Genomic DNA, 115,343 nt, shown 5'->3' on the forward strand with positions numbered 1-115,343 from the left:
TGCTCCTGCCAGCGGTTGCCCGTTCTCGCAATCCAGCACCTGGCCTCCGGCCATTTTGGCTTTACGCCTGACGGCAAAGATCTCCAGGCAGCATACAGATTCCCGGTCGGAGCTGATATATCCTTTCTGCAAAGCGTTATTGGCCTGAAGCGCGGCATAATACAAATCGTCCTTTGCGGAGTTGAGCGGATATCCCATGTTTTCGGGAGCGGACCATCCGGTGAAGCTGCCTTTGCTGGAAAAGAAATCCAGTCCGCCAAAACCGGTGCGGCCATCTGTACTGAACACCAGCACCTGTTTTGCCGGATCATAGAAAGGAGCGCTTTCTTCATCTTTGGTATTGACGGATGTCCCCAGATTGGTAGCATTGCTTAACCCCCCACTGCTGTTGACGGTGCAATACCAGAGGTCGAATTTCCCCATGCCGCCGGGGCGGTCAGAAGAGAAGAGAAAGTATTTCCCGTCCGAAGAAACGTATGGTTCTTTGGAGCTGTAGCCAGCCACGTTGATGTTGGCATCCAGTGCCTCCGGGGCGGTCCATTCATTCCCCTGCCGCACACTGCGGTAGATCGCGGATTTTTTCACCCCGTTATTTACCGACCAGCGCGTGAGGTACAATACATTACCATCTGGGGCTACAGCAGCCACGCCTTGTTCCATACCTTCTTCCATGGGAATCGGCAGCTTTTCCTCGCTGTCAAAGCTGGCGTTGCTTCCCTTTGCCACGTATAAGGTATTGATGAAAGGATTGTCATTCTTTTCGATCAACACGGAATCAGGACGGGATGAGGTGAAATAGAAAGTGTTACTGCTCACTGGCACCGGCGCATAATTGGCGCCGCCCTGGTTGATATTACCAGCTACCTTGATCACTTCATAGCGCGGCGGCAACTGCATCTCCTTCATGGCAAACTCACAATTGGCGATCTCGACTGCAGTACGGTTGCTATATTCATCATATCCTTTATAGGATTGGCGGAACAGCTGGAACTGCGTAAGCGCATCTTCATATTTTGCCGCGGAACGCAGGCATACGGCATACCAGTAGCGCACAAGCGGAAACTGAACGGGATCGAAGTTCACCGCTTCGGCATACCATTTCTCCGCATTGGCAAAATCATTGTACATGCGGTAGGATTCGGCCAGACGATACACCACGAGTTCATAGTCCTTGAGCTTTTTCTGTTTGGTCTTGCCGCTTTTTTCCACGAGGTAAGGCCTGTATTCCCCGGGTTTCACGGCAAATGTGCCGAGCGCCTTGTTATAGTATTGTGCGGCGGAGTAGTAATCTTTCTTCTCGAAATAATTATCCGCCGTGCGTTTGTAATCATATATGTACTGTTGCGCGTGCAGGGTGCCGGCCATGCCAATGGCGATCAACAGCAGGAAGAGTGTAAGTCTTTTCATAAAGTTCATCATTTGATGTTATAGCCTGGGGCAGATGAAATATTCCGGTTCCATGATCCTGCGCTTGCGGCCGATGAATGACAGGGAAAGCTCAAAGGCGTTGCTGCCGCTGGTAAGACGGCTAAGGTTGGATGTATTGGCATCATAGCTCAGCCCGAGCGTGAAATTCCTGTAATGGAAACCGGCGAATGGTGAAACAGCATCATTTACCCGGTAGTTCGCCCCCAGCAGCAGGTCAAATTCCATATTCACCCGGATCTGTGAATACACGCCCGCGACGATCTCCTCTGCATTACCCTGGCGCATGTAAAGGCCGTGGGGGGTTATGCCGACCATATCCGTCAGCTTTATCCTGGAACCGCCGTGCACGAGGTAACGGACAGGCAGTTTCCGTTTATCCTGGTCTTCTGCTACAAAGGGGTCTTCCGGCTGAGTAAGATGCGCGCCCGCCACACCGATAAAGGGGTTGAACCGGTGATTGGGATTGCCGTCGAATAACATCAGGCCGGCGTTTGCATCAAACACGGTTGACGATGTTGCTCTCAGCTGTTCTCCCGAAGGAATATTGGGATCGAAGCCGGACACGGGATTGTACTGGCTGCCGAGCTGGAACTTCGACTGGTCCACCCGTCTGTTGATCACTCCGGCCTGGATGCCCGCCACCAGGCGCGTGGTGCCATTCGCGCCCATTTTTACACCGCTGTAGGAAACGGTGGCCATGGCATTGAAATAATTAAATCCCGCATCACCGGCGGACATGTTCAATGCAGTAATACCCAGCCCCACGTTCTTTTCCGTAGCAGCATCGAACGATACACCTGCGGTTGAATAAGGGCTTCCGAAATTGGCCCATTGGTTCCGGTAGTTGCCGGTGAGCCTGTAATCTCCGTCGATCACCCCTGCCAATGCGGGGTTAAGCCAGAGCGGGTAAGCGTAATACTGGGAAAAGTGAGGGTCAACCTGTGCAGTCGCCGATCCGGTGAACATAGCGCACAGTGCGATCAAGCCTATCATAAATCTGTTCTTCATGGGAACATTTTTTTTCGGTTTGGAATAGGCCGGAATGAAGCTGCCTTCATTCCGGCTGTTTAAAATGCATTTTTTGCCTGCCTGTTATCCGGGTTATCTTACAATTGTAATTGTTCCGCGTTTCTGCACCTGTGTACCGTCCTGCAATACTGCTTTCAGCACATAAGTGTACACGCCAACCGGCTGTTTCACACCGCTCATTGTACCGTCCCAGCCGCGGCCCTTGTCTTTCGATTCAAATACCATCTGGCCCCATTGGTTGAATATTCTCATTTCCATGGTGGAGATAGTGGTGCCGTACACAAAGAGCACGTCGTTCAGGCCATCTCCATTCGGCGTAAAGGCATTCGGAACAAACACGGCATTACCTGCCGGATTGTCCGTACCGCCACCACCGAGGAACCAGGCGCTGTTCGCGCATGGTGTTGCGCCGATGGCCATAACCTGCAGCGTGATGGTCTGGTTGGGTTCGAGCCCTGTTACGGTATGCGTAGTGCCTGTAAGGCCGGAACTTGGCTGCGTAAATGTTGCGCCGCCGTCTGTCGATACCCTGTAACCGATCGCTCCCTGAATGACATCCCACTGGAAGGTGATGGATGTTGCCGTTCTGCTGGCCACCGTTACGCGTGGTGCATCCAGCGGCTCAAGGATACTGATGGTGATGGGGGTACGGGTAGCGCTCATACAACCGCCGTTGTAACCTGCGGCTACATAGTATATGGTTGTGGCGGTAATACCGGGTGTTACGAACACCGGTCCGGTAAAGATCGCGGCGCCGCCGGTCGCTGCTGTGTACCAGCTGAATATCACGCCGGCCTGTGTGGAGGACGCGGTTAGCGTAGCACTGCTGTCCTTACAAACCTGGAGTGCGTCTGCCGTTACGGACGGCGGCAACGGAACATCGCCCACCGTGGCTGTTGCCATCGCTCTGGTATCGCTGATGCAACCGCTGCCGATCACTGCTTCCACATATACGCTGATGTCTGCGGTCAATGTGCCGGTGGTATAGCTGGCCGATGTGCTGCTCTGCAGCAGCGTGCCATTCGCCGGTGCGTCATACCAGCGATAGGTAACCCCTGGTACGGGATTCTGCACGGTGAAGGTGGCTGTGTTGCCTGAGCAAACGGTCAATGTTCCGCCGTTCACAAGCACAGGGGTTCCCGGAGCGTCAGCCGGGATCAGGATCACCTGTGTACGGCCTGTACTGGTACAATTACCGCCCTGAACGGCACTTTCCACGTACAGGGTATCCCTTGTATTGACTGGCTCGCTGATATAGGTATTGCCGGTGAAGAGGAGATTACCTCCTGCCGGGGCATCATACCAGCGGTAATCGATACCGGTAGTTGGGCCCTGCACATTCACAGTAGCACGGTTGCCACTGCAAACGGTCACCTCCGCATCGAGGTCCGGAGCATCCGGGCCTGCCGTTACCACCACGCTTACTCTCGTGCGGGTTGCGCTGGTGCAGTTATTGCCGTTAACGGCTTCTACATAGTAGTCCTTATTTGCTGTCAGGGCCGGTGTTACAAAGTCTGACTGAGATGAAAGCACCGTACCACCCGTGGCCACATCATACCAGCGATAGGTCAGGCCTGGTTGCGGGCTTTGTACGCTGAGCGTAGCGGTATTGCCTGAGCAGATCGTTTTTGTTGCGGCATCCACCGTTACAGCTCCCGGAACCGGATTAACGGTAACGGTTACACTGGTACGGCTGATGCTGGTACAGGTACCGCTGGCTGCTTCCACATAATAGGTAGTGGTTGCTGTCACCCCGGCCGGAGCAAAGGTTGTGCCTTGTGCCAGCTGGGTTCCTCCCGTCTGTGCGCTGAACCAGGTGTAGGTAACGCCCGGCAGCGGATTCTGTACCGACAGGCTGACAGCGCTGCCTGCGCAGATAGTGGTGCTGCCTGTTATAACCGGCAGGGCAGGAGGAGTTGTCACGGTTACGCTTACCTGCGTCATCGTTGCGCTGACGCAACCGCCTGCGGATACTGCTGCCACATAATAGTTTACTGCTGCTGTAACCGGACCGGTCACGAATGACGGGCCGGTGAACAGTTTATTGCCGCCTGGCGCATCGTACCAGTCGTAAGTGATACCCGCCTGCGGGTTCAGTACATTCAATGTAGCCTGCGCACCGCTGCAGACAGCCACGTCTGCTGACTCAACTGCCGGCGCCGCGGGGCCTGCCGTGATCACGACACTAACTTTCGTTCTGGCCGGGCTGGAACAGTTGCTGCTGTTGATCGCTTCTACATAATAATCGGTATTGGCGGTCAGCGCAGGTGTGGTGAAGTCTGCCTGGGTAGACAGTACCGTGCCGCCCGTTTCCATGTCATACCATCGGTAGGTCAGTCCGGCCTGCGGATTCACTACGCTCAGGATCGCCGTGTTGCCGGTACAGATCGTTTTTGTAGCAGCGTCTACCGTTACTACCGGCGGAGCAGGATTAACGGTAACGGTTACACTGGTTCTGCCGGCGCTGGTGCATGTGCCGTTGGATGCTTCCACATAATAAGTGGTGGTTGCGGTAACCCCTGCTGGTTTAAAGCTGGTGCCTTGCGCCAGTGGTGTGCCCCCGGTCTGCGTGCTGAACCATGCATAGGTGAGGCCGGTTTGCGGGTTTTGTATGGACAGGCTGATGGAATCGCCGGCGCAAACAGTTGTGCTGCCGATGATCACGGGCTGCAATGGCGCCGTTGTAACCTGAACGTTGACCTGCGTCTGCGTTGCGCTGGAGCATCCGCCTGCAGATACTGCTGATACGTAGTAATCCGCTGCTGCTACAACCGCGCCGGTCACAAACACAGGGCCTGTGAACAGTTTATTGCCGCCCGGAGCATCGTACCACTCATAGGTGATACCGCCCAGCGGGTTCAATACGCGCAATGTGGCCTGTTCGCCGCTACATACCGTAACGTTTGCAGATTCCACAGTGGGCGCATCCAGCTCATTCTGTACGCTTACCCCGGCAGTTGCGCGGGTTGTACTTGGACAATTGCCTGTTCCTACAGCTTCTACGAAGTAGGTAGCGCTGTCCGTCAATGCGGGGGTTATGAAGGTAGCGCCGGTGGCGAGCATATTGCCGCCGGTCGCTGCATCGTACCAGTTATAGGTAACTCCTGTGACAGGGTTCTGTACGGAAAGTGTTGCGGGCTGATTATTGCAGACAACCGTAGTGCCATTTACCAGCACCGGAACAGCCGGGGTGGTATTTACCGTTACGGTAGCCTGTATCCTTCCGCCGCCGTTTATACAACCGCCTGCGGCATTCACCGCTTCTACATAATAAATGGTGGTGGCCGTCAATACGGGGGTAGTGAATTCAGCGCCTTCAAATACCGGCGTACCGCCTGATTGTACGGTGTACCAGCGAATAATGAGGCCTGTCGTGGACGAGGTCACGCGTAATGTTGCCGTTGTGCCGCCGCAAATGGACACGTTACCGGATTCCAGTACAGGGTCCGGCGGGGCGGTTACCACAGTAACAGCAACGGGTACACGGGTTGCGCTGCCGCAGGTGCCGTTGTATGCTTCTGCATAGAACGTTGTGTTAGCGGTGAGCGCTCCGGTAGTGAATATGCTGTCCGCCGATAGCGGCGTGCCGCCGGTTGCGGTACTGAACCAGCGGATGCTGTGCGCTGCATTCACCGGTCGTGCGATGAGCGTAGCGCTGCCACCGGTGCAGATCGTCGTATCGCCTTTCAGGATCGCGGGCAATTCGGGTACAGCCTGCACCTGCACGGTTACCGGCGTACGCACCGGGTTGGCACAATCCGTGGAAGCACGATAGCTTTCCGCATAATAGGTAGTGCTGGCAGTCAGCTGGGGGGTGGTGAACACTTTCCCGGTGAATACCGGTGTTCCGCCGCTCGGGCTCGTGTACCATCTTACCGTTGCACTGTCTGACGCTACAGCAGTAAGTGTTGCTGTGCTGCCTGCGCAGATGGTGATAATATCCGGAGTGATGACCGGTGAGGACAATACGCGGTTGGCGTAGTGAACATTCAGGTTCACCAGTGCGGAAGCCACACCGCCCCGTACTTTTATTTCTATTCTGTCATAATCATCTCCCGGAGAGAATAACACTGCGCGCTGATTGGTGCCGCCCAGCACAACGAGGCTGATGCCGGTGGAATTCAGCGTACGGGTATCATTATTGGAAACCGCACCATTGTAGGAAGTGACCTCGATGGCGCTGAGTACGCTGAGATCCAGGAGCCCTGTGGGGAACGAGAGCCTCAGCTTCACTGTATCCCCGGCAGCGGCAAGGCTTCCGAAGTTCAGTGTTTGCGAGATATCCGCTCCAAGCAGGCTCAGTACCTGGGTTATTGTTGCGAAATTGGTGGTATCGGTGTCCACCGCATTATCTCCGGCATTCACGGCACATCCCACACAAAGGCCATTGACGTTGGAGGTCTGGCTGTTGGCAAAATCACAGCCCGGATTGAAGTCCCGGTTCACGTTCACGGTAGCGGCCGTTCTGCCGCTGGCACAGCCGGAGGCTGCTACAGCTTCCACAAAATACCTGGTGGTATTGGCCAGCGCCGGAGTGGTAAAGGGATTACCTGTAAATACAGGTGTCCCGCCTGTTGAATCCAGGTACCAGCGGTAGGTTGCTCCCGGAGAAGCTGAAGTGGCGGTCAGTGTAGCAGTCTGACCGTATTCCACGATGCCGCTCACGGGATCGATCACTACTGTTGGCTGAATGGGAACTTCGTTTACCTGGACGGCTACAGTTGCAGGGGTTGCGCTGATGCACTGCCCGTTTGCAGCCACTACATAGTAGGTGGTGCTGGTGGTCAGTGCAGGCGTAGTGAATGAAGGGCCGGTAAATATTAAGTTATCGAGCGCGGCGCTGGTGTACCAGTTGAAGGTAACACCAGGCGTTGCGGAGGTGGCGGAAAGCGTGGCAGTGCCGCCCGCGCATATTTCAGCGCTTTGCGGGGTGACATCCGGCGTGCCGGGTTGTGCAGAAACATCTACCTGTACCGCAGTACGGGTATCGCTGGCACATCCGCCGGCAGAAACGGTTTCCGCATAGTACACTACGGAGCTGTCCAGCAGCGGGGTAACGAATTCAGCGCCGGTGAACAGCACTGTGCCGCCTGTGGGCTGGCTGTACCAACGGAAGGTAGCCCCTGCGGGCGCCGTTGCACGAAGGGTGGCGCTGGACCCGCCGCAGGTAGTTACACTGGTGCTTTCCAGCGTGGGAGCTGCAGGCGATCCGGCAATGGTTACCACTCCTTTGGTCCTGATGGGGTTTGCACAAGCCGTACTGGCCTTCATCGCCTCGACATAGAAAGCAGTGTCTGTTGTAACGGGACCAGACTGGAAGTCCGTACCGGTAAACAGTACCGTACCGCCTGTGGGCTGGCTATACCAGCGGTAGACGGTATTGGCGAGCGGCGTTACAGAGAATGCTGCCGTGCCGCCAACGCAGGTGCTTACGGTATCTGCCTGAAGCACCGGTACCGGAACAAAACGTTGTGCATAATGCACGTTTACGGCGTTCAGCGCCTGTGCAAGCCCTGAATTCAGGCGAACTTCCACCCTGTCGAACATCGCTGAGGGTGAGAAGGTCACCAGTGCCTGCTGATTGCCCGGCAGCAGCTGCAGGTTCAGCAGAGAGGTATTCAGTGCCGTGCGGTCATTATTATAGGTATTACCATTGTAGGTAGCGATCTGTACACTGCCAAGCAGGGAGATATCTGCCAGGGAAGCAGGGAATGACAGCAATAACCTTACGCTGTCCCCTGCGTCGCTGGCTGCAGGGAAGATCAGGGTTTGCTGTACATAGCCGCCCAGCAGGCCGAGGATGGCGTGAAGTGAAGAGAAGGTCTCTGTACTGGCGTCTACGGCGGAACCCTGATTGTCCACATAACAACCTACACAAAGGCCGTTTGCGTTGCTGATCTGTGTTGTGGCGATATCACAGGGGACATCAGGATTTGATATCACAACATTGGCCACAACAGCGATCCGCTGTGGAGTGGCACATCCTGTGCTGGTAGTGGCTTCCACATAATAAGTAGTGGTAGCGCTCAGTGCCGGCGTGGTAAAACTCGGGCCTGTGAAGACCGGTGTACCGCCTGTGGGCACAGTGTACCAGTTGTATGTCAGCGCCGTATCGGGCGTGTTCACGTTAAAGGTTGCGGTGCCGCCTTGCGGGATGGTCACGGAATTGGCGGTTACGCTGATGGTGGCGAGGCCGACCCTGACAAATACGGGCTTGCGGACTTCGCTGGCGCAGGTTGTGGTGCCTGAAGCGGCTTCCACATAATATACTGCATTGGCGGTTACGGAATCCACCGTATAAGTATCGCCGGTAAACAGCAGATTGCCGCCGGAGGGTGCATCATACCAGCGGAACGTTGCGCCTGCAGGTGCTGTTGCATTCAACACAGCATCCTGGCCACTGCAAACATTTACGGTATCCGCTGCTACTGTTGCCATGGGAGTGATCTGCTGAACGTAGTACACGTTGATCTCGGTCAGTGCTGTGGCGATGCCATTCACCCTGATCTCCACTTCATCGAATACACCGGAGGGTACGTAGGAAAGCACCTGGCGGGTGCCGCCGTCCAGGAGTTGCGCATGCAGGAGACCATTGTTCAATGCCACTACATCGGCTGCGTTTTCAACGCCGTTATTGCGTGGGCGGATGGTAACGTTTCCCAGCAGCGTAAGGTTCAGCAACCCGGTGGTGGAGCCTACGACTATGCGCAGACTGTCGCCGGCGGAGCTTTCCTGTCCGAATGCCATGCGCTGGTAAACCCCGGCTCCGAGGAGACCAACGGGAACATTAAGCCGTGAGGCCGTCTGCGGGTTGTCATCCACGGCCAGTCCGGCATCAGAGATGGCGCATAGCAGGCAAAGGCCGAAGGTATTGTTGGTTTGTGTTATCCCCCTGCCGCAAGAGAGGTCCGGACTGCCTGGCCCTACCATTACATTGACGTCAACGGCGGTGCGGATATAGCTGGTAAGCCCGTCCGGCGTGGCGGCCTCCACATAATAGGTCTGGTCCTGCACCAGTACAGGCGTAGTGAATTCGGGGCCGGTATGCAGCAGGTTGCCGCCAGTTGGCGCATCATACCAGTTAAAGGTAGCGCCCGGCAGGCGAATGGATGCGGTAAGCGTTGTATCGTTGCCAAATGGAACGCTTACATCGTCCGGCGTTACCGTTACGGGGATGAAAGCGGCGGCTTCGTATATATTCAGGCTGGAAAGTCCGGAAACGAGACCGGTCAGATCCACCTGGGCGCCGTCGAATGTGCTGTTCACGGGGATGGTTACCCTGAATTTGCCGACGTTACCGGTTACATCGAGACCGAGGGCCTGGAGGTTGGCAAGACTGTTGTCCAGCATCATGGCATCTCCGTTGGGGGTATCGCCATTGTAGGTCTGCACCCGGATGCCTGACAGCAATTGTGCGCTGAGCAGCTGACTGGGTACACCGAGAGTAAAGGAGATGCTGTCTCCGGCCTGATAGGTGCCGGGGAATTTAATAAGTTGTCCAACGGAGCCCAGTGCTCCTACGGTGAGGATGGCCTGAGAAGCCGTAGTGGTGTCTTCATCCACGGCGAGGCCTGGGTTCTGCACGAGGCATCCGAGGCAAATGCCGCTGATAACGGGACTTTGTTGCTGATCTCCGTAGGTCCACAACGGGCCAGGGCCGCCGCTGACGGTTACATTCGCTGCCGTGCGGTGGAAGCTGGTCAAACCGTCCGGTGTGGATGCTTCGGCATAATATGTTTTGCTCCTGGTGAGGGCCGGAGTGGTGAATTCGGCTGTTGTAGCCAGCGGTGTGCCGCCGGTCGGCGTATCATACCAGGTGTAGGTAGCGCCGGGAGCCCTTACACTGGCCTCCATAGTGGCGGTACCTCCGGAGGGTACGATGGATGAGGGGGGTGTTACAGTTACCGGCATAAATGCTGCGGCTTCATATATCCGCAGGCCTGAAAGGCCGGCCAATACAGCGGATGTTCCGATCCTTACCCCATCAAAACCGGTGTTAACGGGAATGGTTACACGGAACTTTCCGGTACTGCCGATGCCGGCGCCCAGGGCTTCCAGGCGAACGAGCGAATTGTCCAGCAGAATGGCATCGCCATTGGGCGTACCTCCCATATAGGATTCCAGTGTGATCCCGCCCAGCAGTTGGGCACTGATAAGCTGGTTGGGTAGTTCGAAATCTACTGCTATGCTGTCTCCGGCCTGGTAAGTGCCGGGAAAATGAATGAGTTGGGAAACGCCTCCCAGGGCGCCTACAGCGGTGCTGAGGAGGGAGGAGGTGTTGGGGTTGGCATCAACGGCATTCAGCGGGTCCGTGACGGTACATCCAACACAGACGCCGTTGATCAGCGGGCTTTCCTGCTGATCGCCGTAGGTCCACAGGGGGCCGGGGCCACCGCCGATGTCTACGTTCACGGCTGTACGGATAAAACTGGTCAGCCCATCTCCGGTTGTGGCTTCCACCCAGTATTGATGTACACCGCGGGTCAGCACCGGTGTGGTAAAACTGCTGCCGGTCCCCAGCAGATTGCCACCGGCAGGGGCATCGTACCAGTTATAGGTAGTAGCGCCGAGACGGTGAGAAGCCGTGAAGGTAGCCGCGCTTCCTGCCGGGGAAATGACAGGGTTGGCGGAAGGCGTTACGGTTACGGGGACGGTGGCGGTAACTTCATATATATATAATCCGCCGAGGGCGCTCAACAATGCGCCGGTGGTCACTTCAACCCGGTCAAACGTGGCGCCGACAGGGATGATGGCCCTCATTTTCCCGGAAGCGCCGACACCGGCGCCCAGTAGCTGGAGATTAACAAGTTCGTTCAGATCCGTCACGGATACGGAGGTGTTGCCGTTGAAAGCCTCCACGCGGATACTTGCGAGTATGTCCGCACTGAGCACGGCGGTGGGCACTTCAAAGTCCAGCACAATACTGTCCCCGCTCTCATATGTACCGGGGAAGATGATGCGCTGACCTACCCTTCCGGCGATGCCGAGCGCGATCTGCACCCTCGCGGCCGTGTTGATATCCCCGTCATACGAGAGGGTGGGCGATTGTACACTGCAGCCAACGCAGAGCAGGGGAATAATATTGGTGTGGCTTGTACCCGGACTAAAGATCGGGCCCGGAGCGAACATATTACGTGTACTCGTGTACGTTATTGTCCGGTTTTTCTTTAGCAATGGCGATTCTCCATACACGGTTATCGTGGCTGGGGCTGCTTTTTCTATGGCGGGATACCACCAGTACTGCGTGTTATTTGCTGCGGAGGCATCCGTGGCCAGCCCTGTGGGCAACAGTGAGGCCATCAGTATGACAAAAGCGCGCAAAACACTCTTAGGAGTAACATTCAGACTCATATACAATGCTTTGGGTTATGTATGAAAGTTATTATTGCGAAATAGATACTCGAACACATGGTCCTGATCGATCAGGATATGAATTGGCGGTTGAACTGCATTCACAACATCAGGGTATAATTTTGAAGAAAGGTAATCTGTCAAAAAATCAGATCTGCTGATTCGGTTCCATTCGTTTTTGATAGGATACTTTCTTAGTTACAGGAATGGTTATTGCATTAACGACTACACGAAAGTAGGGAGCGTCAGCGTGGAATCGATGTGCCATTTCTGTTCATTAATCAATATTCATTCACTCTGTTCATTTTCATGAAATCCTGTTCATTTTGTTCATTTTAGCACAGGGAGAACAAAATATTTGCATCTTTGTATTCATCTGTAAAAGGGCCAATCACCTGCTCATTGTCAATTGTAAGTCAAAACTTTATGATGAATCCACCCGTATCCACCTCTTTTGTATTAGTTAGGTATCCTAATATGGTGCATTATACCGTACAGCAACTAACGCAAATATTATTTCCGGGCTTCGCTGTTCATTTAATATCTTGATAAAGAATTAATAAGGCATGCCTGTTCACCCGAATGACACCTGTTCATTTTATTCATTTTTATCCGCCTGAATCCGAATGTTCATTTTACTACGTATGTATGTCATTTATACCTGATCCCCAGGCTCCCCTAACCCAGTCAATAATGTTACCTATATGATCGACCTGTCCTACGATTATATCATTACGCTTCAACAGGAAGTGTTAAGAAAGTTTGGTGTGGACCATATTCAACCAAACCAGTGCAAGCATCTTGCCCAATCCATTTTAAAACAAACTGGCAAACTTGTTAGTGAGACAACCTTAAAGCGTGTATTCGGTCTGGCGGCCACTCAGCACAGCTTTTCCCGCTACACCTTGAACACACTTTCACAGTATTGCAGATTCAAGGACTGGGAAGACTTTCAGCAGCAACTCCAGCGTAAAAGCCCAAAGCAGCTGGCAGGCCATTCCAGATGGGGCGATATCAAAAAGAAAGCGGTAGCCGTGTCCAATTACACCATGCTGACGCTCAAGAACCGCAGCGGTATCCCCTTCCCACACACCGTACCCCGCCAGTACTGCCTGTCGCACATCGAACGCTTCCTCGAAAGCAGTTATGCCGCTACTGTACTGATAGCCCCGGCCGGCTGGGGGAAATCGATTGCGCTGGTACACGCAGCCGAACACAACTGGTTTGGCAGGAACGCCGTGCACCCGGAAGATATTTGCTGGTTCGTTAATGCCCATGCTGCCGGAAGCCTCCTCCTCAAAGGGTTCTCCCTGTCGTCGTGGCTCGACAACCAGCTCAGCCTGGGCAATGGCGAGAACTTCCGCGAATATTTCAGCGCCCATCAAAACGAAAAAGGCGGAAGGCTGATACTGATCATCGACGGCTTCGACGAGATCACCATGGGTGCAGACAAGCTGAAGATGCTCTATAACAAACTGGAGGATTTTGTATATTCCAATGACCAGCATCCCTGGGTAAAGGTCATCCTCTCCATCCGCTCCAGCACCTGGGCGGAAGTATTCCAGCAATCCCTGCAATACCCCGCCTTCCGAAAATGCTGGTATCTCGGCCCGGAGATGGATGAAGATACCAATACCAACATCCCCATGCTTACCGCAGAGGAAGTGAAGAGCGTACTCTATAATTGCAACTTCCCGGGAACCACCGTCCAGGCACTGTCCGACGGCTTCCTGCAAAAACTGCATCATCCGTATTATCTGCAACTGTTCTGCCAGTTCAATCACTCACCCGGACAATCGTTCGTAGATGAAAATCTCAGTCTCACCGAGATCATTTCCCGTTTCATCCAGCAACGCGTCTTCAACTCCCCTGCAAATACCTTCAAGATCCGCATCATTCAAAAAATGCTGCAACTGCTGGATATGGGGAAAGGCGGGTTGCGGACGGACAAGAGTGCATTGCTGAAGCAGCATCCGGAACTCTTTCCGGCCTATAAAGAACTGATCGCAGACAATATCCTGGTAGAAGAAAATTTCAGCCAGGAGATCATGTTTAACGTGAAAGTCCGCTTTGCGCACAACTTCCTGCTGGAATATTTTACGGCCATGCACTTTCTGGAAGCCCACGGAGAATCGGTTTCCGTGGCTATGTTGCGGCAGGTGCTTGACTATTTCCCTCAATCGCCCTTCCGGATATCCGTTCTGAAATGGATACTGCGCTTTGCCATCATGCACGAGCAGGCAGACAGCATACGGCTCATCTTCCAGCTGCCGCTGGCTACGATCGAAAAAGCCCATCTGCTGGAATACCTTGTGCTCCATTATCAACAGGGAGACAAGCAGGAACAGCTCCAGCAGATCTTCCCCCATGGCTATTTCCGGAAGAACCCCATCAGCACCTTCATCAATGATGATTTCATTCATTTCAAAAAACAAAAGCTCCTGAATACCCTGCTTAGCATCGCAGAGTCCACCGAAGACAAACTGAAGATCCGTTCGAATCTCTTTATTATGGCCATGATGCGGCTGGATGCGGAACAAAGCGAAATAGAGCTGGCCGGCATCAAGAAGCTCTGCGCAGGCAATGAAACGCTCAAAGAGATGTGGATAACACCATATGAAGCGTTCCTGTTTATTTATGAATACCTCAAATTCGGCGCCCTGAATGTGGAAATGCGGGACAAGATCTATCACTATGCCCGCCACTGGAGCATCCCCAGCCGGAAAACTTTTTCCGTCGGAGACGAGTCCGTTTACCGCGCCATCTGCTTTGCCTTCCTGTTAATGGGCGATCATCAGCAGATGATCGGGTTTTCACAGCGGCTGTTCAGCGAACATCCGTCCATCCTCTTCAACCGTACAGACCCGTTCCGGCTTATGCTGCTTTGCTGGAAAGCACAGGCCCACCTCGGCGTGAATGATGTAGCCGCAGCCAAACGTATCAGTACACATATAGAACTGGTACTGCGGCACTATTCCACCGATTTCTTCAGCGGCCGCCACCTGGAAGCCCTGCAAAAAATCATCGCAGCGGAGATATGGTACAGGGAGAAAGAACTCAACAAAGCCATCCGCGCGGCAGAATCCGCTATGGACATTGTACAGCGGCTGGACTTCAAACTGTTCGCACTTCTGAACTATGGCGTACTGAACCGTATCTACCATCATCTGCAAATGGACAAACAGCAAAAGGATGCCAAACGGAATATCATCATTATCTGCGAAGGCACTACTTTCAAACAGGTGATCCCGAGATTGGTGGAACTGTAGCAATCGCCGGTAAAGGTGCTGCACAATGATAGCATTTTGCCGATATACCCGGACTTGTGCCGCATATTTGGCATAATTTTGTGGTATTATAATCCACAATGGCCATTGATCAAAGTAAATACACCACCCTACAGCATTTTCTGCTGAACCTGTTGAGCCTGTTGACCATTCTGCCGCTGGCGCCGTATATTAACAGGTTCCTGCCAACCATACAGGTATGGGACTGGCATATTGACCTGGTACTGTCCGTTCTCATCGCTTTTCTGTTCACCCGTCTGCTGCTGTGGTTATTCAAACCGCTGATCATCCCCGCCTTTGCGCTCGTTGCCGGCTTTATGCTGTTCAATACCTGGACGGGCCGCTACTCATTCTCCAATGTTATCAATGATTATCAGGGGATGGTACAGGGCAACTGGGGCACCAGGGACAAAAAACAGCTGGATATCCTCAGCTTCTATCCGCGCAGGGTGGAGAGTTACGTCGATAAAACCGTACGGGGCATCAGGGAAAAGATCAATTTCCAGGACTCTACGGTACGCAATTTCTCCGTACAACATTCGCTCGATCACTATGACGAATACTGGCCCAAATACGGCAAGATCATCAGGTATCTTTCGCTTTACCGGCATATAAGGGAGAATTTCAAATATGTGAATGACAGTCAGCGGGACGAGTATTTCGCGACACCCATGGAGACTATCCGCAACGGGCTGGGGGGAGATTGCGACGACCATTCCATCCTGGTCACCTCCTGCCTCCAGTCCATCGGCGCACGTACCCGGATCGTACTGATCCGCGGCCACGCCTACCCGGAGCTTTATTGCGGCAACGAGCAGGAATTCGAGGTCATCAAACAGGCCATCGTGCTGCTCTTCAACAATCCTCCCGTAAAAGAGTTATATTATCATGAAATGAAAGGGGAGTACTGGATCAATCTTGATTATACGGCACGCCATCCCGGCGGCCCTTACCTGAACGACAAAGTATATGCCCTGATAGAATTATAGGCTTAATCAATAAAAACATCATCATATGAAAGCGAACATCGGCATTCCCGAAAATCATTTACAGGCCGTTGCTGAAAAAATGCAGGTATTACTGGCGGACGAACAGGTCCTCTATACCAAAACACGCAACTATCACTGGAATGTGGAAGGGGATAATTTTTCAGAAATGCACCTGTTTTACGAAAAACAATACGATGAACTGGCGGAGATCGTAGATGAAGTAGCGGAACGCATCCGGATGCTGGGCCATTACAGCGCCGGGCGCCTGTCGGATTTCCTGAAACTTACGCAGCTGACGGAGCCGGAATATACGAACGACCAGACCGCACAGATCAAAAATCTGCTGGAAGACCATGAGACGGTGATCCGCTCTCTCCGCAACCTGATCACGGAATTTTCGGACAAGCATAAAGATCTGGGCACGAGTGACTTTGTGACGGGATTGCTCCGCCAGCATGAAAAAATGGCCTGGATGCTGCGCGCCTATCTGAAAAAATGATCTTACCTCCCCTTAGGGGAAGGCCGGTCCGGCTAAAACGCCGGCCGGCCTTCCTGTTTTGCTTGCCAGCTATGCTATGGTTATGAACTTTCCGCTACTATAACAGAAAAATTTATAATTTATTATCCATCATCATTTTATCTGCGCAATCCCGTACAATATAACACAAACGTGTAGTGGCGACCTTCCCGTCGTTGGAACGCAAACCGCTTTCATTCATCCTCCCGGCCCCTGATTTCATCAATTATAATTGTTACATAACGGATACCCGCTTAGCTTGGCATCATGAATACCCGTTACAAGCACTGGTTTTTCCGGTATAAACTGCATCACATCCTGTTCTGGCTGGCTTATTTTATTTTCTGGACCAGCATGTCCATGCAGCAATACCCATCTTCGGTTTCGGTGTCTCTCCTCTACACCACCGTCTGGTTTGCCGGTCAGGCCGCCTGCATATATACAGGGATGTACTGGCTCATTCCGCGTTATTTCAATACCAGGCGTTATGGCGCGTTTGCCGCGGGCGTATTGCTGGATATGCTGATCTGTACATTGTTCATCACTTTAACATTGACGCTGCTTACACAAAGGATTGCGCCGGATTCGGAGGTAAGGCCGGGACAGTTTTTCATGTTCGTGCTGATGGCCAATACCTATGGGGTCAGCTGCATGCTGGCAGCCAAGATCATCAAGGAAAGGATCATTGCGGACCGCCGGAACAAGCTGCTCGAAAAAGAACAGATGCAACAGGAGCTGAGTTTCCTGCGGGCGCAGATGAACCCCCATTTTCTGTTCAACGCCATCAACAGCATCTATGTGCTGATCCGGAAAGACCCGGAAGTGGCAGCGCAGACGCTGGCCAAATTCTCTGATATGCTGCGGTACCAGCTGTATGAATGCACAACGGAGCATATTCCGGTGGAAAAGGAACTGGGATACCTGGACCATTACATTGCGCTGGAAAAAATCCGCAAGGGCGATACGGTGCAGATTGACTTCTCCGTGAGCGACGCCATGCAGCACTTCCAGATCGCGCCCCTGCTGATCATTCCATTTGTGGAGAATGCATTCAAACATCTTTCCAGCAATGGCGGCGGAGAAAATTTCATTCATATTTCGCTGGACTACCGGGCGCCGTATTTTTCCCTGCGGGTGGAGAACAGCAAAGATCAGGTACCTTTGCCATATCCGGCGGGCGGCATCGGGCTGGCGAACGTAAAACGCAGGCTGGAGCTGCTCTATCCCGGCAAACACTATCTCCGGATCGAAGATACCGGCAACAAATACCTTGTTTTACTTAACATCGAACTCTCATGAACATCCGTTGCATTATCGTAGACGACGAGCCGCTGGCGCGGGACGGTATGGAGTTGCTGGTGAAAGGCACGGGATTCCTGCAACTGGTGGCGTCATGCAGCAATGCCATGGAGGCCAATGCCGTACTGGCTGCGGAAAAAGTGCAGCTGATGTTCCTGGACATCCAGATGCCGAGGATGCGCGGCATCGATCTGCTGCGGAGCCTGCCTATAAAACCGCTGGTGATCATTACGACGGCGTATCCGGACTTTGCACTGGAGGGATTCGAGCTCAATGTGCTGGACTATCTCGTAAAACCCATCACTCCGGAGCGATTCCTGCAGTCGGTCAACCGTGCGCTGACCCTGCTGCAGCAGCAGCGCAGCGAGAGCGATCATCTCTTTATCAAAACCGGCAGCGGCTTCGAAAAGATCGCATACGCCGATATACTGTTCATAGAAGGCGCACAGAATTACCTCACCATCCATACCGCACAAGGCAAACATATGACCCTGGCCACTTTCAGGGCAGCCGAGGAGCAGTTGCCACCTGGGAAATTCCTGCGGGTACACAAATCCTATATTGTGGCTGTAGACAAAATTCAATCGCTTTCCGGGAATGAACTGAGCTGCGGCGGGCACAAGGTCCCCGTCAGCAAAAATTATCGCGAGGCGCTGATGCTGCTGATCGATCAGCGCCTCATCAGGAAGTAGATGCCATACATACCAATATATGCCCGTTCCTCCCAAATGATCAAACCCCGGCTCATTTTCGACGTCTAACTTAACAGCATTTGCCCCCTACCATTTATCCCGTTTATCCTGCACAGGTGTAAATATTCCGGTTAACTGAGGGAGGGGCTGTATTTTTCGGACGTTCAACCTAAAGACATTAGATGAGAATTAAGCCTGTCAGCAGCCTTTTGACACTGCTGGGATGTATGTTAACTGTTTTCGCCAAGGCACAGCAGACCCCTTCCAATAAGGACACAGAAACGGGTACTTTGAGCGGGAAGGTATTACAGGCATCCAATAAAGAGGCGGTGCCTTTCGCCACGATCGCACTGTTGAATGAAGACGATTCCACCATTATCAACGGCGTTGCTGCCGATGAGAAGGGCGCTTTTTTGCTCAAACCTATCCCTTACGGAAGTTATATTGTACGGATCGCCACCATGGGGTTCTCTCCTTATTACACGAAAATAAAACCTGCCGCCGAGCGTCCGCTGTGGGATCTCGGAACTATCATGCTGCAAACGGGCGCACGCACGCTCAAGGAAGTAACCGTAACGGGGCAGAAGCAGATGTTCACCATGAACAAGGATAGTATTGTGTTCTCACCGGATGAAAACTTCCTGCCGGGCGGTACCGGCATGGAACTGCTGGAATATGTGCCGGGCATTACCATAGATGCGGAGAATAATGTAACGATGGAGGGAAAGGACCAGGTGAAATTTTATGTGGATGACCGGCCGGTAGCCCTTACCGGCATGGACTACAACAGCTATCTGCAGAACCTGCCTTCCTTCATGATCGAACGGATAGAAGTGCTGAAAGCCCCGCCGGACCCGGTGGAAGCGGAACAGGCACTGGTGGAGGGCCGCACCAACATCCGGTATATCAACATCATTACCCGCAAGATCCAGTTCCGCGGTTACTCCGCAGCATTCACCGCGGGTGTGGACAGCCGGCAGAACCTGAGAGGCAAAATGCGCTACAATCTCAACCTGGCCCCCTTCCAGGTCACCTATTTCAATAACGGGGAATACAATTCAGACAGCAGTTATCTCTCCCGCACCTATTTTCCGCAAAATGCCGGAGCAGATACTTCTTACCTCGAACAAAAGAACTTCCGCACCAGCTACAAATACAATCATAACCTCAACGGCCGGTATGAACTGAAAATGTCTGAAAAGGAAAAACTGCGCGGATCGGTAACCCTGGGCTGGACGGGCGATGGCAGCGATGGCGAGAACAACAGCCTCTTCAGCGATCAGGCGCATAAACCTACCCGCACCATCAACCAGGAAAACCGGAACCGCAGGAACGGATACCGTGCAGTAACGGACTGGAACTATCTGAAGGAATATGACGAACCCGGCAAAAGGCTCGAAGCAGGATTCAACTTTGCGAAGAATAACGGGAACGGTTACGGGAATAACGACTATTTCTACCTGATGACGGAAGATACTTCCCTGCAGCGGACCAGCCGCCGCAATGGCAACTGGAACCTGCGCAGCAACTTCAATTTCCGCAATGTACTGAAGGACAGCAAGTATTACAACCTCAGCAGTTCCGTAGCACTCAACGGCGGTAAAAACACCGCCCTGGCCACCAGGAAAAATGTCAACGATACAGAACTGCTGTTTGCGCCACGGCTTTCCACCAATTACACCAACTTCAATCAGCAATATGCCGTGAATGCAGCATTCGGCAAAAGAAGCCGTGAGTTCGGGTACAACTTCACGGGACGGCTGGCCTATGACGGTGCTCAGTCCGAGGAAGACTACGCGGGCAACCGTTTCAACAACGAAACCTATGAGATACGCAGTTCTCTGGGCATGAACTTCAGCCCGAAAAAGGACCATATGGCCAATATCCGGTTCAATCCGGGTATCCAGTTCTTCAACCAGATGGCCCTGCTGGATTCCCTGAGAAGCCGCGTTCCTTTCAAATACACGAACTTCTCTCCGGGCATCAACCTGCAATACGATATCAAACAGCAGCAGCTCTCATTCAGTTTCAACCGCAATATCGACCGGCCCAATCCCGATCAGCTGAACCCTTTCATCAACACTGCGGACACGCTGAACATCCGCATGGGCAATCCCAATCTTCGCCCGTCATTCACGAAGGACTACCGGCTGGAGTACCTGTACCAGTACAAAAGCCATCAGGTGAAAGCCGGCGTGGAGATACAGGATGCGGGAGACATCATTTCCCGGTTCACGCAGGTGGAGCAGGTGGGCAATACGATCTATACAACATCTACCTGGGTGAACCTGGCCAGCCGGAAAGACCGCAATGCCTATATCACCCTGAACTCCCATCTGTTCAAGGCTCTCCAGCATAATAAAGGCTCCATAAACGCCAATATCAGCGGGGGCCTGCGTTACTATAACACCATCACAGACGGCGGGGAAGATGGAAAAGATGCCGTGAGCGAACAATTCGCGCATGTAGAGGGGGTGACCTCGCATCTTACCATATGGACGGCATACCGCATCCGGGTGTTCTCCATTTCCGTCAACGGCCGGTATAACGGGCCCCGTTACTATGCGCAGGGAAGAAGAGAGGGGCGTTTCAACAGCGGTTTAAAAGGGCAGGTGAATCTTTTACAGCGGAAACTGAATGTAGCCTTCAGCGTGGAAAATCTCTTCGGTTCTTCCGTGCGGAATTCCTACGAACTGACGAACGCATATGAACAATACTCCAATGCGCGCAGGAATGTACGGTACCTGAGCCTGAACATCACTTACAATATCCGCAAGTTCACGAAACTCGGACAGAAGGGGCCGAAGGGCTTTGACGAGGAAGAGTTCGAGGGAGATGACCACCGCGGAGGCCGTGGGCGGAGATAACTCAGGCCAGCAAACGGGATTTCAGCTCCAGGTATTTGTTCACCACATCCACCGTCAACTGCTCGGGCGTAGTGAGCAATGACATGATGCCGTGATGGGCAAGCTCCCGCACGATCTGTTTTTTCTCATGCGCGAATTTCTGCGCGATCACCTGTATGTAAATATCTTCCACTTCAGCAGCTTTCCGTTCATTCAGCTTCTTCAGTTCCGTATTCTCGAAAAATACGACCAGCAGCAAATGATACTTCGCCAGTTGACGCAGGTAGGGAAGCTGCCGCTGCATGGCGGAAGCGGATTCGAAATTCGTGTAGAGGATAAGCAGGGACCGCTGGGAAAGCGAGGTGCGGAGATGCACACCCAGGCTTTCATAGTCACTTTCCGTCCATTGGGTATCCTGGTGGTATAGTTGTTCAAGGAGCTTGCTGAGCTGCGCCCTTTTGCTGCTGGCCGGCAATATGGCGGTTTCCTTTCCGGTGAATGTTGCCAGTCCGGCCTTATCCCCCTTCTGCAGTGCCACATTGCAGAACACCAACGCGGAATTGATAGCATAATCCAGTAAGGTCATCCCGTCAAAAGGCATTTTCATATTACGCCCTTTGTCGATCACGCAATAGACCTGCTGCGATCTTTCCTCCATGAAATTATTCACCATCAGGTTCCCGCGCCGCGCGGTGGCTTTCCAGTTAAGGGTACGCACATCGTCTCCCCTTACATATTCCCGGATGTGATCGAACTCCATGCTATGGCCTATCACCCGCTTGCGGTGCACACCTATCCCGTCAAGATGATGTTTGAAAGACATCAGTTCATATTGGCGCAGCTGCACGAAGGAGGGATAGACCTTTACAGTAACCGGATGATGGAAAGTGAAACGCCGTTTCACCAGTCCGAATATCCCGCTCACGAATACATGAGTATCCCCGAACCCGTACTCTCCCCTTTCCACAGGCCGGAGCTGGTACGTGAATGTTTTTTCCTCACCGCTGTGCAATATCCCTTTCAGCAAGAAATCCCGCTGCTGGAATTGGAAGGGCAGCTCATCAGTGATCGTTATCTGCGCCGTAAACCGGTAGTTGTTCCGTATAGTGAGGCTTACCTCGTTCTGATCCCCATTACTGAAGCGGTCCGCCATGTGCCGCACAGCGCTGATGGCGCGGGCAGGAAGGTATAGCTGTAAAAAATCAAGCAACAGCAGCATGAGGAAAGCCAGCACTGCCAGCACCGCCACCTGCAGCAGCACCGGTATGAAATAGGCTGCAATAAAGAGCAGAACGGCCCCGCCCAATGCCAGGTACATTCCTGTATTGAAGAAAAGGGAACGGTAAAAGCGGGCGAGCTGTTTCATCAACGCGGCACCTCCACTGCTTTAAGGATTGACGAAATGATATCATCCGGCGAGATGCCTTCCATTTCGCGTTCCGGGGTGAGCATGATACGATGACGGAGAATATGCGGCAGTACGTACACCACATCGTCCGGTGTTACAAAATCGCGGTTATTCATCACCGCAATGGCTTTGGAGCAGTTCATCACGGCAATGGATGCACGCGGTGAGGCTCCCAGGTAGATGCCGGAGTTCATGCGGGTCTCGTTCACCAGGGCGGCAATATACTGCAGCAGCTTCTCTTCCAGCAATACACTTCGCACCTGCGCCTGCAACTGTTGTATAACGGCTCCTGACACCACCTTGTTCACCCGGGCGGTGAGCGCTTCTTCGCCGGTATGGAGATTGGCGGCCTGGAGGATCGCCACTTCTTCCGTTAACGCCGGATACCTCACTTCGATCTTGAACAGGAACCGGTCCAGCTGGGCTTCCGGCAACCGGTAGGTACCTTCCTGCTCGATGGGGTTCTGCGTTGCGATCACCATGAAAGGCGCTTCAAGCGGATAGGTGATGCCGTCGTTCGTGATCTGCCGTTCTTCCATCACTTCAAACAGCGCAGCCTGTGTTTTGGCCGGCGCGCGGTTGATCTCATCTATCAGGATGATGTTGCCGAAGATGGGGCCCCTCTTGTATTCAAAAGCCTTGCTTTGCGGATTGAAGATGGAAGTGCCCAGCACATCCGCGGGCATCAGGTCCGGCGTGAACTGTATGCGTGAGAATTTTGCATCGATCGTTTGTGCCAGCAGCTTTGCGGCCAGTGTTTTGGCTACGCCCGGCACCCCCTCTATCAGGATGTGGCCGTTTGCCAGGATGCCCGCGGTCAGCAGCTCCACCATCTGGTGCTGCCCTATGATCACTTTCCCGATCTCCGCCCTGATGGCGGCAATAGCTTCATGCAGCGGGGCCAGGTCCGTACGGGGCTCAAAGGTATTTACTTCCATTAGCTCGCTTTTAAATAGAATTGATAGATACTGTTATAATAATTTCTCAGCTGATTGTCGTCCACATCGGCAGCTTCCCTGAAATACGCTGTCTGTGCGATCAGCGCGGATACCTGCTCATGCGGGTAGCCGGACTTACGGGAGAGCGCTGTCACAAATTCATCATCCATCCGGCTGGTATTCAGGTAATAACGGCTACGTATATACTCCGTCAGATGCTGCGCCATTTTTTGGGCCAGGTTGCTGTTATTATGATGAAGGTAATACAACCTGCCGAGTGTTTCCACAAAGTCCAGCGAGGAATTCGCCAGCACAGGTTTCGGAGGAATGAGGCGTTGCCTTCTCTTTCCTTCGAACAGCACATACAGCAGCAGGAGCAATACGGCCAGCCACAGCGCCCAGCGCAGGGAGGGATGTTTCATCAGCACCTGCCAGTTGGAAAATTCGCCGCGTTGCGGGGCGTTCAGCGCTTTGTAGTACTCGTCCCAATACACGCGGTCCGGATACTGCGGCAGGTACGCCAGCTGGGTTTCCAGCGCTTTGATATTCTCTCCTTTCATGAGGAAGTAATTCGTCCACACCATAGGATTGAGCAAAACGAATACATGGCCTTTCCCTACTTTGATGCGGAAAAAATTCGGCTGGTGGCTGGCATTGTTCCCAAGAATGGTGGTACTGCCAGGCTGGGTTCTGTCCAGGAAGTTTACCATATGCAATCCTTTTGACGAAAAAAAGGTATCGGGAGCGAACACGCTGTTCACAAACGATTGAACGGCTTCCTTTTTCGATTCATCATAAAAAAACCGGCCCGGCCGTTTGATGGAAAAGCGGAAAGCCGCTTCAAACAGGGAATCGGTTTCTTCCACGGCTACAAAAAGGCGGTTGCCGGCGGAAACGAACTCGCGCATTGCTGCCACATCCTGTTCTGTTGTGAAAAGGCGGCCGGCCACGATGAAATAAAGATTGCCCGAACCCTTGAGGCGCGCATCCCGGCGATAGTTGTAGCTGAACGGCCTTGTAATGGTACGGGGTTTTATGTCATTGAAAAAATGTTCCATTACCCTGAAAGGGACATAACTGCCCAGCGGTTTTTTATCCTGGCTGCTGTAAGTGGCAAGCTTGCGGGAGAAGGATACATCATTTCCCTTACCCGCCGGTGGATGCATGGCGCTTCCGCCGATGATCAGCAGCGCGATCAATACGAACAACAGGACGGATATAGTGATGATGATAGCTGTTCTCAATTTCTCAACGATTTTTTAAACTCCGCAAATTGTTCATCCAGTTGCGTGAACTGTATGCCGTTCACCGGCGCTTTGCCGTACCAGATGTATTCGTAGTGCCTGGTCAACACCGCGAAAGGGCGGTGGAAAGCGGTAGCCGAAAGCTCCCGCAGGAAATCCAGGTTCGTTTTATCTTTCCCCGGCAGGATCAGTTCTTTTTCCTGCAGTATATATAATGCCTGCAAATACCGTATTCTCACGGCGCTGCGATAATCACCGGCTTCGGCGGCCGCCTGCGCCAATGCGTCATAGTGCTGCGGTCCTGCATCTGTTGCCATTTCAGTTGCGGTTTCTTCCATCCGCCGGGAGCGGGAGAAAATATCCAGGCTGCTTTTACGGATGAACAACAGGACGGTGAGTAGCAGGATAATGCCGAGCACAATGTAAAAGATGTTGCGGATCACGCCGAAATTGGCGAGCGCCCACAAGCCCAGCTTTGTGATCATCTCCGGGCGGCGGGGCGTACTGGTTTTCTGCTCATACTGCAGGGCCTTCATTTTACGGAGGTCTTCCATCGTTGCATCGGGTATGCGGCGGAGCGTAAGGCGGTTACCGGCCATTTCATCCCATTCCCCTATTTTCTGCTGGTCCCACATGGCCACCTGCCAGCGGTACTGCCGGGTTTTGCCATCGAAGTCCCGGACCTCGACCGTAGTGGTGTCTTCTGCCATGTCAATACCCAGCGAATCCTCCGCTTCCTGTGCAAATACGGGGATGGTGAAATATATTCCGGTAATGAGCAGGATGACGGCTCTGATACTGGTCATGGGGCGGCGGGTTTTATCAGTTGACCATCGGGCGTCAGCTGGTATCCTTTACGCTGTATGCGAATGGGATAGATCACAAAATACCAGATGATGAACGACAGCGAAAGCAGGAGAATGCTGATGCTGAGCGCCAGCGGCATATCTGTATGACGGGTAACGAAGCTTTCGAGGAAGGCGGCCACAATGAAGAGCGGCACCAGCCCCACGATCACCCGCAGCCCGTCCATGGCGCCGCGGCGGAGGGATTCCCTCCGGGAATGCGTTCCGGGGAACAGCAGGCTGTTGCCCATGATCATTCCGGCTGTACCGGCAATGATAATGGACGATATCTCCAGTGTGCCATGTATCCAGATCACCAGTACGGACGGCCATCCGAGGCCTTTCGAGAAAAAGAAATACTGGAAGGAGCCAAGCATGATACCATTGCGGAACAATATCCATAAAGTACCGGCAGAAAAAGCAATTCCCATCACAAAACAGAGGAGGCTGACCTGGATGTTGTTATAAGCGATGCTCAGCCACATGGACCATTCATTCTGTTTTTTATATACGCCGAACGGATCGCCCTTCTCGATGTTCTGTTCCGTCATGTTAACATAGGCATCCCCAAGTACCCCGCGCACGAAGGTCTCGTCATTGGCGGCAGAAAATGCGCCGATAATGCAGAAAAGCAGGAAATAACAACTGGTGAAGAGGAACAGGCGGTGATGCCGGCGGATCAGCAACGGCAGTTTATATTTTACAAAATTGCCGATGCGGTTCTTCCCGCCCTGGTGATTGCGGTAGATCCGCTGGAAGATACCGGCAGCGAGACCATTAATATAATGTGTAACCTTGCTGTGACTGTAAAAGGTTTTGGCATAAGCCAGATCGTCCAGCAAACCGGTAAACCGTTCCGCCATCTCATCAGGGTCCTCCGTGGGCTCCTGCTGGATCTTTTTCCAGCGCTGCAGGTTCCTTTTAATGAATGAAGATTCTCTCATGCGGCAACGGCGAATAAAAACCGAAGTGGAAATATAATAAATTTTAAATTTGTTTATGTCTATTATCAAAATCCCGACTGCATTTAATATAGACCTGGAGTTCCAGGTGGCTGATTTCGGCCGCCGCCTGGGAGCGTACCTGATAGACCTGATGATCCGCCTGGCCTATATCACGCTGATGTCCTGGCTCATTTTCCGGGTATCCAATTCGGAGACGGTAACGGACATGGCTTTTCTGGTCTTTGTGATATTACCGGTATCATTTTACTACCTCATTTCCGAGATGCTGATGGACGGGCAGAGCCCCGGTAAAAAAGCGGTTGGCCTGAAAGTAGTGAGCATCCTGGGCAATACGCCGGGTATCAGCCAGATATTGCTCCGCTGGATGTTCCGGCTGGTGGAGTCCCCCATTATTTCCATGATACTGGTGGGCGCAGCGATAGAAGACGAATCCATGGGCGGGGTGCTGCTGTCGCTGGGCATGGCCGTCCTGCCGCTGATCATTGTGCTTCGTTCCCCCTACAATCAGCGCCTGGGCGATATTACGGCCGGGACCATTGTTGTGCGCAGGCAGCAGAAAGCTTCTATTAATGATACCATCTTCCGGGAAATAGACATGGAGCATTATGTTCCGCAATTTCAGCAGGTGCTGCGTCTTTCAGATCGTGATCTGGGGAAGATCAAAGGGGTGCTGGACAATGCCCGCCGCGTCAAAAATTCGGCGATGGCCAAACGTATCGCCGAGCGGGTGCAGGAAGTGCTGCAAATTGAAACGGACCTGGAACCGGTGCCCTTCCTGGAGACCCTGCTGAATGATTATAACTACCTGGTGACCAGGGGTTAAAAAAAATTCCGGTGTAACCCAACCTTTTTGTTCCGGCAGGCTGTCTTATGCAACTGCACCGTTGAACCCGAAATATATACATACATCCGGCCATGCTGCGCATCCTGACCAGCATCATGCCCTGGCAGACCTGATCGAAGGTTGCCGGCGGCAAGACCGCCTGTGCCAGGAAAAGCTGTATATGCTATATTTCGACCGAATGCTGGGCATCATCCGCCGGTACACCAGCGACCAGGATGCCGCGATATCTATTTTGAACAACGGTTTTTTACGGGCATTCCGGAAAATAGCGCAATTCGGCCATAAAGGAAGCTTCGAGGGCTGGTTACGCCAGATCATTATTCATGCTGCGGCCGATTACTTCAGAGAGCACAAGGCCGGGTTCAGCAGCGATCTGCCGGAGCAGGCTCCGGCGCCACAGGCATCACCGATGGAATACAAGGAACTGCTGCAGGTACTGGAGCGCCTGCCTTCTGCTACCAGGGTTGTCATCAATCTTTTTATTATTGAGGGGTACACTCACCGGGAAATTGCCGCCATGCTCGGCATCAGCACCGGTACGTCCAAATGGCATGTTGCTGAAGGCAGGCGATTGCTGAAGGATATGCTGCATATTCAATCATCCTCTTTAAAATAATATTTACATGGAGGAACGCAGATCAGATATCGAACAATGGCTACAGCAGGCGGCAAACCGCCAGGCTGATGCGCACACACCGGATGCTGTAAAGCAACTGGCGTGGCAGCAGTTGCATTCGATGCTGGATGCGGAAGGGCCGCTTCCCGGACGGCGAGGATGGGCCTGGCTGATGGAGTGGCTGCTATTGGGGCTGCTTGCCGTGCTATTGGCATTGCCAGGATCGTATGAGGGAGGGGAAGATAAAGTGATCGGGGATAACGGGAAGAATGTGAAGATCGGTGCTATAAAGAATACTGATAGCCGGCTGCTGTTGGAAAAGACGGGTAATAATGCAGCACAGAAAGATGAAGGGAATGACAATACACGCAATTGGTTGCTGTTGGAAAAAGCGGGCAATCAAAATAACACAGAGAAGAAAACTGAACGGAAAGACAATACACGCAATTGGCTGCTGTTGGAAAAAGCAGATAATCAACATAACGCAGAAAAGAAAACTGAACCGAAAGACAATACCAATAGCTGGTTGCTCCTGGGAAAGGCCGGCAATGAAGATCTAAATGATACAGCTAAGAAAACTGAACGGGATGACAATGCCGGAGACCGGCAGCTGTTGGAGAAAACAGGGAATGAAAATCAAAATAACACGAGAAAGAATAACGAACGGAATGACAATGCCGGTGATCGGCTGCTGTTGGAAAAGACCGGTAACGAACTTCAAAATAATGCTGCAGATATACCCGGAAATGATCGTAAAAAGAACGGAGCAACACAGAAAGAAACTTATGGTACGAATACTTCCCGAACCCCTTTCTCCATTTCAGCATTGCCCGTCAAACGCCTTTCCCCCGGTTCGGCCGGAACATCCCTGTCCGCCGTGCAGCAACATACCCATGCATACCGCGCCATCCGGCCTGAAAATAAAGCACTGCCGTCCCGCGGCTTCAGCCTTAAAGCCGGCATTATCCCTCCGCTGAACGGGCAATACGGTGTGAATATGGCTCTTGAATATCGCTACAACATCCGGCCATCGCTTTTTATCCGGCCATGGGCGGGCGTTGCTTACCTCAATACAGGGTCCAGGGCCTACACTCACGCTACTTACATGCCGAGGGCTGACACCATCCCCAACCCCATCGATCCCTATTGGGTAGACAGTGTGGTGACCAACTACTCCCTGAAAAACATACTGTACGCTTCGGCAAGCATTCAGGCGGCTTATCGCTACAGGAAACTGGAATTATACGCCGGCATCGCCTATCACCATCAATTAATGCTGACCGGGAAAGACAGCACTTATACCTTAAGCCGGCAAATCACCGGAACTCCGCCTGTTTATCAACGGGAGAATTTCGACAAAAAACGCCTGCCCGGCAGAACGAACCTGCAGCTGCAAACCGGACTGAGCTACAGGTTAAGCCCGCGCCTGCAGGCCGGGGCACAATACAATTTCCTGATACAAAAAAGCGGGAAACAGGCAGGATTGAATGGGAATGCCCCGGCAATACCCGGTTCTTCCTCCCTTGAATTGCATATACAGTGGTTTTTCAGAAAAAAGTAACTGCCGGCCCAACCTTTATGATGAATAGTGCGGTCTTTACCAGTATAAAAACATTTTTTATGCACAAGAAACTATCCATTTTATTAAAGGTACTGGTGGGGATGCTGTTTGTACTCGCCTGCAAGAAAGAGACTTCTCTTCTCTCCAATGACCAGCGTTTGACGAGTTTGCACGACTCCATTCCGGTGGATTCGATACCAATTGATTCGATACCGTGCGATACGATACCGAATGACACTGTTCCCGTCCCTCCCAATCCTTATTATGAAGATTCCATAACCGGGCTGATCATTACTCCGGAGATCGGGGACGATGACAGCACGATCATTTTTACTGTCAAAACGAAAAACACTTATCCGGATGAAAATCCGTACCTGGTCATTTATCCTCAGACGGGAGACTCCTCCCTGTACATTCCTGTGCAGATGGCGGTCAAAGTAACGCCATCCGCCACGGTCAGCCATCCGGCAACAGCCGTTTTTGCTTACCTGCCTCCCATCAATGGCGATCGTCCGCTGAAGATCAGTTTCCCCGGATCACCGATGTTGCAGGGCAGCATTACTGTTACGAATACTCAATATATATTTAACTGGGACCATGATTCAATCGTACTCATCAGCCCCAAAATATTGAGTAGATAGCAAGTGAGAAGAAATGAGAGCGCTGTTCCCGGCGCTTTTTTTTATTGGTTGTAGCCCACCCCGTTTACATAGGTGGCAACCGGGGAAAAATCCTGATCGAAGATCGTGAGGTTGGCTTTGTGCCCGATGGTGATCTCCCCGCGCCCGGGCATATTCATCAATTTTGCGGGATACAGGGAAGCCATTCTCAGGGCTTCGGGCAGGGGTATCCCTGCTTTCTCCACACAATTGCGGATACCCTGCAGCATGGTGATGGCGGAACCGGACAAGGTGCCGTCCGGTAATGTAAAGCGGTCCTGCTGCCTTATATGCGTATATGCACTGGGGTTAGCACTTTCCTCTACAGCGTCGGTAATGAGGAAGAGGCGTTTACCCATCATTTTTTTGCTGATGTTCAATGCCTGGAAGTCCACATGAATACCATCCGGAATGATGCTGGCGCAGGCGGAAGGCGATTGGTAAACGGCGCCAGGCAAGCCTGTATCGCGGTGATGCAGGGGACTCATGGCATTGAAGAGATGGGTGGAGGTTTGTATGCCAAGCTCAAATCCGCGGGCGGCCTCATCAAAAGTGGCATTGCTATGGCCGGCGGATACGATCACGCCATTATCCAGCAACAACCGGATGATCTCCGGGTCGCACATTTCCGGAGCCAATGTCATCATTTTTATGACGCCGGCGGCGCGTTGAAGGAGGGCCTCCACTTCTTTTCGCTCCGGTTTTTTGATGTGTTCGATGATGTGCGCGCCTCTTTTTTCCGGATTGATATAGGGTCCTTCGAGGTGCAGGCCGAGTACTGCGGGATGCGGGTTTTCCCTGACCACGTCTATTGCTTTTTCGAACAGCTGTATGCTGTTGGTGGCCAATGTAATGAGAAAGCCGGTGGTGCCGGTACGGACCAGTCCATCGGCCATCGTTTGTAAAGCAACGGCGGAGGGGTCGTCTGAGAACAGAAGACCGCCTCCGCCGTATATTTGCAGATCAAGCAGGCCTGCAGAAATGTTGTAGCCTTTCAGGTCTGTGGTTTGAGCTTCCCTGGGTATGCTGACGGCTTCTGTCCATCCTTTTAAGATCCCGTCTTCTATCAATAGCGCCTTTCCTGTTATTTCCTCTTTGCCGGTGAAAAAAGTTCCGTTGACCAGTGCTGTCAGCATACTTTCGATGATTTTAGGTTATTGCGTCCACCCCGGATTTTGCACCAGTTCAACGCCCTTATCCTGATAAAGCTTGATCTGATCCAGTGGTAACGGGTTCAAATATACTTTATCTTCGGTAAAGACCCGTAATGTGGCGGTGCTTGGGGCGGGGATGATGTATCCTTCATCAGCGCCGGTCAGCGTCACGCCGGAGAGCCAGGTGCCGCCGGGGGGATCGGTCTTCAGCCATTCGGCACGGTTGATCCAGGCTCCCCTGTTGATATCCGGATTGGCCACCATATCCACATAATTGAGTTTTTTCCATCTGCGCAGGTCATCGAGCCGGTATCCTTCCATGGTCAGCTCCACGCGACGCTCACGGCGGATCTCCCAGATAAGCGGAGAAACGGTGGGGTCGCGTTCCGGATCGTCGTAGGTAACGCCGCCAACAGCAGGCAGGCCGCCTACCACCTCTAACGGCGGCAGTTTGGGATCGGTACCGCTCGGGCGGTTGCGCAATACATTGATGGATTTATCCAGATCGGCCTGTGTGAGCGTGCCCAGTTCCGCGCAGGCTTCCGCGTAGGTAACCAACACCTCTCCATAACGGATCACAGGGCCGTGGATGGGGTTGACATTGGACTGGCCTTCAGGTTTGTCCCGCAGATCGTCGTTCAGGAATTTCCAGGTGGCATAACCTGTGGTGCTTACCCCAAGCCTGTTATATCGACCAATAGAACCCTGGGGGCGCAGCTCGGGATTGAATGTGCCGAGCATTCTCGGGTCGCGGTTGGTACGTACTTCTTCATTTGTTTTGTCCCCGGCATATACAGTAGATATGCCAATAGGTCTGCCATCCGTGCAAAGATAGGACTCCATAAGGTCCTTATTCGGCCCGGTCTGTCCTTCTCCGTTCACATAGCTCATGAGCGCGTGCGTCAGCAAACCGGTAGCATACCGGCGGTACATGATCATCTCCTTATTGACAGCGAGGTCAAGCGAGTTGAATGATTCCCGGTAAGTATGCGAGAAGGAATATCCTCCATTAGTGATCACTTCATTAGCGGCCCATTTGGCGGCCTCCAGGTATTCATTGGCCTTGGCCTGGTTCTGTTCATGATATTTCTGCCAGGTGCCTTCGAACAGGAAGATCCTGCTCATATATGCGAGCACCACCCATTTGGTAACATTCAGCCCTTTGTCCCCGTCTGAGGCCCGGACGTTTGCCGCGGCATACTGAAAATCCGCCAGCACACTGTCCATCACCAATTCGCGCGGATCACGGGGTTTATACAGCTCTGTTTCTTCAGTGGTCAGCAGCTCCCGGTTGTAGTACGGTACGTCTCCGAATGATTTCACGAGGCGGTGGTAAGCCATTCCGCGGAAGAAGCGGCCGATGCCGCTCCAGTGATTGCGGGTAGCGTCATCCAGCCCGGGGACACGCTGCACCCGGTCTATCATCACGTTGGCCTTGCGCACCAGTGTGAATGACCAACCGCCACCGCTGGGAGGGATCACCCTGGTAAACTGCGGGGGACTGGTAGGCCCGAAATCATCATTCAACGACTGTCCCTGGTAAAAATAGTCTCCCCAGGTCCACGCCGCGCCGTAGGCATTAAAATATGTTGGATAAAAGCCGTACGCAAAGGTGCGGACATTCTTTTCGTTCGTCCAGTAGTTGCCGTCTTCCATCTGGTCCAGCGGCCCGCGCTCCAGGAACTCCTTCTTACATGCCGTGAACAAGACCACAAGCGCCGCTACGATATATATTTTCGATTTCATAACATCCATTTTTATGCATTAGAAAGTGAGTTGAACCCCGAATGAAATTTCCTTCCTGTAAGGATAAGTACGCCCGAATGCAGAAGCATCTGTTTGTTCAGGGGTATAGTCAATTTCCGGATCGATGGGTATCGTCAGGTTATCAAATGTGAACAGGTTTTCCGCAGAAACATATACCCTGGCAGATTTCATACGTGCGCGGCCGGCAAGTTTGCCCGGCAGGGTATATCCCAGCGAGATGTTCTTGATACGGGTGTAAGACATATCCAGCAGGTAGCGGCTCTGGCGGTAGTAGTTCATGGTGTTGTTCGAAGCACCGGTGAAGGTCGGTTGCGGATAGAAAGCGTCCGTATTCTGGGGCGTCCAGTAATCGAGATGATGGGTGTACCAGGTATCCTGTCCGAAACCCGGAACGAACAGCGGGCCTGAAGGCCAGAACTCCCGTTTGCCTACACCCTGGATAAAGATGCTGAAATCGAATCCTTTCCAGTCTGCACCGAGACGGATACCGTACTGATAACGCGGCGTGGTGTTGCCGATCACCATCTGGTCCCCGGGATCATCCACAGTATTGGCGCCGGGGGACAGGGTGCTGTCTCCATTCCGGTCTACATACTTCACATCACCCGGGATGTAATCAAACCAGGCAGAATTTCCTGCAAGGATGGTTTGTGTGGGAATGCCCGGCTTCAACTCCCATTCATTGCCATTTTTGTTGAAATCGCTTTCCTGGAAGAGACGGTCTGTCTGGTATCCCCATATCTCGCCGATAGTTTTGCCCTGATAGTTGCTGGTGATGATGCGCGTGGGGTTGGCGAGTTTGGTGATCTTTTCGTTAAAGTCAGACAGGGTGGCCAGAGCGTTGATGCGTACGCCGTTATCGAACGTGTGGGTATAGTCAAGCGCCAATTCCCATCCCTGGGTACGCATCTCACCGAAATTCATCACCGGGGTTGCGCCGCCGAATGAGCTGGGCAGCGCCAGCCCTGCACCGATCATATCGCTGGTGGTACGTTTATACCAATCGAATGTGATACCGAATGCGTTGTTGAAGAACCGCGCATCCACGCCAAAATCTATGGTAGATACCGTTTCCCAGGTCAGTGACTGGGATACCTGTTCAGGGGTAGAGAAGGTCAGCTGGTTTGCATTCCCGATGATCCAGCCGGAGTTGCTGGAATTCATCACGGAGATGAAACGATTGCTGCCTACATTCTGGTTACCCAGGGAGCCGTAGGAACCTCTCAGTTTGAGGAACGACAATACCGGCTTGGCGAAGTCCATATATGTTTCTTCCGTCAGCACATAACCGGCTGAAACGGAGGGGAAGAAATCATACAGCAGATTCCTCGGGAACCTGGAAGAACCATCGTAACGGCCATTAACTTCAAAAAGGAATTTATTCTTGTAGTCGTAGTTCAACCTGGCGAAATATCCATTGGTAGCCCAATGCCCGCGGTCGCCGGTTACATACTGGTCGCCTGTGGCGAGCGCGATCTCGGCCAGTTCCTGGTCTATCAGCGATCTTCTTTCGGAGGAATGCGCCCAGTTGCGGTAGAGGTCCACATCCATACCGGCAATCGCTTTGAAATGATGGTCCCCGAAATCGAAATTATAGGTAGCGAATGCGCGGCCGGTATTCCATTCATTCCAGGAAGACAGGTAGGTGATCCTGTTCCATGAGGGATCCTGGTAGTTATCGAAGTAGTTCAGCTGCGTGGGCGATGCCCAGAAATTGATACCGGAGGTGCCGCCGCCGGCAGAACGCAGGTGCGTATTGGTACCGGAGTAGGTATAGTCCACATCCACGGTGAAATTTTTGAACGGCTTGAGCGTAGCGCCCACCTGTACCCTGCTGAAAGTGGATTTGGTCTGGTTCATGTTGGCCTGCTGCACCTCGGTGATGGCGCTGCGGAAAGGTTTACCCTGGTAAGTGCCGTAGGGGTAGATCTTGGGCCAGCGGTACAGGTAATACCAGGGGCCGATCTGGGCGCCGGAAAATATAAAGGGGGTTTCATAAACAGATTGGCTCAGCATCATTTTGCCGCGCACATCAATCCAGTCGTTCACGCTGGAATTAACAGAAAGAGTAGCATTATATCTGTCGAACTTGTCGGTCTTGAACCGGAGCACGCCGCTCTGGTTAAGATAGCCGAGGCTCAGGTGGTAATTTGTTTTTTCGCCGCCGCCGGATACGGCCATATCATGTTTCTGCATGAAGGTCCAATCTTTCATATATCGCTTGCCGGCATCCCAGGGGCGGTAGAAATACAGGCGTCCTTCGCGGATCTCGAAGTCACGCCCCATGACCATGGAATCTCCCAGGTTCTGGTTACCATATTGTGCTTCCCAGTCGCGCATTTTTTGAATGCCTTCCCTGTCGAAGCTCATCCCCAGGGTAGTGAAATAGGAGGTGTTGGGGTCTACACGCATTTTCCCGAGGAACATGGCTTCAGCGCCTTCGGCGGCGCCGGCGATAGTAGGCATGGTGGTAGGCTGGCTCCAGGAGAAGTTATTGGAATAGTTGATGCTGGCGGGAGCGCCTTTGCGGCCGGATTTGGTGGTGATGAGGATCACACCCCAGGCCGCGCGGGTACCGTAGATGGAGGTAGATGCGGCATCTTTGAGCACGGAAATGGATTCGATGTCCTGCGGGTTCACCATCTGCAGGGAGGGAATTTCTACGTTATCCACCAGAATGAGCGGCTGGGCGCCTGCTGCGCCGGTATTGAGAGAACCGGCCATACCTCTTAAACGGATGTTGGGATTCCTGCCCAGGTCGCCACTTGCCGTAGTAATGGTAAGGCCCGGCACGGTGCCCTGCAAACCGCGGGCTACGTCGGAAATGGGACGGGATTCCAATGTTTTCTTTATATCCACTGTAGACACCGCCCCGGTGAGGTTCGCCTTGCGTTGCGTGCCGAAACCTACTACCACCACATCTTCCAGCCGGTGGTTATCCGCCTTCAGGATGATATTCATGGTAGCATCCTTGCTTAGCACATGCTCCTGCTGAATAGAACCGATGGAGCTGAAAACCACGATTTGCCCGCGGCCGGCAGTAATGGAAAAGCGGCCGTCGGCATCTGTAAAGCTGCCCCTGGTAGTATTCTGCACACGAACTGAAACACCAGGCATGGCCACACCGGTTTCATCCACCACCCGACCGCGTAAGGTAACGATGGTATCGGCCTGCTGTGCCTGGACGGGATTGTCAGGCGCAACTTCGTGCCGGGGAATGATCATAATGGTATTGTCTGTCAGCTTGTAACCCAGGCCTGCAGGCTTCAACAGGGCATCCAGTGTGGCACTGATGCTGCGGGTAGCCAGGTGCAGCGATACACGGCCGTAGCGCTCTACCTGTTCCGAGGCATAGGCAATACGGAAGCCGGAAAGCTTCTCTACCTGCGACAATGCCCTTTCCAGTGTGGCATTACCCAGTTCCAGGGTGATCTTTCGCTCATCCAGCACCTGTCCTTTTCCGGGCACTGCCCATAAAAGGTTGAAACTTACCAGCATGCAAATGATCGTGGAGAGGCTCAATCTCATAAAAAAGCGCATTTGCTTGGAATAAACTGCTGTGGATAGAGCGCTAAATAGCCGCCCTATAGCAAAAACCGCGGATTTTTGCATATTTTGCAATAGTTTAAAAAGATGAAGAATAGCCTTTCCGGCTGTTTACGTTTTAAGCTAAGCCCCTCCCGACCTACCACAGTGCGGAGGGGTTTTTATTTGTCCATTACATCTAGGAAGGCGGTTGCAATTTCCAGGTCATGGTATAAGATTTTGGTTACTGAACATTACTTCATTACTAATACTAAATGTCTAGTTTTCATCGGCGCATCCATCTCCGCTGATGATCACTTCGTCACCGTCAATAGTATAAGTAGCATCTCTTACGGTACAAAGGATCAACAATACTTTCTCGAGCGATTCTGTTCCTTCAAACGTGGCGCGGATCCGGCAATTCTTCAGCTCGGGATTCGCGAATGATATTTTCACCTGGTAGCGGTCTCCCAGCTGCCGGGCGATCTCTTCAAAAGGCACTGAAATGAAATCCAACCCCTGCTTTACCCAGGCGACCTCTTCCATGGCTTTCACCGGGCGGGTTTCGGCCAGTTCATCGTTGTTATAAATGATCTGCTGGTCCGGCGTTAATATGCCCAGCAGTTTCCTGCTTTTTTCCTCCTCTATTTTCACCTTGCCGCGCGTAACGGTAACGGTCACAGACTCCTGTTCAGGATATGCCCGGATGTTAAATGCCGTACCAAGTACGGTAGTGACCACCTTGCCGGAATGGATCACAAACGGCTGGTCTTTCTGCTGGTGAATGTCAAAATAGGCTTCGCCGGTCAGGGTCACCTCTCTTTTTCCGCCTTTGAATTTCTCCGGATATATGAGGCTGCTGCCCTTCTGCAATACCACTGTACTGCTGTCAGGCAGCAGGATGAAACGCCTTCCTTCCGGGTTATCCGGACTTACCGCCAGCAAGGGTTTCGCCTGATCTGTATTTCCCGGTCTGCTCAGCCAGAGCAATGCGCCAATGCCCAGGATCGGCAGTATAACAGCCGCAGCGCGCCACCAGGTTTGCCTGGATGAACCGGTGCGGAACAATGCTTCCTTCCGGCGGCGGTAATCGGAAAAATCCGCCAGCAGCTCCTGCGCCAGCTCTTCTTCTTCTTTCCACTCCACATCTTCCGCTTCGGGATGCCGCCATGTTTCATACCAGCTTTCCAACGCCTTCAATTCCTCCGGGGTACAGGTGCCGGACTTATATTTCTCCAATAATTCTTTTACATCGTACAAGCTCATAAGTGGTAATTGAAACGTCGGTATTATACTAGAGACAAACGATAAAAACTAAACCGTTACTCCCGCTAAAAAAATATATTTCTTTGTGAAATCCGCACTGGAAGCGCATTAAATTTCTTACATTTATCTTGCTCAAAATAACCAAGGTCTATTCCACACTACACACACCATACGGATGTTGAACTGCTCTTATTCTGGAAAAAGGGCGATCAGGCGGCATTTGACGTCCTGTACAAGCGTTATGCCGTAATGCTGTTGAAAAAGGCGTATGAAAAAACAGGCGAGAAGGAAACGGCGCGCGAATTTGTGCAGGAAGTTTTCCTTGAATTGCTGGAAAGAAAAGACCGGCTGGATATCCATACTTCCTTTAAAGCTTACATATTCACTGCGCTGCGCAATCGCGTGCTGAACTACCTGCATCGCCAGGCCATTCATCATCGTTATGAAGTTTTCCAGGAAACACGGCCGCCCGCAAACGGGAATGATGTGGAATCTTATCTGCAGCATAAGGAGCTTGAACACCGCATGGCGGATGCCATTCAGCAACTGCCGGAAAAATGCCGCCAGGTGTTTTTGCTGAGCCGCTCCGAAGAGCTGAGCAATAAAGAAATTGCAGAACGTTCAGGCATCTCCGTTAATACAGTTGAGCAGCATATGCGCAAAGCGTTGCGGCTGCTGCGGAACGGATTGCAGCGGACTACGGTTTTCCTGCCGCTGGTATTCGCCTCCATCTGCGCCTGAGCGCGCATCTATTTTCTTCCTTCATTTTCCTTCAGGGCCAGCAGGTATACCAGCGAAGCGGTGCCATCCATCGTAGGCTCATTGGTGCTGTAATCCCCGTAATCATCGTGATATACCACAAGGTTGCTCTGGAATGCGGCATATTCATCCGGGTCCGCAAGCCGGATACCGATCAGGCTGTTGTAGATCGTGCCATAAACCGGACCGTCTACCAGTCCTCCGTCTATCGGGTAATTTTTCAGGTGGGTGAATGCGGAATGTGGGTCCACCGGCGTATCGCCGTATGCAGGCAGACCATAGACCATGCCGGTGCCCCAGGGGTTGCAGCCAAACAGCCAGTCCACATTCGCCTGAGCCAGCGCGGCGTAGCTATCATCCCCGCTCAGCTGCTGATACCAGTAACATTGAATGGCAAAGGCAGTAGTGAGGTTGTTGCTGCACCAGATGAAAGGCACCCCGCGGTAAAAAGCATTCTGCCGGGCTTTCTGCCATACTTTGTCTATTCCCGTCCTGTAATATCCGGTCAGCTCCCGCTGCTGTTTTCCCTTTACCTGTTTCGCCAGTTCATAATGACCGATGTTGATGAAAGGATACCATTGGTAATGGTTAGCCGTGTCGGCCCCCAGCCATGGGGTGATCTCCTCCTTTGCGGCGTACTTTCGCCCGTCTTCCAGGAAACTGCGTTTTCCCGTAGCGCTATGCAATTGGGCCGCGGCCAGTTCCATATCATCCGTCCAGTTATCTTCCGCATAAATATATGGCGATAGCACCGATGCGGTCTGTTGTACCCCGGGTTGCTTAACACCCATGCGGTATGCTGAACCCGCCCGTTCCAGCAATGTTGCGGCATAGTCCGCGTCCCGCTCCCGCAGCAGGGAATATCCAAGTGCAAATGTGCTGGCAAACTTACCGGCGGTAGACGCCACCCCGTCGGAGCGGTTCATTTTATTATACTTTACGCCCTGTACCTGCGGTTCCCCGGAGCAGAAATATACCGGCCGCTCAAATCCGCGACCGTAGAAGGAATCCAATGCCGGGATGCGCATTCCGCGGTGGTCCCGGTCATCTGCGATCTGGTTGAAAAGCCAGTCTTCCCGCGGATGCATTTTCAGCAGCCAGTCCAGCCCCCAGCGGGCTTCGTCGAGTACATCCGCCACATTATTCCTGCCCTGCAGTCCATTTTCGTCATGACGATCACTGAACACCGCCGGAAAATCCCGGTATGCGGCAAGCAGGTGATAGGCGGTGTTGGCCGAAGTGGTGGAATACTGGAGGTAATCGCTGGCATCATGCCAGCCACCCACAACATCTATATAGGTGCTGTCCGGCATAGGCCCGTAAAGGGTGTAACCATCGCGGGTATGGCAGGAATCTTCAAGAAAAGGGTTGAAACCGCAACGTTGCTGGCGGAGGTAGCGCAGGCAAAAATCCGCCGTGCCATTATATACGTCCTGTCCGATCCGGAAAACGGGGGACTGCGCATTCCCCGATCGCAGGTAGTAGGTGCCGGGAGTGCTGTAAGCGGAAAAATCGAGCCGGTATGATTGCTGAAAAGGGCCGTAGCTGCCGAAAGGCTGTCCGGCAGAGGCCGTGTACACCGTTTTGCCGGTGGCGGAATCTATTAGCTGAAAAGAGGAGATGGAATTGTTCTCCAAACTTCCCCATACCGCCACTTTAACACCGGCCGGGAGATAGCCGAGCTGGTTGATGCGGATAAAAGCGTTCTGATCGCGTTGCGCAGATAATAATAACACGGGCAGTAGCAGCAGTAGTAATCGTTTCATTCAGCCAATTTACTAAATTAGACAACCTGGCCGCTTAAAGCCGTTACGTGGTATGATGCCGGAATTTGCGGCTGCCGGCGTCGAGACCAGTCCCGATGCCGCACCAGCGCCTCCTTACGCCGTTTGCTGCAGGAACTTCGATCTGGAAAGGTAGTTCGTATCGGGACTGTACATAAACAGGCAGCTGCCATTCTGAATAGTGCGGATGATCTTTCTGGAGAGGTTTACCGGAAGGGCGGGGCAGCCCAGGCTCCGGCCGATGTATCCCTGCTTGCGGCCAAGCATATCGTTTACATAGGCTGCAGCATGCATGACAATGGCTCTTTCCATAGCTTTATCATTGATGCCGCGTTCCAGGCCTTCCAGGCGGAGGGAATAACCGTGCTTTCCTTTGTAAGTGGTCCCGGTAGCGTAGAAGCCAAGGCTGCTTTTATAACTTTCCGGAGCGTTGGAAAAGCTGGTCGCCATTTGTTTGCCGGAGTTACGCCCATGCGAAACAAGCGTATTGAATATTAACTGACCGGTAGAGATATCGATCACAAACAGCCGTTTCTTCGTGGAAGGCAGACTGAAATCCACGATGGAAATAATATCATCATTGCGCAGCTTGCCTTCCTTCAGCAACTGTTCATGCCCTTTCAAAGCCAGGAAATAAGCATCCCTGGATAACCCCAGCGAGTCCAGCGACAATTGTTCGTACAGCATTTCAGCGGCCGAAACAACAGCCACGGGAGGAGCGGTGACCACGCCGGTAGTTTTTTTACCGATGGAAGAAACTTTCAGGCTGAACAGAGAGGTAAGTGCTATAAACGGCAGTATGTATGCTTTTTTTGTAAGACGTACTTTCATCCTCAACATTTTCAATGTCCTATAAAACGGTTTTTCTGATATGATATTGTGAGGCTTAAAGGTACGAAATATTATCTTTTTAATTTATAAAGAATCTGTTAAAGGATAGTGTTTTATGTCATGAGATTATCAGTTTTAACAGCAATTCGAAACAACTGTACTGCCGTTTCGGGGCTTCGCGCATCGGGCAGTATGTTTTCACCGCAGTCTCGCCGGCAGAAAAGCCACCGGATGGCCAACATCAAGATTGTTCAGAAAAAAATTGCTCGCACTGTCCAAATTCTCCGTTCCCGATCATTATTGCGGTATAATCACTATTCACTGACAATTTAAAAGAACAACAATGAAACAGAGAATTAACGTTCATGAGATTGGACAAGCGGCAATGAGATCTCTTTATCCAATTGGTACACACCTTAAAAAATCTCCGGTGGGGCAGCCGCTTCTTGACTTGATCTACATGCGGGTATCACAAATAAACGGGTGCGCCTTTTGCCTCGATATGCACTCAAAAGATTTACGGGCAACAGGAGAATCCGAGCAGCGTATTTACGCGTTGAACGCATGGAGAGACACGCCCTTCTTTTCCGGAAAAGAAAGAGCAGCGTTAGCCTGGGCGGAAGCCGTTACCAATTGTCATGTTCCCGATGAGGTATATAAAGAAGCGCTAAACCATTTTTCCGGGGAAGAATTGGTAGATTTGACCCTGGGAGTTACGGCTATCAATACCTACAACCGCATCAACCATGCCTTTCAACCCTTAGTCGGCACCTATCAGGTGGGCGCATGGTAATCAAAAAAAGTAATATAAATTCAATCCCAAATTAAAAATCAGGATACGATGAAAGAATTCGCATTATTGTTCCGTCAACCGGATTACGATTATAGCAAGACGCCCAAAGAAGAGATGCAGGCGCTGCAAAAAAAATGGCAGGACTGGGTTGGAGGCATCGCTGCCCAGGGTAAATTCTCAAGCAATGGCGTACGACTTGCAACGGAAGGAAAAGTGCTCAAAGCAGGCGGTGTTATTACTGACGGACCCTTTGTTGAAATCCGCGAAATGCTGGGCAGTTTCATCATTGTGAAAGCCGGGAGCCTGGAAGAGGCTACAACGCTGGCACACGGCTGCCCTGCATTAGATGCCGGCGGCAGCGTTGAAATAAGGCCTGTTTTTTCATAACGATATATTTTTGACACCCATTATTACAAGACCCGCATGCAAGAACGCGGGTCTTGACCTCTATCATGCAAGAAAGCGAACTCATACAAACGTTATTCCGCCAGGAATTCTCAAAAATGGTTGCTGTTATCAGCAGGCAGTACGGTTTGACATATATTGAAATTGCCGAAGATATTGTGAGCGACACTTTCCTACAGGCAACTGAATCGTGGGGAATAAAAGGAATTCCACCAAACCCGGCAGCCTGGCTTTATACGGTTGCAAAACAAAAAACGCTCTATTATTTCAGACGAAATAAAATCCTGCATACGAAAATAATGCCCGAACTGCGATCCAATAAGGAAACGAGCGAAGAAATCAATGATGTCAGTTTTTCCTCCGAAAACATCAAGGACAGCCAGCTGCAAATGATGTTCGCGGTCTGCGATCCTGTAGTTGCAAGCGAAGCCCAAATAGGCCTGGCATTAAGGATCCTTTGCGGATTCAGTATTGACGAAATTGCCGAAGCGTTTTTGTCCAATAAGGAAACCATCAACAAAAGATTGTTCCGGGCGAAAGAAAAGATCAGGGAAGAAAAAATAAAAATGGAAATGCCCGATGAAAAAAAGGTCCGCAACCGGCTGGATAATGTGCTCCATATTATCTACCTGCTTTTCAACGAAGGATATTATTCCAAAACTCAAAATCAGATACTGCGGAAAGACTTGTGTTTAGAAGCCATGCGCCTGGCAATCATGCTTTCGGAACACGAAGCTACCAATCAGCCGAAAACAAATGCCCTGATCGCCCTGATGTGTTTTCATTCGTCACGGTTCGCATCCAGACAGATAAATGAAAATGATCTTGTGCTTTACGAAAACCAAAACGAAGAGCTTTGGGACAAGGACCTGATCAAACAGGGCTTGCACTTTCTCAACCTGGCTGCACAGGGGAATGAAATTACTTCCTACCATCTGGAAGCAAGAATTGCTCACCGGCATTGCGTAAAAGAAGATACACAGGAAAAATGGGAAGACATTTTGCAGCTATACAACCAGTTGCTAATGATAAATTACTCTCCAAATGTTGCATTGAACAGGACCTTTGCCCTGTATAAGGCCTACGGAAAAGAAACGGCACTATCTGAAGCGTTAAAGTTAAAACTGGAAAGCAATCACTTCTACTTTTTGCTGTTAGGGGAACTTTACGAAGGGGGAGATAATAAGAAAGCAATACAAAATTTCGAAACGGCATTATCATTAGCAAAAACGCAAAATGAAAAGCAAGGCATCCAGGAGAGGATCAACCGCCTCACCTGAATTTCCAACGGCCATCAAACTTTTATAACGCGCCCGGATTGCCTGATATCTAAATGTACCACGGTGAATAAATGACAACTGGAATTGATCATGAAAATCACTACAGCAGTGCAACACAGCGCTCATCTCCACTTTCATCCCACGCAGCAAGCTGAAAACACTTTTATAATACAGAATTTAGTTTCATCTTTGCATGGCAAAATAAAAACAACAAACATGCAACGCACAATGCGACATATTAAACCGGCAGCATACTTCAATCCTTCAGCGGATTGCAGGCATCGCGGTGCATGTTATATAAGGTAAAAGAAAGAACCTTTCAATATAACTGAAGCCCCGCAAGCCATTGCGGGGCTTTTAATTTTAGATGTGTTTAACTGTCTGACGATAAAAAACAACTTGACCGATATTGATCTGCATATGGATCGAACGGAACGACCTTTCCTTGTCTGTACATAATTGGAATGATGTAACAGCTCAGGAGCCCGGTCGTTATGCGGCCGGGTTTTTTATTGGCTCATGGCGCAATGGCAGCGCAGCTATCTGATACGTAGCAGGTTGCAGGTTCGATCCCTGCTGAGCCTACAAGCTGGTGCTTTTAGTTTAATGGCAGAACGTCCGGTCCGCAAAGATGATGGAAGATAATCCCATGCTCTTCAGACTGAAAGAGATGGAATACGTAGAGAAGATCGCGGAAAAGATCGGCAGCATCAGTGTAGGTGGAAACGGTGTGCTGACGGATCAGCTGAAACAGCTATTTGTTCCCCGGAAATAAAAAGGAGTTGGCTGATCGCTCAGTCAACTCCTTCTGCTTTATGGCAAATCTCTTAGATCACGGGATTCTTTGCATACTCGGCCCACAGTTCATCCACTGTTTTACCGGTCTCCGTCTTCCAGAATTCATCTGTATAGGTTTTGCTGCGCATGGCACTGTCCAGCTTCACGATAATACCGCTCTTCGCATTTTTCTCCAGCCAGATAAAAAACCTTGCCGTGATGCGATAGGCGTTTTTGTAGCTGTGCTCCGGCTTGAAGGCTGGCATACTCCAGCCGGCGCCTTCGTTGTCAACTCCCATGGTCGCGCGCACATAATCCGCGATACCCTCCGTGATCCAGCCTTCACCACCGCGGTAAGATTGAATGATGTGCATCACTTCATGCGTCACCACATCAATGTCACCCGGGTTCTTGTCGAACCATCCCGGGTTGTAATGAACATAGGTACCGGCTGTTGCAGCTACGCCATCGTATTTCGGGTTGATGATGAAAGTCACTTTTTTGGCCGTCTTTGGATTGTAGATCTTCGCCTGTTCCGGGTAAACGGTAAAGAATGTTTCGATCATACGCTCTTTCAGCGCAGGGCTGAAACCTTCCGATTTGTTCACGAAGATCAGCGTGTATTCTCCACGGGTGACAGAATCTTTTGATACCACACCGGTCTCTATATCCCTCCATCCGTTATTTCGCTGGGCATGCACACTCAGTCCTGCCAGCAGCAGGCATGAAACCGCCAGGGTCTTGTAGATTTTCTTGATCATGACTGTATTTACATTTTAAGTATTTTGGATATGCTCTTCCCCTATCCTTTGCCGGTTTTATCCCTCCGGACAGATCGGGCAGCTGGCGGGAATGCTACCCCTAAAACTAATACCGCAGCTTTGCATATCCTGTTAACACACCTCAAATACATTGTTAACGGATTTTAAATGTGCTTGCATAATTGAAATTATTTGCTGATAATGAGGAGCTTTTTGGCACTCTTGCACTATGCGGTCACCGATTCTAATACATAAACTGATAGCGGTCACCAGCTTCCTGATCTTATCCAGTGTGCTATTCTTTTTGCTGTATAATACATACAAGCTGAAGAACCAGCACTATGCCCTGGAGGAAAGGGCGGTACTGGATCATGAATACCAGCGGTATATCAGCAATGACAAGCTGTTCCCGGGAGGGGCGAAGATACTGGACAAGTATGTGTACCGCAACATAGGGGAGTTCGAGCGGCTGCATAAAACGGACAAGGTTAAATTCGACTCCCTGCGGCGGCGGTTCTGCGATACCGCTTTTGCGGCGCTCCGCGAGGCCAATAGTGTAGACAGCCTTTTGCAAGTCATCAAAAAGAAACACAACATCGAACGGGAGTTGCACTATGCTCTCCAGGCACGGTTGCTGGAAGTGAAGTTCGACAACAATCAGTACGTGACCATTTTCGATTACCGGGAGCCGGAGAGCCCATCCCCCCTGATCGGCGGCACGCTGAAAGACATCAATTCACAAAACCTGATCACCGCACTTACCGTCAGCGCGGCATCCAATTACAGCTACCGTTTTTCGTTCAGCCTGAATGCCGATACGCCCAACCGGTTCATCACCATCCTGCGGCAGATGATGCCGGCCTTTGCCCTGGCGCTATTCTCCATCCTTTCGGTGGTGATCATCTATTACATCACTTTCCGGAACTGGCTCAGGCAGAAAAAGCTGTCGGAAATGAAATCCGATTTCATCAACAGCATTACCCATGAATTCCATACCCCGCTGGCTGCCATCATTGTAGCCAACAAGACCTTAAGCCGCATTTCCGCGTCGGACAACATTTCTCCGCTCACCGAGGTGATCAACCGGCAGGCGGAACGTCTCAAAAAACTGATTGCACAAACACTGGACATCACAACGCTGAACAAGGTAACTTTGCAGAAAGAGACGCATTCCCTGCATGCACTGCTGGACGAGATACTGCTGGACTACCGCCTGAAACTTACCGGTACCAATGTACAGCTCAGCCTTGTAAAGGCCGCCGTGAAGGACGAGACGCAGGTAGACCAGTTCTGGTTCACCACCGTAGTGCTCAACATCCTGGACAACGCCATTAAATACAATGACCAGTCGTACAAGGAAATACAGGTATCCACCCTGAATGATAAAAAGAACATTATCCTGCGTATTGCGGATAACGGGGTGGGGATGAACGCAGAGACGCAAAGGATGATCTTCGAAAAGTTCTACCGCCGGGAACCGCAGGTGTCCGTGGGGCTGGGACTGGGGCTGTTCTACGTCAAGCAGGCCATTGATGCGCATAACTGGAAGATCAGCGTGGAAAGCACGCCCGGCGCCGGAAGTGTGTTCATTATTACTATTCCGATTTTATGAAACCGCTATGGGAAAGCTTTTGTGTAACTAAATGAATCCGGATTTTATGAAACCGAACATCCTGTTGGTTGAAGATGAAGGAGACCTGGGCAATGTGGTCAAACAATACCTGGAGATCTCCGATTTTGCTGTTACCTGGTTCCGCAACAGCATGCAGGCGCTGGAGTATGTGCAAAACCACCTGGACAAATTCCATATTGTGCTGCTGGATGTTTCCATGCCGGAAATGGACGGGTTTACGCTTGCCCAGCATATCGTAAAGATCCGGCCGGACATGCCCTTCCTCTTTCTTACCGCCCGCAATGAGCGGTCGGACAAACTCTTCGGGCTCAAGATCGGGGCGGACGATTATATCACCAAACCCTTTGATATCGATGAGCTGGTGCTTCGCATCCGCAACATCATCAAACGTAAGTTCGTAGCGCTGGAACAGCAGGGGCCCAGAAATCACATCGAGCGGGGCGACGTAAGGTTTTATAAGGACTCCTTACGGCTGAGTATCGGCGACAAACATGAAAGCATGCTGACGCCACGGGAGGCGGAATTGCTGGAATTCCTGTTCCGTCATGAAAACAAGGTGCTGCGGCGCGAGGAAATACTGGTGCAGCTGTGGGGAGATAATGACTATTTCCTGGGGCGCAGTCTGGACGTGTTCGTATCCAGACTGCGGAAACATCTCGGGAAATCCGCCTTTGTAAGCATTGAGAATGTATATGGGGTAGGGTTCATATTCAAGGTACAACCATCATGACGGATATGCCCTTCGTTGGTGATCCGGTGAACTTTCGTTATTTTCCGGACAGCAAATCCGGCCTTTGCAAAACATAAAACCATACAAAGTTCCGCCCCGGAACACGCTCATCCTGCTTACAGCTTTGGCTATCGCCATCCTGTTCTCCTTACCCCGCCTCGCTCTCCTGAGGCAGGCAAGCGCTGATATACTGAAGACGGGGGACTTCCTGCTGCGCACCGCCTATTCACTGCTGATCGCCATCGCTTTTCTTACGCTGAATACATCAGACCGGAAGATACGGCTGGGAAGGATCACCATCGACCTGTCTGCATTCTGGCAACGCATCGTGCTGAGCATATTGCTGTACGTCCTGCTCCGGGGGCTGCTGATCCGGTTCCATTTGTCCGTTGCGGACCCGTTCGCGCCGGAAAAGGTTTTCCGTTTTGTGTTTTCGCTTTATATGCTGATGGAGGTCATCCTATCTTTTCTCATTGCACAGATCTACCGGATGGTATTTTACAACTACCGGGTGAATATGGCAAATGCCGCCCTGCTCAAAACCAATGCGGAAACGCGGTATGAGGTGTTGAAGAACCAGGTGAACCCTCATTTCCTGTTCAATTCCTTCAGCACCATCAATGCCCTGATCCAAAGCGACCAGGCTGCCGCAGTGGCGTTTGTGAACAATATGTCTGATGTTTTCCGGTATGTGCTCAAAAGCAGCAACCTGGAAAAGGTGCGGCTGGGAGAAGAGGTCGCTTTCATTGAAGCTTATACCGCCATGCTCCGGGGCCGTTACGGCAGCAAGGTCAGTTTCCGGATAAACATTCCGTCGGCGTTGATGCAGAAAATGATACCGCCCATGGCCCTGCAGATACTTGTTGAAAATGCCGTAAAACATAACGTGGCGGCAGAACAACGGCCGCTGACAGTGGATATTTCCGTTACAGGGGACAGCCGGCTCACCGTTTCCAACAACCTGCAGAAAAAGAAAGTGCCGGAGCCTTCCACCGGTCTGGGGCTGCATAATTTAAACCAACGCTTCCAATACCTGTCCAACCAGGAGATAGATATCCGGCAAACGGATACGCATTTTTCCGTAACCATACCTTTATTACATGAAACTGCTGATCATTGAAGATGAAGCCGGCGCCGCCGCGCAACTGACGGCCATGCTGCAGGCCCAGGTGAAAGGCGCCGAGATCATGGCCGTCATAGACAGTGTGGAAGAGGCTGTCCGCTACCTGTCCAGCCGGCCGGACATAGACCTGATCTTTCTGGACATCTACCTGTCAGACGGCATCAGTTTCGATATTTTCCGGGACCTGCGTATCGATACCCCGGTCATCTTCACCACTGCTTACGACCAGTACGCCATTCGCGCTTTTGAGCTCAACAGCATCGACTACCTGCTCAAACCCCTGCGGGCAGAACAACTCCAAAGCGCACTGGACAAGTACCGGCAAAGGAAACAGCAGGTAGATGCCGCCATGATAGCCACCATCCGGCAGATGATGGGTGGAAACAACTCCTGGAAAAAGAACTTCCTGATCCCCTTCAAAGACCGCCTGATACCTGTTCCGGCGGATGCATTCGCCTATTTCGAGACCAGCAACGGCATTGTACGGGGCATACAGTTCGATAAAAAAATGCATCATATGGAAGAAACCCTGGAAGAACTGGCGGAGAAGCTCGACCCCGCGTTATTCTACCGCGCCAACCGCCAGTATCTCGTCAGCCGCCGTGCCATCGTAGATGTGCAGTATTATTTCAACGGCCGGTTATACCTCAATCTGGCGGTGCCGCCGGCAGAAAAAGTACTGGTCAGCAAGGCCAAAGCGGGTGATTTCAAAGCCTGGATGGGCAGCATATAGGCAACCGCTCACTGTCCGCATAAGGCAGTTCACCCGTTCTTTCGTCAGCCTCAGGTGCTTTGTGCCGGTTTTACGATACAGGAATCGGTTTATTTGTGAAAAAAATACAGCCATGAAAAAGATCATGACAATTATCGCCCTGATGACAATGGCCGCCTGTTCCTACGGGCAGTCCGAGCCAAAAGAAGACCTGCAGGAAAAAATGCTGGAATACCGGGAAAAGCTCAACCTGACCGAAGAACAGTCTGAAAAAGTGGATTCGATCAATGCCGGTTACCTGGATGAGCTGTCCAAACTCAAAGCGTCCGAAGAATCCAAACTGGCCAAATTCAGGCGCTTTAAAGACATCCAGGCAAAGAAAGACAAGCAGATGAAGGAAGTGCTGGATAAAGAACAGTACAAGCAATACCAGGCCATGCAGGCAGAAATGAAATCCGAACTGAAGAAAAAACGCAAATCACAATGACAAATTTCCTGTTCAACTCACTGGTGGTCTCCCTCTTTATGCTGACGGGTTGCGACAAGAGCGACGGCCCTGAAGAAAAGACTTATCGTATTGAAGGCACGATGCAGGTAGACGGCAGAACGAGGCATTATCTGCTGTACCTGCCCACCGGTTACTACGATGATACTTCCCGCTATGCACTGGTATTGGGCCTGCATGGCGGCGGCGGCAGCGCCGTGCAGTTCGACCGGCACTACGGGCTTACGCAGAAAGCCAATGCATCCAAGTTCATTGTGGTTTACCCGGAAGGTGTGCGCAGCGACGGGCCGCTTGGTGTGCGTACCTGGAATGCCGGCACCTGCTGTGATTATGCCGCCGAGAACAATATCGATGACGTAAAATATATCCGCCTGCTGATCGACCAGCTGGTGGGCCGCTACCGGATCGATGCTAAAAAGGTTTATGCCGCGGGGATGTCCAACGGTGGTATGCTGGCTTACCGCCTGGCCTGCGAGATACCCGACAAAATTGCCGCCATTGCGCCGGTCAGCTGTTCGATGGTAGCCTCGGGCTACAGTCCAACCCGGGCCATGCCCATTCTTCATATACATTCCGCGCAGGACACGAAGGTGCCTGTGCAGGGAGGCGTAGGGATATTCGGGTATTATTTCCCGCCGGTGGATTCCGGGCTGACGGTATTCGCGATGGGCAAGCCGCCCGTGGTAGTGGAAGACAATGCCAATTACAAGCTCACGAAGTGGGGAGAAGATATGGAGTATTACCTGACAACCGATGGCGGTCATGCCTGGCCGGGAGCGGTGCGGAACACGTCCTGGGGGGACCCGTCTTCTACCGCCGTTAACGCCAATGACCTGCTGTGGGCGTTCTTCCAGCGATACTCACTGAAGTGAGAACAGGCGGGGTGGCTATTTTAGTCAGCCCCGCCTCTTTTTATTCCAGCCTATTTTATTTATTTTGGGGAAATGCTACAATTACCCCGTATGATAACCAAAATCACCCGATGCATAGCCGCATGCCTGCTATGGCCCATTCTTTCCTTTTCCCAGACCGGCAAAGCCGACCGTAAGCTTGAAAAAGCGCTGCGGGAGATCGTCAATGAATTCAACGGCACCGCCGGCGTATATGTCCGGCATCTGAAAACCGGCAGATATGCGGCCGTGAATGCCGATACCATCTTTCCCACCGCCAGCATCGTGAAGGTACCTATCCTGGTGGGGCTGTTCGATAAAATAGAAAAAGGTGAACTGAAATATCACCAGCCGCTGGTGTACCGCGATTCCATCAAATACGGCGGCTCCGGCCTCATGCAATTCTTTAAAGATAGTTCGGAGACGGATATCAGCGTACTGGCAGCGCTGATGATGGCTTACAGCGATAATACCACCTCACTCTGGAACCAGTCGCTGGCGGGAGGCGGAGCGCAGATCAACAAACTGATGGAGCAATACGGCCTTGAACATACCCGTGTAAACTCGCGTACACCCGGCCGCGAGGCGATCTGGAAGATCTACGGCTGGGGGCAGACAACCCCGCGGGAAATGTCCGAACTGGTGGTGAAGATATTCCGGGGAGAAGTGATCAGCCCGGGCGCCAGCGAAAGAATGTACCGGCTGATGACGAAAGGCTATTATGATGAGCAGGCCATCTCGCAATTGCCCCCATATGTACAGGTGGCTGCCAAAAGCGGCTCCGTCAATGAATCCCGTTCAGAAGTGCTGCTGGTGAATGCCCCTCATGGGGATTATGTGTTCTATGTGGGAACGAAGAATATAAAGGATCAGCGCTGGGAGCCGGATAATGAAGCTGTGGCAATGATCCGGAAGATATCGGCTTTGCTGTGGGAGCATTTTGAACCGAAGAGCCGGTGGAAGCCGATGTTCAAGGCAGCGAAGTAGGACCGGGAGCGCTGCTGTGCAACGCCGTGGGAAGACCATCCATGCTAAACTGGTTCTTTTCCGCTTTATAGGCTTCCAGTCCTTCCGCGCCTTTCTTCTCCACCCATTTTTCCACATGGTCCCTTTCGCCCAGGTATTCATACAGCGGAACACCAAAGCCGCAGGAGGTCTGTACTTTATGAATATCCGCCACGATGATCTGGCGGGTGGAGGGGAGGATATTGAAATGTACGCTTAATTCTTCCCACTCAGCAGTTCCCGGCAGTACGGTGCGGCCTTTTCCGTAGAGGCGCAGGATATTCGGCGGGCCATCGAATGCGCAGAACATCAGCGTAATACGACCGTTCTCCCGGATGTGCGCGGAAGTTTCGTTACCGCTGCCGATGATGTCCATATACGCCACACGGGACTCCGAGAGTACCCGGAAGCTGTCCAGCCCCTTGGGAGAGAGATTGATGTGGGTGTCGGGGGCCAGGGGAGCGGTGGCCACGAAGAACATTTTCTGATGATGAATGAAGGCAGTATGCTGCGGGGTGATGGCATCAAAGAATTTTCCCATATTGCTGTTATTTGGTCCTGCAAAGATAAGGGACGGCGCCTATTGTATTTCCAATGCAATTTTCTTATCTTGTTAAGATAACCCGTACAATTAAGCGCTACCTCAAGTTAACTAAACTACTGTTATGAAAACACCATCCCAAAATGCAAAGAGGGGCATACTGTCCTCCACCCGCAAATCCGTTAAACATCAATTCCTGTTGAAAACGCTGATGGCACTGCTCGTTTTCTGTTCGCTGGCGGTATGGCCCATGCAACATACCCAGGCAGAAAAGCACAGTGCAAATGCTTTCAGCATCGGCCTGAATGTGTATAATGGCACCACTTATAACGGCGCCATTTACCTGTACGGTCCTACCAGTATCAGCGCTACCCTTAGCCCGGGGGCTTCTTCCTACGGTCCCCTGACCGCAGGTTCTTACACCGTGAATATGTACACGTCCGCGCCCGGCACGCGCACTTTTACATTCAACAATGAATCCGTTACCACTTCGGCGGGATATGCTACATTTAATGTAAACATCTCCTACACGTCGTTCGCTACTATTAATTGATTATTGATCTTCCTGCGGAGGCATACCGGGAATGTAAACCGGGGTGGCTAATAATTGTAAGTGCTTTCGCAGGGAGTTTTTTTGGGGGGCGTCATGCGCTGAATTAATTAAGGGGTATTCCCATTCTTCTGACTTTATCCTTACATGCATCACCTCTGTTGCAAACCAGCAGAGCGATGCTCATGATATTCCCTTTAATGATCATTTTTTAATGTATTCGTATGTAGTGATGCTCCCTGTGTTGGTTGTTCTTTTCGTGGGATACCCATCGCTATTATATTCATAAGTATAGGTGCCGGTGCTGGCGCTCGCTCCGGCGGACGTTACGGTAACAGTTCCATAGTTATTCACATTCCGGGCAAACCCTGTTTTGGGTACAGAAAGTGAAGGGGCATGTTTATCGTCAAAATCTGAATTTACGGTTGTAACCAATAATGATCCTGCCGGGTTGTAAGTAAGCTGCCTTTCAATATTCCCTTTCGCATCCAGAAAATACTCAACGTACAAATAAGGAGCCGCGCCGCCTGGGGTTTCATAAACACCTATTTTACCGGGGGTGGTATAAATAGCCTCTGACTTAGCATCGAAGGTTTCAACTCCTCCGGAAATCAGATACGTTTCAATTTTAGTGATCTGGCCGCTGCCGTTATAGAAATATAAATTTTTGATGTCATCACCAGATGTCTCATAAAGCACTTCCGTTAATTGTCCTGAATTGTTATAGGTATAGAATCCGGAATAGTTGCTTACCGGATTTGTAAAAACAACATCGAATCTTATTGCCCTGTTATTGGCATCATACGTATAGGTGGTAGTTTGAGAATTTGTTGAGATTTTTTCAAGCAATGTTTGCCTGGCAGGATCAGGGTTATCTCTTTTACTGCAGGAAAGAAAAATTGCGCTTAGCAATACCACAACAAGTGGTTTAAAAATCATGCCTGAATGTTTCATAATGCTATTTTTAAGGTTATTTTTCAACTAAGGCAGCGTATGGATCGTATGAAAGCGCCGATCTTTTGAGAAACGATAAAGATAGTCTGACCCTCGCGGTGGATAACCCTGTGCATACAAAATCCCATTGTGCCCACTGCTCACTGTAAACGAATATAAATTCCAGTTATCGGTACCAATAATACCTGTACCGGTAGTAAAGCCGAGCAAAAAATACCGGATGTCCTGCTTTCGCACTGCGCGGTTTAATGTAAGATGCACCGTTTGCGTACTATTATCCACCCATCTGGCGCCACTATTTACATTCAGGAATAGCTGCTCTGTTCCATCCGTATATCCTATGGTGATATTTAAATTATCATTTCCCCCTCTCAGGTCATCGCCGCCGGTTTGAAATGTGGCATACAGGTGCCGCACGCTGCCCTCTGGCTGTCCTTCAGGATAATTCGGGACGTCACGTGGTGGAATATGACTGCCATCATAACGATCATTGACAAAATAGGTACGCCATGCTTTGCCGGTTTCCACTTCAAAATAACAACCCGTTCTCAGGTCGGGAGCCAATGTACGCACCGCATTTCCTTCATTGGGGTTATAGATGAATATCTTATAATCTTCTTTATGTGCACCCAAGTCTCCCAGATAACGGCCCATGGCATAACCCACACCCAATACAACATGCCTGCCACCATCACTGTTATCTTTTCCCAACACACCTCCTGCAAACAAACCAATCGGTATAGGGATATTTGCATCAATTGAATTTCTCAGTTCTTCCAACCGGCCGCCATCTGTACCCTGCAATCCCCATCTGAATATCTCGCCGGCCCTTATATTGTATGAAACTTCCAGTTCGCTCCATTTAACATTTACGTCCCATATGGAATGGTTTTGCCGGCTATAAATATAAGACTGAAGCGGCGTGGCATTGGCTGGTGTATAATATTGTGATGGAACGGCAATCCGATGATTAAAATAGTCCAATGCAGTATATACCATACCGCCGCATAAACCTCCCCACCGGATAATATCTTCACCATTAAATGTATTAATGAAGCGGAACCCATGTGTTTCTGGTAAAAAGGAGGTAACACGCCGTCCATCATTTGTCCATCGGATCAAATGCCACTTTTCCTCCACAGTTGCATTTTTATTTCTAAAGCTAACTCCCCCCTTTTCTATATTTCTATGGTTGGGCAAATACATGCAAAGATTTCTTTTTGAAATGATGTTGTAAAAACCATCGCCAGTATCTTCCAACCGCCACAACTGGTTATCTGCGTTAATAAAAGGCTTCATTATGGGAATAAGGCTTTGTGTAAGGCAAAGACCGTTTTCTGATTGGATGCTGAAGTAGCCATCGTTCTGTAAAACCAGTTTCCATTCTTGCCTGTCGGGATTGTTTACAAAAGAGTTCATAAACACTTGCGAATTGGCCGCCGGCACATTATCTATGACGGTAAGATATCTGTAATCTCTTGCTGTACGAATGAGGAAAGAGCCTGATTGAAGAAAGCGTTCATCTGCCGTTGGAAGCCGTTCAATACTCAGCGTTGCTGTGTTTGGCCGGGCAACATCATATACAGGAACATCGTTCTCTGCTTCCTTTGTTTTTGTCAACAAAACAGCAGGGTTCGGTTTAACCCTTTTTTTGCTGTTTCCATCCACATCAAAACCAATTGTCCATTTATCGCTGCTGAAGAGAGCGCCGTAAATCATTTTGATTTGCGCTGTGTCATTTGCCTTCTTCACTTTAATGATGAGATGATTTCCTTCCTGGCGGATCATTCCGCTTTGTTTCAGCGCCTGCAGCATCCGTTCCGCATCCGCTTGTTTTTGCCGGGCGAACGGTTCCAGGGGAATGAGGAACAGAAGGATCAGTAACCAGTTTCGCAAGATTTGTACGGTTTTATAGTATTACATCGAAGTTTCTTATTCGTCTCCGGGCTGGTTCACGAACGGGTACGGTTTCATCGCACGGACCTGCTTTTTACCGGATGCAATGTGCTGTTTATCCAAATATTGCCCAATACCCATTTATGGTAACCGCACCTTGCCGCCGCTTCTTGTCATAACAGAGGTGGTAGCTATTCAGCTCGTGATTACTTTCGATCGGGAAGTTTACGTGTTCTTCTGGTGAGGAATCAGGGTTTGTTTGCGGTTAACATGATAATATTCAATTATTTGTCATCCAGCGCCATAGCAGCAAATCCACCGTTGTGCGTTCGTGACTTACTTATAGGAGTCCTCTTTTGCAATCTCCTGGATCCGCACGATAAGTTTTCCAAGGTTAACTCTATTATTCACGAGAATGACACAACCGCTATTGCGTTCGGGAAATGCCGAAATATGTGCAGTTGAACCTTGCTCACTACCATTGTGCTCCAAATGTCTGGTCACCCTACCTTTTCGTACACCCCAGCCAAGTCCCATATTATTTATTGTAGGTGCATGAGTTAATTTAATGGCAGCATTTATTTCTTTCAATTGTGCATCCAGATAGTTAAGCATATCATTAACTGTTGAACAGAGACCGCCTGCCGGCGAAAAATATCCCTGGTTTGATACTGTAAGGCGTCTTCCATTTTCGCTATGCGGATGAGCTATATCATACCCGTCTTCATTGGTAATATACATTGTATTGTTCATCTCAAGAGGCCCGGTAATGAAGCGTCTTACAAGGTCGGCCTGTGAATGCCCGTACACCTTTTCAAGAATATGACCCAGTAACGAAGTTCCCCAATTTGAATACAAAAATTTATACCCTGGAATGGTATCCAGCGTAACTTTTTTCAAAGCATTATAAAACAATGTGGAATCATAATGTGCCTCGGGGCTTACAGGATTATAGTCCGGCTGCTCACCAATATCTTCAGGCATTGCAGGCAGCCTGGAAGTATGGTTTGCCAAATCCCGCAACGTTATTGGCATGCTATTATAACTTAGATTATCATAGTTCCCATGCAGGTATTTTCTTATGTCGTCAGTCAGTGATACTTTTTTATCCAACACTGCTTGGGCGAGTAGTGTTGCAGTAAAGGTTTTAGTTATTGAACCTATTTCATATAGCGTACCTGACGTGGGAAGCTTGTTGTTTCCTTTTTCCGTTTCCCCATAAAAGTAAATATGCTTTTTCCCAGCTTTAATAATTCCGATAACCAGACTGTTCGCCTTTGAATACTTAAAATATTCCGCTGCCGCCGAATCTACCGCTTTGTCGAGAGCAGACCTTAGGCTGTTATCAGATTTTACAACGGGAGGTTCGGAAAGGAAAACAAGGGGAGCACTTTTCAATCCAAAACTGCTGATTTTATTGTCATAGGTTAACTGAAGGTCCATAATCATGTCCCTTAATTCAAACTCCAATAGATAGGATACCTTGCCCTTATCTTCTGCAAGAAATGATGATGCAACAATTTTGCCGGAGTTCTGATTTCCTTTTAAAAAATTTACAAGTTTTGGTTGTGAAATCTTATTGCTAAAGGATGTATCAAAGAGCCGGTAGATTGCTTTATAATCTCCATGGTTAAATTTTGATACGATAGTATCCTTCATTGCTTCATATGCGCTGTGATTTATCTGACCTTGCGCAAAAACGGGGAGCAAGAGCATAGGATAAAAGACAGTTTTTCGTAGCAAGACAATGATGTGTGGAGTTATTGTAACTATCATAATCTATTAATGTAAGATGAGATATTAAACGAAGCCATGACGCACAACACATAAATATACGAAACCCTATTATCAGATTACGTCAATCTATCGGATCAAGTCAAGTTCCTGGGGCTCAGCAGTTTATTATTGAACCCTATTGCGGAAGCAGCTGTTCATACTACGATCAACATCGGATCGCTGCCTTGTGGTGAACGAAGGGTGACGGGGGATCACCCCGGGGCATGGGGATTTGATGCGGTTATAGTCTGAAGTTAGTGCGGGTTTGAAAAGGAGCTAAAAGAAAATATAAAAGTGGTTGCCATCCACGATACTTGTCTATAGCGGTTTCCGGGAAACAAAAAAGGCAACCATCACTGATTGCCTTTGATAGCTTCGCTTCCCCTGCTGGACAATTATCTAACCAATTAGTAAATGATTTACAGTCTTTAGCGCGTTGACATGCCCAAAGGTGCAGTTGGACGTTCGTCCAAATCAGAACTTATAGCTTCTTTCAAAATCACTCTACGCAAACGGCCTTCGTTTTCATTACCCCATTGCCCTAATGCGGCAATCACGGGGATTACAGTCTTACTAAATTCGGTGAGACTGTATTCTACCTTTGGCGGTACAACCGGATAAACTTTTCTCGTGATCAATTCGTGCTCTTCCAACTCTTTCAACTGAATATTCAAAACCCTGCGTGAAGCATCGGGGATTTTGCGTTGCAATTCGCTTGGGCGTTTATGACCGACATTGATAAACCACAGCAAACGGATTTTCCATTTTCCGTAAAGGACTTCACCAATCAAATCAAGTCCGCAATTCAGGTTGGGTGGTGTCTTTCTTTCATACATTTCGCAAAGTTATACATATGTCTCATTTGCCGCAATAGGGGATAAATTTATCCCTATGTGAATCGTAACTCCGTACTTGTTCTGTCATCCTTTACGTCTCAATTTTGCCCTATTATCAATTTTTAAAACAGGACAAAAATGGAACAGTTCAATTTCAACAATGAGTTATCAGGTAAGATTGCCTTGGTAACCGGCGGTACAAAAGGCGCCGGAAGAGCTATTGCAGAAAGGCTGGTACAGGCTGGCGCAACGGTGATTATTACGGCCAGAAACGCCCCGGAAAAAGAAAGCAGCCAACTGCATTTTATTGCTGCCGATTTAAGCAAGGTAGAAGGAGCAGCAAAAGTAGTCAGTGAGGTATTATCGACTTATGGAAGGCTGGATATTCTTGTGAACAACCTTGGTTCTTCAACAACACCCGCCGGTGGTTTCGCGTCGTTAACCGACGAAGATTGGATATCAACGTTGCAAGCGAACCTGCTTGCTCCGGTTCGATTGGACAGAGGATTTTTACCGCAAATGATTGAACAAAAAAGCGGTGTCATTATTCACATTGCGTCCATTCAGGGCAAATTGCCTTTGTATGATTCCACTTTACCTTATGCCGCTGCGAAAGCCGGCTTAAGAAATTACAGCAAAAGCTTATCCAACGAAGTCTCCCCAAAAGGTGTTCGGGTGCTGACTGTTTCGCCAGGATGGATAAATACAACAGCATCGATAGCCTGGTTGGGCGAGATTGCAAGAAATGCTAATAGTACTGTAGAAGAAGCTCAGCAAAGCGTCATGGATGCTTTGGGTGGAATACCTTACGGCAGGCCTGCCGAACCGGAAGAAGTAGCCGAATTGGTTGGCTTTTTGGCTTCGCCAAGAGCCGCTTATTTGACAGGAACGGAGTACGTTATTGATGGCGGCACCGTACCAACTATCTAATCACTATTTAAAGCTTACAAAATGAACTTACCTAAAGTAGTATCCAATTTAGTAAAGGCACAAAACGATTTTGATAGTGCCGCCTATGCAGATTGTTTTTCCGAAACAGCCGTGGTGTTTGATGAGGGAAAAACCCACACCGGAAGAAAAGAAATAGGACATTGGATCGATGACGCAAATAAGCGATACAAGGCCGTAATGAACCCAGTGGGCTTTGAAGAAAAGGAAGGTGAAAGCCTTTTGAAGGCAGAAGTTTCAGGAGACTTTCCCGGGAGTCCAATTGTGATGACATATCATTTACAAATAGCCAATGAATTAATAAAGTCATTGAAAATTACAGGTTAGAAAGGAATGGCTAGTTTAGCCATTCCTTTCGGTAGTATTACATAAAGTGTGTCAGTCGGTTAAAGATTCAATTTGAGTCTGTCCCCAAAGATAATAGATAATTGAGCTAGTGTCTGATTCCAGTTGTGTACAGGTTTGTTCTATTTGGCACAAATGTTCTCCTGGACAAGGAATAAGAGTTTCATCAGGGCGTCTTCCGACTGGAAGGCGCCTTTTGATTTGGTGACAGCCCGGAGCTGTCGGTGGAAGCCTTCGATAATATTGGTGGTATACATAATCCTGCGAACGTCTTTATTATACTGGAAGTAGCTGCTTAAACGAGGCCAGTTCTTTCGCCATGATTCAATGACCTTGGGATAACGCTGGCCCCAGTTTGTCTCCAGCTGACCAAGATTGCGTTCCGCCTGCTCTGCAGTCGTTGCCCGGTAAACGCCCTGAAGGTCCTTCATAAAGGGTTTGACGTCCTTGCAGGATAGATATTTCTGGGAGTTGCGGATTTGGTGGACGATGCATAGCTGGACTTCTGTCTGTGGAAAAATGCTCTCTATCGCATCGGAGAAGCCCTGCAAGTTATCTATACAGGCTATGAAGATATCTTCCAGTCCCCGGTTCTGCAGATCAGTCAGCACCTGCAGCCAGAATTTAGCACCTTCGTTTTCTCCGATATACATACCCAACAGCTCCTTATAGCCTTCCTGATTAAGACCGATAATGCAATAAACGGCACGGGTGATGACACGTCCCTCATGACGAACTTTATAGTGAATGGCATCCAGCCATACAAAAGGGTAAACACGTTCCAGCGGACGGCTGCGCCACTCCTGGATCAGGGGCAGGATTTTATCGGTTACGCGGCTGATGGTGGCCGTTGAGGCTTCCACTCCGTACATATCCATCAAATGATCACGAATATCGCTGTAACTGGCTCCCCGGGCATACAGTGCGATGATTTGCCGGTCCAGATCAACACCAAGGGTCTTGTGTCGCTTAGGGATCAGTTCCGGCTCGAATGTGCCGTTACGGTCTCTGGGAGGGTTAATATCCACAGTGCCGATAGGTGTTTTTACCTGTTTACGGCCTTTGCCATTCTTTCTGTTGGCCTCGGCATCATCTTCAATATGAGCCTCCAATTCGCCTTCCAGCGCTCCCTCAAGGAACTCTTTTAACAATGGCGTAAGCACTCCATCCTTGCCAAGCAGCGTGTCACCCTTCTTCAAACGGTTGGCCGCCTGCTTCTTGAATGCTTCAAAATCAAAATTCTGTTTGTCCATATGTGCAGTTTAAAGTTAATCAACTTTTAACTGACACACTTTTTGTAATACTACCGAAAAATAGACCGCCAGCTCATCGAAGGAGTTCGTTTTCATTTTGTTACTAATCCTCTATCTGGACGGACAACTTCAAATAATAGAACTGATGAATATATTCAACTTCAAACAAAACACCCTTTATATGAATCGGGGGAAGAACTTTTGGAGGATCTGATAAAGCATTCTAAATTCAAACACTACAGACATCTACGATACCTGGCCGATAATCATGCAGGGCATTTGTTAAAAGTGAGGTTTATATTACAACCATTTTCTTTTGTGTTTCTTCTGGAAGGATCGGAAAAGTTTCACATCATTTTAGAAACGCTTGATACAGAGGAGGCCAGTTATCTTTGGCATTTTCCAAAAAGAGTCTCCGAATTACCCTTCAGGTTAAAAGAGATTGACAGATACCTGGATATTATCCGGAAGCAGGGTCGGCAAGGATTTCTAACGGCTCCGCCGGAAAATTTCAGTCGTGTTCTGCACGATTATTCTGATGATCAGAAGGGTTTTATCATCTGGAAAGATATGTTGGGGGAGAGACTGATTTAGGAAAAGTAACTGCAATGACATTGCAGCTTGGTATACAACGTGTAATGATAGGCACGTTATTTACACGTCAGTTCTACAGACGGCTAAACCCATCTGATTTTGGTATCCAATGCTGCTGGATTGCCTGAGGAATTGAACTCCGAAACTTTGGAAGCCTGGCTTCGTTTAAAATTGGGAAAGCGCATCCTTGTAAAATATAATAAACACCTGGTTGAACGAATGCAAGTTCCAATTCTGCGAGATTTCCTGTTTTTAAGAACTGGTGGTTTATAATGGCTCCAGCCCCGAAAACAATTTCTCTCTTACATTTGCAACAGGAACTCCAAGCATTTTCAGAAAAATAAACTGCCTGACAGGAATATGAGTGTAGGCAACCTTCCGTTTTCCAAAAATCGAAGTTGACTGAGGAGCTTTCTGAACTGCAGAAACCAATCCCTTCCGAGAAAAACGCATAAAGAGCAACTGGGTCTTTTGTATGAATTCAGGGATAGTTAGTAAATCAACCGCATGCAAATCGGGATTATCTTCTGGTTTTCGCAGAATGACATGAATAACAGGAATTCCTTTCTTTGTCAAAAAGTCGAATAGTGCAAGCTGTCCATCATTTATTCCAAATGTATTACGCTTTGTTGGGTATTTCTGTTTTACCTCAATTGCAGTAATCCGTCCTTCGTCAGTTACGGTAAAAACGTCAATATCCCACGCAAACTCACGAAGCCAGTTATTTGCAAATAATCGTTTAATAGCTGCGTCTCTCAGTAACCCTCTTTTCTCAAGGTACGCACATGCCTTGGCAATTCTTGTCTCATCCCGCCCAGTTATATTGGAGAGTGCAGAATTGGCAACGGGATCAAGCTTGCATCCATAATCTTCCAGTTTGAGGTAGCGTTTCTTTTCTTTATGCTCAAACTGGTAAAATGCTCTGGATGTTTTATTAAAATATACAATACTCGTCGCCAGACAGCTATCCATACTGGCAAATATGTCAAGAATTGTGTAATCGAGATTGCTTAAAGAAATGGCCTCGTCCGTTAATATTTTTCGGACATGATACCCTCTTCCTGCACCCGAAAACCAGAAATCGCTGGTAAAGGGAGACAAGTTTGCATAGACAACATCTTCCATAAACGCAACCTCGGAACACAGCCCTTCAATCCGTGTATGTTTGTCTTGAAACAGAATCGCCTTCAGATCTTCCGGATTATTCAGGTCAATTTTATCGATATTGCTACAGATTCTATTAAGTTTCATTTCTTGCAGGATGAAGCGGTATATTGGAAATAAGCCTATAGTAGTGCCGGGCAAAACGCCTCGAAAGCAGATAAGGAGTTTCGAAGAAGAATTATCTAATGGGTATCCGCGCCAAATTCCTTGTATCGCCTATTTCACAAAAATAAGACATAATTTAACGCTTTAATATAAAAAATTCAATCGATAACACCAAGAGTCTGGTTATAATATTTCCACACAGGAGCAGAGCCAAGACCACAGAAAACTTGACGATAATACCTCATCCTTTCCGGTTCTGTAAACGACCGTAAAAACCTTTTGAATAACCGGCTTTTTTTGCGTTACTTGCGCAAAATGTCCAAAATACGACCGGTTGCCGGCACAAGTTCAGTACACTTCCTGCAAGATGCCGCAAAGACAGTATGGAAATTCTCGCATTACAGAAAGCCGTAAGGCTTTAATTCCTTGCTTCCCGCGAATGCTCCAGATTAGTGGGGGTTAAATGCCGTGGAATCAAATCTGCGACCTTCGATTTCTGACATGTGAGCCTGCAAGCATTTTGGCAATACCGTGGCGGTTTCTTTGGCCAAGTTTATAAAGCAAAACAACTCTTCGACGTTAAAAAAACTAAGTAATGACCGATATTGTCTCCGTTAAAAAGAGGAGCGAAATGATGTCTGGTATTAGAGCTGCTAATACGAAGCCGGAACTCGCCGTAAGGTCTATACTACACAAAATGGGGCTTCGATTCAGATTGCATGACAAGAAGCTTCCGGGTAAACCAGACCTCGTTTTTCCGAAATATCAGGCTGTAATTATGATCCATGGGTGCTTCTGGCATGGACATGATTGTCATTTGTTTAAAATGCCATCTTCAAACACCTTTTTCTGGCAAACAAAAATATCAACGAACAAGCAAAGGGATAAAAGTAATGTTGCTTCATTAAATGCTATGGGTTGGAGAGTACTGATCGTATGGGAATGTGCATTGAAAGGTAAAAAAAGAATTCCAGTGACCGAATTTGCGCAGTATAGCTACCAATGGGTAGTATCAGGCGGCGCAGACATTGAAATAAGATGTCTTTAAACCAGCTTATTTGCACATCCTGCTTGAAAATGAACACGGCTAATTGTTCAAGGGGCGCTTTTGAAGTACATCCCGACCTTTGAAAACTGCAAGATTAAGTTCCGGGAGAATCATAAATTTGGCAATTGTTGCATACATTTAATAGAAAAAATACAAATGACATCATATAGTGACGTAAAACAGGTACTTAAAATTAATGTGGAGAAACATTTAAACGACGGTTTTGCCCACTTGACCCATTATTGGCAAAACCACAAGAATGGAGTTTCTCAATATTTTAAAGCCTATGCCAAAGAATATTTACAGGAAGAATTACTTTCAGTTGTTGAAGACCCGGAGCAGCTTTATATCCCGTTAAAGTTTGACGTCCCGTTTCCTCCCGTTTCCAAGCCGAAATTCAGATTCATTGATCTTTTTGCAGGAATTGGTGGCATTCGGCTTGCGTATCAGAACTTGGGGGGTAAATGCGTTTTCACCAGCGAGTGGAACAATTTCGCCAAAAGGACTTATGAAGCCAATTTTGGAGAGGTCCCATTTGGGGATATCACAAAAATTAACGAAAATTCCATTCCCGACCACGACATTCTATTAGCCGGTTTCCCATGCCAACCATTCTCTATTGCCGGTGTGAGCAAAAAGAACGCATTGGGAAGGAAACATGGTTTTCTGGACGAAACCCAGGGAACGCTGTTTTTTGATATTGCAAGAATCCTGAAACATAAGCAGCCCTCGGCGTTTATGCTGGAAAATGTGAAAAACCTTGTTTCTCATGATAAAGGAAACACCTTTAACGTCATTAAAAATACTTTGACAGAACTGGGCTATTCAATTTATTATCAAGTTCTGGATGGCAAATATTTCGTGCCTCAGCATAGAGAAAGAATAATTATTGCCGGCTTCCGGAACTCAGTGTTCAAAGGAAAGGAAAACTTCAAATTCCCGAAAATGCCCGAATCAACTATCAAAATTAAAGACATTCTGGAAAACGAAATAGCAGACAAATATACGTTATCGGACAAACTTTGGGGATACCTTCAAAATTACGCAGATAAACACAAAGCAAAAGGTAATGGCTTTGGCTTCGGAATGACTGATTTGAATGGCATTTCACGGACCATCTCTGCTCGTTACTATAAAGATGGCTCGGAAATCCTTATACCTCAAGAAGGTATTAATCCCAGGCGTCTAACTCCTAGAGAATGCGCCAGACTGCAAGGATTCCCGGATAAGTTTATCATACCTGTATCAGATAATCAGGCCTACAGACAGTTTGGCAACTCTGTAACAGTCCCGCTTATTCAGGCCGTAGGAAAACAATTGGTAAAAACATTGTCTGCCCAATGAACTTGCAAACCCTGAAAAAACTATTTGTTGACAACGGCTGCAAGAAAGTTTATGTAAAGAATCTCGCAGCAAATGATAACTCCAAAAACCAGGTTTATCTTGGTGGAAGTTTCGAAATAGTAAATATCCTGCCGCTATCCGTAATAAAAAATGAACCTGCTGGAGACTGGAATAAAGAACGTTTTAAAGCCTCGATAAATTTTGCATGGATTGGCAGCGACGGGCATCTGCATCCGGCGCCAAACACCCAATTGATATTGTATCCAAAGTATCCCGAAGTCCGGCTTTCCGGTTTTTTAACCCGATGTACAAATCCTCCTTCAGAATTAATGACAAGCAGGATTTCTGGCAGATTATTTTTTTTCAGTGTGACAAAATCAGGGCTGGTATTAGGGTATGTTGTTGCTCCTGATTCGGATATTGCCCGGGAAGTCAATCAATTGAGGATTGTAGAAGAGCATGGTATTTTTAAAGTCATTGAACTTCCCCAATCCGTTGACAATAAGAAAAAACTGCTTGAAGAATTATACCGGATTCATTTATTTGGCTGGATAAATTCAAAAAGATTGGACAAAAATGGAGATATTCTACCTTGCACTTCTCCAAATTGCGGAGGCTACACATTAGAAGCTGAATTGGGAATCAAACCAAACGGATACTCAGAGCCGGATTATCTGGGATGGGAAGTAAAACAATTTGGTGTATCTAATTTCAGCAGAATATATGCTTCAGTAATTACTCTTATGACACCCGAGCCAACACATGGGTATTACGTTGATCAAGGTACAGAAGCGTTTATTAGAAAATACGGTTATGAAGATCTCACGGGAAGGGTCGACCGGATGAATTTTGGCGGTATTCACAAATCAGGAAAAATACACCCCCGTACGAATTTAAGGCTTGAATTAACAGGCTTTGATCAAAAAACCGGCAAAATAAGAAACACTGATGGAAAAATTATGTTGCTGGACAAAAATAACACTGAGGCCGCATCATGGAGCTTTTCTTCAATGCTGCTACACTGGAACAGAAAACACAACCAGGCATGTTACGTTCCTTCATTGTCTGACACTGCCGATGGAAGAAAATATAAATACGGCCCAAATGTCATTTTAGGAACAGGAACGGATTTTCAGTTATTTCTTCTTCAGATGGCATTGGGAAACATCTACTACGATCCCGGTATAAAAATGGAAAATGCTTCAACACGGCCTTTAATAAAAAAAAGAAGCCAATTCAGAATTAAGTCCTCACATCTAAATCATCTTTACAAAACAAGCGACATAATCACACTCGGAAGTTTCGAAAGTCACATTTAGAATCCGGAGCCTATGTTTTGATCCTCATATTCGATCTTTGAAATCAAAATACTCCTAAATCCTTGCTGGAGGAACTCTGCAATTAAATCCTGATGCTGTTCGTTCGAGTTTTAGAAGTCAGACCCATTCCTGACCCAATTTGAGCATTTTCAGGGATCAACATGGGAACAGATAAAAATGCACTAAAAACAAAAAAACCCTACCAGCTTACACTAGTAGGGCGTTTCTCTGCTCCCCCTGTTGGACTTGAACCAACGACCCTCTGATTAACAGTCAGATGCTCTAACCAACTGAGCTAAGGAGGAATTTCCCGCTTTCCAATTGAATCTCAATCGCAAATTGGGATTGCAAAAATAGACAAATTTTCATTTCCGCAAAATCTAATTCAACTTTTTTTCTAAACCCATATCTTTATAGCTGCCAGATACTAAATTCCATGCGGATTCTGTTAAGCCTGTTCATCCTCCTCGCCGCTGCCGGTATGCCCGCCGCAGCCCAAACCCATACTGCCGGCGCCGATTCCCTGCTCCGGCAACTCAATATCACCCTCAGCCAGAGCAAACGCTTCGATGAACAAAAGATCAGGCAGATCAATGCCCTCAAACAAAACCTCGCCAACGCCCATCTGCTCCCGGAGCAATACAATGCCTGCCTTCAACTATACGAGGCTTACAAGGCCTTTCACTACGATTCGGCATTCTCATACGCCCTCCTCCTCAGCCAGATCGCCGGGCAAATGGACGACCCGCCCCGCATCCAGTACGCCAGCATTAAAATGGGTTTCATCCTCCTGTCCTCCGGCATGTTCCGCGAAACCGCGGGCATCACGGACACCCTCAACGTACAAATGCTGCCGGATACCATGCGTGCCGAGTTCTATGTCCTGCTCCGCCGCTACTATTACGATCTGGCGGATTATGTGAACGACCGCTACTATTCTCCCGTCTACCTCAAAGAAGCGGCCCGCTTCACGGATTCAGCCGTAGCCATGTACCCCCCGGACCACTTCCAGCACCTCAGCCTCAAAGGCTACAAATTCTACAAACAGGGCAATCTGGACAGTGCGCTCTATTATCTCAACAAAACCATCGCCCTGCCTGGCCTTTCCTTCCACGAACAGGCCATGATCAATGCCAACCTGGGTTCTATCTATGTCATTAAAAAGGAATACGACAAGGCCATCCCGCTGCTGGCCCTCTCCGCCATGGCGGATGCCAAAGGCTCCGTAAAAGAGACCACCGCCGCTTTCAACCTGGCTTCCATCCTCTTCCAGACGGGGGACGTGAAGAATGCTTCCCGCTACATCGAAAGGGCCATCGAAGATGCTACCTTCTACGGCGCCAGGCAACGCAAAGTGCAGGTCAGCGCCATTCTCCCCATCATCGAAGGGGAAAAGCTCAACTCCGTTGAAAACCAGAAAGACCGGCTGTTCATTTACTCAGCGGTTGCTACCTTCCTGCTGCTGGCTTCCATCGTCCTGTCATTCATCATCTACAAACAGGTGCAAAAACTCAAAGCGGCCCAGGCTACCATCACCAAAGCCAACGCCGTTCAGCAGGAAATAAATTATAAACTACTGGAATCCAATAAGATAAAAGAGGAATATATCGGCTATTGCTTCCACATCGCTTCGGCTTATATCGACAAAATAGAAAAACTCAAAAACCAGGTGGATGGCAAGCTGAACGATCACAAATTCTCCGAGATCCGGTTCGTTGTCAACAACATCAACATCAAACATGAAAGGGAAGAGCTGTTCCGCAATTTCGACCGTATCTTCCTCAAAATATTCCCCAACTTCGTTCCGGCCTTCAACTCCTTCTTTAAAGAAGAAGACCAGATCAGGCTGAAAGACAATGAACTCCTCAATACGGACCTCCGCATCTACGCCCTGATCCGCATCGGCATCAGCGAAAATGAAAAGATCGCCCAGATCCTCGAATACTCCGTCAACACCATCTACGCTTATAAAACCCGGATCCGGAACAAATCCATCGTCCCCAACGACGAATTTGAAGAGAAAATCATGCAGATCAGGATATAAAAATATCTATATTAAGAAAATATAAATACAACTGCAATTTCATTATAAATCAATTTGTTACCCGCCAAAAACGCTCGAAAACGGCCTGTAATATCTATACTTGACCGATAATAATTGGCAAGGCCTGCTATACCCGTTTACTTTGACCTTGCAACAAACAGCAACCAAAATTTAAATTCCACGTACAGCCTCTTCCGCCCCTGTACACATCCTCGTAACCTTTAAATGCGACACGTTATGATCAACATGCGACTACTTAAAGCGCTGCTTTTCTGTCCGTTCCTGTTCCTGGCAACCGGACTTTTAGCCCAGACAAAAAATGTTTCCGGTAAAATTATGGACGATACGGGTGCGCCCATTCCCGGCGCTACCGTTCAGGCCAAAGGCTCCACCTCGGGAACGGTTTCCGGCCCTGACGGCGTTTTCAAACTATCCGTACCGGCTTCGGCCACTACCTTGGTGGTGACCTTCATCGGTTATGCCACACAAAACGTGGACATTACCGGCAAAACTGAAATAACCATAACCCTCCAGCCGGAAAACACCACGCTGACAGATGTTGTGGTAGTGGGCTATGGCGTTGCCCGCAGGAAAGACCTCACCGGCGCAGTGGCGTCCCTCAAATCCAAAGACTTCAACAAAGGCATCACCAACGCCCCTGACCAGCTGATACAGGGCAAGGTAGCGGGACTGATGGTGGTGAACAATAACGGCGCTCCGGGTGCGGCAACCACGGTGCGTATCCGCGGTGTGGCCTCCGTCCGCTCGGGCAATCAACCCCTTTATGTGATCGACGGCGTACCGCTGGACGGCCGCGTGGCCCGGCCCAATATCAATGCCAACGGCCTCGGACAAACCCCGGACGCCAACCCGCTCAATTTTGTGAACGCGGCGGACATCGCTTCCATGGAGGTGCTGAAAGATGCTTCGGCCACGGCCATTTACGGCTCCCGCGGCTCCAATGGCGTGATCATCATCACCACCAAAAAAGGACAGACCGGTCCCGCTAAACTGGATTTCGCCTACAGCGTGGGCATGAGCAGCATCATGAAACAGCTGAAAGTGCTGAACGCGGAGGAATACCGCGGCGCACTGCAGAAATACGGCCTCTCAGGCGGTGATAACGGCGGCAGCAGCGATGCGATGAAAGAGATCCTCCGCACGGGCGTTACCCAGAACTTCAATGTGGGCATCAGCGGCGGTAACGAAAACGGTAAATACCGTGCCTCCTTCGGCCTGATGAACCAGGAAGGCATCGTCCGCAAGTCCGGCCTGAAAAAATATACCGGCAACCTCTCCGGACAGTTCAAATTCCTGGACAATAAACGCCTGGGGCTGGACTTTTCCCTCATGGCGGCACAAACAGCGGAACAACTGGCGCCCATCACCAATAACGCGGGATTCATGGGCAGCCTCGTAGGCCAGGCGCTGCAATGGAACCCTACCATGCCCATCCGCAACGCCAACGGCACGCTCAACATCCTCGGGGAAAGCGCGCCGGTCAATCCTCTCGCCATGTCCGAAGCCTGGGACGATAAAGCGGATATCTCCTATATCCTCGGCAGCATCTCTCCGTACTACAAGATCACGGACGACCTGGAATACCGTTTCCTCTTTTCCGTCAACCGGCAAACGGGTATCCGCCGCGCGCAGATCAGCTCCTGGATCAATATCCCGGGGGTAAGGGACCTGGGCCAGGCCTACTACGGCAACGCGGAGCTAACCACAAAACTGTTCACCCATACCTTAAGCTATAACAAACAGATCACATCGGCCCTGAACCTCAATGCAGTGGTGGGCTATGAGTACCAGGACTTCCAGTTCAAAGGGGTGGACCTCGGCGCGATGGGCTTTTCATCGGATGCGCTGCCTTACACCAGCATCCTGCAGAATGCCATCCAGTCCAATACCTTCCTCTCCTCTTACGATAACCCGAAATCCGAACTGCAGTCCGTCTTCGGCCGGGTAACGGCGAACCTGCACGACAAGTACCTGCTCACGGCTACTTTGCGGGCGGATGGCTCCAGCAAATTCGGCTCTAACAATAAATACGGCTATTTCCCGTCCTTTGCGGCGAAGTGGAACCTCCACAACGAGGGCTTCCTCAAAGGCAGCAGTTTCTTCCAGCAACTGGGCCTCCGCGCGGGATGGGGCATCACGGGCAACCAGGAGTTCCCGGCCGGTGCGGCGCAGGAACAATATGCCCTGGGAGCCGGTGGCGCAGCGGCGCTGAACAACGTAGCCAATCCTGACCTGAAATGGGAACGCTCCAGCCAGCTGAATGCGGGTATCGACTTTGCCATGCTGGGCAGCCGCATCTCCGGCAGTGTGGACTATTTCTACAAAAAAACATCCGACCTGCTGTTCAATTTCCCGGCCATCCAGCCGGCGCCGGCTTCCAATTACTGGATCAACCTGCCGGGCGAAGTGATCAACTCCGGCGTGGAGCTGGCGGTGCGCGGTGATATCATCCGCAACCGGGACTTTTCCTGGATGCTGGGCGTGAATGCCACTTTCCTCAAAAATGAGCTGCAAAACTATAACGGTCCGAATGTGCTCACCGGCGCCATCAGCGGTCAGGGGGTTTCCGGCGCTACCGTGCAGCGCTTTGCCAATGGACAGCCGCTGAACGTGTTCTATGTGCGGAAGTTCCTGGGTTTCGACAAAGACGGACAGGGATTGTATGAGAACGATGGCAATACCATGTATTACGCCGGCGACCCGAACCCGAAACAGATGCTGGGCCTCTCTACGGAACTGAATTATAAAAAATGGTTCCTGTCCATGAACTTCAACGGCGCTTTCGGCCATGTGGTGTACAACAACACGGCCAATACCGTATTGCCGATCAACAACCTCGGCTCCCGCAACATCGCGAAGGCATTGCTGAATACGGAAGAGGATCTTTCCAATCCCATCACCACTTCGGACCGCTACCTGGAAAAAGCCAATTTTATGAAGATGACCAATGCCACCCTCAGCTATAACCTGGGCAACATCGGCAACGTCTTCAAAAACGTCAACCTCTATCTCACCGGCCAGAACCTGTTCGTGATCACGAAATATTCCGGCTTCGATCCGGAAGTGAATACCGATAAAAATGTGAATGGCGTAACCTCTTTCGGGATCGAATACTCCCCGTATCCCACCGCGCGCAACGTCATTTTCGGCCTGAACCTGTCACTGTAAACCTAAAAAACGATCATTATGACCTTACATAAAAAACTGGCTTGTTTGCTGCTGGCAGGATATGCATTCGCTTCCTGCACGAAGCTCGATGAAAAGCTCGGCTCCACGATCACCCGCAGCCAGGCGGATTCGGTGATCAAAGTGCCGTCACTGCTCAAAACAGCCTACGATGCGCTGCAATTGCCCTACCAGGACCAGTCCAATTTCTGGGCCTTGCAGGAAATGACGGCGGATGAGGCCGTAGCGCCCACCCGTGGCGGCGACTGGGATGACAACGGCGTATGGCGCTCGCTCAAAACACATAGCTGGACCGCCGAACACAGCCATGTGGGCTCCAGTTTCAGCAACCTGCTGTTACTGCAATTCGCGTCCACCAATGTGCTTAACTTCAATCCTTCCGCACGGCAGGCGGCCGAAGCAAGGTTCCTCCGCGCACTCTCCATGTTCTCCGTGCTGGACGGATGGGGACAGGTGCCCTTCCGCGCCCCGGAAGACAACCTGCTGGAAGCGCCGCGTGTGCTCAAAGGCCTGGAGGCGCTGGACTTCATCGTGGAAGAACTGAATGCCATCATACCCGATCTTCCGGAACGCTCCGGCTCCGTACCGGCTTTTGTGGCGAACAAAGATGCTGCGAGAACATTGCTGATGAAATGTTATCTCAACAAAGGCGCCTTTGCCACGCCCGCCACGCCTACATTCGATGCGGCGGACATGCAGCAGGTGATCACGCTGGCGGACCAGATCATTGGCAGCGGCAGGTATCAGCTGGCGAACAATTACTTCGATAATTTCACCCAGAACAACCATGCGCTGTCCACCGAAAACATCTTCACCCAGGAGAACGGACCGGGGCTCAGCACCGCCCGCTCCGGCAACGCGGCTTTCTGCCACTGGGCGCCGACCCTGCACTATAACCAGACGCCGGGCGGATGGAACGGTTTTACCACCATCTCCGATTTTTACGACAAGTTCGAAGCTGTGGATACCCGCCGCGGCGGCCCCTACGATGGCGTGACCAATCTCACCGGTCTGCATGTGGGCATGCTGGTAGGCCAGCAATACAACAAAGACGGCGTGGCGCTGAAAGACCGGAAAGACAATCCGCTCATCTTCACCCGTGAAATTGCCCTGCAGGAAACCGGGAACGACCTGGAAGTAAAAGGTATCCGCGTAGTGAAATATCCGCCGGATATGATCACGCCCAACGGCTCCAACAGCAACAACGGGAATAACGACTGGGTATTCTTCCGCTATGCCGATGTGCTGCTCATGAAAGCGGAAGCCCTGCTGCGCACCAACGGCGCTCCGGCCGCGTTGCTGATCGTAAATGAATTGCGGCTTAAACGCAAAGCCACACCATTGCTGACTTTAACTGCGGATATCCTGCTGGATGAAAGAGGCCGTGAACTTTACTGGGAAGGATGGCGCCGCCAGGACCTCATCCGTTTCAACAGGTTCCTGGAGCCCTGGCAGCTCAAACCCGCCGATGATCCGAAATATCTGCTGTTCCCGATACCGGTCAACGATCTGGCAGTTAACCCCAACCTTTCACAGAATCCTGGTTATTAAGGATTGCCTGTTCAGGCGATCGTCCATTGGGGCCGGCTGAAAAGTACAGACACTGCTTTTCAGCCGGTCCCGGTGGATACCTTTTCCAAAAAACGAACAATATGATTTGCAGATTTGTCTTTTTCTGCCTGCTGCTTTGCAGTACTGTTCTTGCGCAACCGGTGAGGGAACCGGGCAATGTTACCGCCGTGAGCGTACAGGGCGGGGAGATCAGGATCACCACCGAAAGGGCTTTTGCCGTCATCACCGCATACAGTCCCGCTATCATACGGGTGCGGATGGACAAGCAGCCATTGGGCAGGGATTTTTCCTATGCGGTCATTGCGCCGCCGGCCGCTTTTCAGCCACGCATTACGCAGGACGACCGGCAGATAAGGCTGGAGACCGATTCCCTCACCCTGCACATCTCCCGGAAACCTTTCGCCCTCACCTTCCTGAAACCGGACGGTACGGTGATCAACGCGGATGAGCCGGGCCTCGGCACTTCCTGGATCGGCGAAGAGGTCACCACCTACAAGACCATGCAGGAGGGCGAACGGTTCATCGGCCTGGGGGAGAAGACGGGCAATCTCGACCGTAAAGGCAACGCCTACACGAACTGGAATACGGACGCCTACGGCTACACCACCGGACAGGACCCGATTTACGCCACCATCCCCTTTTACATCGGCATACATCACGGCATGAGCTATGGCATTTTCTTCGATAACAGCTACCGCAGCGATTTCAACTTCGGCGCCAGCAACGACCGCTTTTCCTCCTTCGGCGCCAACGGCGGGGAGATGAACTATTACTTTATTTACCACGAGCGGGTGGCGGATATCATCAGGTCCTACACCTCCCTCACCGGCCGCATGCCGCTGCCGCCCCTCTGGAGCCTGGGCTACCAGCAGAACCGTTACAGCTATTATCCGGATACGGAAGTGTACCGCATTGCGCAGACGCTGCGGGAAAAACAGATCCCCGCGGACGGCATTACGCTGGACATTCATTATATGGATGCCTACAAACTCTTCACCTGGAACAAATCCCGCTTCCCTGACCCCGCGGCCATGAACGCAAAGCTGGCGGCGATGGGCTTCAAAACCACCGTGATCGTGGACCCGGGCATTAAAGTGGAAAAAGGATATGCGGCTTATGAAAGCGGCATGCAGTCGGACATTTTCATCAAATACACCGATGGCAAGCCTTACACCGGGCAGGTATGGCCCGGCTGGTGCCATTTCCCGGATTTCACCGCGCCCGAAGGAAGGAAATGGTGGGCAAAGCAGCTGGAAATCTACGCCCGTGCCGGTGTATCCGGCCTATGGAACGATATGAATGAAATTGCCACCTGGGGCCAGAAGATGCCGGACAATGTGTTGTTCAGCATCGAAGGAAACCCCGCCACCCATCTGCAGGCGCATAATGTGTATGGCCTGCAGATGGTGCGTGCCAGCTACGAAGGCGCCCGCGCCATCACGCCCGGAAAACGGCCCTTCATCCTGACCCGCGCGGGATATGCCGGTTTGCAGCGTTACGCCGCCATCTGGACGGGTGACAACCGCGCTGAAGAAGATCACATGCTGCTCGGCATCCGGCTGATGAACAGCCTGGGCCTGAGCGGCGTGCCCTTCTCCGGTATGGATGTGGGCGGGTTCACCGGCAATGCGCCACCCAGCCTTTACGCCCGCTGGATGCAGATCGGCGCGTTCACGCCCTATTTCCGCAATCACACGGGCATCAACACCAAGTCCGCGGAGCCCTGGGCTTTCGGGGAAGAAGTGCTGGAAATATCACGCAACTACATCAATCTGCGTTACCGCCTGCTGCCATACCTCTATGCAGGTTTCCATGAAGCCTCGCAAACCGGGTTGCCGCTCATGCGCACCCTCGCGCTCGACTATACGCACGACCCGAAAGTGTACGATACCCGCTTTCAGAACCAGTACCTGTTCGGCCCGTCTTTCCTGGTCGCACCCTTTGAAAGCAAACAGGATTATGCGCCTGTGTACCTTCCTCCCGGCCGGTGGTACGATCTGTACACGGACAGCCTGGAAGAAGGCGGGCAGGAAAAAATGCTGACCCTTTCCATTCAGCAGCTGCCGGTATTTATAAAGGAAAGCAGCATCATTCCCATGCAAAGCCTGATCCAGCACACGGGGGAAAAACCGGCGGATACCTTGTTCCTGCATGTGTACAGGGGAAATGCCAAAAATGAATTTGTGTATTATGAAGATGACGGCGAAACATATGCTTATGAGAAAGGCGCGTTCTGCGAACGCAGGATGACCTACGACCCGGCAGCCAATTCCATCACCCTGGAAAAACCTGCCGGGCGGTCATCTTCCCGTTTCTCCAATATTGCCCTGCTGCTGCACGGGTTCGGAGCATTGCAGCAGGTCGGGGTAAACGGCAGGAACATTACATTAAAAAAGGATCATATCGCTTTCATCCAGCCGGTCTCCCGCTTCGATCCGCAGGGAGAAAGCAACCCGGTGATCAGCTGTGAAGTACGGAAAGCGGTGTTCCGTAATGTAAATGAGAAGATGGTGATTCAATTATAACTTACCCGCAGCAGGCATCGCTTGTCCAGCGCCTGCTGCCTTGTGGCATAGTTCACAAACGGCAGATCGAGCTTGCTGACGTAAAAGTGCGGGAACACTTTCACCATCTCGCAGCGGTAACCGATCCTGCGCAGGGCATCGGCTTCCTCCGGTACGGTGAAAAGCACTACGGGGGCCAGGGCCGCCGCTTCGCGCAACTGCAGGGAATCATACCGCAACACCGGCGCATCCAGGTAATAAGGCATGGCGTAGGAATTGACCTTCCAGAAAGAGACCGGCTGATCTTGCAGTTCGCGGTTGGCATACCTTGCCGCGGTGCTGCCGGACTGGTATTGCATCATATCCGGATACCACATCCAGTTCAAAAAAAGATTGAGGATAAAGGTAGCGATGCAGGCACGGTAGAACAGGAGGGCTTTCTGCCCTTCCACCCGCTCCCGCAGCAGCACAAAAGCACCGGCAAGCAGGATCGCAGCAATAGCGTAATACCAGTTGAACTGGGGACGGTAAAGTACCAGCAGGCCCGCAATCGCCACAAAAATAATGGCAATGATCACCTTCAGCGTAATGCGGTAGAACTTTGTGCCATCCGGCGCTTTCAGTGCCATCAGGTATTGCGCGGTAATGATCGCAAAGAAAGGGAAGAGGATGTTCAGGTAATGCGGCAGCTGAAAACGGGACAGGGAGAACAGCACAAAGGTGACCAATGCGGCACACAGGCAATAATATTCCCGCCACCCGCGGCGGAAGAAAGCCGCATACAGGAATAGCGACCAGGGCAGGAAGGCCCACAACAGGGTATGCAGGAAAAAGAACGGATCGCCGCTTCCGCGGATAGGCCCGGTATTCATGAAACGCCCGAACTGGCTGTCCCAGAAAAAGAACCGGATGCCTGAAACCCCTGTTCTCCCGAATACCTCCAGCTCCGGATGCTGATCGAATTGCTGATATAAAGCGTATAATTCCGGTATGATGAATATTCCTGTGAGGATCACCGCCAGCAACCACTGCAAATGCAACAGCCGGCGCCATTGCTTCGTGATCAGCAAATGCCCCGCTATGGCGCTGCCGATGGGCACCAGCGCAAACATCCCTTTCGTCATCACCGCAAAGGCGGCAAACAACGCCCCGGCTACCAGATGGTACCAGGGGCCTCTCTCCGCGCTGCGGTAAAAGTGATACACCGAGGCAATGATCATCCCGGTGAGGTAAGGCTCCGCCCGCACATCGTTATTGGACAGTACCAGGTGCTGCGCCGTTAGCAGGATGCACACCGCCCAGCGCGCTGTCTGTTCATTATAAAGCTTCGCCGCAAAACGATAGGTATAATACGCTCCCGCCATCAGCCAGAGAATGGCCGGCAGCTTGTAGGCCCAGGTAGTGAAACCGAACAGATGGTAACTCAGGGCCATCATCCAGAAAGGGAAATGCGGTTTGTCCAGCCAGGGGCCGCCATCTGCATAAAGATCGAGGTAGTTGCCGGTCTGCACCATCGTTTTGGCGATCCCTGCGTAGAGCGCGCCGTCCGGCTCAAGGATAGTGATGTTCAGGCCGCTGAAGTTTACCAGCACAGCGGCGGCCATAACGAGCCAGGATATACGGGATTCAGAGAAGGTACTGCTTTGCATCGTTCCGTAAATTAATGATACGATGAGTTGGATGCAAATTATCTTTTTGTTGGCAACTGATGAAAGACTATTTAAAATCCGAGCCAGCTCTTTTCCATACCTACATAAATACCGTCTTCACGCTGCTCCACCGGGTAGGTGCGCAGATAAAACCCTTCCCCGCTGCTATTGTAGCCGTTCCGTAAACTGAATTTGTAGCGGTGAAGCGGACAAACAACGTTCCCATGCGCATCCACAGATCCTTCAGACATTGGTCCGCCTGCATGCGGACATTTGTACGCGAAGGCGAACAGCTGCCCCTGGAAGCGGGAAAAGCATATCTTTTTCCCTTTTACTTCATGCACCACGATCACCTGTTCCGCAGCCACCATATCATCCGCATCTGTGAGCCGGTACCAGTTGTATTGTTTGCTCATTTGTTCAGCTGTTATATAAATGGAAGGATATCCTTGATATTTACGCCGGCAGAATGCGATAACGCCATATCCGCCTGCACGAAATGGTCTGGCTTCGATATCCGGCTTCGATCAATGCCGGAACCTTTCCCCGCACTAAAAGAAGTATTCCGATTTATATGGATACCGTTCCCGGTAAAGGTCGATCACCTTGTCCAGTATCGTTTTCCGGAGCTCATCGATATTGCGGCGTTCGGTGGCGGATACGAATACGCAGTTGCCATGGGTTTTATGCTGCCAGCTTTCTTTCAGCTGTTGCAGGATGTCTGCTTTTATATCGTCCGCAAGCCATTCATCAAAGGTCTGCTTTTCATACAGGTCCATTTTATTGAAGATGAGAATGGTGGGCTTGTCCAGCGCCTTCAGTTCCGTCAGCGTACGGTTCACCACTTCTATCTGGTCTTCATACTTCGGATGAGAGATGTCCACCACATGCATGAGGATGTCGCTTTCGCGCACTTCATCAAGTGTTGATTTGAAGCTTTCCACGAGATGATGGGGCAGTTTGCGGATGAAACCAACGGTATCGCTCAGCAGGAAAGGCGTCTGCTCAAATACCACCTTGCGGGTGGTGGTGTCCAGCGTGGCGAAGAGTTTGTTCTCTGCGAACACTTCGCTTTTGCTGAGCAGGTTCATCAATGTGCTTTTGCCGACGTTGGTGTATCCTACCAGCGCAATACGTATGTACTCGCCGCGGTCTTTCCGCTGGGTGAGGGATTGTTTGTCTATCTCCGCAAGCCGTTTGCGCAGCAGCGATATCTTGTCCTTCACAATACGGCGGTCCGTTTCAATTTCCGTTTCACCGGGTCCCCTCATCCCGATACCCCCTTTCTGCCTTTCCAGGTGCGTCCACATCCCGCGCAGCCTCGGCAGGATGTACTGGTACTGCGCCAGCTCTACCTGCACCTTGGCCTGTGCGGTCCGTGCCCGGCGCGCAAAGATGTCCAGGATCAGGTCGCTCCGGTCGATAACCTTCACCTTCAGCTCTTTCTGTATATTGGAGATCTGGGAACCGCTCAGTTCGTCATCGAATATGACCAGGGATATATCCCGGCTGACCACGAACTGCCGGATCTCTTCCAGCTTGCCTTTCCCTACGAAAGTGGCCCTGTCAGGATGCGCCAGCTTCTGCGTGAACCGTTTCACTGCTTCCGCACCGGCCGTATCCGCCAGGAAGGCCAGTTCGTCCAGGTATTCCTGCACCTGGGCGTCCGTTTGCTCCTTATGGATAAGTCCCACCAATACTGCCCGTTCATTACCAGCTATAACTTGTTGCTTTTCTATCAAAATTTTATCTGTATTTCTGCAAAGTTAATGAATTCGTTTTTGCCTAAATTTATGCTTCATCACAACAAAATCTACACCAATGCGTAAAACACTCCTGTTTGCAGGTATTTTATTCATTCAACACAGTATGGCACAACAGAAAATGAGCCCCGAGCTGCTCTGGCAGCTGGGAAGAGTAGGCGGCGAAACCGTTACGGCCGATGGCACCGTGATATACGGCGTCAGCCGTTACAACCTGGCGGATAACAAAAGCGAGAGGAACCTGTATGCCATTCCGGCGGCAGGAGGTACGGCTAGGCAGCTGACCAGCGCTCCCGGCACGGAATCCGGCGCCCAGGCTCTTCCCGATGGCCGCATCCTCTACAGCTACAAAGGACAGCTCTGGGAAATGGATAAAGACGGCGGCAACCCGGTGCAGCGCACCCATGTGGAAGGCGGCATGCAGAACATCCGCATCTCCCCCAAAGGTACCCACATCCTCTTTTCCAACGAAGTGAAGCTGGAAAAGCTGCTGGCAAAGGATATTTACCCCGATCTGCCCAAAGCCAACGCGCAGGTGTACACCACCCTGAACTACCGCCACTGGGATACCTGGGAAGACGGCAGCTATAACCATGTTTTCTACGCCACTTACGACGCGGCAACCGGTAAAACCGGCGAACCGGTGGACATCATGAAAGATGAGCCTTTCGATTGCCCCCAGATGCCCTTCGGCGGGGCGGAAGACTTCATCTTCGACCCCTCCGGCACAAAGATCATCTACGTCTGCAAAAAGAAACACGGCACCGCATACGCCATCAGCACCAATACGGATATTTACAGTTACGACCTGCTCAGCGGCAAAACCGAAAACCTTTCCGAAGGCATGATGGGCTACGATGTACAACCGGCGTTCAGTCCGGATGGCAAACAACTCACCTGGCTCAGCATGGCGCGGGACGGCTTTGAGGCGGACAAGAACGATGTGATCGTGTACGACCTGGCCTCCCGCACCCGCAGCAATCTCACCAGGGACTGGGATGGCACCGTATCCGCCAGCCGCTACAGCAACGATGGCCAAAAGATCTTTTTCCTCGCTGTCGTAAAAGGCACCGAACAGGTATTTGACATCGATCTCCGCAGCAAGGCCATCAAACAGCTGACCAAAGGTCGCTTCGATATCAATGGCTTTGTAGGCCAGGCCGGCAATACGCTGGTAGTGACCCGCGCAGATATGAACCATGCCGGCGAGCTGTACACCGTAGATATCGCCAAAGGCGCGGTGAAACAGTTGTCCACGGTGAATAACGACATCTATGATAACCTCGGCAAAAGCAACGTGGAAGAACGCTGGGTGAAAACCAGCGATGGGCAGCAAATGCTGGTGTGGGTGATCTTTCCGCCGGACTTCGACCCCGCAAAAAAATACCCCACCCTGCTGTATTGCCAGGGCGGCCCGCAAGCCGCCGTTTCGCAATTCTACTCCTTCCGCTGGAACTTCCAGCTGATGGCGGCGCAGGGATATATCGTCGTGGCGCCGAACCGGAGAGGGATGCCCGGCCATGGCGTGAAATGGAATGAAGCGATCAGCAAGGACTGGGGCGGCCAGCCCATACGGGATTACCTCGCGGCTATCGATGATGTAAGCAGGGAGCCGTATGTTGACAAGCAGCGCCTCGGCGCGGTGGGCGCCAGTTACGGCGGTTATTCCGTGTTCATGCTGGCGGGCGTGCATGAGAACCGGTTCAAATCTTTCATCGCACATGACGGGCTGTTTGATCTCCGCAGCTGGTATGGCACCACGGAAGAGCTGTGGTTCGCCAACTGGGATGTTGGGGCTTATTGGGACAAAGCCAATGAAAAGACCCATGCGCAGTTCAATCCCGGCAACTTTGTGAACAACTGGAACACGCCCATCATGATCGTGCAGGGCGGCAACGACTTCCGGGTGGGTATCGAACAGGGGCTGCAGGCCTTCCAGGCTGCGCAGCTGAAAGGCATCAAAAGCAAGCTGCTTTATTTCCCGGAAGAGAACCATTGGGTGCTGAGCGCGCAAAATGCCATCACCTGGCAGCGGGAGTTCTTCTCCTGGCTGAAAGAGACCTTATAGCCATCACACCAAAACATACACATGCTTGATCTGAAAATGGAGAACGGCATTGCCACCATCACGCTCAACCGGCCGGATGTGTACAATGCATTCAATGATGCCCTCAGCTACGAGCTGCAGGATGCGCTTAAGAAAGCGGAAAAAGATGATACCATCCGGGCCGTAGTGCTGACCGGGGCGGGAAAAGCGTTCTGCAGCGGGCAGGACCTGAAGGCCGCGCAGGACAGTACCGGCCCTCGCAACCTCGGGGAATCGCTGCACAAGCGCTACAACCCCATCATCCGCGCCATCCGCAACATGCCAAAGCCGGTGATCTGCCGGCTGAACGGGGTTGCGGCCGGAGCGGGATGCTCCCTGGCGCTGGCCTGCGATGTGATCATCGCTTCGGAGAACGCTTCCATGATAGAGATATTCATCAATATCGCGTTGGTGCTGGATTCCGGTTCGTCTTACTTCCTGCCGCGCAGCATCGGGTATCACCGCGCTTTTGAGCTGGCCACCAAAGCCACGAAGCTGAGCGCGGCGGAAGCCCTGGCACTTGGACTGGTCAACAAAGTAGTGAAACATGAGGAACTGGATGCCGCCGTGCAGGCCGAAGCAGCGTTTTATGCCGCTGCGCCCACCAAAGCCATCGGCATGCTGAAGAAAATGCTCACCAAAGGCATGACGGAAAACCTGGACGCGGTGCTGGAGTATGAGGCGTATTGCCAGGAGATCGCGGGGAATACCGCGGATAACGCGGAGGGGATAAACGCCTTCCTGGAAAAGCGGAAAGCGGTGTTTACGGGGAAATGAGCGAAATGTCTGCCATCAATAAAAAATCGCCGGAAGCTTGTCAACTTCCGGCGATCCTGTATTAAAAAAGCTGATTATAGCCCGCTTAATGTGATACCGATAGAGTAAGGACGGATATCAGACCCTGTATTATCCTTGAACAGCGGGTTGAGGTTCACCGCCGTGAACAGCCCGATGTTGCCGTACCCTACGCGTGCTGTGGCAGCAAAGCGCCAGGGGTTGAAGAAACGCTTGTTCTGCTCTTTGATGATGTTCTTTTCGCCGCCCAGGGTGTTCTTGCCCTTGGTATGGGCATTCACCAACATCCCTACTTTAGCGCCGATAGCCGCTTTGAAGCCTTTGTTGGCATTATCAGCCACCTGGCGGAAGCGGAATTCCAGCGGAATCTCAAGGTAGGAGGTCGCTATTTTGTATTTCTTGTAAGTGTCAGAATTTACGAAACGTACTGCGGTGGAGTTCCCGTTAGACATATCCAGCACCTTTCCATCCAGGGGAACACTACTGGTGCTGATACCCAAACCGGCCGCAAAGCTGAACTTCGTTGCCTTGATCGGGAAATCATACATCAGGGCAATATTGAAACCGCGGGGCAGACCCTTGGTGTTCAAACTATCCGGCGCCTGCGCCCAGCCATCGTAAGACAGCTGTATCATGAGGAAGTCACGGGAGTAGATTGCCCGCTTCTTTGCTTTACCCACGGCTGATCCAGCCATATTATCCTGTGCGAAGACTCCCATGGAAACCGCGATAAGACCTAATGTAAAAAGTAATTTTTTCATAATACGTTTAAATGCCTGGCAAAAAGATTAATCAGGCAAATTTAATGGAATGTTATAAACCAAAGGGTTAAAATATTGCAAAAATAGATCATGGTAATCCTGAGGGTTGATGAACATGCAGCGCAACCGGCGCTTTATCGCGAACGGACCGATATGCCGGGAAGGAAACGCTTCATGGTATTAAGGCTTGCGCATATGTTGCGGGAAAGGCGGCGGAACTGCCAGGATATGTCATTGCATAGGCAGGGAAAACCAGAAACGGCTGCCTTTCCCCGGAGCGCTTTCCACGCCGATGGCGCCGCCCTGCGCCTCAATGAACTCTTTGGCGATGGCCAGCCCAAGCCCGCTGCCCTTGCCATCATCCGAGCCGGGCACCTGGAAGAAACGTTCAAATACCTTCCGGGAAAAGGCCGGGTCAATCCCTTTGCCATGGTCCCGCACGCTGAACACCAGTTTATCCTTGCCCGAGGGCTGAACATCCAGTTCTACCTCACCGCCGGCAGGTGAGTAACGGATGGCATTGGTCAGCAGGTTCACCAGCACCCAGGCGCTCTTCTCCGCATCCGCGATGAGCATTCCGGCGCCGGGGGCAGATGTGGTGAGGATCTTCACCTGCTTTCCTTCCGCCTGTTTCTGCACCGTATCCAGCGCATACTGCAGGATATTGTCCGGCGAAACCGGTTGTATCTGCAACTGGATGTTGCCGCTTTCCACACGGGAGAAATCCAGGAGCTCGCTCACCATCCGGATCATGCGGCGGTTATCCTGCCGGATGCTTTCCAGCAGTTCCTGCTGTTCCGGGTTCAACTGGCCTGTCCGCGCATCTTCCAGCAGTTTGAGGCTGATGTCCGTTGTGGCCAGCGGCGTTTTCAGTTCGTGCGAGATCGTGGCGATAAAATGTGTTTTGGCCAGGTCCAGCTCCCTGAACGCCGTGATATTCTTTAATACGATGATATAACCGATGCGGCCGGACTCATGATGGATATCCGCCGTTTCATGGGTAAAGAAGCTTTCCTTTCCGTTCACCACGATCTTTACCGGCCCCTGTTCCCGGTTATGCAGGAGAAAATAGAGCAGGTCGTTATGCTTTGCGACCGTTGCCGCATCGTATCCGGCCACCTCTTTTTCTTCCATATTCAGCAATTGCAGGGCCTCTGTGTTGGCAAAGAGAATGGCGCCCTTGTCGTCTATCCCGATGGTGGCGTCTTTCAGGCTGCTGATCACCGCTTCTGCCCGCTTTTTCTCGAAGAGGATACGGGCGAGGTTGCTATGCTCGTATTCATCCAGCTTTTGGGCCATGGTGTTGAATGCGGTGGCCAGTTCCCCAAATTCGTCACCTGATCTGAAGTACAGGCGCTGCTCGTACCTTTTCTGCGCAATGCCTTTGATCCCCTCGGTCAGCTCCCGGATAGGGTTGGCGATATAACCGGGAAAGTTGTAGACGAATGTGATGCTCAACAGGAAACAGACGCCGCTGATCAACGCAATGTAGAGCAATGCTTTGTCCGCCGTAGCCTTACTGCGTTCATTCTTTTTTACAGTGGCGTTCATGTTCAGCTCCATGATCGTAAAAAGATCATGCCGGGTGAGATCATATTGACCGCCCATAAAATGCTGCCGCACCAGCGCTGTGATCTTTTCCTCTCCCGGCTCTGTGATGTTGGCTTCCTGTTGTCTCAGGCTGGTGAGGAACGTCGCAGTATCCCTGCTCTCCAGGGCCTGGAGCATTTTCTTCGCATATTCGAGCGACTCATAATTATCCTGCAGGATCACGCCGGCCTCACGGTTCACCCGGTTGAGGTAATAGTAACCCATGATGCTGACGATCATCAGCATCATGAACAGGAACAATACGCCCAGTGTGATCTTTGTTTTGAGATTTATCCGCGTCATGACAGAATTACGAGATCTATTTCCCGGGTGGATGTTGTTTTCAGCAGCCGGGAAAAGATATCCGTGCGTAAAATTATACCAAACAAACTGATATGCGGCTTTCCGATACAGATGGTGGTGATGTCCTTTTCCACCGCCGTTTGCATAATGGCTTCCACAATATCCCCATCCTGACGCCGGATAACTTCCGCACCAAGCTCCGTTGCCAGCTTCAGGTTATTGATGAGATGGCGCTGATCGGATAATTTGATGCGGCCCGCGTTTTCCCGGGGCGTCTGCACATACAGCACAAACCATTCGCCGTGATAATAAGCTGCCAGCCGGGCCGTTTTCCGGATCACCTTTTGCGCAATCGTCTGATTGCTGGAAATACAGGCCATAAACCGCTCATGGCGCATCTGCTGGCTGCGCGGGACCTCCGACTCCACTTTCCTTTCCACCTGGGAAGTGACCTCTCTCAGCGCCAGCTCCCTCAACTGCAGTATTTTCTCCGCCTGGAAAAAGTTGCGCAATGCGCCCTCTACTTTGCTCCTGTCATAGATCTTCCCTTCCTTAAGCCTGGTGATCAGCTCATCCGCAGTGAGATCGATATTCACCACTTCATCCGCGATCTGCAGCATGCTGTCCGGCACCCGCTCCTGCACGTCCACACCGGTGATGGTTTTCACCTGGTGGTTGATGCTTTCCATATGCTGGATGTTCACAGCAGAGATCACATTGATGCCAGCCTGCAACAGGTCCATCACATCCTGCCAGCGTTTTTCATTTTTTGAGCCGGGAATATTGGAATGGGCCAGCTCATCCACAATGACCCATTCAGGCGCCAGCAGCAGAACGGCATTGAGGTCCAGCTCATCCAGCATCTTGCCTTTGTAGAACACCTGCCGCCGGGGAATGACCGGCAACCCTTCCAGCAGCGCCTCTGTCTCTTTTCTGCCATGCGTTTCGATATATGCGATCTGTACGTTCACTCCCTGGCGCAGCATGGCATGCGCCTCCTGCAGCATCCGGTAACTCTTGCCCACACCGGCGCTCATACCGATGTAGATCTTGAACTGCCCCTTTCCTGCCTTTTGGCGCGGATATAGTAACCCTTGCATCATGCGCTGTCAAATTTAAACTTCCGTGGCGCTCCCGCCGGGCGCCACGGGGAAAAGCGGTCTGGTCAGAACGAAACGGCCAGCGAAGCGGCGACCGAAACATTGTTATGCTTTAAGTCCGTATGCTTCATAAAAATATCGTCCCTGCTGTCATAGTATTTCCCTTCTATGCGGAAGAGTACGTTATCCGCAGGCGCCACATCGAAGTTCAGGGAGTACCCACCGGTTTTGAACCCGTTTGGCGTGGCGGTGGCAATGATCACACCGTCTTCATCATCAAAATATTCATATCGCGCCGCCAACGCCAACCTGTCTGTAAAGGCATATTTCACGATCAGGGCGGAACCGTACCAGTGATACAGGTCGTTTTCACCTTTCTGTTGCTGCTCCAGGCCATAGTCGAAACCGGCGGCCAGGCTGAATTTGTCCGTGATGTTAAAGATACCGTAAACATCATTGAAATAACGCATCCGGCGTGCCGGGTCCGGCTTGTCGTTGCCGATGAAAGTGCTCCAGTTCAGGGTTGCCTTTTCATTTGGCCTGAATGTCACCTGCGTACCGAAAGCAGGGGTCTGGTTGCCATCCGGGCGTTTGATGCGTTGCCAGCCATTGAGGTACATGGCGGCGAGGGTCCATTTGTCGTCCGGCGACCAGGTGATCTTTGCACCGGCTTCGTAGTAAGGAGTATTTTCTGCCATGATGCTGCGCGTGAGCGTAAGACAGTCTTTGGAGACCGCACTTTCAAACCCGATATGGGAGGGCAAAATACCCGCATCCACCCAAACGTTCTTCCCGATGCGCACGCCAACATTTGCTTCGTAAATATGTCTCACCAGTTCCTGTTCCGCGGCCAGGTTATACTGCGGGTAAGTACCGGCCATAATGGCAACATTCGCGCGTATCCGGTCACTCGTATAACTGCCCTTCAGCATGGCCAGGTTGATGTTCATCTCATTGTGCCGGACGTGGTTGTATAAGAAACCGGGACGGGTATGGTCTGCCGGCTCATTAAAATCGAACGTATAATATGCTTCCACATAACCTGAAAATGTAAATTTCGGTTGGTCTTCTTTTACAGCCTGCCCCATTGTGTTGAGCGCGAGGATAGAACATGCGGTCATTAATAATGTCTTCTTCATCTTTTTCTATTGATATAATACTCCTATGTGAATCTTCTTTAAAAGCCCTGCCGATGCATTCGCTATTTCAATCCGTCCAGTGCAACGTTAAGCTGCAGAACGTTCACCGTTGAAGGACCGAACATCCCCAGCAGCGGTCCGTTTGTTTCTGCGGCCACCAGTTGTTTCAGCCTCTCTTCCGGGATCCCGCGGGCTTTCGCGATCCTGGGCACCTGCAGCAATGCTGCGGCGGGTGACAGGTGAGGGTCCAGACCGCTACCGGAGGCGGTGACCAGCTCCGCCGGTATATCTTTCCGCTGAACGGCAGGATTATGCACCAGGAAGGTGTCGATCCTTTCCTGTACAATAGCCAGATAATCGGGATTGGATGGCCCCTTGTTGGAGCCGCCCGAGCCGCCGCCATTGTAGTCCACAGCGGAAGGCCGACCCTGGAAATATGCATCGCTCCGGAAGTGCTGGCCCACATTCGCGTAACCGACTACGCTTCCATTATGCGTTACCGTTATGCCATTCCCGCCACCGGGAGCCAATTTTGCTATGCCTGCGATCAGCAGCGGGTAAATCCCGGCGGTGAGGATGACCAGCACCAGGGTCAGTTTCAGGGCAGGCAACAGATATCTTTTCATGTCAATCAGATTTTAATAAAATAAAGCAACTACCATGTCAATCAGCTTGATGCCGATGAAAGGTACGATCATGCCGCCCACACCATATAACAACAGGTTGCGGCGCAGCAGGGCGCTGGCGCCGATGGGGCGATAAGCCACCCCTTTCAATGCCAGCGGTATCAGCAGCGGAATAATAATGGCGTTGAAGATCACGGCGCTCAGGATCGCTGTTTCCGGGCTGTGCAGGCGCATGATATTGATACCCTGTAAAGCCGGAATGGACAGGATGAACAGGGCCGGCACGATCGCAAAGTACTTGGCCACATCGTTCGCGATGGAGAAGGTGGTGAGTGTTCCGCGGGTCATCAGCAATTGTTTGCCGATCTCCACGATCTCGATCAGCTTGGTAGGATCATTGTCGAGATCCACCATATTACCGGCTTCCTTGGCCGCCTGCGTACCGCTGTTCATCGCCACGCCCACATCAGCCTGCGCCAATGCCGGCGCATCGTTGGTGCCATCGCCCATCATGGCTACCAGGCGGCCTTCGGTCTGTTCTTTCCGGATATAGTGCATCTTGTCCTCCGGTTTGGCTTCGGCAATGAAGTCGTCCACACCCGCTTTTTCCGCAATGTACCTGGCAGTGAGGGGATTGTCTCCCGTTACCATCACCGTTTTTACGCCCATCCTGCGGAGACGCTCAAACCTTTCCTGTATGCCCGGTTTGATGATGTCCTGCAATTCGATCACGCCGTTCACCATACCATTCACGGCAACTACCAGCGGCGTTCCGCCGTTACCGGAGATCTGGTTGACCATCATCAGCGTTTCTTCCGGGAAAGCATTCCCCGCTTTTTGTGAGAGATCGCGGATGGCGTCGTACGCACCTTTACGGATGCGCGTGCCATCAGGCAGATCAATCCCGCTGCTGCGGGTTTCCGCGGTGAACTTCACCAGGGCAGCACCGGCAACGGAAAGCCCGCTCACGGCCGATTTCCCGGCAAGTTCAACAATAGATCTGCCTTCAGGGGTTTCATCCGCCAGGGAGCTGAGCACGCTGGTCCGGATAAATTCTTCCCCGGAAATATTATGGGCGGCATAGAAATTTGTGGCCCGGCGGTTGCCGATAGTGATCGTTCCCGTCTTATCCAGCAGCAGCACATCCACATCACCCGCGGTTTCCACCGCCTTGCCGGATTTGGTGATCACATTGGCGCGCAACGCGCGGTCCATCCCCGCAATGCCGATAGCGGACAACAACCCGCCGATCGTAGTGGGAATAAGGCAAACAAACAGGGAAATGAAGGCCGCAATGGTGACGGGTGTTTGCGCATAATCGGCAAAAGGCTTCAGCGTTACGCACACAATAATGAACACCAATGTAAAACTGGCCAGCAGTATCGTCAAGGCAATTTCATTCGGTGTTTTCTGACGGGAGGCGCCTTCTACCAGCGCGATCATCTTATCGAGGAAAGATTCGCCGGCCTCCGTGGTAACCCGCACAACGATGCGGTCACTCAACACTTTGGTACCGCCCACCACGCTGCTTTTATCTCCGCCTGCTTCGCGGATCACCGGAGCGGATTCACCGGTGATCGCGGATTCGTCAATACTGGCCAATCCTCTTACGATCTCCCCATCCGCCGGAATAAGATCTCCGGCCTCGCAAACGAAAAGGTCCCCTTTATGAAGTTGGGAAGAGGGTACCACTTTGATCTCGTCTGTAAATATTTCGCCGACGGCCAGTATTTTTTTGGCAGGCGTTTCTTCACGCGTTCTGCGAAGGCTTTCCGCCTGGGCTTTGCCCCTTGCCTCGGCGATGGCTTCCGCGAAGTTGCCGAAAAGCACCGTCAATAACAGCAGGATAAAGACCGTCAGGTTATAGCCGAAGCTGCCCTGCGTGGCATCTCCGGTGAATAGTGTGTAAAGCGTAACGATCAGCATGACGGCCGTGCCGAGCTCTACCGTGAACATCACCGGATTTCTGATCAGCAGCCGGGGGTTCAGCTTGATGAAGGATTGCTTCAGACTGGCGGCCAGCAGCTCCTTCGGAAATAATCTGTTATGGGAATGTTTGCTCATTTTGCTTTCACTTTTGCATTAATAAAGGGAAAAATATTCGGCGATGGGCCCCAATACCAGCGCGGGAAAGAATGATAATGCTGCAAGGATCAGGATCACGGCAAAGGTCATCAGTCCGAATGTGGCGGTATCTGTTTTCAGTGTTCCGGCCGACTCCGGAATGTATTTCTTCTGCGCCAGGAGGCCTGCGATGGCAACGGGACCGATGATCGGCAGGAAGCGCGAAAGGATGAGCACAAAACCGGTGCTGACGTTCCAGAAGATATTGTTGTCACCAAGACCTTCAAAGCCGGAGCCGTTATTGGCGGCGGCGGAGCTGTATTCATACAGCATTTCGGAAAACCCGTGGTAACCGGGATTGTTGAGCCAGTTGCCGGAATCTGCGTAGCCGTGCACCTGGTACCAGGACGCGAGCGCTGTGCCTGCCAGGATCAGGAAAGGATGAAGCAGGGCGATCAGCGCCGCGATCTTTATTTCCCGGGCTTCCACCTTATGCCCCAGGAATTCCGGTGTGCGCCCTACCATCAGGCCGGAAATAAATACGGCGATGATCAGGAACACGAAATAATTGAGCAGGCCCACACCAACGCCGCCATACAGCGCATTGATCATCATATCCAGCATCTGTGCGCCACCGCTCAATGGCGTCATACTGTCGTGCATCGCATTCACGGAACCATTGGAAGTAGCGGTGGTGGCTATGCCCCAGAAGGCCGAGGCAGCCGCTCCCAGTCTGACTTCCTTTCCCTCCATGCTGCCGGAGGTTTGCGCTATACCCAGCCGGTCAATGGCCGGATTCCCCTGCATTTCCGCATAAATGGAAACGGCGCAGAGCAAAACGAAGCCGAGCGTCATCACGCCAAAGATCACATGCGAGAGCTTCCTGCGCCGGATGTAAAAACCAAAAGCAAAGATCAGCGCCACGGGGATGAGCAAAATGCTGACAGTCTCTACTATATTGGTCAGGTAGTTCGGGTTCTCCAGCGGATGACTGCTGTTCACACCAAACCAGCCACCGCCGTTCGTTCCCAGCTGTTTGATGGCGATCATGCCCGCCGCCGGGCCCCTGGATACGTCCACCGTATCGCCCTGCAGGGTAACGACCGTATCCCTGCCTTCATAACTGGCAGGCGTACCATTAAATACCAGGACGACCGCCACTACTATGGCCAGGGGGATCAGCAGGCGGGTATTGGCCTTCACCAGGATGTCCCAGAAATTGCCGAGCCTGGTAGTGGTTTTATCCTTCAAAGCCCTGAACACTACTACCAATGCTGCAATACCGGTTGCAGCCGTTACGAATTGCAGGAAGGTGACCACGAACAATTGTGTAAGATAGGTGAGCCCCGACTCGCCGGAATAGTGCTGCAGATTGCAGTTGACGAGAAAACTGATGGCGGTATTGAACGCCAGGTCCGGGGTTTGCCCGGCGTTCCAGTCCGGGTTCAGTGGCAGGCTACCCTGGAAGATCAGCAGGAAAAAGGCATATACGAACCACAACAAATTGATGGTCAGCAATGCTTTCAGATGCTGTTTCCAGTTCATTTCTTCCCGCGGGTTGATGCCGCAGAGCCGGTATATTCCGCGTTCAAAGGGGGCCAGGAAATCAAGCCATGTTTTTTCGCCTGCGAACACTTTGGCAATGTATCGCCCGAGTGGCAGCGCCAGGATCAGTGTTAGCGCAAATATGGCTATAACGCCCGATAATGCTGTATTCATCGTTTAAGGAATAAGTTGCTGTCAAAATTTTTCCGGTTTCAGCAATACATAGATCATGTACACGAAAACCAGGATGGACAAAATGAATAGTGCGTTCATGATCATATCTTTTCAAAAAAGTCAACCGATTTAAATAATAGCCGGAAGCAAAGTAGGCCGGCTAACAGGAGTGAAGCGGTAAGCATATCAGCAGTTTTTTGTTGATGAAAAATGAGAGGATGTGCAAAATGTCTGGTGACATGATCGTCTGTTTTGTTTCGCGGGGATATGCGATTGGCATGCCAGATGTCATAACCATCTGGTATTCATAGCAATGGAAAGATCATGCAGCATGGGATACCATGCAGAAACGGAAGGGTTTTGCAGAAATGGAAAGGGTTATTGGATATTATACTCCCTGATCTTGCTGTATAAAGTGGTCAGCCCGATCTGCAGCAGTTCGGCCGCTTTTGTTTTGTTGCCTTTTGTTTGTTGCAGTACGCGGATGATATGTTGTTTCTCCATATCCGCCAGGGTTAGTGAAGAGCCGGTACCGGCCGGTGCGGAAAAATGAAACTCGAAGGGGAGAAGGGATGTATCCAGCACGGGGCCTTCCGCGAGGATCACGGCCCTTTCTATGACGTTGCGCAGCTCCCGTATATTGCCTTTCCAGTGGTGCTGCTGCAGGGCTTTTACAAAACTGTCGTCCATGCCCGTGATCTTTTTGCCGTTCTTCGGCGCCAGCTGCCGGAGGAAGAAGGTGGCGAGCAGGGGAACGTCTTTTCGCCGCTCCTGAAGGGACGGGAGCTTTATCTGAAAGGCGGACAAGCGGTAGAACAGGTCCGCACGAAATTGCCCGTTTTCGATATCCTGGTCCAGCTGGCGGTTGGTAGCGGCAATGATGCGGATATTGGCCGTAACGGGTTTCGCATCGCCTACTTTGTAGAATTCACGGGTTTCCAGCACACGCAACAGCTTGGCTTGCAGCTCCAGCGGCATTTCCCCGATCTCGTCCAGGAAAACGGTGCCATTCCGGGCTTCTTCCAGGAATCCTTTCTTGTCCCGCACGGCGCCGGTGAATGCGCCGGCTTTATGCCCGAACAATTCGCTTTCCAGGATGTCTTTCCCGAAAGCGCTGCAATTCACCGCAACAAAAGGTTCCTTGCTCCGCTGGCTGGCGCGGTGGATCGCCTGTGCGAACACCTCTTTTCCGACACCGGTTTCCCCGAGCAGCAAAACGGTCACGTCCGTGGGGGCTACTTTCCGGGCCAATGCTATCGCTTCTTTTATTTCGGCGGACTGGCCGATGATATTGTCAAAATCATATTTCCCGCCGATCCGGTTTTCCAGGGAGCGGATACGGAACTGCAGCATCGCTTTGTCCATCGCTTTGCTGACCAACGGGAGAAGCCGGTTATTATCGTCCCCTTTCGTGAGGTAGTCGAATGCTCCGCTTTTGATCGCTTTTACGCCGTCAGGGATGTTGCCGTATGCGGTCAGCACAATGATCTCCGTTTCCGGATATTTTACTTTGATGGCTTCAGATAACGTAACACCATCCGCATCCGGAAGTTTTACATCGGAGAGTATCACCTGCACTTCTTCCCGTTCCAGAAGCTTCCAGGCGGCTTTCGCATTTGCGGCTTCCGATACGGTGTACCCTTCCAGGGTCAGCAGCTTTACCAACAGCCTGCGCAGCTGGTCTTCATCGTCTATGATCAGAATATGGCCTTTGGACATGGGAGCAAAGGTACAGGGATTCTGCGATCTGCGGGCCTATCTTGCCGAAGGTGTTTTCTGGTTGCGCTTCACGGTCACTGCACCCAGCAAAGCTGCCAGCATGCCCAGTACCCCATTCGTAAAAAACACATTGCTCAGCAGGAATATCCAGAAACCTGTCCTTCTGTCGTCACTGTATTCACTGATTTGACGCCCGTCCTGCGAAGGGATATCTACGGTCTCTACGGTGGCCGCGGGTTCTGTTGCCAGGTGAAAAATAATGGTGGCCGCCGCCACGATGCAGATGATGATCCCCGCCGTGATAAGCCCCGCCACAAAAAGATTGCCCAGCGATGCCCTGCCGCCCATCGCCTTGTTGGAATGGATGACGGCCAGCAGCGTTCCGATGAATAAAATTCCATTCACAATATAACCGGTCCACAGGTCCGAGAACCAGGTGGTCATATAAAACACCATGGTCAGCGCAATGCATATGGCCGATGTGATAAATCCGTAGATAATAGCCAGCCGGAGCGGTGATTGGTTTGTTGCCTGCATATCCTGTGTTTTAAAGTGAATGATCTTTTTTACCGTTCATGATCTGCCGCCGGAAACGGGTGAGCCTGCAATGCAGCTTCCTCAACCATTCATCCCGGCGGGGAGATGTAATGATAAAGCCAATAAACATGCCTAGCATGAAGCCTTTTTTGAATTGCCTGTTCATACTCATCGCTATTGTTTTAGTACGGTTTTCAGGTTGTTCTTTACCCGGGAGATCCCGTCCCATATATCGCCGTGTTTTTCCAGCCGTTTCAGGGTATTCCCGATGTGAAAGTTCCGGATATCCAGTTTTTTGTTGACCTCTTTCCAGTGCAGGGGTGTGGATACGGTTGCACCTGGACGGGGGCGGGCGGAATACGGCGCGGCTATCGTCTGTCCCCGGCTGTTCTGCAGGAAGTCGATATACACTTTTTTCTTCCGGCGGGATTTTGCGCGGATCACACTGGTTACTTCCGGCAGCTGCGCATGCGCCTCATTGGCAATGTACTCCGCGAACAGCCGGCAGGTCTCGTATGCATATTTCGCTCCTGTGGGAATATAAATATGCATGCCGCTGGCGCCGGAAGTCTTCACGAATGACTGGATGTTATACCCTTCCAGTATTTTATGCACAACGTTGGCCGTGTCCACCACATGTTCAAATGCAATATCTTCCGGATCAAGATCAATGACGATATAGTCCGGGTAATCCGGTTTGGCTGTGCGCGACAGCCAGGGATTGATCTCTATGCAGCCCAGGTTGATCATATACGCCAGGGTTGCGGTATTGTTGCAGACCAGGTAGTCCACATTCTTGCCGGTAGATTCCGACAGCACCGGAAAGGTCTTCAGCCAGGAGGGAACGGAGCCCAGGTCCAGATCTTTCTGGTAAAAGCTCATGCCCTTGATGCCGTTGGGGAAACGGTGTAATGACAAGGGCCGGTCTTTCAGGTAGGGCAGCAGATAGTCCGCTGCGGACAAATAATAGTCTATCAACTCCCCCTTGGTGATCTTTTCATCAGGCCAGTAGATCTTCTGCTGATTGGTGAGTGGTACATTGCGGTTGCCGAGACGCAGGCTGCGTTCATTCCTGTCCCCGGCTTTGGTTGCCGCTTTTGCTGAAGATCCGGATTTCCGCGGGCGGCTTTTTGCTGCCGGCGTGGCCTTTTTCGATGCAGATGCGGCAGAAGAACTGCTCCCGCTTTTCTTCCGGGTTGCCGCAGGCGGTTTGCCGGATGCGCGCTTTACAGCAGCGCCCTTCTTTTTCCTGGTGTCAGGCATGGTTTTCAAATGTTTTGGCAGCTCCTTTTTCACTTCCGCCGCCGGTTTATCTTCCCGCATGGCCACAAAGACCGGCTGGCGGAAAATCCCTTCGCCGGTCCACTCGGAGAACTTCACTTCACATACCAGTTCAGGTTCCACCCAGGTGACCGGCATATTGGTTTTTATTTTTGTGCTGAATGGCGAGGTTTCCCGGCGGTAAGGCTGCAGTCTTTCAAACATCGCTTTGAGTGACTGTTGATCGAAACCGCCGCCGCAATGGCCGGCATACCGCAGTTTGCCGTTGTCGTACACACCGAGGATCAGTGCTCCCATCCGCTTCCGGCCTCCCCGCGGCTCCGTATATCCGCAGATGATCGCCTCCTGCCTGTTAAGCACTTTTATCTTCAGCCAGTTCTGGCTCCGGACGCCTTCGGCATAATTGCTCTCTCCATTCTTCGCGATGATCCCTTCCCATCCCGCTTTAACGGCATCTTCAAATAACTTTATTCCTTTTTCGGCCTTGTGGCCGGAGTACTGCACTACCGCATCATTCAGCTGCCGGACGATCTCCTCCAACAACGCCTTGCGCTCGATCAGGGTCATATCCGTCAGGTGATGCCCGTCAAGATAAAGGAGATCAAATACCGCATAGGTCAGCTTCCCTTTTCCGGTGGTCTTGTATTGCTGCAGGGCCTGGAAGTCCGACCGGCCTTTGGCGCCCAGCACCACCACCTCGCCGTCAAGCACCACATTATGCGGAATTTTCTCCACGGCTTTTACCACCGGCGCGAACATCTCATTGAAGGAAAGCCGGTTGCGGGAATACAGCGTTGCTTCACCATCGCTGACGTTGGCAATAGCGCGGTAGCCGTCCCATTTCGTTTCAAAGATCCAGCCTTCGCGGTCGAAGGGCGCATCCACCAATGTGGCCAGCATAGGCTTGTAAATGTCTTTCATCTTTGCGCGGCCGGGCTTTGGGGTGGCTGTGGCAGACCGTTTTGCCGGGGCCTTCGCCCGTTTCGCTGCAGGCTTCCGCGTTCCGCGTTTTCCCGCCGCCTTGTTGTTTTCCGGCCCTTTCAGTTTCTCCTTTATCCGTTTTGGCGTATGATCTTCGCTGTCATATCCCTCTTTTGCATACCGGTCCCGGTGCTTGATCAGCAACCAGCTATTCTCTTCCCTTCCTTTCATCTTCACCAGCGCAAATTCTCCTTTCAGCTTTTTGCCGTGCAGAATTATTTTCAGACTGCCGGACCGCCATTCCTGCAATGCCTGTTTATCAAAGTCTTTTCCCTTGTCATCCAGCAGCTCATACGTTCCCTGGTCCCAGATATGCACATATCCGGCGCCGTAATTCCCGGGGGGAATTTCCCCTTCAAAATCCTTGTAATCGTAGGGATGATCTTCCACTTCCATAGCCAGGCGTTTGTCCGCCGGGTCCAGGGAAGGCCCCTTTGGCACTGCCCAGCTTTTCAGCGCTCCGTTCACCTCCAGCCGGAAGTCGTAATGCAGCCGGGAGGCATGATGCCGCTGTACAACAAAAGCGTGCGCTCCCCCGCGGGCCTTGCCGCTCCGGGGTTCCGAGGTCTGTTTAAAATCCCTTTTTTTCTTATAGGCCGCCAAACTCATGATACCCGTTTTTTACTGCCAAGGCTGGCTTTCAGCTGTTCAAAAAGGTCTGTGCTCCTGGTATGTACCACCTTCATCTTCTTCGCTGCCGGACGTTTGCCGGAAGCCTTTGCTTTAATGATCTTCATCAGGTCCTTTCTGTATTCATCTTTATATTGGGTGATGTCAAACGGTTCCGACCATTGCTCTACCAACTTTGCCGCCATATCGATCTCCTTCTTCGATATTTTCACGTTGGAGGGCAGCGCAAGATCACCAGGTTCCCGGATCTCCTCTGCAAAGCGCAGCCGGTGCAGCATGAGGTAATTGTCCCTGGCGCGCACCAGCGCAAGGCTGGTCTGGGAACGCAGTACGAAAAGGCTTACGCCTACTTTGCCGGTCTTCTCCAGCGTTCGCACCAACAACTCATACGCCTTGACGCCGCTTTTCTGCGGTTCAATGAAATAGGCCGACTCGAAGTACAGGGCATCGATCTCCGAGGTCTCCACAAAAGTGGATATTTCTATGGTCTTGCTCTTCTCCGGGCTGGCCGCTTCAAAATCGGCATCATTCAGCACGATGTATTCATCATTATAGTTGTACGCTTTCACGATGTTTTCCCAGGCCACTTCCTTTCCTGTGTTCTCATTCACCCGCCGGAAGCGGATATGGGCATGATCTTTCTTGTCCAGCATATCCAGGTCGAGGCGGCTCTCCTGTATGGCGCTGTATAATTTAACCGGAATGTTCACCAGCCCGAAGCCGATGCTGCCTGTCCATAAAGCTCTCATACGGATACATTTTTATACCTGTATAACAACAATCATTATACCAGCAGGCACAAAAAAACCGTCCCGTAGAACGGGACGGACGTCATCCTTATAAATATGCATAACTATGGGGGAATAGTATCGGAAAACGGGTAAGGTTAAAGTTTCTATAAGATCGTATTTCAATTATTGGGCCATAATGAAGTGGCATGCCTTTTGGATTTTATACCCCTGAACTAAAACACTCTTTTTATGGAAAATCCAGTGCCTAACAATAAACCCGGTGAAATGAACACATTATCCCAGATATTGAACAAACTGCATTCAAAAGGGTACGACAACGAATTCAAGATGTCTGATCACGGCAGAATGCAATCGCCCACCGGAGAAAAGATCTACGACCCGGAAGATCTGATGATCATCAAGACCTACCGGTTCGAAGGAGAGTCCGACCCTTCGGATAACTCCGTGCTGTACCTGCTGGAGGACAAGGATGGCAACATCGGGTATGTGATGGATGCATATGGTATGTACACCTCTCATGATGAATCGGGGTTTGATTCTTTTGTGCAGAAGATCCCGGTAGAGGACAGGGAAGAACAGATCATATTTGGTGGTCTGTAGTGCAGCAGCGATCAGGTGAACTGAAAAAGTAGAGATGCGAACACGGCATCTCTGCTTTTTTTTGTGGGGATCAGGGTACACAGTGCGCGGGTATTCCCCGGTTCTTTCGTCCCCTATCCATGATATCCACAATATTCGTGTGCGATCCATTGCTTAACCGTTAACGATCTCTCCTCCATTTGGGTGCAGTATTTGACCAGACATATAACTGGCGTCATCTGAAGCGAGGAATACATAACACGGCGCTACTTCCGCAGGCTGGCCTGCGCGTTTCAGCGGCACATCGGAGCCGAAAGCTGCTACATGCGAAGCAGGGAAAGTAGCCGGGATGAGGGGCGTCCAGATCGGCCCGGGCGCTACGCCGTTCACCCGTATGCCTTTGGGCGCCAGCATGGATGACAGCGATCGTGTAAAAGCAACGATCGCGCCCTTGGTGGCGGAATAATCCAGCAGATGCCCGCTGCCGCGATACGCCGTGACAGAAGTGGTATTGATAATAGCGCTGCCCTTGCGCATAAAAGGCAGGGCCGCCTTTACCAGATAGAATTGAGCAAAAATGTTGATGGAAAAAGTTTTTACCAGCTGCTCCGCCGTAATGTCCTCGATTTTCTTTTGCGGGTATTGCACGGCAGCGTTGTTCACCAGAATGTCGATACGCCCGAATGCTTTCACCACCTGGCGAACGATCTTTTCACATTGCCGTTCCCTTGCAATATCTCCTGCAATGAGCAGCGCTTTGCGCCCACAGGCTTCCACCTGCGCGGCCGTTTCGGCAGCGTCATTATCCTCATCCAGGTATGCGATGGCCACATCTGCGCCTTCGGCGGCAAACGCCAGGGCCACGGCACGTCCGATACCGCTGTCTCCCCCGGTGATCACCGCTACCTTGTTATGCAGTCTGCCGCCGGCCGCCACTTTCCCGGGTGCGGACACAGGCAGGGGAACCATTTTCGATTCGATACCCGGCTGCCGTTGCTGATGCTGAGGTGGACGCACCTCCTTTTTGGGCTGCGATTTTTGCATGGGGTGTTTTTTTAAAAACAAAGGACCCATACCGTGCCATACAGCACTGTATCGATCCTTTGATATGAAAAATGAAATTAGTTCTCGGCCATCGCCTCTTCATTTACAGAAGATTCCGCGATCCGGGTCAGCAAAACATCTGTTTCTTTTTCTTCAGACAAGGTCTGCTCCAGCAGATCAGCGGCGGCAGTATGCCCCATATGGTTGGCAAGGGTACGCAGGCTGCCGTACGCGGCAATCTCGTAATGCTCTACTTTCTGCGCGGCAATGATCAGCCCCGCATCCAGCACTACGGATTCTTCCTCCTCCTGGATCAGTTCCTGGGCTTCCGCTACCAGCCCTTCCATGGCTTCGCATTTTTTGCCCGCGGGTTTTACGCCCATGAGGTCAAATATCTCCTCCAGGCGGCTGACATGTTCCTTCGTTACTTCCAGATGATCGGCAAAAGCATTGGCCAGATCTTCGGTAGTTGAGGCTTTTCGCATTTTAGGCAGCGCCTTTACCAGGTGTTTTTCCGCCCAGTAAATGTCCTTCAGCTCATCCATGAACAGCTGATGGAACTTTGAGTTTTCCATTTCAGGCCCTGGTTTCCTGCTGCCATTCTTTTGTGCAGGGGTGCCGTTTTTCCGGGCGGCAGTTGTTTTGGTATTGCTCCGGGTATTCTTGTTCGTAGCCATTGTATTAAGTTTTTATACGGTGATTTATTCAGGCAATGTGAAAATTATTTATTGGGAAAGGGGAAACGATCACGTTTGTCTACCAGGCTCTCTGTATCCCTGTCATCTTCCACTAACAGATCAGGGGAGCGTTCCTGCACATCATTGTTCTCTTCACTTTCTCCTTTATCCGGCATCTGCGGTTTCGGGCCCTGTTCTGGTCCTTCCGTGGGCAGCGTTTGCGGATTGCTGGGTTTACGGTCTATTTCCCGTTTTGGAATCTCGTCGGGGATTTCCTGCGTCTCTGTCACACGGTCATTACCCGGTTTCGGCTGGCCACCGCCTTCGCCATGGCCGCCCTTTTCCGGTCCCGGTGGCTGCTGACCCTGCCCCGGTTTGGGTTGCTGGGGATGATTAACTTCGCTTTTCATGGCTCACAAATTTTAAGGTGTAAAAAATGAATAGTAACACAATTGAGATCTCTGCTATGCAATTACATATCTATTCTTTCAAAGGCCATTCCAATAAGCCGGAGTATAAGGTGGAACACCTTTTGCAACAACAATATCAGCAGCCACCCCCTTGCATTCCAACGGCTGTTAAAAACTGCATCTATGGATAATTTCAGTGAGCTTTGCCGGCAGTACTGTGTAAAAATGCAGCAGGGAGGGTTTTCTTCCCCTGTCTTTGTAGAAAACCGTTTTCAGACTGTAGAAAATCTTTCACAGGAATGAAGCGAGGCAGATATTTGTAAGTATTTGTTTTTAAGTAACTTGTAGCAATGCATATCAGCGTACATAAAAAGATCAGGATCGGATTTTTTATCGCTTTCACGATCATCGTAGGCGCCTCTGTGCTGTCTTATCTTATCGGAAAAAATCTGATGCACAATGCCAACAGGCTCAATCATACTATAGAAGTTGCCAAGCGGCTGGAAAGGATCACGAAGCAGCTAAAGGATGCCGAAGCAGCGATAAGGGGATATAACCTGACGAAGAAGGAGACTTTCCTTCGCCCCAGCATGGAAGAGCGCAGCCTGAAGATCGAAAAAGAGTACCGCAACCTGCGCCTGATCATGGACGATCCGGAGCAGCAACGTAATCTGGACACACTCAAACAGTTGCTGGACGTGAAGTATAAGCAACTCACCGCCGGCGAGCAGAAAGACTTTGTTAAAGGCCGCCGCATTTCCGTTGGCGAAGGCGAAGTGTCCATGGACCTGATAGACCGGAAAGTGAACAGGATGACGGAGATCGAGGAAGCCCAGTTATATGAGAACTCCCGCCTGTTCGAATTTTTCTCCAATTTATGGATACCGGTAGTGTTCATTATCTCCCTGTTTGCCATTCTTATTGGTGTGTATTCCTATATTGTGCTCAACAACGAGTTCCGGCTGCAGCTGCATATCGAAGCCCGTATGAAGCTCTACCAGCGGGAGCTGCAGGATAATATAGCGTTGCTGAACAAATCCAACCAGGAACTGGAACAGTTTGCCTATGTTGCCTCCCACGACCTGCAGGAACCCCTGCGTAAGATATCCACCTTCAGCGACCGGCTTCAGTCCAAATACGGCAATGAGCTGGAACCCGAAGCGACGGAACTGATCAATCGCATGGTGGCGGCCGTTTCCCGGATGCGGGTGCTGATCAACGATCTGCTGATATTTTCCCGCGCAGGCCGCATCATGCCGGAAACAATGATGCCGGTAAACATGAACAGATTGTTGCAGGATGTCAGCGGAGACCTGGAAGTGGCTTTGCTTGAAAAAAAAGGAAGCATCATCTTTGACAAGCTGCCCGAAGTGGAAGGCAATGATACCGCCCTTCACCAGTTATTTCAGAATCTGATCTCCAATTCCATCAAATTTGCGCATCCTGACCGTGCTTTGAATATAAATATCAAAGGTGAGCTGTTAACCGGCCGGGAAACCGGTATCGTTAAAGAAAATAAATGGGGCGAAATGTTCTGCATGATCACGATCGAAGATAACGGCATCGGATTTGACCAGATATATGCGGAACGGATATTCCTTATTTTCCAGCGGCTGCATGGCGTAAGCGAATATAAGGGAACAGGCATCGGCCTGGCGATCTGCAAAAAGATCGTGGACGCCCATAACGGTTACATCAGGGCTTTCGGATACCCCGATAAAGGCGCCACCTTCGTGATCATTTTACCGCTGAAACAATCACGCGAAGAATAACGCGTTGTATAAAATACAGATGCAAATCATGAAAGATGCCAAGCAACACATTCTGATGATCGATGACGATGAGGATGATTTCTTTCTGGTCAACAGCCTTTTGCAGGACGTTGCCCCAAATCAGTACCATGTTGAATGGTGCCCGACCTATGAAACGGGCGTAGCCGCAATAGAGCGGAAACAACATGCGCTGTACCTGGTAGATTACCGCCTGGGCCGCCATACCGGGCTGGATATACTCCGCCATTTTCAGCATATCGGTTATGAAGCACCGGTGATCGTGCTTACCGGTAAAGGGGATTACGCGATTGACAACGAAGCCATGATGGCCGGGGCTACGGACTATCTCGTCAAGGGCGAGATCGGGGGACCTGACCTGGAAAGGGCTATCCGTTACAGTATCATGGAGCACAAGCACCTGCAAACCATCGCGGAGAACGAAAGAAAGTATTTCGGTATTTTCGAAAAATCCCATGACCTGATCATCCTGGCAGACTGTAATAAAAATATCATCGAAGTAAATCCCATCGCCCGGAAAAAACTCCAGTACCCGCGGGAAGAGCTGTTGAAAATGAACCTGAAAGACCTGTTCATGATGGAAGCCGAAGCCCTGCAATTCCTGCTGGACATCTGCGAGGAGAACGCCATCACACAGAAAGAATTTACATTCAAGACCCAAAACGGCCAGAAGCTGGATGTGCTGGTGAATGCCAGTAAACTTGATGAAAAGCTCGGCACCTTCCTCTGCGTGGCGGAAGACATTACCGATAAGAAAAGGGAGGAGCTGGAGAAGCAGCACCAGGAAAAATTTGTGATCACCGGCCGCATTGCGCGGGTAATTGCCCACGAAGTGCGGAACCCGCTCACCAACATCCTGCTGGCCGTAGGCCAGTTCAAACAGGATATGCCCACAGCGCAGGAAGATGCCCAGCTTTACCTGGACATTATTGAAAGGAATTGCACCCGTATCAATCACCTCGTCACGGAAATGCTGCAATCCACCCGCATGATGGAATTGCATCTCCATGAAATGGATGCCAACGAAATGGTGCATAAAGCATTGTCTCTTTCGGAAGACCGGCTGCAACTCAATGGCATCCGGCTGAAAGAGGATTATATGGAAGAGGAGGTTAAACTATTGGTAGACGAGGAAAAGATGAATATCGCCCTGTTAAATCTTTTTATCAATGCCATTGAGGCCATGACCCCGGATGAAGGGGTGCTTCGCATAAGCACGGCGCATGAGAACGGAAAAGTCTATATCCGTATTGCAGACAACGGCATCGGCATCCCGGAAGAGAACAAGGCAAGGCTGTTCGACCCCTTCTTTACCAATAAGACCAAGGGTACCGGCCTGGGCCTTACCTCCACCCAGAATATTATTCTCAACCACAAAGGAACCATTACCGTAGAGAGCAAGATCGGCGAAGGCACTTTGTTCTCTATCATTTTACCGGTGGCCTGAAACCGGCGTCATCCGGAAAAATAAACAGGAAAAGGGCATTATGCTCCTTTCCCTGTTTTTGTATGGATGAGTTATACAATGTTCCTATACAGCCCTCCCGCGAATAATATTAATCAGGATAGCAATGACTGCGAGGACTAACAATGCGTGGATAAGCCCGCCTGCAGAGTACACGAAAAAACCCAGCAACCATCCGATGATAAGGATCACAGCGATCAGATACAATAAACTGTTCATGGCTTTAAATATTAGTTCACTTTTCCAGTTAAAATATTGTGCCAATGCGCTATATCGCCGGTATTCAGCAAAATAGGAGATTCCGGGGAAAAACACCTGTGATGCGCATCCACATCCGGGGGCATCTCTTCCACAGCAACGCAACTATACCCACATTTTCTTCATGGCAGCGTTTTTGGAGCATTGACATCGTTAAACCTATTGTGTCATTAAAAAATTGAAACCATGCAAAAAGGAAAAACAGCGGCTGTACTGGAAGATCTGGTGAAGATCAATAATGACCGCGTTGAAGGATATGAAAAAGCCATGAAACAGACGGAAGATGAAGATCTCAAAATGTTCTTCAGCCGGATGCTGGATGAAAGCAGGCAATACCGCGAAGAACTGAATCGCCTGCTCGATGGGCTGGGTGGAGAAAGGGAAACGGATTCCACCGTAGCCGGAAAGATATACCGCACCTGGATGGATGTTAAAGTGTCCTTTGGCGGCAAAGACCGGCACTCCATCCTCGCTTCCTGCGAATTTGGCGAAGATGCCGCACAGAAATCCTATCGTCAGGCGCTGGAGCAGGACCTTCCCGCAAATATAAAGGATGTCATCTCCAGGCAGCAGTCCGCCCTGAAAGCATCTCATGACCGGGTCCGCCACCTGAGGGATATAGAAGCGGTCAACCGTTAACCGTTCCTGTACATAACAAGGCAACCGGCAGGTCCGTGAAAATTCACGGTTGCCGGTTGCTTTTTGTGTCGTCGCACACCAACAGGGTTAAAAAACTGTTCCGCATTTTATGCGGAACAGCGCTGGCAAGCTTTCCGGTTTCATGAATGCTTTACAACTTTCGTTGCGCTGCATGGCAAAACCTTAAAACTGCCAATAACTAAAACAACAGCTATGATAAAAGTATAACCGGCTATGTACGGTTATAGCTCATTAATGAGCTTTTTCACTTCTTCTTTGGACTTGCCCAGTTTTTTCTGGAGGCGTCCGTACAGCTCTTCTTCCTTACCTTCTGCGTATAACAGATCATCGTCTGTGAGATCACCGTATTGCTGCTTGAGCTTGCCCTTGATCTCATTCCAGTTTCCTTTTAATTGCAGGGAGTTCATATAAAAATTGTTTTGGTTTACGTATGATTTCAGGGATAAATGTTCAATTACTATACCATCCTGTTTTGCCGGTCCGATGCCTTATATTTGACCTTTAATGACGCAGATTGGGGAAGGCAGCGGCAGCGAAAGTGTGGAAAAAATTCCCCGCAACATCTGTTTAAACAGCTATCTATATCCCGGCAAAGAGTTTGCTTGATCAGGCATATAGAAGACACCGTTTACAAATATGAACTATGGATGGACCATACTTGAAGAACAAAAAAAAGCCATGGACGCTTTTATTCTGATCATAGACGATGAGCCCGACATTTGCCGACTATTGCAGTTAAGTCTCAGTAAACAAGGCTACAGGGTGAAATACGTACACGGCCTTACGGAGGGTTTGCAGTATCTGCAACGTTCCCGGCCGGATATCCTGTTCCTGGATATCCACCTGCCGGATGGCTCCGGACTGGATGCCCTGCCTGTGATAAAAAAGTGGTATCCTGACCTGATCGTGATCACGATCAGCGCTTATGACAACGGGATGGAAAAACAAAAAGCCCTAACAGCAGGAGCGGCCCACTTTTTGCCGAAACCTTTTGATGTGGGCAAGTTAAAAGAGATTATCTACGACGTGAAGGCTAAGCGTTAGCTTAATGACCCATATGCATAATTAGTTGTAAATTTATTATCCGGCCTGAATCAAATCTTATTGTCTAGTAATATGAAGAGTATCCTCATTGTTGATGATGAAATAAACATTTGTACTTTATTGAGCAGGTTTTTGAGCAAACACGGGTTCAAGACGGACAGTACCATGTCCGGCTCCCAGGCGCTCAAAATGCTGAAAGAACAGCCGTACGACCTGGTGTTGTGCGACTACCGCCTTAAAGATACCGATGGTGCCAGGTTGCTGAATGATATCCGGCAGCTTAACCCAAAGACCGTTGTGATCATCATTACCGGGTATTCCGATGTGCGCATTGCCGTGGAAATGGTAAAGAACGGCGCATATGATTACATTTCCAAACCGCTGTATCCTGACGAGATACTGAGCCTGGTGAACAAGGCCCTGGCCCAGCAACCCGCTGCTTTACCGGAAAACAACCATAACGTGGTGGCGCCGCATGCGCACGAAGAGCATTCCGCAGGCATTTCCCGCCCGCGCAAAAATGGCGGCTCCTACGTGTTTGGAGAAAGCGAGCCTTCCCAGGAACTGTACCGGGAACTTACGCTGGTAGCGCCGACGGACTTCAGTGTCATCATTTTCGGGGAAACGGGCACGGGTAAGGAATCCGTTGCTCACCTCATTCATGAGCACAGCAGCCGGAAAGGGCAACCCTTCGTGGCAATGGACTGCGGCAGCCTTTCCCGGGAACTGGCGGCCAGCGAACTGTTCGGCCATGAAAAAGGCGCTTTTACCGGAGCCATAGGCACCAAGATCGGGGCTTTTGAACAAGCCACCGGCGGTACATTGTTCCTGGACGAGATCGCCAACCTGTCTTATGACATCCAGGTAGCCCTGCTCCGGGTGATCCAGGAAAAACAGATCCGGCGCGTAGGCAGCATGAAAGAAATAGCGGTGGATGTACGCCTCATCGTAGCCTCCAATGAAAATCTCTTCGAATCCGTACAAAAAGGCAAGTTCCGGGAAGACCTCTTCCACCGTTTCAATGAATTCACCATTCATATACCGCCGCTGCGGGAAAGGAATGAAGACCTTCCCCTGTTCGTGGAAGCTTTCATTGAACAGGTCAGCAAAGAGTTGAACAAACCCGCAGCCACCCTCAGCGATGAAGTATGGGAATGCTTCCGGAATTACGACTGGCCCGGCAATATCCGGGAACTGAAGAACGTCATCCGCAGGGCAAGCCTGCTTACCCCAACCGGCAAGGAAATAGGCATGGCCGCCCTGCCGCTGGAAATGAAAGCCGGCAGCAGCACACCCCGTTACGCCGCATCCCCCGCGGAAGGAACCCGCGAGGAAATGCCCGAAGGCGTAATGCTGGACTCGAATGACCTGAAATCAGTAGCCCTGAAAGCTGAATACAACAAGATCATCAATGTGCTGAAAGAAGTGAAGTATAACAAAACCAAAGCAGCACAGCTGCTCAATATCGACAGGAAGACGTTGTATAACAAGCTGCGGCTGCTGAATATCAATTACTAGCGGTTCCATACTTCAACATATCATGGCCAGAAAACTACCCTTTTTCGAACGGCTGGCAGGTAAGGCCGTCCGCGCAACCGGAAGCCCCTGGGCTTTTGTGATCGCTGCGCTGATCATTCTCGTATGGGGCATTACCGGCCCGCTGTTCGGCTTTTCAGATACCTGGCAACTGGTGATCAATACCGGCACTACCATCGTTACCTTCCTGATGGTATTCATCATCCAGAAAACACAGAACAAGGATTCCAAGTCCCTGCAACTAAAACTGAACGAACTGATCGCTGCCACCAAAACGGCCAGCAACCGCCTGCTCGTTATTGAAGACCTCTCCGAGCAGGAGCTGGACACACTCCACAAATATTACTGCAAACTGGCGGAGGAAACAAAGAAAAACCTCGACCTGCGGCATTCCCATTCCATAGAAGAAGCCGTTGACAATGTAACGGACAAGATAAAAGTGATAAAGAAGGCCTAGCTGTCCAGTTCCCGCAACAGATCCGGGATATTCAGGCGATGGGTGTACATGGTCAGTTCGCCCGCCTCGTCAACCGGCCATTGTTCACGGGGCCGGTCCCGGTAAAGTTCCAGCCCGTTCCCGTCCGGATCATTCAGGTACAGCGCTTCGGAAACGCCATGGTCCGCAAAACCGGTAAAAACAATACCCGCATCGGTCAGCCTTTTATAGATCGCCGCAAGGTCTTTCCTTTCAGGATACAGTATGGCAACATGGTAGAGCCCGGCAGTATTCTCCGGCGCCGGCGGCATCCCTTTGCTGTGCCAGGTATTCAGGCCGATATGGTGATGGTATCCTCCGGCGGAGATAAAAGCCGCCTGTTCGCCATATTTCATCATCAGCTCAAAGCCCAGCAGGCCGCAATAGAAGTCAAGAGAACGCTGCAGGTCGGATACTTTCAGATGCACATGGCCGATGCGCGTCTGTGCGGGAACGGTGTAACTCATGCGGAAGCAGATTTACCTGCAAATATATCGCCTTACCATAACAAGCCCGCAAAAAGAAAGCCCATTGCTACGGCCACGGAAACGCAGACGAGGCCGGGGAGCATAAAGCTGTGATTGAGCAGGTATTTCCCGATATGCGTACTGCCGGTACGGTCGAACTGAATGGCGGCCAGCAGGGTGGGATATCCCGGCAATACAAAATCCCCGTTCACCGCGGGGAACATGGCTACCAGGTGCGGCGGGGCGATGCCCAGCATCACGCCGAGCGGCATCAGCGCCTTGGTGGTGGCGGCCTGGCTGAAGAGGAGGACACTGAGCAGGAAAAGTGCTATAGCAAAGGTCCAGGGTTCCGCGCGGGCCATATCGCCCAGCGCGCCTTCTATCACTCCTTCATTGGCTTTCATGAACGTTGCGCTCATCCATACCACTCCGAAGATGGATACCACAGCCTGCGCACCCGCAGTAAAGAGGCTGGCCCTGGCCACGGCTATCGTCTGCACCTTGCAGGCCAGCAGTATGAGCGCAGCGGCGGCCAGCATCACCAGTTCAATGACGGCGGACATTTTTATGGTGCCATTGGCATTCATGGAAAGATTGGCCGCGCCCGGCGGGAAAGACGGCAGCAGGGAAGGAAATGATCCGGCCAGTACGATCAGGATAACCGCCATGCCGAAGATCAGGACGGAAGTTTTGGCGCCCGGGGGCAGGGGTTTGCGGCTTGCGCCGGAATCCGTATCCAGCCCTTTCGCAAACTCCGGGTCTTCCATTTTTTTCAGGAACACGGGGTCTTTATCCAGGTCCTTCCCCATCCGCCATACGGCTACCACACCCGCCAGAATACCGATGATACTGGCCGGTATGCAAACCTGCAGGATATGCGACAGCTGGATCTGCCCGCCCAGGATAGTGATCATGGCGGCGGTAGCGGCTGAAATGGGACTGGCCGTAATGCCCAGGTGCGCGGCGATAACCGATACACTGAGCGGCCGCTCGGGCCGGATGCGTTTGCTCGTAGCTACTTCGGAAATAACCGGCAACAAAGAGTACGTAATATGCGCCGTACCGGCAAACAGTGTAAAGCAAAAGGTGACCAGGGGGCCCATCAGCGTGATCATCGAAGGCTTGCTGCGGAGAATGCGCTCGGCGAGGCGCACCATGTAATCCATCCCTCCCGCGGCCTGCATCGTTGCCGCGGTGGATACCACCGCCAGGATGATCAGCATCACATCGATCGGCGGCTCCGCCGGTCTCATGCGGAAGATAAAAATATAGATGGCCAGCGCCACCATCCCCATCACGCCAAGGCCAACACCTTTCATCCGTGCACCAATAAGGATCGTCGCTAACATGATTGCAAACTGAAGCCAGATCATAATCGTGGATATTATAGCCGCACAAGATATTCGTTTTCGCCAATTTTTTCAGGCACTTTTGGCGGGGGATGCGGGACGCCGGCCCATAATAGCGCGCCCGCTCACGTTTGCCGGTAGCGGGCAACAGGCGATGAAAGCGCCAGCCGCTAACACTGTAATCCGCTGATACTGGCTTTTACCGGTTGATGAACTTCGGCCGGATGAGATTCTCGAAAGTGAATATCTCGTCCCATTTCTCCTGGGTGACCAGCTTTTTTTCTTTCACGGCGATATCGTGCACGGACTTCCCCGTTTCCAGCGCTTCCCGGGCAATGGCGGCTGATTTTTCGTATCCGATGATCGGGTTCAGCTGTGTGACGATGCCGATGCTCTGCATCACCATATCCTGCGTGCGGCTGGCATTGGCGGTAATGCCCGTCACGCATTTCTCCCGGAGGGTATTGCAGGCATTGGTCATATAGGTGATGGAGGTAAACAGGGAAAACGAAATAACGGGTTCCATGACATTGAGCTGCAATTGCCCTGCTTCCGCGGCCATGGTCAGTGTAAGGTCTGCACCGATCACATAATAGGCCGTCTGGTTCACCACCTCCGGGATCACGGGGTTAACTTTTCCCGGCATGATGGAGGAGCCGGGCTGCATCGGCGGCAGGTTGATCTCGTTCAGGCCCGTTCTGGGGCCGGAGGACAGCAGGCGCAGGTCGTTGCATATCTTGGACACTTTCACCGCAGTGCGCTTGAGCACACCGGAAAGCTGCACATAGGCGCCGGTATCGTTGGTAGCCTCAATGAGATCGCCTGCTAATAACAATTCCAGCCCTGTTACCGCCGAAAGGTGTTTGGTGACCAGCTCCGCATATCCTTCCGGAGCATTTACCTTGGTACCGATGGCGGTAGCGCCCATATTGATCTCGGAGATCAGGCGCTTGCTGTCCTCTATGCGGGACAGTTCCTCACGGATATTGGTGGCAAAGGCTTTAAATTCATCACCCATGCTCATCGGCACGGCATCCTGCAGCTGTGTGCGGCCCATCTTCAACACATGTTTGAATTCCTCACCCTTTTCATGGAAGGCATCCGCCAGTGCGCGCAGGCTTTGGCTGTATGCAGTGAGCTTATTGATAAGGGCGATCCGGAATGCGGTTGGATAAGCGTCATTGGTGGACTGCGAGCAGTTCACATGATTGTTGGGATGACAAAAATCGTAATCCCCTTTCTCTTTTCCCATCATCTCAAGGGCTACGTTAGCAATGACCTCATTGGCATTCATGTTCACCGAAGTACCGGCGCCGCCCTGTATGAGATCGGTGATGAACTGATCGTTGAACTCCCCGTTGATCACACGGTCGCTGGCGTTTACAATGCGATCGGCAATATCTCTGTCCAGCACCCCCAGTTCCGCATTGGCCATCGCGGCGGCTTTCTTTACATACCCTAATGCCTGTACGAAGAGCGGCTCCACTTTCAGCGGAATGCCGGTAATATGAAAGTTCTCGATGGCGCGGAGGGTTTGTATCCCGTAATAAACATCCTTCGGGATCTCCCTTTCCCCGAGGAAATCGTGTTCACGACGTAGTGCCATAAGTTTAGCTTTGTTGTTATCAGCGAAGATATTGCATTCAGGGTTCACGAAAAGCGGGTGTAAAGGAATGGGGTACGGGAGAAATTTATGATCAGCGGAAAGTACCCATCTGTTGCTCAATCCGGATCTTTTCCCTTTCCAGCCGGCGTTCTTCCACCTGCCGGTATTTGAAGTAAAAATAAATGGCCAGGAACAGGCAGAACTTGAATAAAAGGAAAGCAGTGAGCAGTATCCATTTCCAGACCTTGTGAACCGTGATATAGTTTTCTTTATTGGGCTGGATGTTGATGAAAGTATAGTTCTTCTGTTTATCCTGCCCGCCGCCGGTATCGGTATCCGCCCAGTTATAGGGTTTGAGGGTGCGCTCCCGCAATTCCCTGGGCGGCAGCACGGCCTCTTCGAAACACAAGCGGTGGTAGGTGCGTTCCACGGCTTCCAGTTCGGTGCGCAGCTCCGGATGCTTCTCCAGCATAAATGCCATTTCAGCCGATTCCTCAGGGGAAGTCAGGCCCAGCACATAGCTTTCAACCATACCATTCTCTATGTATTCCTGCAAGTTCAATTACCGGTGGAAAATTTTCTGAACGCGATCATTGCTTCTTTCAGCAACTGATGTACCCTTTCCTCGCTCACGCCCATCGTGATAGCTGCATTTGATCTGGAGAGTCCTTTACAGTAGCATAAAACAAATACTTGTTTGCATTGTTCATCCAATGTTCTGCTAAATTGTATCAATGCATTCGATTCATTACCAGTTAATTCTCCATACGGGCATACCCGTACGGCCATTTCCCGTGTCTTTTCAAGTAACCACGAAAATAAGGATATTCTGCCGGATTGGTAATATTCATCGATATTTTCGAATATTCCGGTAAAGGTTTTCAGCAAAATGTTGGCGGCCTCCTGCTGATCAGGGACCAGCTGCAGAACAAACCCGTACATAGCGGCTGCATATTGGTCGTATAACCAATGTTTTGCTGCGGGATCGCCTGCCTTGATCTGTTCTAATAAAGTGCGCTCGTTGAGATATACTGCCTGAGATTGCAAGTATCCGGGGTTTGGTCTGTTCCAAATGTAAGCAATAAATAAATGCGCAAAACGACCCTGGAACAGCGCTGCCGGGCAAAACCGTTTTAGCAGCAAAAAAAAAGCAAAAAGGCCAGCCCTCCGGCCGACCCTTGTTGCTCTATTAACCAAAAAAATTGTGCTGTGCCCCTGTTGGTCGCGCGTGCGGACTATTTCAGGGCATCAGACAATACTTTCAGCAGGGAGGCATCGTCCATGCTGTCATAATCCACAGCCCAGAGGAATGCACCCTTGAATGCGGTGGCTTTGATGTAATCTGCTTTCTGTTTAACGAGGGGTTTGCCGTTGTAATACACCCCGAAATTGCTGTTCACCATTTCCTTGTCAGCCGCAGCCGGATCAAGCCCGAGGATGGCCCGGTAAGACAGGTATTCGTAAGAACCCCAGCTCTCGTTGTTCCCGTCCGCATCCACGGCATTGTACCGCAGCCCGAATGCCGGTAAACCGATCACCAGTTTATCCGCCGGCAGGTGAAAGTCCGTCCATATCTTCGCCGCCGATACCATGTAATCATATCCCGATGCCTGCCCGCGGGGAGCGCCCGGCCCCACATGCAACCCGTCCTCAAAAGCGCGCACATTCACCCAGTCCGCCCCCGAAAGGTCCGGATAATCCCAGTGCTGCCACCCGGCGCCTACCGTTACGGTGATCAGCGCTTCCGCAGGCAGCTCCGCCCGGAGCCCGGTAATAAAGGGCGCAATGGCGGCTACATTGGCGGCATAACTGCCCGAATTGATATCGGTCATCAATATTTCCACACCATCGAGTTTACGGTTGGTCACATAATTGGCCACATTGGCAATCAGTGCAGCGCGACTGGCCGGTTCGCGGATAGCCTGCCCAAAATCATTGGCTTCGTACAATGCCCATCCGTCCACGCCGGACAAACGACCGGTAATTCCCAGCAACACCGGCCTGCCTGCAATATGCGCCCGCGCCACCAGCTCTGCCATCCGTTGATTCACCTCACCGGCGGAAACATCCAGCGAGCCATCCGAAGACACCCGGCCTGCCTGAAAGGCCACATGGGTAAGATGCGCCAGGTCAACATCCACGGCCGTACCGGCAGCTGTCAGGTAGCCCATCACCACCTGCGTGTAAGGCGCGGGTGTGTAGGTATCCGGGCTCACCAGCACTTTTTTGCTGCGGTAGCTTTTCAATCCGTTGAATTCCACCTCCAGGTCTACCGTGTATTCCCCGCCGGCATCGGGAGAAAAAGCAAAGACGGTGTCGGTGGACTTTATTTCGCCATCCACCTTCCAGGCCACCTTCACTTTTCCCACCGGCGAGAACAGCAGGCCGTTGTACTTCGCCGTATCTCCGGCGTTGATGATCATGGTGGGCGTATTGAAAACATTCAGGATGTCGAAGATCCGCGGATAATCACCTTCGCCGAATTCCGGATCGTCTATGCGGTTTTTGCTGCAGGAGAGCAGAACGACGGAGAGTATAAGCGGTATGTATAATTTCTTGAACATGATCATGGTTGTTAGTTGATCGAAAATTGATTACTTGTCCCACCACACACGGGCCGTCCAGTCATCCGCCCCACCCATGTCTTCGAGTGCTTTTGTATAATTCTCGTTGTTCTGTTCTTTTTCTGTGAGGGGGTACTCGAAGCGGCGGGGAATCTTGGTGGTGCTGGAATAGCCGGGTTTGTAACCGGGCGTCAATTCCGGGTATCCGCTGCGGCGCCAGTTGGCGTATGCTTCCGGGCCATTCATAAAGAGGGCCACCCATAGCTGGTGATTGATCATGGCCAGTTCCCTCCCGGGCGCCAGCACATTGTCCGCCTTGTATTGCGTGATCCTGTCATCTCCGATCACGGGACCGCCGTTGTACAGGGCAAGCTGACGGATGGCGGCTTCTATCCCCCGGTTGTAATGCGCGGCAAAATCCCCGTTCAGGTCAAGCCCCCACCGGAAGCAGGCTTCCGCCAGCAGCAATTCCACTTCCGCCAGGGTAAGGTGCAGGAAGGGCGCATTATTGGCGATCAGGAAATTGGCCAGCTGTATCTTTTGTGCGTTATTGCCTACCGCGTAAGCGCCAATGCCGGGCACATCCACCGTGAAGGTCTCCTTCCAGTCGTCCCACACAAAATCCCCGTTGTTGCATCCCTGGTAACCTACCACCGCTCTCACCTGCGGGCTGATATCGGTACGTTCCATAAAACGGTACGGGTTATCGATATAATATTTCGCGATATGCTCCAGCCGCGGATCATTGGTATTGCGCAACGCATCGATGAAGGTCTGGGAAAAGCGGTAGGCGATCACCTCTCCCTGGTTGATGGATGCGGAAAGGCCGTTGCCGCGGATATCCTGGTAGTTGTTCTGGATGTTCTCATGTCGCATGATGCATACATCTTCCTGCGTAGTGAAAACACCGCGTTGAAAGGCTTTCTGCGCTTCTTCGCGGGCGGTTTCCGGCGCAATTTTCACCAGCCGCATTGCCAGGCGGAGATGCAGGGAGTTGGCGAATTTTTTCCAGCGGGCGATGTCGCCGTTATAAAACTGGTCCTGCGATACCGCGTCCTTTGCCGGGTCCAGCGCTGTTGAGGCTTCCGTCAGCTCTTTGAAGAAATCCGCATAGATGTCCGCCTGTTTATCGTATTTCGGCCTGATCTTCCCGGCGAAAAATCCGGAAGATGCCTCGCTGTAGGGGATATCGCCGTAGAGGTCCGTCAGTCTCGCGAAAATATAGACCTTCATGATGCGGCAGATGTTATGGAGATTGGAGCGGGCGGGATCTTCTTTCGTTCTGGTAACGGCATCCACCATGTTCAGCACATCATTGGGATAATTAAGTTCCCAGAGGATGCTCATGTATTGCTGCTGCTTTACATAAAAGCCGCCGTACTGGCAGGCCCAGGCCCCGCCGAGCTGCTGCACCATGGGCATGCACATGAAAGTGCCTACGCGCTCATTCGATTCGAGATCGCCGGAGAAACGCCCCTGCACCAGCGCCAGTTGCAGCGCGGGGTCCATATTGCTGCTTTGTGTGGGGTTGATATTCATATCCCCGAAGTTGTTGCAGCCGGTGAAATAAAGCAGGCACAGGCATAAAAGGATCGGATATCTGGATGTTATTATTTTGCCCGGTTTCATACTTGTTGATTTTTGGTTGAGCAATGCATACCGGTCCTAAAACCGCATGTTCAGGTTCAGGCCCCAGCTTCTGCGGG

General features: G+C 51.1%; 91 protein-coding genes, 2 tRNA genes and 1 pseudogene (2 of these 94 cut by a window edge). 42 read left to right on the top strand and 52 right to left on the bottom strand.

Features of this window, described 5'->3' with window-relative positions:
* The 3 genes from FW415_RS03125 to FW415_RS03135 form a co-directional block, all read right to left on the bottom strand.
* Nucleotides 1–1,407: the 5' portion of an OmpA family protein gene (locus tag FW415_RS03125; protein ID WP_168208642.1), read on the bottom strand. It extends 582 nt beyond the left edge of the window; only the first 1,407 of its 1,989 coding nucleotides appear in the window; it begins with the start codon at nucleotides 1,405–1,407; the stop codon falls past the left edge of the window.
* Between the two features lie 18 nt (nucleotides 1,408–1,425).
* Entirely contained in the window at nucleotides 1,426–2,436 is a 1,011-nt protein-coding gene (locus FW415_RS03130) for a PorP/SprF family type IX secretion system membrane protein (protein ID WP_148382841.1), read from the bottom strand.
* 93 nt (nucleotides 2,437–2,529) lie between these two features.
* Nucleotides 2,530–11,808, bottom strand: coding sequence for a gliding motility-associated C-terminal domain-containing protein (locus FW415_RS03135; RefSeq protein ID WP_148382842.1), 9,279 nt, complete (start codon nucleotides 11,806–11,808; stop codon nucleotides 2,530–2,532).
* A gap of 704 nt (nucleotides 11,809–12,512) precedes the next feature.
* Between FW415_RS03135 and FW415_RS03140 the strand changes: the two genes are divergently transcribed.
* The 6 genes from FW415_RS03140 (at nucleotide 12,513) to FW415_RS03165 (ending at nucleotide 21,459) form a co-directional block, all read left to right on the top strand.
* Nucleotides 12,513–15,077, top strand: a complete 2,565-nt coding sequence (locus tag FW415_RS03140; protein WP_148382843.1) for a hypothetical protein — start codon at nucleotides 12,513–12,515, stop codon at nucleotides 15,075–15,077.
* Between the two features lie 98 nt (nucleotides 15,078–15,175).
* Nucleotides 15,176–16,084 (top strand): transglutaminase domain-containing protein, encoded by a 909-nt coding sequence (locus FW415_RS03145; RefSeq protein WP_148382844.1) that lies wholly within the window; start codon nucleotides 15,176–15,178, stop codon nucleotides 16,082–16,084.
* A gap of 25 nt (nucleotides 16,085–16,109) precedes the next feature.
* Nucleotides 16,110–16,583 (top strand): Dps family protein, encoded by a 474-nt coding sequence (locus FW415_RS03150; RefSeq protein WP_148382845.1) that lies wholly within the window; start codon nucleotides 16,110–16,112, stop codon nucleotides 16,581–16,583.
* Between the two features lie 285 nt (nucleotides 16,584–16,868).
* Nucleotides 16,869–17,900, top strand: a complete 1,032-nt coding sequence (locus FW415_RS03155; protein WP_148382846.1) for a sensor histidine kinase — start codon at nucleotides 16,869–16,871, stop codon at nucleotides 17,898–17,900.
* On the top strand, nucleotides 17,897–18,592 hold the full coding sequence (locus FW415_RS03160; RefSeq protein WP_148382847.1) for a LytTR family DNA-binding domain-containing protein: 696 nt from the start codon (nucleotides 17,897–17,899) through the stop codon (nucleotides 18,590–18,592). The genes FW415_RS03155 and FW415_RS03160 overlap by 4 nt, the downstream gene beginning before the upstream one ends.
* 227 nt (nucleotides 18,593–18,819) lie before the next feature.
* Complete coding sequence (locus FW415_RS03165; RefSeq protein WP_168208643.1) at nucleotides 18,820–21,459, top strand: outer membrane beta-barrel protein; 2,640 nt, start codon at nucleotides 18,820–18,822, stop codon at nucleotides 21,457–21,459.
* Between the two features lies 1 nt (nucleotide 21,460).
* On the opposite strand, the gene FW415_RS03170 is transcribed toward FW415_RS03165, so the two are convergent.
* Genes FW415_RS03170 through FW415_RS03190 form a run of 5 tightly spaced genes read right to left on the bottom strand, consistent with a single transcriptional unit; the run spans nucleotide 21,461 to nucleotide 26,817 of the window.
* Complete coding sequence (locus tag FW415_RS03170) at nucleotides 21,461–22,804, bottom strand: DUF58 domain-containing protein (protein ID WP_148389818.1); 1,344 nt, start codon at nucleotides 22,802–22,804, stop codon at nucleotides 21,461–21,463.
* Nucleotides 22,804–23,784, bottom strand: coding sequence for a MoxR family ATPase (locus FW415_RS03175; RefSeq protein ID WP_148382849.1), 981 nt, complete (start codon nucleotides 23,782–23,784; stop codon nucleotides 22,804–22,806). The genes FW415_RS03170 and FW415_RS03175 overlap by 1 nt, the downstream gene beginning before the upstream one ends.
* Nucleotides 23,784–25,028, bottom strand: coding sequence for a DUF4350 domain-containing protein (locus tag FW415_RS03180; RefSeq protein ID WP_148382850.1), 1,245 nt, complete (start codon nucleotides 25,026–25,028; stop codon nucleotides 23,784–23,786). Before FW415_RS03180 ends, FW415_RS03175 begins: the two co-directional genes overlap by 1 nt.
* Entirely contained in the window at nucleotides 25,025–25,834 is an 810-nt protein-coding gene (locus tag FW415_RS03185) for a DUF4129 domain-containing protein (protein WP_148382851.1), read from the bottom strand. The genes FW415_RS03180 and FW415_RS03185 overlap by 4 nt, the downstream gene beginning before the upstream one ends.
* Nucleotides 25,831–26,817 carry a stage II sporulation protein M gene (locus FW415_RS03190; protein ID WP_148382852.1) on the bottom strand — a complete coding sequence of 329 codons (987 nt, stop codon included), beginning with the start codon at nucleotides 26,815–26,817 and terminating at the stop codon, nucleotides 25,831–25,833. Before FW415_RS03190 ends, FW415_RS03185 begins: the two co-directional genes overlap by 4 nt.
* 55 nt (nucleotides 26,818–26,872) lie before the next feature.
* Here FW415_RS03190 and FW415_RS03195 point away from each other — a divergent pair, with 55 nt between their 5' ends.
* From FW415_RS03195 to FW415_RS03210, 4 genes are all read left to right on the top strand, one after another.
* Nucleotides 26,873–27,661, top strand: coding sequence for an RDD family protein (locus tag FW415_RS03195; protein ID WP_148382853.1), 789 nt, complete (start codon nucleotides 26,873–26,875; stop codon nucleotides 27,659–27,661).
* 61 nt (nucleotides 27,662–27,722) lie between these two features.
* Complete coding sequence (locus tag FW415_RS03200; RefSeq protein ID WP_168208644.1) at nucleotides 27,723–28,298, top strand: RNA polymerase sigma factor; 576 nt, start codon at nucleotides 27,723–27,725, stop codon at nucleotides 28,296–28,298.
* A gap of 7 nt (nucleotides 28,299–28,305) precedes the next feature.
* Complete coding sequence (locus tag FW415_RS03205; RefSeq protein WP_148382855.1) at nucleotides 28,306–29,859, top strand: autotransporter outer membrane beta-barrel domain-containing protein; 1,554 nt, start codon at nucleotides 28,306–28,308, stop codon at nucleotides 29,857–29,859.
* A gap of 59 nt (nucleotides 29,860–29,918) precedes the next feature.
* Complete coding sequence (locus tag FW415_RS03210) at nucleotides 29,919–30,500, top strand: hypothetical protein (RefSeq protein ID WP_148382856.1); 582 nt, start codon at nucleotides 29,919–29,921, stop codon at nucleotides 30,498–30,500.
* A gap of 41 nt (nucleotides 30,501–30,541) precedes the next feature.
* Here FW415_RS03210 and nagA read toward each other — a convergent pair whose 3' ends face one another.
* From nagA to FW415_RS03230, 4 genes are all read right to left on the bottom strand, one after another.
* On the bottom strand, nucleotides 30,542–31,654 hold the full coding sequence (nagA, locus tag FW415_RS03215) for an N-acetylglucosamine-6-phosphate deacetylase (protein WP_148382857.1): 1,113 nt from the start codon (nucleotides 31,652–31,654) through the stop codon (nucleotides 30,542–30,544).
* Nucleotides 31,655–31,672: 18 nt separating this feature from the next.
* The gene (locus tag FW415_RS03220) at nucleotides 31,673–33,418 is read right to left on the bottom strand and encodes a RagB/SusD family nutrient uptake outer membrane protein (protein WP_148382858.1); all 1,746 of its coding nucleotides are present in this window, start codon (nucleotides 33,416–33,418) and stop codon (nucleotides 31,673–31,675) included.
* Nucleotides 33,419–33,436: 18 nt separating this feature from the next.
* On the bottom strand, nucleotides 33,437–36,967 hold the full coding sequence (locus FW415_RS03225; RefSeq protein WP_210420820.1) for a TonB-dependent receptor: 3,531 nt from the start codon (nucleotides 36,965–36,967) through the stop codon (nucleotides 33,437–33,439).
* Nucleotides 36,968–37,243: 276 nt separating this feature from the next.
* Nucleotides 37,244–38,230, bottom strand: a complete 987-nt coding sequence (locus FW415_RS03230; protein WP_148382859.1) for a FecR family protein — start codon at nucleotides 38,228–38,230, stop codon at nucleotides 37,244–37,246.
* Nucleotides 38,231–38,413: 183 nt separating this feature from the next.
* Between FW415_RS03230 and FW415_RS03235 the strand changes: the two genes are divergently transcribed.
* Entirely contained in the window at nucleotides 38,414–38,971 is a 558-nt protein-coding gene (locus FW415_RS03235) for an RNA polymerase sigma-70 factor (protein WP_256378914.1), read from the top strand.
* 8 nt (nucleotides 38,972–38,979) lie between these two features.
* Here FW415_RS03235 and FW415_RS03240 read toward each other — a convergent pair whose 3' ends face one another.
* Together FW415_RS03240 and FW415_RS03245 are read right to left on the bottom strand one after the other, a co-directional pair.
* A complete protein-coding gene (locus FW415_RS03240; protein ID WP_148382861.1) occupies nucleotides 38,980–40,755 on the bottom strand; it encodes a glycoside hydrolase family 9 protein in 1,776 nt (591 codons plus the stop codon).
* Between the two features lie 114 nt (nucleotides 40,756–40,869).
* Nucleotides 40,870–41,604 (bottom strand): murein L,D-transpeptidase catalytic domain family protein, encoded by a 735-nt coding sequence (locus tag FW415_RS03245; RefSeq protein WP_148382862.1) that lies wholly within the window; start codon nucleotides 41,602–41,604, stop codon nucleotides 40,870–40,872.
* Nucleotides 41,605–41,947: 343 nt separating this feature from the next.
* Between FW415_RS03245 and FW415_RS03250 the strand changes: the two genes are divergently transcribed.
* From FW415_RS03250 to FW415_RS24875, 5 genes are all read left to right on the top strand, one after another.
* On the top strand, nucleotides 41,948–42,397 hold the full coding sequence (locus FW415_RS03250) for a carboxymuconolactone decarboxylase family protein (RefSeq protein WP_148382863.1): 450 nt from the start codon (nucleotides 41,948–41,950) through the stop codon (nucleotides 42,395–42,397).
* 48 nt (nucleotides 42,398–42,445) lie between these two features.
* Nucleotides 42,446–42,784 carry a YciI family protein gene (locus FW415_RS03255; protein WP_148382864.1) on the top strand — a complete coding sequence of 113 codons (339 nt, stop codon included), beginning with the start codon at nucleotides 42,446–42,448 and terminating at the stop codon, nucleotides 42,782–42,784.
* Nucleotides 42,785–42,849: 65 nt separating this feature from the next.
* Nucleotides 42,850–44,082 (top strand): RNA polymerase sigma factor, encoded by a 1,233-nt coding sequence (locus FW415_RS03260; protein ID WP_148382865.1) that lies wholly within the window; start codon nucleotides 42,850–42,852, stop codon nucleotides 44,080–44,082.
* Between the two features lie 514 nt (nucleotides 44,083–44,596).
* Nucleotides 44,597–44,667 (top strand) — tRNA-Ile (locus FW415_RS03265).
* A 46-nt stretch (nucleotides 44,668–44,713) separates the two neighbouring features.
* Entirely contained in the window at nucleotides 44,714–44,857 is a 144-nt protein-coding gene (locus FW415_RS24875) for a hypothetical protein (protein ID WP_168208645.1), read from the top strand.
* 52 nt (nucleotides 44,858–44,909) lie between these two features.
* On the opposite strand, the gene FW415_RS03270 is transcribed toward FW415_RS24875, so the two are convergent.
* Nucleotides 44,910–45,620, bottom strand: a complete 711-nt coding sequence (locus FW415_RS03270) for a basic secretory protein-like protein (protein ID WP_210420821.1) — start codon at nucleotides 45,618–45,620, stop codon at nucleotides 44,910–44,912.
* 292 nt (nucleotides 45,621–45,912) lie between these two features.
* Here FW415_RS03270 and FW415_RS03275 point away from each other — a divergent pair, with 292 nt between their 5' ends.
* From FW415_RS03275 to FW415_RS03305, 7 genes are all read left to right on the top strand, one after another.
* Nucleotides 45,913–47,232, top strand: a complete 1,320-nt coding sequence (locus FW415_RS03275; protein ID WP_168208646.1) for a sensor histidine kinase KdpD — start codon at nucleotides 45,913–45,915, stop codon at nucleotides 47,230–47,232.
* Nucleotides 47,233–47,278: 46 nt separating this feature from the next.
* The gene (locus tag FW415_RS03280; protein WP_148382867.1) at nucleotides 47,279–47,983 is read left to right on the top strand and encodes a response regulator transcription factor; all 705 of its coding nucleotides are present in this window, start codon (nucleotides 47,279–47,281) and stop codon (nucleotides 47,981–47,983) included.
* Between the two features lie 64 nt (nucleotides 47,984–48,047).
* On the top strand, nucleotides 48,048–49,103 hold the full coding sequence (locus FW415_RS03285) for a sensor histidine kinase (protein ID WP_148382868.1): 1,056 nt from the start codon (nucleotides 48,048–48,050) through the stop codon (nucleotides 49,101–49,103).
* On the top strand, nucleotides 49,084–49,839 hold the full coding sequence (locus FW415_RS03290; RefSeq protein ID WP_148382869.1) for a LytTR family DNA-binding domain-containing protein: 756 nt from the start codon (nucleotides 49,084–49,086) through the stop codon (nucleotides 49,837–49,839). The genes FW415_RS03285 and FW415_RS03290 overlap by 20 nt, the downstream gene beginning before the upstream one ends.
* Nucleotides 49,840–49,951: 112 nt before the next feature.
* On the top strand, nucleotides 49,952–50,305 hold the full coding sequence (locus FW415_RS03295; RefSeq protein ID WP_148382870.1) for a hypothetical protein: 354 nt from the start codon (nucleotides 49,952–49,954) through the stop codon (nucleotides 50,303–50,305).
* The gene (locus tag FW415_RS03300; RefSeq protein ID WP_148382871.1) at nucleotides 50,302–51,195 is read left to right on the top strand and encodes a PHB depolymerase family esterase; all 894 of its coding nucleotides are present in this window, start codon (nucleotides 50,302–50,304) and stop codon (nucleotides 51,193–51,195) included. The genes FW415_RS03295 and FW415_RS03300 overlap by 4 nt, the downstream gene beginning before the upstream one ends.
* 90 nt (nucleotides 51,196–51,285) lie before the next feature.
* On the top strand, nucleotides 51,286–52,200 hold the full coding sequence (locus tag FW415_RS03305; RefSeq protein ID WP_148382872.1) for a serine hydrolase: 915 nt from the start codon (nucleotides 51,286–51,288) through the stop codon (nucleotides 52,198–52,200).
* Here FW415_RS03305 and FW415_RS03310 read toward each other — a convergent pair.
* Nucleotides 52,184–52,759: a pyridoxamine 5'-phosphate oxidase family protein gene (locus FW415_RS03310; protein ID WP_148382873.1), complete on the bottom strand. Its 576-nt coding sequence runs from the start codon at nucleotides 52,757–52,759 to the stop codon at nucleotides 52,184–52,186. The two genes, FW415_RS03305 and FW415_RS03310, sit on opposite strands and share 17 nt — an antisense overlap.
* 124 nt (nucleotides 52,760–52,883) lie before the next feature.
* On the opposite strand from FW415_RS03310, the gene FW415_RS03315 reads away from it, so the two are divergent.
* Nucleotides 52,884–53,312, top strand: coding sequence for a hypothetical protein (locus FW415_RS03315; protein WP_148382874.1), 429 nt, complete (start codon nucleotides 52,884–52,886; stop codon nucleotides 53,310–53,312).
* A gap of 201 nt (nucleotides 53,313–53,513) precedes the next feature.
* Here FW415_RS03315 and FW415_RS03320 read toward each other — a convergent pair whose 3' ends face one another.
* The 4 genes from FW415_RS03320 to FW415_RS03335 all read right to left on the bottom strand — a co-directional run bounded on the left by FW415_RS03320 (nucleotide 53,514) and on the right by FW415_RS03335 (nucleotide 58,771).
* A complete protein-coding gene (locus FW415_RS03320; RefSeq protein WP_148382875.1) occupies nucleotides 53,514–54,263 on the bottom strand; it encodes a hypothetical protein in 750 nt (249 codons plus the stop codon).
* A 27-nt stretch (nucleotides 54,264–54,290) separates the two neighbouring features.
* Nucleotides 54,291–56,159 (bottom strand): RICIN domain-containing protein, encoded by a 1,869-nt coding sequence (locus tag FW415_RS03325; protein ID WP_148382876.1) that lies wholly within the window; start codon nucleotides 56,157–56,159, stop codon nucleotides 54,291–54,293.
* Nucleotides 56,160–56,495: 336 nt separating this feature from the next.
* The gene (locus tag FW415_RS03330; protein ID WP_148382877.1) at nucleotides 56,496–57,935 is read right to left on the bottom strand and encodes a serine hydrolase; all 1,440 of its coding nucleotides are present in this window, start codon (nucleotides 57,933–57,935) and stop codon (nucleotides 56,496–56,498) included.
* A 428-nt stretch (nucleotides 57,936–58,363) separates the two neighbouring features.
* Nucleotides 58,364–58,771, bottom strand: a complete 408-nt coding sequence (locus FW415_RS03335; protein ID WP_148382878.1) for a helix-turn-helix domain-containing protein — start codon at nucleotides 58,769–58,771, stop codon at nucleotides 58,364–58,366.
* Between the two features lie 138 nt (nucleotides 58,772–58,909).
* On the opposite strand from FW415_RS03335, the gene FW415_RS03340 reads away from it, so the two are divergent.
* Complete coding sequence (locus FW415_RS03340) at nucleotides 58,910–59,701, top strand: SDR family oxidoreductase (RefSeq protein ID WP_148382879.1); 792 nt, start codon at nucleotides 58,910–58,912, stop codon at nucleotides 59,699–59,701.
* A 21-nt stretch (nucleotides 59,702–59,722) separates the two neighbouring features.
* A complete protein-coding gene (locus FW415_RS03345; protein ID WP_148382880.1) occupies nucleotides 59,723–60,046 on the top strand; it encodes a nuclear transport factor 2 family protein in 324 nt (107 codons plus the stop codon).
* Nucleotides 60,047–60,105: 59 nt separating this feature from the next.
* On the opposite strand, the pseudogene FW415_RS03350 reads toward FW415_RS03345, so the two are convergent.
* Both FW415_RS03350 and FW415_RS03355 read right to left on the bottom strand, forming a co-directional pair.
* Nucleotides 60,106–61,317: pseudogene (locus FW415_RS03350) on the bottom strand (IS256 family transposase).
* A gap of 861 nt (nucleotides 61,318–62,178) precedes the next feature.
* The gene (locus FW415_RS03355) at nucleotides 62,179–63,162 is read right to left on the bottom strand and encodes a hypothetical protein (RefSeq protein WP_148382881.1); all 984 of its coding nucleotides are present in this window, start codon (nucleotides 63,160–63,162) and stop codon (nucleotides 62,179–62,181) included.
* A 613-nt stretch (nucleotides 63,163–63,775) separates the two neighbouring features.
* On the opposite strand from FW415_RS03355, the gene FW415_RS03360 reads away from it, so the two are divergent.
* From FW415_RS03360 to FW415_RS03370, 3 genes are all read left to right on the top strand, one after another.
* Nucleotides 63,776–64,228, top strand: coding sequence for a very short patch repair endonuclease (locus FW415_RS03360; protein ID WP_148382882.1), 453 nt, complete (start codon nucleotides 63,776–63,778; stop codon nucleotides 64,226–64,228).
* Nucleotides 64,229–64,426: 198 nt separating this feature from the next.
* Entirely contained in the window at nucleotides 64,427–65,572 is a 1,146-nt protein-coding gene (dcm, locus tag FW415_RS03365) for a DNA (cytosine-5-)-methyltransferase (protein ID WP_210420822.1), read from the top strand.
* A complete protein-coding gene (locus FW415_RS03370; RefSeq protein ID WP_148382884.1) occupies nucleotides 65,569–66,891 on the top strand; it encodes an MvaI/BcnI family restriction endonuclease in 1,323 nt (440 codons plus the stop codon). Before dcm ends, FW415_RS03370 begins: the two co-directional genes overlap by 4 nt.
* Before the next feature lie 231 nt (nucleotides 66,892–67,122).
* Here FW415_RS03370 and FW415_RS03375 read toward each other — a convergent pair.
* Nucleotides 67,123–67,196, bottom strand: a tRNA-Asn gene (locus FW415_RS03375).
* 131 nt (nucleotides 67,197–67,327) lie between these two features.
* Between FW415_RS03375 and FW415_RS03380 the strand changes: the two genes are divergently transcribed.
* The 4 genes from FW415_RS03380 to FW415_RS03395 all read left to right on the top strand — a co-directional run bounded on the left by FW415_RS03380 (nucleotide 67,328) and on the right by FW415_RS03395 (nucleotide 76,239).
* Nucleotides 67,328–68,935 carry a DUF6377 domain-containing protein gene (locus tag FW415_RS03380; protein ID WP_148382885.1) on the top strand — a complete coding sequence of 536 codons (1,608 nt, stop codon included), beginning with the start codon at nucleotides 67,328–67,330 and terminating at the stop codon, nucleotides 68,933–68,935.
* Between the two features lie 246 nt (nucleotides 68,936–69,181).
* A complete protein-coding gene (locus FW415_RS03385) occupies nucleotides 69,182–72,124 on the top strand; it encodes a SusC/RagA family TonB-linked outer membrane protein (RefSeq protein ID WP_168208647.1) in 2,943 nt (980 codons plus the stop codon).
* 18 nt (nucleotides 72,125–72,142) lie between these two features.
* Entirely contained in the window at nucleotides 72,143–73,693 is a 1,551-nt protein-coding gene (locus tag FW415_RS03390; RefSeq protein ID WP_148382887.1) for a RagB/SusD family nutrient uptake outer membrane protein, read from the top strand.
* 101 nt (nucleotides 73,694–73,794) lie between these two features.
* Nucleotides 73,795–76,239 (top strand): glycoside hydrolase family 31 protein, encoded by a 2,445-nt coding sequence (locus FW415_RS03395; RefSeq protein ID WP_148382888.1) that lies wholly within the window; start codon nucleotides 73,795–73,797, stop codon nucleotides 76,237–76,239.
* Here the strand turns inward: FW415_RS03395 and FW415_RS03400 are convergent.
* The 3 genes from FW415_RS03400 to hflX form a co-directional block, all read right to left on the bottom strand.
* Nucleotides 76,230–77,867: a glycosyltransferase family 39 protein gene (locus FW415_RS03400; protein WP_148382889.1), complete on the bottom strand. Its 1,638-nt coding sequence runs from the start codon at nucleotides 77,865–77,867 to the stop codon at nucleotides 76,230–76,232. The two genes, FW415_RS03395 and FW415_RS03400, sit on opposite strands and share 10 nt — an antisense overlap.
* Before the next feature lie 71 nt (nucleotides 77,868–77,938).
* On the bottom strand, nucleotides 77,939–78,283 hold the full coding sequence (locus FW415_RS03405; protein ID WP_148382890.1) for a Rieske (2Fe-2S) protein: 345 nt from the start codon (nucleotides 78,281–78,283) through the stop codon (nucleotides 77,939–77,941).
* Nucleotides 78,284–78,418: 135 nt separating this feature from the next.
* Nucleotides 78,419–79,609, bottom strand: coding sequence for a GTPase HflX (gene hflX, locus FW415_RS03410; protein WP_148382891.1), 1,191 nt, complete (start codon nucleotides 79,607–79,609; stop codon nucleotides 78,419–78,421).
* A gap of 79 nt (nucleotides 79,610–79,688) precedes the next feature.
* Here hflX and FW415_RS03415 point away from each other — a divergent pair, with 79 nt between their 5' ends.
* A complete protein-coding gene (locus tag FW415_RS03415; RefSeq protein ID WP_148382892.1) occupies nucleotides 79,689–81,698 on the top strand; it encodes a S9 family peptidase in 2,010 nt (669 codons plus the stop codon).
* Between the two features lie 21 nt (nucleotides 81,699–81,719).
* Nucleotides 81,720–82,493, top strand: a complete 774-nt coding sequence (locus FW415_RS03420; protein WP_148382893.1) for an enoyl-CoA hydratase-related protein — start codon at nucleotides 81,720–81,722, stop codon at nucleotides 82,491–82,493.
* Between the two features lie 74 nt (nucleotides 82,494–82,567).
* Here FW415_RS03420 and FW415_RS03425 read toward each other — a convergent pair whose 3' ends face one another.
* The 13 genes from FW415_RS03425 to FW415_RS03480 all read right to left on the bottom strand — a co-directional run bounded on the left by FW415_RS03425 (nucleotide 82,568) and on the right by FW415_RS03480 (nucleotide 97,710).
* Complete coding sequence (locus FW415_RS03425) at nucleotides 82,568–83,272, bottom strand: porin family protein (RefSeq protein WP_148382894.1); 705 nt, start codon at nucleotides 83,270–83,272, stop codon at nucleotides 82,568–82,570.
* Nucleotides 83,273–83,503: 231 nt separating this feature from the next.
* Entirely contained in the window at nucleotides 83,504–85,165 is a 1,662-nt protein-coding gene (locus FW415_RS03430) for an ATP-binding protein (protein WP_148382895.1), read from the bottom strand.
* Nucleotides 85,162–86,268: a sensor protein KdpD gene (locus tag FW415_RS03435; protein ID WP_148382896.1), complete on the bottom strand. Its 1,107-nt coding sequence runs from the start codon at nucleotides 86,266–86,268 to the stop codon at nucleotides 85,162–85,164. The genes FW415_RS03430 and FW415_RS03435 overlap by 4 nt, the downstream gene beginning before the upstream one ends.
* 62 nt (nucleotides 86,269–86,330) lie before the next feature.
* Nucleotides 86,331–87,404 carry a porin gene (locus FW415_RS03440; RefSeq protein WP_148382897.1) on the bottom strand — a complete coding sequence of 358 codons (1,074 nt, stop codon included), beginning with the start codon at nucleotides 87,402–87,404 and terminating at the stop codon, nucleotides 86,331–86,333.
* A gap of 62 nt (nucleotides 87,405–87,466) precedes the next feature.
* Nucleotides 87,467–88,030: a K(+)-transporting ATPase subunit C gene (locus FW415_RS03445; protein WP_148382898.1), complete on the bottom strand. Its 564-nt coding sequence runs from the start codon at nucleotides 88,028–88,030 to the stop codon at nucleotides 87,467–87,469.
* Between the two features lie 12 nt (nucleotides 88,031–88,042).
* Nucleotides 88,043–90,094: a potassium-transporting ATPase subunit KdpB gene (gene kdpB / locus FW415_RS03450; protein WP_148382899.1), complete on the bottom strand. Its 2,052-nt coding sequence runs from the start codon at nucleotides 90,092–90,094 to the stop codon at nucleotides 88,043–88,045.
* Between the two features lie 18 nt (nucleotides 90,095–90,112).
* On the bottom strand, nucleotides 90,113–91,813 hold the full coding sequence (gene kdpA, locus FW415_RS03455) for a potassium-transporting ATPase subunit KdpA (protein WP_148382900.1): 1,701 nt from the start codon (nucleotides 91,811–91,813) through the stop codon (nucleotides 90,113–90,115).
* Between the two features lie 21 nt (nucleotides 91,814–91,834).
* Nucleotides 91,835–91,918, bottom strand: coding sequence for a potassium-transporting ATPase subunit F (locus FW415_RS03460; RefSeq protein ID WP_371417055.1), 84 nt, complete (start codon nucleotides 91,916–91,918; stop codon nucleotides 91,835–91,837).
* Nucleotides 91,919–92,191: 273 nt separating this feature from the next.
* Nucleotides 92,192–93,532: a sigma-54 dependent transcriptional regulator gene (locus FW415_RS03465; RefSeq protein WP_148382901.1), complete on the bottom strand. Its 1,341-nt coding sequence runs from the start codon at nucleotides 93,530–93,532 to the stop codon at nucleotides 92,192–92,194.
* Nucleotides 93,533–93,568: 36 nt separating this feature from the next.
* Nucleotides 93,569–94,069, bottom strand: a complete 501-nt coding sequence (locus FW415_RS03470; protein ID WP_148382902.1) for a hypothetical protein — start codon at nucleotides 94,067–94,069, stop codon at nucleotides 93,569–93,571.
* Nucleotides 94,070–94,079: 10 nt separating this feature from the next.
* Nucleotides 94,080–94,235, bottom strand: coding sequence for a hypothetical protein (locus FW415_RS24880; protein WP_168208648.1), 156 nt, complete (start codon nucleotides 94,233–94,235; stop codon nucleotides 94,080–94,082).
* Between the two features lie 8 nt (nucleotides 94,236–94,243).
* Nucleotides 94,244–96,940, bottom strand: coding sequence for a DNA ligase D (gene ligD, locus FW415_RS03475; protein ID WP_148382903.1), 2,697 nt, complete (start codon nucleotides 96,938–96,940; stop codon nucleotides 94,244–94,246).
* A complete protein-coding gene (locus FW415_RS03480; protein WP_148382904.1) occupies nucleotides 96,937–97,710 on the bottom strand; it encodes a Ku protein in 774 nt (257 codons plus the stop codon). Before FW415_RS03480 ends, ligD begins: the two co-directional genes overlap by 4 nt.
* 267 nt (nucleotides 97,711–97,977) lie before the next feature.
* On the opposite strand from FW415_RS03480, the gene FW415_RS03485 reads away from it, so the two are divergent.
* Entirely contained in the window at nucleotides 97,978–98,313 is a 336-nt protein-coding gene (locus FW415_RS03485; protein WP_246858894.1) for a hypothetical protein, read from the top strand.
* A 153-nt stretch (nucleotides 98,314–98,466) separates the two neighbouring features.
* On the opposite strand, the gene FW415_RS03490 is transcribed toward FW415_RS03485, so the two are convergent.
* From FW415_RS03490 to FW415_RS03500, 3 genes are all read right to left on the bottom strand, one after another.
* Nucleotides 98,467–99,336, bottom strand: a complete 870-nt coding sequence (locus tag FW415_RS03490) for an SDR family oxidoreductase (RefSeq protein ID WP_148382906.1) — start codon at nucleotides 99,334–99,336, stop codon at nucleotides 98,467–98,469.
* Between the two features lie 77 nt (nucleotides 99,337–99,413).
* Nucleotides 99,414–100,013 carry a ferritin-like domain-containing protein gene (locus tag FW415_RS03495; protein WP_148382907.1) on the bottom strand — a complete coding sequence of 200 codons (600 nt, stop codon included), beginning with the start codon at nucleotides 100,011–100,013 and terminating at the stop codon, nucleotides 99,414–99,416.
* A gap of 44 nt (nucleotides 100,014–100,057) precedes the next feature.
* On the bottom strand, nucleotides 100,058–100,423 hold the full coding sequence (locus FW415_RS03500) for a hypothetical protein (RefSeq protein ID WP_148382908.1): 366 nt from the start codon (nucleotides 100,421–100,423) through the stop codon (nucleotides 100,058–100,060).
* A gap of 350 nt (nucleotides 100,424–100,773) precedes the next feature.
* On the opposite strand from FW415_RS03500, the gene FW415_RS03505 reads away from it, so the two are divergent.
* Entirely contained in the window at nucleotides 100,774–102,195 is a 1,422-nt protein-coding gene (locus FW415_RS03505) for an ATP-binding protein (protein ID WP_148382909.1), read from the top strand.
* A 28-nt stretch (nucleotides 102,196–102,223) separates the two neighbouring features.
* Nucleotides 102,224–103,660 (top strand): hybrid sensor histidine kinase/response regulator, encoded by a 1,437-nt coding sequence (locus tag FW415_RS03510; RefSeq protein ID WP_168208649.1) that lies wholly within the window; start codon nucleotides 102,224–102,226, stop codon nucleotides 103,658–103,660.
* A gap of 84 nt (nucleotides 103,661–103,744) precedes the next feature.
* On the opposite strand, the gene FW415_RS03515 is transcribed toward FW415_RS03510, so the two are convergent.
* The gene (locus FW415_RS03515) at nucleotides 103,745–103,897 is read right to left on the bottom strand and encodes a lmo0937 family membrane protein (RefSeq protein ID WP_148382911.1); all 153 of its coding nucleotides are present in this window, start codon (nucleotides 103,895–103,897) and stop codon (nucleotides 103,745–103,747) included.
* A gap of 225 nt (nucleotides 103,898–104,122) precedes the next feature.
* Here FW415_RS03515 and FW415_RS03520 point away from each other — a divergent pair, with 225 nt between their 5' ends.
* The gene (locus FW415_RS03520) at nucleotides 104,123–104,575 is read left to right on the top strand and encodes a PA2169 family four-helix-bundle protein (RefSeq protein WP_148382912.1); all 453 of its coding nucleotides are present in this window, start codon (nucleotides 104,123–104,125) and stop codon (nucleotides 104,573–104,575) included.
* 242 nt (nucleotides 104,576–104,817) lie between these two features.
* Here FW415_RS03520 and FW415_RS03525 read toward each other — a convergent pair whose 3' ends face one another.
* Nucleotides 104,818–105,003, bottom strand: coding sequence for a CsbD family protein (locus FW415_RS03525; protein ID WP_148382913.1), 186 nt, complete (start codon nucleotides 105,001–105,003; stop codon nucleotides 104,818–104,820).
* Nucleotides 105,004–105,274: 271 nt separating this feature from the next.
* Between FW415_RS03525 and FW415_RS03530 the strand changes: the two genes are divergently transcribed.
* From FW415_RS03530 to FW415_RS03540, 3 genes are all read left to right on the top strand, one after another.
* Complete coding sequence (locus FW415_RS03530; RefSeq protein WP_246858896.1) at nucleotides 105,275–105,640, top strand: response regulator; 366 nt, start codon at nucleotides 105,275–105,277, stop codon at nucleotides 105,638–105,640.
* A gap of 72 nt (nucleotides 105,641–105,712) precedes the next feature.
* Nucleotides 105,713–107,158: a sigma-54 dependent transcriptional regulator gene (locus tag FW415_RS03535; RefSeq protein WP_148382915.1), complete on the top strand. Its 1,446-nt coding sequence runs from the start codon at nucleotides 105,713–105,715 to the stop codon at nucleotides 107,156–107,158.
* A 22-nt stretch (nucleotides 107,159–107,180) separates the two neighbouring features.
* Nucleotides 107,181–107,633 carry a low affinity iron permease family protein gene (locus FW415_RS03540; RefSeq protein ID WP_148382916.1) on the top strand — a complete coding sequence of 151 codons (453 nt, stop codon included), beginning with the start codon at nucleotides 107,181–107,183 and terminating at the stop codon, nucleotides 107,631–107,633.
* Here FW415_RS03540 and FW415_RS03545 read toward each other — a convergent pair.
* The 8 genes from FW415_RS03545 to FW415_RS03580 all read right to left on the bottom strand — a co-directional run.
* Nucleotides 107,630–108,118 carry a VOC family protein gene (locus tag FW415_RS03545; RefSeq protein WP_148382917.1) on the bottom strand — a complete coding sequence of 163 codons (489 nt, stop codon included), beginning with the start codon at nucleotides 108,116–108,118 and terminating at the stop codon, nucleotides 107,630–107,632. The two genes, FW415_RS03540 and FW415_RS03545, sit on opposite strands and share 4 nt — an antisense overlap.
* Before the next feature lie 32 nt (nucleotides 108,119–108,150).
* Nucleotides 108,151–109,491 (bottom strand): anaerobic C4-dicarboxylate transporter family protein, encoded by a 1,341-nt coding sequence (locus FW415_RS03550; RefSeq protein WP_148382918.1) that lies wholly within the window; start codon nucleotides 109,489–109,491, stop codon nucleotides 108,151–108,153.
* A gap of 175 nt (nucleotides 109,492–109,666) precedes the next feature.
* Nucleotides 109,667–111,073: an aspartate ammonia-lyase gene (gene aspA / locus FW415_RS03555; protein ID WP_148382919.1), complete on the bottom strand. Its 1,407-nt coding sequence runs from the start codon at nucleotides 111,071–111,073 to the stop codon at nucleotides 109,667–109,669.
* Between the two features lie 91 nt (nucleotides 111,074–111,164).
* Nucleotides 111,165–111,605 carry a hypothetical protein gene (locus FW415_RS03560; protein WP_148382920.1) on the bottom strand — a complete coding sequence of 147 codons (441 nt, stop codon included), beginning with the start codon at nucleotides 111,603–111,605 and terminating at the stop codon, nucleotides 111,165–111,167.
* A gap of 26 nt (nucleotides 111,606–111,631) precedes the next feature.
* A complete protein-coding gene (locus FW415_RS03565) occupies nucleotides 111,632–112,270 on the bottom strand; it encodes an RNA polymerase sigma factor (protein ID WP_168208650.1) in 639 nt (212 codons plus the stop codon).
* A 38-nt stretch (nucleotides 112,271–112,308) separates the two neighbouring features.
* Nucleotides 112,309–113,637: a glycosyl hydrolase family 18 protein gene (locus FW415_RS03570; RefSeq protein WP_168208651.1), complete on the bottom strand. Its 1,329-nt coding sequence runs from the start codon at nucleotides 113,635–113,637 to the stop codon at nucleotides 112,309–112,311.
* 30 nt (nucleotides 113,638–113,667) lie between these two features.
* Nucleotides 113,668–115,266 (bottom strand): SusD/RagB family nutrient-binding outer membrane lipoprotein, encoded by a 1,599-nt coding sequence (locus tag FW415_RS03575; RefSeq protein ID WP_148382923.1) that lies wholly within the window; start codon nucleotides 115,264–115,266, stop codon nucleotides 113,668–113,670.
* Between the two features lie 36 nt (nucleotides 115,267–115,302).
* Nucleotides 115,303–115,343: the final stretch of a SusC/RagA family TonB-linked outer membrane protein gene (locus FW415_RS03580; protein ID WP_148382924.1), read on the bottom strand. 3,421 nt of this gene lie beyond the right edge of the window; the window shows 41 of its 3,462 coding nt (coding positions 3,422–3,462); its start codon lies beyond the right edge, outside the window — the gene reads right to left on this strand; its stop codon occupies nucleotides 115,303–115,305.

It is taken from the genome of Chitinophaga sp. XS-30 (assembly GCF_008086345.1).
Taxonomy (GTDB): domain Bacteria; phylum Bacteroidota; class Bacteroidia; order Chitinophagales; family Chitinophagaceae; genus Chitinophaga.

Bases quoted from the DNA above. Each gene is read 5' to 3' on its own strand.
- FW415_RS03330 (WP_148382877.1), bottom strand. From the start codon at position 57,935: ATGATAGTTACAATAACTCCACACATCATTGTCTTGCTACGAAAAACT.
- FW415_RS03160 (WP_148382847.1), top strand. From the start codon at position 17,897: ATGAACATCCGTTGCATTATCGTAGACGACGAGCCGCTGGCGCGGGAC.
- FW415_RS03525 (WP_148382913.1), bottom strand. From the start codon at position 105,003: ATGAACTCCCTGCAATTAAAAGGAAACTGGAATGAGATCAAGGGCAAG.
- FW415_RS03315 (WP_148382874.1), top strand. From the start codon at position 52,884: ATGAAAACACCATCCCAAAATGCAAAGAGGGGCATACTGTCCTCCACC.
- FW415_RS03415 (WP_148382892.1), top strand. From the start codon at position 79,689: ATGCGTAAAACACTCCTGTTTGCAGGTATTTTATTCATTCAACACAGT.
- FW415_RS03435 (WP_148382896.1), bottom strand. From the start codon at position 86,268: ATGATGCAAGGGTTACTATATCCGCGCCAAAAGGCAGGAAAGGGGCAG.
- FW415_RS03495 (WP_148382907.1), bottom strand. From the start codon at position 100,013: ATGGCTACGAACAAGAATACCCGGAGCAATACCAAAACAACTGCCGCC.
- FW415_RS03150 (WP_148382845.1), top strand. From the start codon at position 16,110: ATGAAAGCGAACATCGGCATTCCCGAAAATCATTTACAGGCCGTTGCT.
- FW415_RS03145 (WP_148382844.1), top strand. From the start codon at position 15,176: ATGGCCATTGATCAAAGTAAATACACCACCCTACAGCATTTTCTGCTG.
- FW415_RS03295 (WP_148382870.1), top strand. From the start codon at position 49,952: ATGAAAAAGATCATGACAATTATCGCCCTGATGACAATGGCCGCCTGT.
- kdpA (WP_148382900.1), bottom strand. From the start codon at position 91,813: ATGAATACAGCATTATCGGGCGTTATAGCCATATTTGCGCTAACACTG.
- FW415_RS03440 (WP_148382897.1), bottom strand. From the start codon at position 87,404: ATGAAGAAGACATTATTAATGACCGCATGTTCTATCCTCGCGCTCAAC.
- FW415_RS03395 (WP_148382888.1), top strand. From the start codon at position 73,795: ATGATTTGCAGATTTGTCTTTTTCTGCCTGCTGCTTTGCAGTACTGTT.
- FW415_RS03520 (WP_148382912.1), top strand. From the start codon at position 104,123: ATGCAAAAAGGAAAAACAGCGGCTGTACTGGAAGATCTGGTGAAGATC.
- kdpB (WP_148382899.1), bottom strand. From the start codon at position 90,094: ATGAGCAAACATTCCCATAACAGATTATTTCCGAAGGAGCTGCTGGCC.
- FW415_RS03510 (WP_168208649.1), top strand. From the start codon at position 102,224: ATGAAAGATGCCAAGCAACACATTCTGATGATCGATGACGATGAGGAT.
- FW415_RS03460 (WP_371417055.1), bottom strand. From the start codon at position 91,918: ATGATCATGAACGCACTATTCATTTTGTCCATCCTGGTTTTCGTGTAC.
- FW415_RS03135 (WP_148382842.1), bottom strand. From the start codon at position 11,808: ATGAGTCTGAATGTTACTCCTAAGAGTGTTTTGCGCGCTTTTGTCATA.
- FW415_RS03530 (WP_246858896.1), top strand. From the start codon at position 105,275: ATGGACGCTTTTATTCTGATCATAGACGATGAGCCCGACATTTGCCGA.
- FW415_RS03290 (WP_148382869.1), top strand. From the start codon at position 49,084: ATGAAACTGCTGATCATTGAAGATGAAGCCGGCGCCGCCGCGCAACTG.
- FW415_RS03505 (WP_148382909.1), top strand. From the start codon at position 100,774: ATGCATATCAGCGTACATAAAAAGATCAGGATCGGATTTTTTATCGCT.
- FW415_RS03280 (WP_148382867.1), top strand. From the start codon at position 47,279: ATGAAACCGAACATCCTGTTGGTTGAAGATGAAGGAGACCTGGGCAAT.
- FW415_RS03210 (WP_148382856.1), top strand. From the start codon at position 29,919: ATGCACAAGAAACTATCCATTTTATTAAAGGTACTGGTGGGGATGCTG.
- FW415_RS03250 (WP_148382863.1), top strand. From the start codon at position 41,948: ATGAAACAGAGAATTAACGTTCATGAGATTGGACAAGCGGCAATGAGA.
- FW415_RS03430 (WP_148382895.1), bottom strand. From the start codon at position 85,165: ATGACGCGGATAAATCTCAAAACAAAGATCACACTGGGCGTATTGTTC.
- ligD (WP_148382903.1), bottom strand. From the start codon at position 96,940: ATGAGTTTGGCGGCCTATAAGAAAAAAAGGGATTTTAAACAGACCTCG.
- FW415_RS03245 (WP_148382862.1), bottom strand. From the start codon at position 41,604: ATGAAAGTACGTCTTACAAAAAAAGCATACATACTGCCGTTTATAGCA.
- FW415_RS03480 (WP_148382904.1), bottom strand. From the start codon at position 97,710: ATGAGAGCTTTATGGACAGGCAGCATCGGCTTCGGGCTGGTGAACATT.
- FW415_RS03270 (WP_210420821.1), bottom strand. From the start codon at position 45,620: ATGATCAAGAAAATCTACAAGACCCTGGCGGTTTCATGCCTGCTGCTG.
- FW415_RS03445 (WP_148382898.1), bottom strand. From the start codon at position 88,030: ATGAAAAGATATCTGTTGCCTGCCCTGAAACTGACCCTGGTGCTGGTC.
- FW415_RS03535 (WP_148382915.1), top strand. From the start codon at position 105,713: ATGAAGAGTATCCTCATTGTTGATGATGAAATAAACATTTGTACTTTA.
- FW415_RS03240 (WP_148382861.1), bottom strand. From the start codon at position 40,755: ATGAAACGATTACTACTGCTGCTACTGCCCGTGTTATTATTATCTGCG.
- FW415_RS03320 (WP_148382875.1), bottom strand. From the start codon at position 54,263: ATGAAACATTCAGGCATGATTTTTAAACCACTTGTTGTGGTATTGCTA.
- nagA (WP_148382857.1), bottom strand. From the start codon at position 31,654: ATGCTGACAGCACTGGTCAACGGAACTTTTTTCACCGGCAAAGAGGAA.
- FW415_RS03425 (WP_148382894.1), bottom strand. From the start codon at position 83,272: ATGAAAAAATTACTTTTTACATTAGGTCTTATCGCGGTTTCCATGGGA.
- FW415_RS03165 (WP_168208643.1), top strand. From the start codon at position 18,820: ATGTTAACTGTTTTCGCCAAGGCACAGCAGACCCCTTCCAATAAGGAC.
- FW415_RS03255 (WP_148382864.1), top strand. From the start codon at position 42,446: ATGAAAGAATTCGCATTATTGTTCCGTCAACCGGATTACGATTATAGC.
- FW415_RS03545 (WP_148382917.1), bottom strand. From the start codon at position 108,118: ATGAGTTACACCGTTCCCGCACAGACGCGCATCGGCCATGTGCATCTG.
- FW415_RS03560 (WP_148382920.1), bottom strand. From the start codon at position 111,605: ATGGTTGAAAGCTATGTGCTGGGCCTGACTTCCCCTGAGGAATCGGCT.
- FW415_RS03575 (WP_148382923.1), bottom strand. From the start codon at position 115,266: ATGAAACCGGGCAAAATAATAACATCCAGATATCCGATCCTTTTATGC.
- FW415_RS03360 (WP_148382882.1), top strand. From the start codon at position 63,776: ATGACCGATATTGTCTCCGTTAAAAAGAGGAGCGAAATGATGTCTGGT.
- FW415_RS03300 (WP_148382871.1), top strand. From the start codon at position 50,302: ATGACAAATTTCCTGTTCAACTCACTGGTGGTCTCCCTCTTTATGCTG.
- FW415_RS03540 (WP_148382916.1), top strand. From the start codon at position 107,181: ATGGCCAGAAAACTACCCTTTTTCGAACGGCTGGCAGGTAAGGCCGTC.
- FW415_RS03190 (WP_148382852.1), bottom strand. From the start codon at position 26,817: ATGAGAGAATCTTCATTCATTAAAAGGAACCTGCAGCGCTGGAAAAAG.
- FW415_RS03490 (WP_148382906.1), bottom strand. From the start codon at position 99,336: ATGCAAAAATCGCAGCCCAAAAAGGAGGTGCGTCCACCTCAGCATCAG.
- FW415_RS24880 (WP_168208648.1), bottom strand. From the start codon at position 94,235: ATGAACAGGCAATTCAAAAAAGGCTTCATGCTAGGCATGTTTATTGGC.
- FW415_RS03345 (WP_148382880.1), top strand. From the start codon at position 59,723: ATGAACTTACCTAAAGTAGTATCCAATTTAGTAAAGGCACAAAACGAT.
- FW415_RS03485 (WP_246858894.1), top strand. From the start codon at position 97,978: ATGAACACATTATCCCAGATATTGAACAAACTGCATTCAAAAGGGTAC.
- FW415_RS03130 (WP_148382841.1), bottom strand. From the start codon at position 2,436: ATGAAGAACAGATTTATGATAGGCTTGATCGCACTGTGCGCTATGTTC.
- FW415_RS03335 (WP_148382878.1), bottom strand. From the start codon at position 58,771: ATGTATGAAAGAAAGACACCACCCAACCTGAATTGCGGACTTGATTTG.
- FW415_RS03205 (WP_148382855.1), top strand. From the start codon at position 28,306: ATGGAGGAACGCAGATCAGATATCGAACAATGGCTACAGCAGGCGGCA.
- FW415_RS03185 (WP_148382851.1), bottom strand. From the start codon at position 25,834: ATGACCAGTATCAGAGCCGTCATCCTGCTCATTACCGGAATATATTTC.
- FW415_RS03400 (WP_148382889.1), bottom strand. From the start codon at position 77,867: ATGCAAAGCAGTACCTTCTCTGAATCCCGTATATCCTGGCTCGTTATG.
- FW415_RS03155 (WP_148382846.1), top strand. From the start codon at position 16,869: ATGAATACCCGTTACAAGCACTGGTTTTTCCGGTATAAACTGCATCAC.
- FW415_RS03355 (WP_148382881.1), bottom strand. From the start codon at position 63,162: ATGAAACTTAATAGAATCTGTAGCAATATCGATAAAATTGACCTGAAT.
- FW415_RS03470 (WP_148382902.1), bottom strand. From the start codon at position 94,069: ATGCAGGCAACAAACCAATCACCGCTCCGGCTGGCTATTATCTACGGA.
- FW415_RS03405 (WP_148382890.1), bottom strand. From the start codon at position 78,283: ATGAGCAAACAATACAACTGGTACCGGCTCACAGATGCGGATGATATG.
- FW415_RS03515 (WP_148382911.1), bottom strand. From the start codon at position 103,897: ATGAACAGTTTATTGTATCTGATCGCTGTGATCCTTATCATCGGATGG.
- FW415_RS03340 (WP_148382879.1), top strand. From the start codon at position 58,910: ATGGAACAGTTCAATTTCAACAATGAGTTATCAGGTAAGATTGCCTTG.
- FW415_RS03305 (WP_148382872.1), top strand. From the start codon at position 51,286: ATGATAACCAAAATCACCCGATGCATAGCCGCATGCCTGCTATGGCCC.
- aspA (WP_148382919.1), bottom strand. From the start codon at position 111,073: ATGGCACTACGTCGTGAACACGATTTCCTCGGGGAAAGGGAGATCCCG.
- FW415_RS24875 (WP_168208645.1), top strand. From the start codon at position 44,714: ATGATGGAAGATAATCCCATGCTCTTCAGACTGAAAGAGATGGAATAC.
- FW415_RS03220 (WP_148382858.1), bottom strand. From the start codon at position 33,418: ATGAAATCGAAAATATATATCGTAGCGGCGCTTGTGGTCTTGTTCACG.
- FW415_RS03230 (WP_148382859.1), bottom strand. From the start codon at position 38,230: ATGAGCTTGTACGATGTAAAAGAATTATTGGAGAAATATAAGTCCGGC.
- FW415_RS03310 (WP_148382873.1), bottom strand. From the start codon at position 52,759: ATGGGAAAATTCTTTGATGCCATCACCCCGCAGCATACTGCCTTCATT.
- FW415_RS03385 (WP_168208647.1), top strand. From the start codon at position 69,182: ATGCGACTACTTAAAGCGCTGCTTTTCTGTCCGTTCCTGTTCCTGGCA.
- FW415_RS03390 (WP_148382887.1), top strand. From the start codon at position 72,143: ATGACCTTACATAAAAAACTGGCTTGTTTGCTGCTGGCAGGATATGCA.
- FW415_RS03225 (WP_210420820.1), bottom strand. From the start codon at position 36,967: ATGAGATTGAGCCTCTCCACGATCATTTGCATGCTGGTAAGTTTCAAC.
- FW415_RS03465 (WP_148382901.1), bottom strand. From the start codon at position 93,532: ATGTCCAAAGGCCATATTCTGATCATAGACGATGAAGACCAGCTGCGC.
- FW415_RS03140 (WP_148382843.1), top strand. From the start codon at position 12,513: ATGATCGACCTGTCCTACGATTATATCATTACGCTTCAACAGGAAGTG.
- FW415_RS03170 (WP_148389818.1), bottom strand. From the start codon at position 22,804: ATGAAACAGCTCGCCCGCTTTTACCGTTCCCTTTTCTTCAATACAGGA.
- FW415_RS03550 (WP_148382918.1), bottom strand. From the start codon at position 109,491: ATGATCTGGCTTCAGTTTGCAATCATGTTAGCGACGATCCTTATTGGT.
- FW415_RS03420 (WP_148382893.1), top strand. From the start codon at position 81,720: ATGCTTGATCTGAAAATGGAGAACGGCATTGCCACCATCACGCTCAAC.
- FW415_RS03175 (WP_148382849.1), bottom strand. From the start codon at position 23,784: ATGGAAGTAAATACCTTTGAGCCCCGTACGGACCTGGCCCCGCTGCAT.
- FW415_RS03260 (WP_148382865.1), top strand. From the start codon at position 42,850: ATGCAAGAAAGCGAACTCATACAAACGTTATTCCGCCAGGAATTCTCA.
- FW415_RS03380 (WP_148382885.1), top strand. From the start codon at position 67,328: ATGCGGATTCTGTTAAGCCTGTTCATCCTCCTCGCCGCTGCCGGTATG.
- FW415_RS03195 (WP_148382853.1), top strand. From the start codon at position 26,873: ATGTCTATTATCAAAATCCCGACTGCATTTAATATAGACCTGGAGTTC.
- FW415_RS03570 (WP_168208651.1), bottom strand. From the start codon at position 113,637: ATGTTCAAGAAATTATACATACCGCTTATACTCTCCGTCGTTCTGCTC.
- FW415_RS03500 (WP_148382908.1), bottom strand. From the start codon at position 100,423: ATGAAAAGCGAAGTTAATCATCCCCAGCAACCCAAACCGGGGCAGGGT.
- FW415_RS03370 (WP_148382884.1), top strand. From the start codon at position 65,569: ATGAACTTGCAAACCCTGAAAAAACTATTTGTTGACAACGGCTGCAAG.